Origin of the sequence: Saccharospirillum sp. (assembly GCF_039982735.1) — a bacterium.
Classification (GTDB): domain Bacteria; phylum Pseudomonadota; class Gammaproteobacteria; order Pseudomonadales; family Natronospirillaceae; genus Saccharospirillum.
In genome coordinates, this window is the sequence record NZ_JBDWXV010000003.1 from 288,358 (window position 1) to 403,700 (window position 115,343).

Below are 115,343 nucleotides of genomic sequence, written 5' to 3' on the forward strand. Positions count from 1 at the left end.
GACAACGCAACTGACCTGTCTGCAGACTGGCAGGCGCTGGCTGAACACTACCAGGCAACCGACAGCTACACGGCCACGACCGTCCGTTCGGCCATGACCGCTCTGGATATTCTGGTTGAGAAGCGGCTCGGCGAACCCATGGGGTTGGGCTCCTCACAACGCCGATTGGTTTACGCGGGTGATGCCTGGCGCAGTGGTCAGTCGCTGGCCGCGGCAGAAGCTTCACTGTCGGGCTTGCAACGCTACTTTTTACCGGGCCTGATCCGGGAACTGGAACACGCGGATCAGCGCGGCATCGCCAACGACCTGACTGATCAGTTTCAAGCAACACTGGCGCGGTTTGATGCCCTGCCCGATGACCTGGCGTCTGTCCTTGAAGACGATCAACGCTATGCCCAGCTGCAAAATCTCTACATTTCCGTGCAGCAACTCGAACAAACGCTGGCTCTTCAAGCTGCGGTTGCCCTGGGCATTCGCCAGGGTTTCAATTCAAGCGATGGCGATTAATGGCCTAATGGAAAAGACCTCACCGGCACCTATAAGTCGACGAGCGTTGCTGGCAGGCAGCGTTCATTGCCTGCTTGCATCTGGCCTGATGCCACTGAGCTGGGCCACTGCTTTACCCGACGCCATTGCTGCTCTGGGTGCAGTTCGTCTGCCTGACGGCGGCTATGCGTTAGCGGCAGTGAATCACCAGGCGGAAACCCTCTGGACGACACCTTTTGCTGCCCGCTGCCACGGTGGCTGTACCTCACCGGACGGCAATGACGTGGTGTTGTTTGAAAGACGACCGGGGTGGTCTTTTCAGGTACTCAACGGTGCGACCGGTGAGATTCAGCAGTCGCGTCTACCGGAAGCCGAAGAACATTTTTACGGCCATGGCGTGTTCAGCCCCGATGGCCGATTCCTGTATGCAACGGCCAGTCACTACGAATCAGGCCAGGGCCGGATCGCCGTGTTTGATGCCCGTGAGGGTTACCGACGGTCAGCTACCTGGGCACTTGACGGTATCGGGCCTCACCAACTTGAACTCAGCCCCGATGGTACTCAACTGATCGTCGCCCTCGGAGGCATACAAACCCATCCGGATTACGATCGCGTTAAATTGAATCTCGACAAGATGGACCCGGCGTTGCTGTTTCTCGACCGGCTCACCGGGCAAGAACAGTCGCGCCACCGCCCTTCCGATTCACAACTGAGCTGTCGACATCTGGCTGTATCAAATGATGCGGTCACCTACGTAGCGTGCCAGTACCACGGGCCTGAATGGCAGCAGCCACCGTTGATCGGCAAACACCACAACGGCCAATGGACAGAGATGACGTTGCCAGCCGCGCTGCAATCCAGGCTGAACCATTATCTCGCCAGTATCGCCGTGCAACCCGCCTCTGACATCGTTGTGGTCACCGCACCACGCGGTGGTTTGGTGGTGGTCTTGGATGGCCGCAGCGGGAACGTTATTCGAGGGATTGATCTGTACGATGCGGCCGGCGTTAAACCCACCGACGACGGCGGGTTCCTGGTCAGCAGCGGCACCGGTGACTGGGTGTGGTTGGACCCGGGCGAGGACTACTCGATCGGTTCCCGGGGCACCTCTGCCTGGGCGTGGGATAACCACTTATTCTGAGCGAGCCGTGGTACATCGACAAAGGTTTCACCAAACGGATGCGCCACCCAGCGCCCAGTCACAGGCGCCGGTATCACCCGAGTTGCACCTACTGAGCGGTAGGCCACTGCAACATTCCCCCTCGAACATTGGCCACTTTGTCGTGACCCGCTTCTTTTAAAATGCCGATCGCCAGAGACGACCGTTTACCGGAGCGGCACAGAGTGACGACAGGTTTGTCAGTCGGTACTTCACCAACGCGGTCGCGCAACTGATCGAGCGGAATATGCAGTAGATTATCCAGCGCCTTCAACTCCGGCTCGACCGATTCGTTCTCGTCTCGTACGTCCAGAATCATGACGGAGGGCTGGTTCTGAATTACCCACTCAGGCTCCACTTCCGGAAAGCCCGCGAGGGTCATGCGCAGATCAGCCCAGTCCTGTTCTTCCGGGAGCTTGCCATCTTCCGGTTTGCCGGAACGCAAGTTGTTCGGCAAGGCCTCGTCGATCTTTTTCGGATGTGGCAGCTGCATCGCGTTCATGTACCCGACAAAGTCATGCTCATTGGAGGCGCCGCCGACGCGAGCGTTAAACTCTTTCTCTTCGGCGACCGATGTACAGGTACGGCCGTTGTAGTCGTGTGCCGGGTAAATGGTGCAGTCGTCGGGCAACGTGAAAATCTGCTCGTTGATCGACTTGTACAGTCTGGCCGGGTCGCCCTGCTGAAAATCACTGCGACCGCAGCCGCGAATCAACAGCGCATCGCCGGTAAAGGCTTTGCTCTTGTCTGCCAGCACAAACGTCATGCAACCGCTGGTATGGCCGGGTGTCGAGCGAGCCTGTAACGATAGGTTGGCCACGCCGAAGGACTGGCCGTCCTTAATCGGGATGTCTACGTTCTCAGCTTGTACAGCTTCTCCCGAGGCAATCAGGCAACCCGACTTTTGTTTCAACACCCAGGCAGCGGTAATGTGGTCGGCATGGGCATGGGTATCGACCACCAGCTTCAAGTTGAGCTTTAATTCCCGAACCAGCGCCAGATCGCGCTGTACTTGCTCGAATACGGGGTCGATCAGCATGGCTTCGCGGGAGGTTTCATCGCCCAGCAAATAGGTATAGGTCGAAGAGGTCGCGTCATAAAGCTGTCTGAAAATCATAAAAGCTCCTTCATCTGCGGCTTATTACATTAGAATCTCATAATATAGTGAAAACGTGCTTTTTCAACCTCTGTGTTGGTCACAGTAACAGCCAGCGCTGTCCAGGTACGGTAAACTGCAGGTCTTCGGCACTGTGAGAGGAAACCTCATGAAAACCCGTATTAAAGACGCCCTAACAACCCCGGCCCGGGGCAAGCCCCGCGCGAGCCATGCCAGCGCGTTACACATTCTGGTGCGTGATGAGAAAAAGGCTCAGGAAGTGCTCAGTAAACTGAAGAAGGGAGCCGACTTCGACAAACTGGCGCGGCAGCATTCGACGTGCCCGTCGGGCAAACGCGGTGGCGACCTGGGCGAGTTCAAGCGCGGGGCCATGGTTCCCGCCTTCGATAAGGCGGTGTTTAATGGTCAGCCCGGCGAGCTGCTTGGGCCGGTTAAAACCAAGTTTGGCTACCATGTCATCAAAGTGCTGTACCTGAAATAATGACGGCCCGAGGGGTCTACCGTAACTGGCTGTCTTTACTGCCCCGGCGGTTATACAGGCTGTGCCCGGCGCTCTCCTCATCCTGTTCGGCCTGGCAATTCACGCAAAAACGCACGCCAGGCACGGCTTTGCGCCGGGCCTCGGGGATGGGCGCGTCGCACTCGTCACAGAACTCGGCACTGTCGCCTGTCGGCATTTGATTGCGCACGCGCTCAATGGCATCGTTCACGGTGGATTCGATCTGTTCGTTTACCGCGCCGTCTCCCGCCCAGCCACTGGCCATAATGCACCGCTCCGCTTGTTGAGTAGACTGTTAAGGTAGGCGGTTGGCACCAGATATCAAGGCGCTTTGCAGAACCCGCCAACCTGCGGGCACGCCTGCTTACTGCATGAGCCCTGCCAATCCGTCGTACATCAGTTTGCCACCTGCCGCGACCAACAGCACATAGCATATCCAGTAAAACCAGCCCTCATTGATCCGGTGATGCATGTACATACCCAGACGAACGCCGATGGGTGCCAGTATCACCAGTGCCAGAGATGTCATCAGGTTACTGCTGTCGAGCAAGCCGATCCAGGCGTAAGGCACCAGTTTCACGTAGTTCACAACAGTAAAAAAGATCACTGTGGTACCAACGAATAACGTCTTGTTCATCTGCTGGGGCAGCAAATACATGTTAATGGGTGGGCCACCAGCGTGAACGCTGAAACTGGTCAGACCGGCGATTGCACCATAGATCCAGCCAGCGATTTTGCTGGCAGGCTTGGCTTGCTGCACCTTGCCGCGCAGCTGCTGCAGCACCCAGTTCAGCGCAAACACCAGGGCGATCACCCCAACAACCAGCTTGATGTGATCATCAGACAAATACTGATAGGTCGCTGCCCCCACACCGATCCCGACCAGCGATGCTGGCAGAATGATGCGCAGGTTGGGCTTGTCGTAAACACCCCGGAACCCCCAGACCGCGAACAGATCCATCACACACAGGATGGGCAGCATGATGGCTGCAGCCTGGCTGGGTGAGATGACCAGCGCCATCATCGGTACCGCGACAATGCCCAGGCCACCCCCCATTCCCCCTTTGGAAATGCCGTACAACAGTGTTGCGGGAATGGCGAGCAAATAGAAAATCGGGTCTGTAATCATGGGGGCCTGACAGCGTTGAATTCATAGAGGCGTTCATCATACGCAGACCCTCCGCCAGCCGCGAGCAACACGGCGTTTCGGCCAACGACGGTTCGTTTGTGCATTCAGTCCCGATACAGACCCCGCATTGACATATGATTTTTCATATATATGATTTGCCGCACTTAACGTTTGCTGAGCCCCGACCATGAGCCAGAAACAACGCGTTCTCTTTATTTGCACCGCCAACTCAGCCCGCTCATTAATGGCCGAAGCCCTAATGCGGGATATGGCCGGCGACCGCTACCAGGTGTTCAGCGCCGGGCTCGAACCCAGCCAGGCGGACTTGCGGGCGCTGCGAGCCCTGAAGGGCTCGGGTATTTCGACAGCAGGGCTGCGCTCCAAAGCCTTGGGGGATGTGCTCAATGACCCGTTCGACATCGTCATTACCCTGTGCAACAAAGCCACCCAGGAATGCCAGTCGGTACAAGGCACCCGGCAAACCCTGGCCTGGGACTTTGAAGACCCGGTGACACGGGCTGGGCTGCGCCCGTTTGAAACCACCCTGACTGAACTGAGCGAGCGCCTCAAGATGTTCCTGCTGATTCAGGGCAAGCCTTTTCGTGCCCGCCAGCACAGCCTGACGCCGCTTGCGTTTTACAAAAACCTGGCCGAAGACACCCGCTTGCGCGCCCTGCTGCTGATTCACAGCCAACAGGAACTGTGCGTCTGCGAACTGACCGAAGCCCTGCAGGAAAGCCAGCCGAAAATTTCGCGCCATCTGGCGCAACTGCGCAAAAGCGGCCTGCTTCAAGACCGTCGCGACAGCCAGTGGGTGTTCTATTCCATCAACCCGAATGTGCCCGACTGGTGCCTGACCGTGCTCGACGAAACTCAGGCTGCTAATGCGGGCTGGATCGAGGAAGACACCCAGCGTTTAAACAACATGGGCGACCGGCCCGAACGCACGGCCAAATGCTGTGCGCCTGCTTCGGCAACACCCATTGACGCTAAGGAAACCAAACACTAATGGGCATTTTTGAACGCTTCATGTCGCTCTGGGTAGCGCTGGCCATTCTGGCGGGTGCCGCACTTGGTTGGTTGTTGCCCGGCGCTTTTACCAGCATCGCCCAAATCGAATTCGCACACGTTAACCTCGTCATTGCCGTTTTCATCTGGCTGATGATCTACCCGATGATGGTGCAGATCGATTTTTCATCGCTGCGACAGGTGTCCGACCAGCCCAAGGGGCTGGCGCTGACACTGGTGGTCAACTGGCTGATAAAACCGTTCACCATGCTGGGCATGGGCTGGCTATTTTTCCGGGTGATCTTCGCACCCTGGGTTGATCCGGCCACCGCCACTGAATACATCGCCGGCATGGTGCTGCTGGGCGTGGCACCCTGCACCGCCATGGTGTTTGTCTGGAGTCAGCTGACTCGCGGTAACCCCAACTACACCCTGGTTCAAGTGTCGGTCAACGATGTCATCATGGTCGTTGCGTTTGCTCCACTGGCGGCTTTTTTATTGGGTGTTACCGACATACAGGTGCCCTGGCCGACACTGCTGTTGTCGGTCGTGCTCTATGTTGTGCTGCCGCTTCTGGCCGGTGTCATGACCCGTCACTGGCTGAACCGGCGCGGAGACGCCAACCATCTGGCGTCGTTCCTGGCGGCCATAAAACCCTGGTCCATTCTCGGTTTGCTGGCCACAGTCACCCTGTTATTTGGTTTACAGGCGCAAACGCTGCTTGAGCAGCCATTGGCCATTGGCATGATTGCCATCCCGTTAACACTTCAGACATACGGCATCTTTATCATCGCGTTTATCGGTGCCTGTTGGCTGCGGTTGCCGCACGCCATTGCAGCCCCGGCTTGCCTGATCGGGTCGTCCAATTTCTTCGAGTTGGCCGTTGCGGTGGCCATTTCCCTCTTCGGCCTGCATTCCGGTGCGGCCCTGGCGACGGTGGTGGGCGTATTGGTAGAAGTGCCCGTCATGTTGTCACTGGTTGCCATTGCCAACCGCACCCAACCCTGGATGGACCGTCGCGCGGCAGCACGACCCGCAACATCCTGACCTTTCCCGGTTTGTTTATTCTGGAGACACGGCATGACACTTAAGATCGGTATCAATGGGTTCGGCCGTATTGGCCGCCTGGCATTGCGGGCGGCGTTCGACTGGCCCGAAGTGTCCTTTGTGAAAATCAACGATCCGGCAGGTGACGCCGCTACCCATGCGCACCTGTTGAATTTCGATTCGGTTCATGGAATCTGGCAACACACCGCCACTTCCGATGGCGAACGCCTGTACGTGGGTGGTCAGCCTATTGAAGTGTGCCAGTCCAAAACCATCACCGATACCGACTGGTCGGGTTGCGATGTGGTCATCGAAGCATCTGGCAAGATGCGCGACACCGACTTGCTGAACGGCTACCTTGAACAGGGTGTCAGGCGCGTTGTTGTAACGGCGCCGGTAAAACACCCCGATGTGTTGAACGTCGTCATGGGCGTTAACGACGACCGTTACGACGCGACCCGCCATCGCATTGTGACCGCTGCCTCCTGTACAACCAATTGCCTGGCCCCGGTGGTCAAAGTGATTCACGAAAACCTGGGCATAAAGCACGGTTCAATCACCACCATTCACGACCTGACCAATACCCAGAGCATTCTCGACACCCCGCACAAAGATCTGCGTCGGGCACGGGCGTGCGGCAGCAGCTTAATTCCGACCACGACGGGTTCAGCCACTGCTATTATCGAGATTTTTCCCGAACTCAAGGGCCGGTTAAACGGTCACGCTGTCCGAGTGCCGCTTGCAAACGCTTCACTGACCGACTGTGTGTTTGAAGTTGAACGTGCAACCACAGCTGACGAAGTCAATGGCTTGCTTAAAGCGGCTGCCGCTGGCGAGCTTAAAGACATTCTCGGCTACGAGGAACGCCCACTCGTCTCGGTCGACTACAAGACAGACCCACGCTCCAGCATCATTGATGCACTGTCGACCCTGGTCGTCAACGACACCCAGGTAAAACTCTACGCCTGGTACGACAACGAGTGGGGCTACGCCAACCGCACGGTTGAACTGGCCCGCAAGGTTGGATTGAGCGATCAATGATACGGCTGCGCCATCTGTCGGCCGGCGTGCGCCAGTACCTGGTCGTCACCGGCAATTACTGGGCGTTCACTCTGACCGACGGCGCTCTGCGCATGCTGGTGGTGCTGCACTTTCACAGCCTGGGTTACTCACCTCTGCAGATCGCGCTGCTGTTTGTGTTTTACGAGTTTTTCGGCATTGTCACCAATCTGGTCGGCGGCTGGCTCGGTGCCCGGCTTGGGTTAAATACCACCATGAACCTGGGGCTCGGCTTACAGATCATTGCGTTGACCATGCTGCTGGTACCAGACGTATGGTTAACCGTGCCGTGGGTGATGGCGGCTCAGGCACTGTCTGGCATCGCCAAAGACCTGAACAAGATGAGCGCCAAGAGCTCGATAAAACTGCTGGTCCCGAATGATCAGCAAAGTCAGTTGTATCACTGGGTAGCACTGCTCACGGGCTCAAAAAACGCGTTGAAAGGCGTTGGCTTTTTTGTGGGTGGTGCCTTGCTCGCCTGGCTGGGCTTTCGCGGCGCGGCCGGTGCCATGGCCATCGCGCTGGCGCTGGTGTTTGCACTGAGCTTGCGTCTGCTCACCCAGGATCTGGGCAAGGCAAAGAACAAACCCAAATTCAGCCGCCTGTTTTCAAAAAGCCCGTCAATCAATGTGTTGTCCGCCGCCCGCCTGTTTCTGTTCGGTGCGCGCGATGTCTGGTTTGTGGTGGCACTGCCGGTTTTTCTAAGTCAGGTTCTTGGCTGGCCCCACGTGCAGGTCGGTAGCTTTATGGCCTTGTGGGTCATCGGCTACGGCGTGGTTCAGTCGCAGGCACCGCATATTACCGGTAAGCGTTCGGGGCGAATGCCGGGGCGCAATTCAGTCATTGCCTGGGCTTTGTTCCTGGCGATTATTCCCGCGGGCATTGCCATTGGGCTGATGACAATGGACAACGTAACGACCGTTCTTGTTGGTGGTTTGCTGGTGTTCGGCGTGCTGTTCGCCGTGAACTCTTCGTTGCACAGCTACCTGATTGTCAGCTTCGCCGATGCCGACGGCGTGTCATTGGATGTGGGTTTTTATTACATGGCCAACGCGGCCGGTCGCTTGATAGGCACGGTTCTGTCGGGGTGGCTGTATCAGGCTTACGGGCTGGAGATGTGTCTGTGGGTATCTGCGGGGTTTGTTGCTTTGGCGGCGCTTATTTCGGTTGGGTTACCGATTGTCCGAGAACCTCAAACCTGACGGCTACGCCGTCCCCCTCTTTCTAGCTCTCTCTCATAGGGAGAGAGGACTGTACAGCGCGGTGAGTGATAAGCGCGCTAATTACCCGAACGGCTCCCTCTCCCGCTTGCGGGAGAGGGCACGCTCTTCTCGTTACTGCACACCCATGCTGCGCAAATACTCTTCGTAATTACCGGTAAAGTCGGTAATGCCAGACGGCTGCATATCCAGAATGCGCGTCGCCAGTGACGACACAAATTCACGGTCGTGGCTGACGAAGACCAGTGTGCCCGGGTAATTTTCGAGCGCCAGGTTCAATGCCTCGATGGATTCCATATCGAGGTGGTTGGTCGGCTCATCCATCAGCATCACATTCGGTTTGGTCAGTGTTAGCTTGCCGAACAGCATGCGGCCCTGCTCACCACCGGATACAACCTTGACTGACTTGCCGATCTCATCGCCTGAGAACAACATACGACCCAGGGCACCGCGCACGGCTTGTTCACCCTGGTTGGTCCACTGCGACATCCATTCAAACAAGGTCGCGTCGCGGGCAAAATCTTCGGTGTGATCCTGGGCAAAGTAGCCCACGTCAGCACTGTCGGTCCATTTAACCTCACCGGCCTGGGGCGTCAGTTTGCCCGCCATCACGTTAAGCAGTGTTGTTTTGCCGATGCCGTTCGGGCCGATGATGGCAATGCGTTCACCGGCTTCGACTTTAACGCTCAGCTTCTTGAACAACGGAGCGTCCGCTTCATAACCGAAGGTCAGGTCAGTCAGGGTAACGGCCTGGCGATGCAGTTTCTTTTCCTGATCAAAGCGAATGAACGGGCTGACTCGGCTTGAAGGCTTCACTTCAGCCAGCTGGATCTTATCGATCTGTTTGGCGCGCGAGGTCGCCTGCTTGGCCTTGGAAGCGTTGGCTGAGAAACGGCTGACGAAGGTTTGCAATTCAGCAATTTGCGCTTTCTTCTTCGCGTTGTCGGACAGCAACTGCTCACGAGATTGAGTGGCGGCCGTCATGTATTCATCGTAATTGCCCGGGAACAGGCGCAGCTCACCGTAATCCAGATCGGCCATGTGCGTGCACACACTGTTCAGGAAGTGACGGTCGTGCGAGATGATGATCATGGTGCTGTTACGCGCCACCAGAATGCTTTCCAGCCAGCGGATGGTGTTGATGTCCAGGTGGTTGGTCGGTTCATCGAGCAGCAGGACGTCAGGGTCGGAGAACAGTGCCTGTGCCAGTAAGACACGTAATTTCCAGCCGGGTGCCAGGGCACTCATCGGGCCGTTGTGCTGTTCCAGCGGTATATCCAACCCGAGCAACAGTTCCCCGGCACGGGAATCGGCGGTGTAACCATCCATTTCAGCGAAAGCGACTTCAAGCTCGGCTACGGCCATGCCATCGTCTTCGCTCATTTCCGGCAATGAGTAAATACGCTCACGCTCGGCTTTCACGCGAGACAGTTCGGTATGCCCCATGATGACGGTGTCGATGACGGTCTGATCTTCAAAGGCGAACTGATCCTGCCGCAACTTACCCAAACGGGTATTGGGTGCGAGCATCACCTGTCCGTTGGTTGGCTCCAAATCGCCGCCCAGAATTTTCATGAACGTCGACTTACCGCAGCCATTGGCACCAATCAGGCCGTAGCGGTTGCCGTTGCCGAATTTGACAGAGACATTTTCGAACAGGGGTTTGGCCCCGAACTGCATGGTGATGTTAGCGGTAGAGATCAAAGCGAAAACCTATCGACAGTGGCGCATGGCAACAGGCCTGCGCGAAATGGGCGAGCATTGTACAGTTTTCATGCGTCAATAGGCAGGGGGAGCCAGCAGCAATTGTGTAACCCGTTTAGAACAAGGTGGAAACAGCTGTGCATTAAAAAAGGGCGCCGAAGCGCCCTTTTCGCATAACCGGATGATACTCAGCCTTTACGGCCTTCAATGCTCAGTTTTCCCGGGCCCATGGCGACGATGAACAGGAAGCCGCCTGCGATGGCAAAGTTCTTGAACAGAGAGATCATCTGCATCTGATCAGATGGATCAAAATGGAAGATCACACCGGAGACCACACAGAAGCCAGCCAGTAACAAGGCACCGATGCGTGCCTGAAAGCCAACCAGTACGGCCAGACCGCCCAGTATTTCAACCAGAATGGTCGGGTAAATGAGAATGCCGGGCACGCCCATCATCTCCATGTAACCTTGAGTACCTTCGATTCCGACGAGTTTCTGAAAACCACTCATGATGAACATGAACGAGATAAGAACGCGGCCGCCGAGCATGGCCAGAGGAGATAATGCATTCATAGTGTTGCTCCTGATTGGGTCTAGGTGAGTGTCCTGTGACCACTGGCCACGAGATGACGCTACTGTAGGTCAGCCCCCGGTTCAGGTATATCTAAAGAATTCGAGCTAGTTGATTAAGAAAACTGAAGGCCCTGCTCCAGCATCAGCCGCCAAAGAGCACTGTCGCATTCTGGCTGACTTGCTCCTGAAACACCTCGGGCTTCAAGTCACGGGCTTCAGCCAGTCGACTGAGTGTCGAAGGCCAGTCCAGCAAGGGGTTATCCAACCCCTCTGGTTGAAATGAATGGCTGCCGGACAGGTGCTGCACCGCTATACGCTGATCCGGGGCGTCGGTTTCCACCAATACCCGCTCGGCGGGTATACGAGCCAAAGCGTCCAATGTTTTGGCCGACTGAAAAATCACACTGCCCGCACCCAGATAAAACCCCCGGTCCACATAGGCCATAGCCTGAACGTAAGGCCCGACAAAGCCGTGCACCACGCCAACTACCGACGGGAAGCGTTTCAAACCTTGCAGTATCCGGTCATGGGCTTTAACAGAATGGATGATCACAGGCAGGGTTCGGTCACGGGCGATGGCCAACTGGGCCAGAAACCAGTCGAACTGATGTTGTGCAGAGGGTGATTCAGGATGGTGCTTGAAAAAATCGAGGCCGATTTCTCCAATGGCAACACAGTCGCTATGCCGATCCAGCCAGGATACCAGGGTGCGGGTGTCGGCAGGTTTTTCCGGTAAAAACCAGGGGTGATGCCCGGCTGCCAGTGACACCCGGGGGTCCTCGCTAAATTGCCGGTGAGCCTGTTGCCACTGGTCGGGGCCGGTACCCGGCACTAACCAGTGGTCCAGGCCCGCCGATTGCGCACTGGCCATGCAGTGGCCGGGGTCATCCAGAAAATCCAAATGACAGTGACTGTCAAACCCGGCCATGCCTTCACCTTATCGGTCAGTAATAGCTGTAGCGATCCCGCAACTCTCGCAACCGCGCTTCGGCGCCGGCCAAGTCCCGGATAACATCGTCACGCTGCTGCTCAAGCGTACCCTGACGTTCTTTCAACAAAGCGATTTCTTCGTAAATGACCCGACGTTGCTCTTCTGGCGTGCCCGATCCAAACAGCGCAGCTTCTTTTTCCAGTAGCTGTTGCTCTATGCGAGCCTGCTCTGCCTCATTGCTGCGTTGCTTACCCTCCAGATTGCTGACTTCGCTGGCAACCTGATAAATCTGCCGGCCGGCTTCGTAGCCATCCAGGAACTCAGGCTCCAGTGACGGCGGGCAGATGCCGTTGTACTGGTAGCCACTGCGCGCGCGGTTAAACCCGTTTCTGGGTGTGCAGAAAACCAAGAGGCCTTCGTCGTGTCCATCCTGATAATCGCGCAGGTCTGGCGTTATGCCATGCTTGGCACACGCTTCACGGTGCGCCCCTATGCGAGTCTCAGGTTGCCCGTTCGCCCCGTCTTCATAACCGATGGAATACCAGTCAGCGGTCAAACATTCGTCTTCACTGAGCGTGGCACATCCGGATAAGACCGTCACCGCAACAAGAACCACTACACCCCAATATTTCATATCTGTTTCCTAAGCAGAGAGCCGACCAACAGGATGGTAATCCTGGTCAAACCAAGGTTTCTACAATCGCTAGCGCTGAGTGCTAACCGTGTAAAGCGTATGTAATAGTTTCGCACAGTTAGCTGAATCCGTCATGAACAGCACACTGTTCGTCGGGTGTTATCCGGCGTGGCGCCTTGAATAGGCCCCTTTCGGAATACTGTGGGGACGCCAGTCTGGTCGGTGACGCCTGGGTTGGTGCAGTAAGTCTTTGATCGATACCCAGTCAATATCCGGATAGTCGCCCGGGTCTAAGCTTTCAAAAAAGGCCAGCGTTTCCGGATAGGGGTGACAAATGACCGTGACCGACCCGTTCAGACGCGCCATATCAAGAGCCAGTTGCCACTGTTGTTCAATAAATGCGGGTGTGGGTTCGTGGTCCAGAAATACCTGGCGCCGGTTCCAGGGTACGCCCATCTGCTCTGCCATACGCCAGCCCTGGGTGTTGGAGACCGTTACACTGTCGAAATAGAACCAGTCACGCGCCAGCAATTCGGTCATCACCCAGCCCATGGCCTCGGCATCCCGCGTTAACCGGCTGCCCATGTGGTTGCTGAGCCCCTCCGCGAAGGGCACAGCGTCCATGCCCATCGAGAGATTGGCCAGCAACTGCTGGTCGCCATCGTCCCGGGTCAGCCCCAGGGGGCCCAGCGGAAAATTGCTCTCATTGGACATGGGAGCATGCACAATCACCGTTTTCCCGGCGTCCACCGTCGACTCTGCCAGGGGAATGGTATAGGGCAACCCCGGCATAATGGCGATGGTTTGAATAAAGGGAATCTGAATGGCAGCCAGACCTGACTGCCACTGGTTACCCAGGTCATCGACCACCACGGCCACTTTGCTGCGGTCCGTGGCGGAAGCGATGCCTGTGACAAGCGTGAGCAAGGCGCACAGACTCAAACGCAGAGTCTGGCGCCCCATCGAGTTAACGCGAGGCATTCAGGACGCGCATGCCTTTCAATAACGTCACGGCCTGGTACAACTGGTAGTCGTTAATGAGGTCATTGTCTGCCCCACTATCCGCCTCTGTTGCTTCTTCGGCCTCTTCCTCGCCAGCCTCTTCATTTTCACCGAGTAAATGACCGGCAAGATTGGCTTCAGAGTAATAGGGATTACCGTTTTCCTGCGTCAGTTTACCGGGGTTGACGATAATATCCGGCTCAATGCCCTGCGCCTGAATGGAGCGGCCATTGGGTGTGAAATACCGGGCCGTCGTCAGTTTGATCGCATGGTTGTCATTCAGCGGTAAAATCGTTTGAACCGACCCTTTGCCAAAGCTGCGGGTACCCATGATCACACCGCGGCGATGATCCTGTACGGCACCGGCTACAATTTCCGAGGCCGATGCAGACCCACCGTTAATTAACACCACCAGGTTCACGCCATCGCTCGGGTCGTCTGAATTGGCTTCAAATTCGCTGGCCGAATTAGGCAGACGGCCTTCGGTGTAGACAATCAGGCCCTGGCTGATCAGGGCATCAACGACATCGACTGACGCCTGCAAAACGCCACCCGGGTTATTGCGTAAATCGAGTACCAGACCGTCGAGCGCGCCTTCGTTTTCGTCACGCAGGGACTCCATGGCTTCGACAAAATCGCGACCGGTACGTTCCTGGAACTGGGATATCCGGACATAACCAACGCCCGGTTCGATCATCCGGTTGCGAATGCTGGTGACTTGAATGATGTCGCGGGTAATTTCGAATTCCAGCGGCTGGTTCTCGCCTTCACGGGCGACGGTGAGGGTGACATCGGTGCCCGGGCGTCCGCGCATCAGGTTAACGGCATCGCTAATGGTCATGCCTTTAACCGGTGTGTCATCAATCAGAGTGATCAGGTCGCCGGATTGCATGCCAGCACGGTAGGCTGGCGTATCGTCAATGGGGGCCACAACACGCACAAAGCCCGTCTCGTCGAGCGAGATCTCAATACCCAGACCGCCAAACTCGCCGCGAGTGCTTTCACGCAAATCTTCAAAGTCTTCCGGGGTCAGGTAGTCGGAATGCGGATCGAGGCCCGACAACATGCCTTCGATGGCATTTTCGATCAACTCGCTGTCTTCAACGTCTTCAACGTAAGCTTGTTTGATGCGCTCCAGAACCTGCGAGAACATTCGAACGTCGTCGACCGGGAGGCGTGTTTCCACCCGCTCGGCATGAACGCTGCTCGCGATACCGATGGAAACGCCAACGACCAGGGCGGTAATCGCGCTCAACCAGGGACTGCGGATCAACTTCATAACGGTTCCTTTCACATCTGTGTTGGGTTGTACTCTATTGGTTTGCCTGGTCATGAACACTGGTCTATCTCATTAATGCCCTGGGACCCAAGCCGTAAGTCTAGCGTTTTTCCAGCCAATTGGCCGGATTTTCAGGTCGGCCATTGCGACGCACTTCAAAATACAGGCCACTTTCGTCAAATCCACCCGAGGCTCCGGCTTCGGCCAGTGTGTCTCCGGCTTCCACCCACTCGCCTACGGTACGCAGTAACGTCTGGTTCCGACCATACAAGGTCATCAGACCATCGCCGTGGTCGAGAATGACCAGCAGACCAAAGCCGTTCAACCAGTCGGAAAACACCACGCGTCCATGATGCACCGCATTTACATCGGTACCGGTGTCTGCTGCCAGCCACCAGCCCTGCCATTTCAAACCCGAGTTATCTTGCGCTGTATCGTACCGGGCCCGCAGTGTGCCCTCCAGCGGCCAGGGCAGACTGCCTCTGACATCGCCCATGTCGATATCGGCCGGAAACTCCAGATTCATATCCGTCAGTTCCGCCTGCATCCGCTCTATTAATTGCGTCAGCTGAGTCTGCTCTTCCTGCTTGCTTTCCAGCGATTGCTCCGTTTGCTCCGCTTCAGCCTGCAAATTAACCAGGATTTGCGCCCGCCGGTTCTTTTGCGTTGCCGCTTCTGCCTGGGCTTGCGCCAATTCATCCCGGTCGCGGCGTAGCTGTTCTGCCAGCCGGGTCTGCTCCTGAATGACCACGCTCAATCGATTGGACTGTTCAATCCACTGTTGCAATTGCGCGTTCTGTTGCCGGTTCAGAATCGCAAAATATTGCATCTGCCGGGCCAGATCTTCGGGCCGCTCACCAGACAGGAGCAGTTTGATCAGCGGCTGGTTATTCTGCTTGTAGGCGAGACGTAAAATCTCAGCCATGGCGTCCCGTTGATCATCCAGCTGTTGTTCCAGCTGGCTCTGCTCGGCCTCCAACTCGGTGCGCCGGCTGACCGCCTGGCTCAAACGCCCGGCCAGATCATTCAATTGCCGGTTCAACTCACCAATACGCCGCTCTGTTTGCTCCAGTGCCTGGCGCTGCTCCGATACCTCTTCACGGTTTCGACTGAGTTGCTGCTGCAAATCACCAATCTGGGATTGCAGTTGTTCCAAATCTTGCTCGCGCAAACTGAGATCATCTTCGGCAACCGAAAAGCCCACGAGACTGCAGAGTAAAAGCCAGAGCAAGGTGCGTTGAAACGCAGTCAGTTGAAACACAGATTCGGCGAACTCATTCAGGTTGGGGGGCCCCATCCATACCGGGGGCGATGTCTGAGAGGCAGGCTACCGCATGCGGTGGCCCGTTTAAAGTGGCGCCGCAGGCGCGACCCACTCATTTCGTTGTCTTTACGCCTGTTAGCAGCCAGCCTGGAAGGGCCTGGCTGCTAACAATGTAAGGTTTCAACCGCGCTGAATCAGACTGGCACCGGTCATTTCTGCCGGAATGTCCAGCTGCATCATGGTCAGCAGCGTTGGTGCAATATCGGCCAGGCGGCCTTCTTTCAGGCTCACCCCGTCGGTCTGACTACTGACAAACACCAGGGGAACCGGGAAAATGGTGTGGCTGGTGACCGCGCCCCCGGTTTGGGGGTCGACCATCAGTTCAACATTACCGTGATCAGCGGTAATAAGGCATTCGCCGCCCACTTTGAGAGCAGCCGCCGTAACCCGCTCGAGCGCGACATCCAACGCCTCGACCGCCTTGATGGCCGCCTCCATCTTGCCGGTATGGCCTACCATATCGCCATTGGCGTAGTTACAGATCACCAGGTCGTATTTGCCCGATTCAATCGCATCTACCAGTCGGTCGGTCACCTCTGGCGCACTCATTTCAGGTTGCAAATCGTAAGTGGCCACCTTCGGCGACGGCACCAGAATCCGGTCTTCGCCCCGGTACTCATCTTCACGACCGCCGCTGAAGAAAAAGGTCACGTGCGCGTATTTTTCAGTCTCGGCGATGCGCAACTGGTTCTTGCCCTGCTGCTCCATGACCTCGCCCAGGGTATTCACCAGGTTCTCCGGTGGATAGGCCACCGGTGCATCGATGTCACCGGCGTATTCGGTCAGGGTGGTAAAGGTGGCCAGCGCCGGACGTACCGATCGGTCGAGCGTGCTGTCGAGGTTGTCGTCAGTGAACGCGCGGGTCAGTTCGCGCGCCCGGTCCGGACGAAAGTTCATGAAGATGACGGCATCGCCATCCTGCAAGGTTACCGGAGAGGTGTCATCAGCCCTGATCGAGGTGGCGGGACAAAATTCGTCGTCCTTATCCTGCTCGTAAGCCGCATGCAGCGCATCCATTGGCGTAGAAGCGACAATATCGGCGCTGCCCCGGGTCAACAGGTCGTAAGCCGCCTGGACCCGCTCCCAGCGGTTATCACGATCCATCGCGTAATACCGGCCGATCATCGAAACAATGCCACCTACGCCCAGTTTTTCCAGCTTGGCTTCCAACGCTTCAATCGAAGCCAGAGCCGAGCGAGGCGGGGTATCCCGACCATCCAGAAACGCATGCACATACACCTGCCTGGCACCGCGCTTGACGGCCAGGTCGACCATGGCGTGAAAATGGTCTTCATGGGCATGAACGCCACCGGGCGACAACAGCCCCAGTAAATGAACCGCTTTCCCTTCCTGAACCGCGCTGTCAACGGCGCTGGTCAGAGCCGGATTCTCAAAGAAATCACCGTCTTCAATGGCCTTGGTTACCCGGGTCAGTTGCTGGTACACAATGCGCCCGCTGCCCAGGTTCATGTGGCCGACTTCAGAGTTACCCATTTGCCCGTCCGGCAGGCCAACATCCATGCCCGAGGTGTGAATCAGACTGTGGGGGTAGTCATTCCACAACCGCTTCCAGGTCGGCGCGTTGGCCTTTTCAATCGCATTCGATGCGGATGTTTCGCTGTACCCGAAACCATCCAGGATCAACAGGACTGCCGGTTTAGCAGGTGCCATGATTCAACCTCCCGATTAAAATGTAGGAAAATTACAATTCGTTAAGTGTACTGGCTCACCAGGCGTCTGGCGAATATTTTGGTGAATCGGGCTGATAATCCGTTGCCATGAAAAAACCGGCCTCCTCTATAGGCATGTCCGGGCGCTGGTGTATACTGCCGCGCTCACTTTTTCATCGAACTGCAGAGCCCGAATCATGTTGGAGCAAATTTTTGAATTCGTTATCAATCACTGGATCCTGGCGTCCATCTGGGTTGCCCTGCTGGTCCTGCTGATTGTGACCGAAGGGAGCAAGGGTGGTTCGGCGGTCTCACCGCAACAGGCCACCCTGCTGATCAACACCCAGGATGCGAAAGTACTGGATGTGCGCTCGAAAGACGATTTTCGCAAGGGCCACCTGCCCAATGCCATCAACATCCCGGCCCGCGATGTGGAGCGTCGGCTTTCCGAACTTGAAGCCTATAAAGACACCCCCATCATCGTCGTATGCAAAACCGGTACGTCATCTGGCGCCAGTGGTGCCCTGTTGGCCAAAGCCGGCTTTACCCAGTTGCATAAATTACGGGGCGGCATTATGGAATGGCAAAACAGCAGCATGCCGCTGGTTAAGTCCTGAATACGGAGTCTTCTGACCATGTCCAGTGTTTCGCCTGTAACGCTCTATACCACCGCCTGGTGCCCGTTTTGCGTGCGCGCCAAGCAATTGCTGGATCACAAGGGCAGCGCCTATCACGAGATAAGCGTTGATGGTCAGCAGGAGCTGCGTCAGGAAATGATGCAACGCAGTGGCCAGCGCACCGTGCCACAGATATGGGTAGGCGAGCACCACATCGGTGGTTGCGATGAGTTGTATGCCCTGGAACGTGCGGGTCGGCTCGATGCACTGTTAGCAGAGGCCAGCCAGGGTTAGCACAGGCCAGCCAGGCCGGGTGATGCGAGGTTACCAATCCACCACCCGCGCCAATTTTCACCCCTACTATTAATGAAAAACGGATTTTTTTGGAGTCCCCATGACCGAACAACAAAAACCCCAGTTTGCCATTCAGCGCATTTACACCCGCGACGTTTCGTTTGAATCGCCCAATGCGCCTGCCATTTTTCGCGAAGAATGGAAACCTCAGATCAAACTGGACCTGAACACCCGCACGCGCACACTGGACGAAAATGTCGTCGAAGTTGTACTGATAATCACAGTTGAAGCCAAGATTGGCGAAAAAACTGCCTTTTTGACTGAAGTTCAACAAGCCGGTGTATTTACCGTCTCCGGTTTCCCGGATGAAACCCGCGACCAGATGATTGGCGCCTATTGCCCGTCTGTGCTGTTCCCGTACGCCCGCGAAGCAGTTGACACTGCCGTCACCAAAGGCAGCTTCCCGGCATTGATGCTGGCACCGGTCAATTTTGACGCGCTTTACCTGCAAAACAAGAAAGGTAAAGACGAGACCGCCGAGCAACCGGCAACCAACTGAGCACACCCGGTTAGGCAGGGTCGAATTCAACCACAGAATCCGGCTCTGCCCTCTTAAGCACTGGCGATCAACATCCGGCTCTAGTAAGGTGCCAGTCTGACATCATGGTTTATGACGGTGGGGGCATCCTGTGGATCAGGATCTGGTAGCGTCGCTGTTGGCCTCGGCTTTTGAGCAAAGCAGTACTGCTCAATGGCTTTGTGACAGTCAGGGTCTTATTCTCAAGTCCAACCAGGCCATGATCGACTGGCTGGCGACTGATTCGTCTCGCCTGACTGAAACCACCCTGTCATCCTGGTTACCCGATGTTCTGCCGGCTCACCTGAGCCAGATGAGCAACCGGACCGTGCGCTCACTCACGCTGTTTCTCCCCGACGACAAGACCACCCCGGTAAAGGCAACCTTTCAACCCATCAAAGCCGATTCAACCCGGCACTTCTGGGTTAGCCTGCTGCCTGCCACCGATACCCGGGATCCGGATTTACCCCTGCAAACCCTGTTCGACAGCAGCCAGGACAGCATTGCCTACAGCCTGCTCGACGGTACCATTCTGCTGGCCAACCCTGCCTTTCTGTCGATGCTTGACCGCAGTGTAATGGACGTTATCGGCCACAATTATCGTGAATTCACCCCGGAAAATTTTGTCAGCCTCGAGGAAAGTCGCATCCGCGAGCAATTGCTGAGCAACAACGTCAGCGAAGTGTACGACAAACGGTTTTTGCGACCGGATGGCACCCCGGTCGACATGTCCATACGGCTGGCCATGGTGCGCGACGATCAGGGCGAACCGCTCGGGGTCTGGTCGGTCAGTCGCGATGTCTCCATGCGCAACCAGCTGATCGAAAGCCTGGCCAACAGCGAGCGTCGTTTCAGATCGTTGTTTCGCACCAGCATGGACGCCATCGGCCTGTGGACACCCGATCATCAGCTGCAGTTTGCCAATAACGCCTACCTGACCATGACCGGTTACACCCAGAGTGAGCTTAGCCAACTGACTTTCCATGAAATGACGCCACCGGGCTGGGAAGACATCGACACAGAGATTGCGCAACAGGTGGAGGAACGCGGCTATTCCGATGTGTTCGAAAAAGAGCTGCTGCACCGGGATGGCACCATCATTCCCGTATCCATCAGAGCGACAGCTGTTCGCGACCGGGACGGCAGCATTTCGGGCAGCTGGGTTATTATCCGCGATATTCGCGCTTACAAGCGCGTGCTGAATGCGCTGGAACACAGCCAGAACATGCTTGAGCAAACCAACCGCATGGCGCGTGTCGGCGGCTGGGAATACAATGCCCAGACGTATCAGTTCACCCTCACAGACGAGTCGTTCCGGATACTGGCGATCCCCCGCACCTTCAACACCAGCCTGACCAACATTCAGAAATTATTCAGCGAAGAGTCGCAACAGCAATTATTCGAGCAGATCGGGCATACACTGGACGGCGGCCTTGCCTCCGACCTGGAAATCCCGCTTGATGGGTTCGAACCGCCCCGCTGGCTGCGCATTACCGCCCAGCCGGCCATCGATAGTCAGGGCGTAACCTATGTGGTCGGCGCCGTGCAGGACATTACCGAGTTTAAAAACCGCCAGCAAAGCCTGGAGCAAGACCGGGACGAGTTTCAGCGCATGGCCTTTCACGACTCCCTGACGCAATTGCCCAATCGACTGCTACTGGAAGACCGTTTCCGCCAACTGAATTTTCAGGCCAACCGGAGCAATGGCCGTGTTGCCGTAATTGTCATCGACCTCGATGACTTCAAAGACATCAACGACCGCCACGGCCACCCGGCTGGCGACGCCCTGTTGCGTGCCATAGCCAGTCGGCTCACCCAGACCGTTCGCCAGAGCGATACTGTGGCCCGGCTAGGTGGCGATGAATTCATTATTCTCGCCGCTCTGGACGACGCCGAAGAGGCGTCACTGGTCGCCAGCAAGGTCCATCAGCAACTGCAAAAACCCATCGCCTGGGACGGCACCCAGCTCCATTGCAGTTGTTCGCTGGGGGTGGCGCTCTATCCGGAACAGGGTGACGACTTCAGCACCCTATATCAGGCAGCCGACCTGGCGATGTACAAAGCCAAGACAACCGGCAAAAACCGCATGGAAGTCTCCGATCAGTAAACCCCGAGCAAGCGCCTCTCATGCCCCAGACTGGCACCGGAATGAAACGCATGTTTCAATAGTGTTTTAACCATTCCGGAACAGGCCTGTGACCGAGTCTGCATTGCTCGCCGAGCGCATCCAGCACCACTGGCACGAACTGCCCGCTGCCGAGCGTCGGGTTGCCCAGTTTGTCGCAGCCCAGGCCAGGCTGGCCGCTACCTATTCCCTGACCGAGCTCAGCCAGATTCACGCCGTCAGCAAAGCCACTGTCAGCCGGTTGTTTCGCCGCCTCGGGTACGATGATTTCAACCAGGCGCGGGAAGCCATGCGCCAGCAACCGAACCCGGGCAGCCCATTGGCCCGGCCGATCACGCAGGCCGATGACCTCTACCATCACGTGCAGCAGGAAACCAGCAACCTCACGGGCTGGCTGTCTGAAACCAGCTTGCAACACAGTACCGACATCATCGACCTGCTGTTTACCGCACGAACGCTTTACTGCCTTGGCCAGCGCAACAACTTTCCGCTGGCGCTTCACGCCCACACCCAATGGACACAGTTGCGCGCAGACACCCGCCTGATCCCCCAGCCAGGTCAGTCCCTGTCTGAACACCTGGTGCAGCTCGACCCGAAAGACGTGATTGTTGTGTTTGGCTTTCGGCGACGCTACCGGGGCTTTCAACAGCTGCTTAAAGCCCTGCTACGCAGCGATGCCCATACGGTACTGATTACCGAGCCCGATTTTCCGACCCAGGCACAGCTAACCGCCCATATTCAATTGTCGATTGAAAGCCAGGGCCCCTTTGCGAGCTATGCGGCCCCGGTCAGCTGGATCGCCCATGCCTCCAATGGGATGATGCAGCATTTCCCGGAAGCCACCCGCCAACGCATAGAGCAGATTGAGCAGCAGTATCAGGACCTGGGCGAGCTGGAGCCCTGACGGCACTTATCGGCAGTAACCTTCAGAATGCACATGAGTCGAAGCACAACACCATAGAAACGTATGTTTCATTTTAATTTAAGAGAAACAACTGTTACATTAAGTCGACAATTAATTCCGGAGCCGCGCCCCATGCCATCGCCAGCCAATTCCCGACTGTCGCCCCCACCCCGCCTGCTGATGGGCCCCGGCCCGATCAATGCCTACCCGCGGGTACTCAACGCTTTGTCCACGCAGCTGATTGGCCAGTACGACCCGGTAATGACGGGCTATATGAACGACGTAATGGCGCTGTACCGCGAGGTGTTTGAAACCGGCAACCATTGGACATTGATGGTCGACGGCACGGCACGAGCAGGCATAGAAGCGGTTATGGTTTCGGTGATCGAACCCGGCGACAAAGTACTGGTGCCCATTTTCGGCCGTTTCGGGCACCTGCTTACAGAAATTGCCGAGCGGGCTGGCGCCGAGGTACATACCCTTGAAGTACCCTGGGGGGAAGTGTTCGAACCGGAAGTGATAGATGAAGCACTGGCGCGAATCCGACCCAAACTGCTGGCTACGGTGCAGGGTGATACCTCCACCACCATGCTGCAGCCACTGGAACACCTGGGCAACCTGTGCCGGAAATACGACACCCTGTTCTATTGCGATGCGACCGCGTCAATCGGTGGTAACCCACTGAAAGTCGACGACTGGGGGCTCGATGCGGTGTCGGTAGGCCTGCAGAAATGCCTGGGCGGCCCGTCCGGTATTGCGCCCATTACCCTGAGCGACCGCTTTGTTAAAACCATAAGGCGTCGTCACCACATCGAAGCGGGCATCCGTACCGAAGACGATACCGACGCCCTGGGCCCGCGCATTCGCTCCAACTACTTCGACCTGCCGATGATTCTCGACTACTGGAGCGAGAAACGCCTCAACCACCACACCGAAGCCACCAGCATGCTGTATTGCGCACGCGAATGCGGCCAGGTGTTGCTCGAAGAAGGTCTCGACGCCAGTATTGCCCGGCACCGGGTACAGGGCGACGCCATGCTAGCCGGGCTCATCGCCATGAACCTCAAGCCTTTTGGCGACCTGCGCCATAAAATGAACAACGTCTGCGCCGTCTACATACCTGAGGGTGTCGACGGCGAGGCCGTGCGCAGCACCCTGCTGAACGATTACAACATCGAAATCGGCACCAGTTTCGGGCCGTTGAAAGGCAAAGTCTGGCGCTTGGGCACCATGGGCTACAACGCCCGTACCGATGCCGTTCTGGTCACCCTCGCCGCGCTGGAAAACACCCTGCGCCGCGCCGGACACAGCCTGACCGCTGGAGCAGCCACAGACGCTGCCTACCAGGTCTACCAAAACGCAGAACAAGGAATCACACCATGAGCACCCTGGGCGAACGCGCACTATCATGGTGCGACGAGCTGGCCGAACTGACCCAAACACCCGGCCTGATGGATCGCCGCTACCTGACCCGAGAACATCGCCTGGCCAACGACAAGGTTGCTGGCTGGATGCAGGACATAGGCCTACAAAGCTGGCAGGACGAAGCCGGCAACCAATGGGGCCGACTGCCCGCCGCCAACCCCGAAGCACCAACGGTCGTCATTGGCTCGCACCTTGACACCGTTCCCAACGGCGGTATTTACGACGGTATCCTGGGTGTTGTGCTACCGCTTCTGGTTATTGAATCCCTGAAAAAAGACGGCGTCACCCTGCCCTTCCATCTCGACCTGGTGGGTTTTGGCGATGAAGAAGGCACCCGTTTCGGCGCCACCCTGCTCGGCAGCCGAGCCATCGCCGGCACCTGGGATGCACACTGGGAAACGCTGAAAGACGCCAATGGCCAAAGCCTGCCAGAAGCCTTTGAGACCTTTGGCCTGAACTACAACGAGGTCAGCAAGGCGGCCCGCACCGCCACGCCGCCCATTGCCTTTCTGGAAATGCACATCGAACAGGGCCCGGTACTGGAATCGGAAGACTTGCCCGTCGGCATCGTCACAGCCATCGCCGGCGCCCGACGCTTTAACATCGAACTGACCGGCATGGCTGGCCACGCCGGCACGGTGCCGATGCACCTGCGCCAGGATGCGCTGGTTGCCGCGGCAGAAATCACCCTCATCGTCGAACGCGTCGCGCGCGAGCATGGTGTGGTGGCGACCGTAGGCCGCATGAGTGCACAGCCTGGAGCGGTAAACGTTATCGCCGGGCAAGCCAGCTTCAGCCTCGACATTCGCAGCGAGCAAGACAGCGAACGCGACGCCGCCCTAACCATGATCTGGGACACCGCCAAAGTCGCCTGTCACGAGCGCGGCATCCAGATGCAATGGCAGGAAACCCATGCTGCCCCAGCCGTCAGCTGCGCCGACCACCTGCAACTGGCCCTGGCCAGCGCCATCGAAGCCGAAGGCATTCGCCCCCGCTACCTGGTCAGTGGCGCCGGCCACGACGCCATGGCCATGGCTGCCCTCTGCCCCGTCGCCATGCTGTTCATGCGTTGCGAAAAAGGCATCAGCCACCACCCCGACGAAGCCGTCACCGCCGAAGACGTCGATGTCACAGGCAAGGTTCTGCGCGGTTGGATAGAGGCATTGGCCAGGGAACCGGCGCGGGTCGGCTAGTGCCATGAGCTTGAAATTCACAGCTCAATGAACTCTGGTGGCTACAAGTGTAATGGTGCCTTTCGGAGCATCAGGTACGTCTACTGGAGGAACGTCGTGAACCCATCCATGGGGACTCGAAGACCGCATCCATCCGGTCTAACGACCTCCAGTAGACGTACCTGACGCTCCTTGGAATACACGAGGTTGAATAAGCACGAATTTCAAGCTCACGGCACTAGCCTGGAATGTCGACCACCCAAAGAAAAGGGGTGCAGGGTGATGTCATGCAGCAGCGGGCAGGACGCCCGCGTCTCGGTCAGCGGCACAGGGACGTGCCTCTGAACGCGGGCGAAATGACATCGGCCTGTACCCCGAGCTCATGACACTAAGTGATATTCAACGGGAACCGAGAGCAACCACCCAAAAAACCATGGCCACCCAGTCCCATTCAATGATCTGGAGAGTAAACCCCAACGTTGGTGAAGCCGGCGTCCTGCAAATGCATGGCGTGCAGTTTGCTCATGACGCCCTTGTCGCAATACAGCAGGTATTGCTGATCCTGATCCAGCTCGGCGAATTTGCGATTCAGGCTGTAGAAGGGAATTTGCACAACGGTCGCGTCAGTGGTGGGCAGGGGTGCATCGTCGGCTTCCGTCGGGTGGCGCACATCGATGACGACCGCCCGGTTCGCGTCCGACACCGTGTTAATGCCCATAGACAGGTCGTCCTGAGAATTCCAGGTCAGGGTTTCAATGCTCTCGCGCGTTGCGTTGGCGATGGCCTCGTCGAGCACGGCCCAGTCAAAATCGGCTTCTGCCGCCTGAACATCGGCACGCTTGCAGGCTGCGTTGGGTTTGCGTGAAATGACACCGCAAAACTCCGGCATCTTTTCCGCATAGGTGGCCGTGCCAATGGCGCGGGCCTGATCGATGATGTCTGGCTTGCCGGTCACGATCAGCGGGCGCAGCACCAACAAGTCCGTTACCTCATCGATGTGACTCAGGTTCGGCAGCGTCTGGCTGGAGACCTGTGCCAGTGCTTCACCGGTTACCACGGCGGGAATGCCCAGATCGGTTGCAACGTTCTCTGCTGCACGCATCATCATGCGTTTCAGCACCACACCCATGTAGCGATCCGGCACCTGGGTCAGTATGGCCTCAACCACCGCCTCGAACGGGACCGATACAAACAATACCCGGTGCGAGCTGCCGTACTTTTTCCAAAGGTAATAGCTGACTTCTTTCACGCCATTTTCGTGCGCCGAGCCGCCCAGATTAAAAAACAAAAAGTGGCTTTTCACGCCGCGCCGGATCATCTGGTGTGCCGCTACGGTAGAATCAAACCCGCCGGACATCAGCGTCATCACCTCTTCCTGTGTACCCAGCGGATAGCCACCCAGGCCGGGGCGCTGTTGTTGCACCACAAAGAGGCGGTCGTGTTTGATTTCCAGCTTAACCACAACGTCCGGACCTTTCAGGCGAACACCTGCGGCTTCGGTGCGCTGGTTCAGACCGCCACCTACGTAGCGCTCGAGCTCAACCGAGGTAAAGTCGTGATTACCGTTACGCTTAACCCGCACGCAGAAGGTCTTACCCGCCAGTTCTCGGCCCCAAACGGACTCGGTGTCGGCCAGAATCTGGTCGAAATCACCCAGTTCAAATTGCAGCACCGAGCTGACCTGAGCGATACCGGGAATGCATTCCAGCGCCGCTGCGACCGCCTGATTGACCGCTTCGGTCGTTGTCTCAGGGGTACGTACTATGATGCTGTCCCAGTCGTTACGGACCACCACCTCCGGGCAGATACGACGCAAGACATTGCGCATGTTCTGCGCCAGGCTTTTAACCATCAGCTTGCGTACGGGCCGCGTCTTAATGGTGATTTCCGGAAACAACTTGGTTACAAACTTCATAACTGATCAAAGATCACTCAGCAGGAAAGGGCGCGGGATTATACCTGCCCGCCCGTCGTTTTTCACGCCGGGTTACAAACCGTTGCGGATAAGCGGCAGAGCCCCTCAAGCGGGAATAACCGCACCCCGCCCTGTTTTCCTGCACGATTTGACTGGAACGCACCAAATCAGTGCCCCAGCACAGTGCGGCGATCAGAATGATGCACTATATCGGTGCACATAAGGGCTTGTATACTGCCCCGGACCCGCCGGAAACCCCTATATCTTCGCCCTCAATTGGGCTGGCACAGGCCTTGCTAAACCAGTGCACACAGTTAGTGCTCAGATTCCAACGGCTTTCCAGCCTGGCCTAACAGGTGCCCTGGCATCAACCAGGTGGTTAGCCGGTGAAAACAGCAGACGATTGTGCGATGCTGCTGTCGTCACCTGAACTTGTCACACTGAATCAAAGCTCACCGGCCCAAGGGCCGTTTAACTTGGAGACGTACCATGTCAGATCATACGATGAAACTGATTGCAGAATGTGAAGCACGCTGGGTTGACCTGCGTTTCACAGACACCAAGGGTAAAGAACAGCACGTTACCATTCCTGCGTCGGAAATCGACGACACCTTCTTCACCGAAGGCAAAATGTTCGACGGTTCTTCTATTTCTGGCTGGAAGGGCATCAACGAATCCGACATGATTCTGTTGCCTGACGACTCTGCCTCCATGATCGATCCGTTCTTTGAAGACCCCACCGTCATCGTTCGCTGCGACATCGTTGAACCGTCAACCGGTGAAGGCTATAACCGTGATCCGCGTTCAGTTGCCAAGCGCGCTGAAGCTTACCTGGCCTCAACAGGTCTGGGCGACACTGCCCTGTTTGGCCCGGAACCCGAGTTCTTCGTTTTTGACGACGTAAAATGGGGTTCTGACATTTCCGGTTCTTTCTACAAAATCGATTCCGAAGAAGCGGCCTGGTCTTCCGAGCGCGTTTTCGAAGACGGTAACCTCGGTCACCGCCCGAAAGTCAAAGGCGGTTACTTCCCGGTTCCTCCGGTCGACAGCCTGCACGATCTGCGTGCCGCCATGTGCGACGCCATGGAATCCATGGGCCTGGAAATTGAAGTACACCACCACGAAGTCGGCACCGCCGGTCAGTGCGAGATCGGTGTTGGCGCCAACACCCTGACCAAGAAAGCAGACGAAGTTCAGGTATTGAAGTACTGCGTACACAACGTCGCCCATGCCTACGGCAAGACCGCTACGTTCATGCCCAAGCCACTGGTTGGCGACAACGGCAGCGGCATGCACGTTCACATGTCGTTCTCCAAAGACGGTGTGAACCAGTTTGCCGGTGACGAATACGCAGGCATGAGCGAACTGGCCCTGTTCTACATTGGCGGCATCATCAAGCACGCCCGTGCCCTGAACGCCTTCGCCAACGCTTCTACCAACTCGTACAAGCGTCTGGTTCCAGGCTTTGAAGCACCGGTCATGCTGGCTTACTCAGCCCGTAACCGCTCTGCCTCAATCCGTTTGCCATACGTCTCTTCACCGAAGGCCAAGCGTATCGAAGTGCGTTTCGGTGACCCGACAGCCAACCCGTACCTGATGTTCTCTGCCTTCCTGATGGCAGGCCTCGACGGCATCAAGAACAAGATCCACCCTGGCGATTCTGCCGACAAGGATCTGTACGACCTGCCGCCGGAAGAGCAGAACGATTACCCAACGGTGTGCAGCAGCCTGACTCAGGCTCTGGACGCGCTGGACCAGGATCGCGACTTCCTGAAAGCCGGTGGTGTATTCGATGACGACATGATCGATGCCTACATTGCGCTCAAGCGTGAAGACATCGTCACTCTGGACATGACGACTCACCCTGTTGAGTTCGACATGTACTACTCTGTCTAATAACTTGCACTCTGTGTGTCAGACTGGCTGACTCAGCCGGTCTGACACACCAGACAAGCAAGAGAGTCAAAAAAAGCCGACCCCAGGGTCGGCTTTTTCTGTTTTAGCTCAGCGGATGTTCATCCAGCCAATGCCGGGCAATGGCTTCCCGGGTGGTCACCCATACCTTCTCGTGCGCCAGCACATGATCGATAAAGCGTCGTAATGCAGCCAACCGGGCCGGCCGGCCCACCAATCGACAATGCAGCCCGATGCTCAGCATCTTCGGGGCTGTCTCGCCTTCCTCGTACAGCACATCGAATGCATCACGCAGGTGACTGAAGAACTGATCCCCGCTATTGAAACCCTGAGGCGTTGCAAAGCGCATGTCATTGGTATCCAGGGTGTAGGGCACCATCAGCAATGGGCGGCTGTAGTTCAGGTCGTAATACGGCAGGTCATCGGCATAGCTGTCGGCGCAATAAAGAATATCGTCACGCTCGGCAATCAGCTTGAGGGTATTGGGCGACGTTCGACCGAGATACCAGCCCGCTGGCGCGGAACCGGTCATGGCGCGATGAATATCCAGCGCCCGCTCCAGGTGCTCGCGCTCGACCGATTCAGGAACATGTTGATAGTGAATCCAGCGATAACCGTGGGAGGCAATTTCCCAGTCGGCTTTGAGCATGGCTTCTACGGCCTCCGGGTTGCGCTGCATGGCCATGGCCACGCCAAACACTGTCACCGGAATGTTTCGCTCGGTGAACAAACGATGCAGTCGCCAGAACCCGGCCCGGCTTCCGTATTCGTAGAGGCTTTCCATGCTCAGGTGCCTGTCTGCATACGACTCGGCCCCAACAATTTCAGACAAGAACCGTTCGGATTCGCTGTCACCATGCAAAATGCACTGCTCACCGCCTTCCTCATAATTAATCACAAACTGAACCGCTACCCGGGCATTGCCGGGCCAGTTTGCTTTCGGCGGGTGGGCACCATAACCAATCAGGTCTCTGGGGTAGGAAGGATCAAAGGTCGGGTGATTCACACACATCTCCTAGATTACTTGAGTCATACGCTAAGAACATGCAAATATTTAGGCACGAATCAGACCGCCAAACAATTTTTATATCCCAAGACTGGCACTGTGCCAGTGCCCTGAGTTAGAAATTCGCAGCGTAACTTGTCTGAGTATCAACGTTTACTTGAGTGGCAATCGGGCTATCGGGTACACCTACTGAAGGCACGCCGTGAATACCCCGAAGCGTCGGACCGCCCTGCAGGCTCGGAGACCACATCCATGTGGTCTAACGGCCTCCAGTAGACGCACCCGACAGCCCTTGGGCAACTTAGAAGTTGGGGTAAACGCGAATGTCTAACTCATGAAACTGGGAGTTTGCCCACTATGTTCAGCTCAACCGGCCTGGGAGACGCATCCCCAATGCTGATAGTCTGCGCTCCACACAGGCCACTTTCTCTGGAACCAAATCAGCCAGAACCGCTTTCCCCTGTGACAGGTGACGACTTAAATCGACTGGTTCAGGCCAACGGCAATCACTGGCGCAAAATATTCAATCTCTACGCAAAACTACTGCACGGCCTGACGCCACTGGAACCCGACTGGCAAACCTGCCGCGAACAGCGTCTACTGCAAACCGGCTCGGGTTGTGCATTGGTGTTTGAACAAAAGTGGATACCCGAGCCCGGGCAGCTTTGCGTAGTGATGGGCCAAACGTACGGGCGCTCCCTGGGCTGGCTGGCAGATGACCAGATGTTGTCCGCAGAGCACCCCTTTGCTCAACACCCGGAGCAGGCGGTGATCGTAACGCCCTACTTCGACTACCGGCAGCTTTCAAATGCACGCCTGGTATCACTTGTACAACTCATAGAAAGCGAGCATCCGCACTGGCTGACGGCGTTTTTAGAGCGCTCGCACCAATTCAGTGCATTAAAAAAGACCCCGTGACCAAAGTATCGCTGAGCAAGCTGCGGAAAACCGCCGGTTAACTGAGACTTTACCTTTCCTGACCAGTCGGTCATATTATGGCCTTGAACTTGCTATGAGTTTGGCCATAACAATCGTTACATAATGAGCAGGCCATGCTCGCAGAAGCAATAATCGACATCACAACGAAGAGCGCCCGGATTATGCAGCCGGGTTGTCTTTGCGAGGCGCTATGACCGACTTTCTATTGAATCGCCAGCCCGTGACTCTGGCTAAGACCGACCCCGATCTCACGGTCCTGGATTACCTGCGTGAGCAGGCGCACCTGACCGGCACCAAAGAAGGCTGTGCCTCCGGTGACTGTGGCGCCTGTACGGTCGTGGTAGGCGAGTTGACCGATCAGGGCATGCGCTATCGCAGCCTGAACAGCTGCATAACCTTCGTGCACAGCCTCCATGGCAAGCAGTTACTCACTGTTGAACATCTGGAACAGGCAGGTGCCCTGCACCCGGTACAGCAGGCGTTGGTGGAGCACCATGGTTCCCAGTGCGGGTTCTGTACGCCGGGCTTTGTGATGAGCCTCTTTGCGCTCTATCACAGCGATGTGGCACCCAGCCGGGAGGCGGTCTTAACGGCCCTGTCGGGTAACCTCTGCCGCTGCACCGGTTACCGACCAATTATCGATGCGGGCATGGCCTTGCTTGAACAACGTCATGGCGATGCCTTCAGCGCTCAGATCGCCGATATTGAAGCTGAATTGAGAAGTCTGGAAACGCCCGTGTTACCGGAAGAAACAAAAACTGACCATGTGGTCGGCTTCTGGCAACCCAGAACCCGTCAGGATCTGGCCAAAGCCCGGGCGCAGGCACCGGGCGCCCGATACAGTGCTGGCAGTACCGACCTGGCGCTGGAAAAGACCCAGCGTCTGGCCAACCTGAACGCTCTGATCGATCTGAGCCAGGTGGCTGAGTTGAACCACATCAGCGTTGACGACAAAGGCCTGCACATCGGCGCTGCCGTCAGCTATACCGATCTCGAACCGGCACTGCTGACAGACTACCCCGAAGCTCGCGAATGGCTCGAGCGCCTCGGGTCGCGGCCAATCCGGAACCGGGGCACCCTGGGTGGCAACCTGGGCAATGCGTCGCCGATTGGCGACACGCCACCGCTACTGATAGCCCTGGGGGCAACCGCCACCCTGAGTAACGGCCAGACCGAACGAACCCTGCCGGTCAGCGAACTGATTACCGGCTACCGCCAGACTGTTCTGGCCGACGATGAATGGATCGACACCATTCACCTTCCCCGCCGCCAGCCTGGCAGCCAGCTGCGAGCCTATAAAATATCGAAACGCTTCGAAGACGATATCTCAACCGTTTGCGTGGTGTTCTACCTTGAGACCGACTCGAAAGACACTGTCACCTGCCTGCGCGCCGGCTTCGGTGGCCTGGCGGCAACGCCCCTGGTGCTCGCCGACTGGCAAGACCAGCTAATCGGGCAGCACTGGCCAACCGTCGCCGTTGACACCATCAGCCGGACGCTCGCTGACGCCCTGGCCCCCATCGACGATGTTCGCGCCAGCGCCCGTTACCGGGTTCAGGTTACCGCCAATCTGTTCAGGCGGTTTCATCTCGAAACGACCCAGCCAGATACCCGCACCCGGGTGCACACTCATGGAGGATTAGACCATGCGTAAGCTGACTGAATCCCGTTTGCCGGAAGCCGTGTCACAGGGCCATCGCGGTGCTGCCGTCGCCCATGAAAGCGCCGCCCGCCAGGTCAGTGGCCAGGCTCGTTATGTGGACGACCTGCCAGAACCGGCCAACCTGCTGCACGCGGCCGTGGCTCTGTCTGATGTCGCTGCCGGCACGCTGGACTCTCTCGACATCACTCAGGTCGCCACAGCCCCCGGGGTCGTGGCAACGCTGACACTGGCGGATGTGCCTGGCCATACCGACATTGGCGCCGTTTACCCGGGCGACCCGGTTCTGGCCGATGGTCAGATACTGTTTCATGGTCAGCCGCTCTTTGCCGTCGCCGCCGATACCGTTGAACAGGCGCGACAGGCCACGTTACAGGCCGAGTGGAACATCACTCCGGGTGACGCCATTTTAACGGTCGATCAAGCCCGGGCTGCGGAAACCTATGTCGGCGATACCGTTCAGTTTCGCCGGGGCGATGCCTTGGCGGGTCTGGCCAGTTCCACCCACACCACCAGTGGCGAAATCCACATCGGCGGGCAAGAACATTTTTACCTGGAAGGCCAGGTAAGCCTGGTTATACCCGAAGAAGACGGCGGCATGCTGGTGTACACATCCAGCCAGCACCCGAGTGAAGTGCAAAAGCTGGTGGCCGAAGTACTGGGCATTCCGTTTAGCCGGGTGACCGTTGATGTCCGTCGCATGGGCGGAGGCTTTGGTGGCAAGGAAACCCAGGCGGCGCAATGGGCCTGCATCGCCGCACTGCTGGCCCGCAAAACCGGGCGTGCGGTCAAACTGCGCCTGCCACGCAGTCAGGACATGACCACCACTGGTAAGCGCCACCCCTTTGTAAACCGCTGGACACTCGGCTACGACGATTCGGGCCTCATTCAGGCGGCCGATATCGAGGTTAACGGCCTGTGCGGCTTCTCTCCGGATCTGTCTAACGCCATTGTCGACCGGGCCATGTTTCATGCCGACAACGGCTATTTTCTGAATGACGCCCATATCACCGGTTACCGGTGTCGCACCAACACCGCATCCAATACCGCCTTTCGGGGTTTTGGCGGCCCCCAGGGCATGATGACCATTGAAGCGGCCATGGATGGAATCGCCCGCAACCTGGGCGAAGACCCGCTGACCATTCGCAAGCGCAATCTATACGGTGACGAAGGCCGCAACGTCACGCCCTACCACATGACGGTCACCGACAACATCTTGCCGGAGCTGATAGACAGGCTCGAACACAGTGCCGATTACTGGGCGCGCCGCGAGGCCATTCGCGACTTCAACGCCCGCAGCCCCATCATCAAAAAAGGCCTGGCACTGACGCCGGTAAAATTCGGCATTTCCTTCACCGCCAAACACCTGAACCAGGCCGGCGCGCTGATTCATCTGTACACCGATGGCAGCATTTATCTGAACCACGGTGGTACAGAGATGGGCCAGGGTCTGTTCACCAAGGTAGCGCAGATTGTCGCCACCGAATTTTCGGTGCCGCTGGCCACGGTGCAATCGTCGGCTACCCGTACCGATAAAGTACCGAACACTTCGCCTACGGCGGCATCGAGCGGTACTGACCTGAATGGTGCGGCAGCCCAGAATGCGGCTCGCACCATTAAGCAGCGGCTGATCGAGTTCGCGACAGACCATTACAAAGTGCGCCCCGATCAGATCGAATTTGATAACGGCCAGGTGCAGATCGGCGAACACCGCCTGACCTTCGCCGATCTGGTGCAAACGGCTTACATGAACCGGATATCGCTGTCGGCAACCGGCTACTACCGTACCCCAAAACTCCACTGGGATGCCGCAACCGGCAAAGGCCGACCTTTCCTGTACTTCGCTTACGGTGCCTCCTGCTCGGAAGTCACCATCGATACGCTGACCGGCGAATACGCCGTCGACCGGGTCGATATCTTGCACGACGTCGGCGACAGCCTGAACCCGGCCATCGACATCGGCCAGATTGAAGGCGGCTTTATTCAGGGCATGGGCTGGCTGACCACTGAAGAGCTGAAGTGGAATGATGAAGGCCGTTTGTTGTCGAACAGCCCGGCGACCTACAAAATTCCGTCGATCGGCGATACGCCGCCGATCTTCAACGTCGATCTGTTTGACCAGCCGAACCGGGAAGACACCGTCTTCAAATCGAAGGCCGTGGGCGAACCGCCGCTGATGCTGCCGATCTCGGTCTGGTGCGCGCTGCGCGATGCCATTGCCAGCACCGCTGACTATCGCATCAACCCGGCACTTAACACCCCGGCCACGCCAGAGCAGGTTCTGTTCGCGCTGGAACAGCTGGCCGATCAGGTACGGGAGGCATCATGAGGCACCATCATCGCTGGTACGACGCCTTGCACCAGGGCCAGCACAACCGCGAGCCACTGGTACTGCTTACTGTACTGAGCACGGCCGGTTCCACGCCGCGCGACGCCGCTGCCAAAATGGTCGTCACCGCCGCTGAGCATTTCGACACCATCGGTGGTGGCCATCTTGAATTCAAAGCCATAGAACGGGCTCGCGAACTGCTCAAGGCGGGTAAAAACACGACCGAAGTCGAAAGCATCAGCCTCGGCGCCAGCCTGGGCCAATGTTGTGGCGGTGCCACCCAATTGTTGTATGAGGTGCTGGTCCCCGTCGGTCAGCCGCTACTGGTGTTCGGCGCCGGCCATGTTGCCCAGCACCTGATGCCGATTCTGGCACCGCTCGATCTCAACCTGCACTGGGTCGACCCGCGACCGGACTGGCTGGCACAAAACTCCGACGCCCGCATCCAGCGCGAGGCACTGGAACACCCGGCAGACGCCATTGCCGATGCTCCTCAAAACGCCTGGGTACTGATCATCACCCACAATCACCAACTGGACTTCGAGCTGGTGCAGGCCGCCCTGCAACGGCCAGACTTTGGCTACATCGGGTTGATCGGTTCCGACACCAAAGCCCGTCGTTTTCAACAGCGCCTGGCGCACCGGGGCTGGAGCGACAGTGATATCAAACGAGTCATCTGTCCTGTGGGTCTGAGTGCGGTACCTGGCAAGCAACCGGCTGAAGTGGCTGTTTCCATCGCAGCGCAACTGCTGAATCGCTTGCACGCAGAGCGCCCGGCAGACTCTGGCAAGAAAACCACCGGACTGAACTGGAAGACCGGTCAGGCACTGGGTAGCCCGGGCCAGAGCGCAAACACAGACCCGGCCATCGAGACAGCCAAAAAGGGACAGGACGCATGACATTGGATGACCTGAACAACGCCAGCAGCCAGGAACGAGCCGACTTCTTCCACAGCCAATGCGCTGCCCGGCGCTGGGTGGAACGGATGACACAGAGTGCCCCGTTTGCCAGCAAAGAGGCCGTTCTGAGCGCCGCCAGAGACCACTGGGCTACCATGAACGAGCGCGACTGGCGGGAAGCCTTCGACGGTCACCCGATGATCGGCAATATGGATACCTTGCGTGCCAAATACCAAAGCAGCCGCGGCCATTCCAGCCAGGAACAGTCGGGCGTTGACGGCGCCAGCGACGAGACCTTGCAGGCGCTCGCCGACGAAAACCAGGCTTACCTGAACCGGCACGGTTTCATTTTTATTGTCTTTGCCAGCGGCAAAAGTGCCGATCAGATGCTCGATCAGCTGCGCGCCCGCATCAATAACTCGACCGAACAGGAACTGAAACTGGCCGCCGCCCAACAACTGAAAATCACCTTGCTCAGGCTGGATACCCAGCTTACTGACGCCTAACAACAAGGAGCACCACATGAGTCATACCCTCTCGACCCATGTACTGGATACAACACTCGGGCAACCCGCACAGGGGCTGAAGCTGACACTGAAAGACGACCAGGGCCAGATCATTGCCGAAGGCCTCACCAACGAGGACGGCCGCTTCAAAGACTGGCCAGTTGAGGGCTTTGCAAGCGGTGTCTACGAGCTGACCTTTCACACCGGCGACTACCTGATTCGCCAGCACGGCCAGGCCTTTTACCCCAAAGCCAGCATCTGTTTCGAACTGGCCGGGGCCGATGCGCATTTTCACGTGCCTTTACTGGTCAGCCCCTTCAGCTACTCAACCTATCGCGGGAGTTAATCGATGGATGTCTTTTTTGCCGACTGGGTCAGCCTGCTGTTGCGCTGGTTTCACGTCATCGCCGGCATCGCCTGGATCGGTGCGTCGTTCTATTTCATCTGGCTCGACAACCACCTGACCGACCCACCCCAGTGGAAAAAAGACAAGGGCATCGGCGGCGACCTCTGGGCCATACATGGCGGCGGCTTCTACGAAGTCGCCAAGTACAAGGTCGGGCCCACGGAAATGCCCAAAGAACTGCACTGGTTTAAATGGGAAGCCTATACCACCTGGATCACCGGTATGTTGCTGCTGACCTGGGTGTATTATTTCGGCGCCCAGGCCTACCTGATCGACCCCGGTGTCCGCGAACTCAGCACCGGCGCGGCGGTTGGCCTGGGCCTGCTGTACACCGCAATAGGCTGGCTGATCTATGAAGGCCTGTGCCGTACTCCCCTGGTGGAACACAAGGCCTTTGGCGCCGTGTTGTTCATCCTCGGTACTGGCATGGCCTGGCTGATGACCGAGACCTTCTCAGGCCGCGGCGCCTACATTCACATGGGTGCGTTAATCGGCACCATCATGGCCGCCAATGTCTTTGTTAAAATCATTCCCGGTCAGAAGAAAATGGTCGCCGCTGTCGCCCGGGGCGAACAGCCCGACAGCAAACCCGGTCTGGTCGGCAAGCAACGCAGCGTTCACAACAACTACCTGACGCTGCCGGTTATCTTCATCATGACCAGCAACCACTATCCGATGACCTATCAGCACAGCCTGAACTGGCTGATTCTGATGGCGCTGATTCTGATTACTGTGGTCGTGCGTCACTACTTCAACCTGGCCCATCGGGGCGTGCGCAAACCCCTGATCCTGGTCGTCGCCGGACTGGCCTTTGTAGCGGTGGCGGGCGCCCTCTCATGGCCGGGCACACCCCAGCCGTCCGTCACTGGCAGTGGCGATGCCGCGACTCCGGTGCTCAGCGACGAAGAAGGCCTGGCACTGGTCATGGATAAATGCGCCACCTGCCACAGCCAGGAACCATCAGACAGTATGTTTCCGACCGCGCCCGCAGGCGTGGTGTTCAGCAACCTCGATGACGTCGAACGCTGGGCCAGCCGCATCCATGCCCGTACCGTGGTTACGAAGGACATGCCGTTCATGAACCGCACGGAAATAACAGATGAACAACGTCAGGCGCTGGGCGACTGGTTAAATAGCCGGTTTTAAGTCAGAATCGGGGGGTTACAGGATTTGCATTGCCAGTTAAGGCAATGCAGGCCAACATTCACTGGCAACCCCAAGGTTTTGCTCACGCATCGCATGAACCCACAAGATCCATGGCTGGAACGCATTAAGGCGGTAACCCTACCGGCCTTGTTGCCACAAACCTCCTTACCCGGACCTTCCGCCCCCCTGATGGACTGGATCAAGGTGGTGAGCGAGGATCCGTTGCTGGCGATGCTGATTTTTCGCTACGCCAATCGAATGATGTCGAACCGGCAGGTGCTGGTGCGCACGCTGGAACACGCCGTCGCCCTGATTGGCTCTCAGCGTCTGATAAAACTGACCGAAAGCATCCCCCGGCTAGACCCCGCCAGCACGGCTTTTTCTGGTTTGCAAAGCACCGTGGGCGACAGCCTGGTTGCCGCCAGCCTGATGCGGCAATGGTTCGAAATGCGGCAAATTCCCTGGACCGAAGCCGACTACTGGATGACCTTGTTCTACGACGTCGGCCTCTGGGCACTCTGGCTGCTCGAACCGCAGATGATGGACGGGTTTGAATTCCGGGCCGAACGCGGCGAAAACCGCAACAAACTGATCGAAGGTATGATTGGCATGTCCGTGCGCGACTGGAACGATGAGTTATGTCGCCATTTCCAGCTGCCCGCGATACCGGAAACCAACACCAACGAAGAAAATGAACACATCGAAAACCGCATACAGCCGCACAAACTGTCAGCATTGAAGTTCTTTCTGCCGTTCAGCCATGAGCTGGCCTACCAGGTTCGCCAGAACTGGGAATCCGAACAACTCGATACCCTGTTTCGTACCGGCGAAATTGCCCTGGGCCTGACTGAATTCCGGCCCATGCTGAAAACCTGGATCACCTCAGCCGCCCGCGAGTATCAGTTGCCTCAGGCCGCCACAGCGGCAAGGCGACTGCTGGCGCATCAGCCGCCGGTGAGCACGCAGGGGGCCGCCCAGCGGGAAGGCTTCAGCGAGGCCGACCGGGCCTGGGCTGAAGAAATCAGCAAGACCTATGCGACGCCGCATACCCATAATGAATCCCCTGCAAAGCCTTCATCCAAGCCAGTCGCTGCTAAGCAACCGGCAAAAAAAACCCGCACGGAATCGGAAAGTAACGCGCCGGACGACACCACCTATAGGCACAGCGTCAACCTGAACAGCCTGCGCGAAGTGCGCCGTCAGTTTCGCAATCAGAAAACCTGGCATTCCCCGGTCGAGATACAGGAAAGTGCCCTGTTTTGCCTGCAACAAAGCCTTGGCTTGCACCGAATAGTCGTCATGGAGCACACAAAAGGGCAATGGCAGGCCTTTGACCACGAAGGCTGCGATCATTACCTGCTGCTCAAGCACCTTAAACTGCCGATTACCGGCAGCAGCGCTCTGCAGGAGTTCAGCCGCCGGGTCACCGCCGCCTGGTTGCGCAAAGACAACCGCACCAGAGCTCGAAAGCAACTGCCGGACGCCCTGTTCAAAGCCGCAGACGACCAGGACTTTTTCCTACGTTCGTTCAGCATAGGCCGCGAGGTTACGATGATGATCTACGCCGATGCCAAAGGTGATCCCGAACCCCTGGGCGAGTCCGATTACCGCCTGTTTCGCGAATTCTGTGCCGACTGGAACACCGCCCTGAACCGGATACGTCAATGACCTTAAGCTTGAAAGACCGCCTGTTTGTAGCCAGCCAGTACCTGGCACCCCACCACGCTCTTTCGCGCCTGGTCGGAGCCTTGGCCGAATCGGAATGGGGCCCGTTGAAGCGGCGTTTTATCAGCACCTTTGCCAAACACTACCAGGTGAACATGGAGGAAGCCGAGCGCCCCAGCCTGGTCGACTACCGCAACTTCAACGACTTTTTCACGCGCGCACTAACAGCAGAAGCGCGCACCTTTCCGGCCGACACCCGCGCCCTCTGTTCACCGGTGGACGGCAGTGTCAGCCAGGCGGGCGCCATCACCGACGGCCGCATCATCCAGGCCAAACAGCAGAGTTTTACCGTCACTGAATTGCTCGGCGGCGATGCCGAACAGGCTCGTCGCTACAAAGACGGCGAATTCGCCACCCTCTACCTGTCTCCAAAAGACTATCACCGCATCCACATGCCCTGCGACGGCACACTGGTGCGCACAACATTCGTTCCGGGCCGCCTGTTCAGTGTCAACGGCACCACGGCCGAGGCCGTTCCGCGCCTCTTTGCCCGTAACGAGCGCCTGGTCTGCGAATTCGACACCGAACGCGGCCGCATGGTGATGGTACTGGTCGGCGCCATGATCGTGGCCAGCATCGAAACCACCTGGGGGGGCGTTGTCGCCCCGATGCGACGCCAGATCCAGCATTTGAACTACAACCATCCGCAGCTCACCTTCAAGCGGGGTGAAGAAATGGGCCGCTTCCGGCTCGGCAGTACGGTTGTTATGTTGTTTGAGCCCAACGCCATTACCTGGGCAGATTCAATTGCTCCGGGAGAGCCGATACAGCTTGGTCAGTTACTGGAGAGCGCGGTAACGTGAAAATTCAGTGTTGGCGACGTGCCAAGTGTCAGCTGCCGGGTTGGCCTATCCGGGGTAGTCTGAGGCATGGATGCCGAAGCCTAGGCCCCATGGATGGGTTCACGCCGACCCCGGATAGGCCTACCCGGTAGCTGGCACGAATTCTGGCAACAACCCAAACAACCACACTCATCAAGAGAACTTACGTCACAGCGGCCCAAATCCGGGTTTTCAAAACCGGTTTAACGGGGTATCCTGCGCGGCTCAACGAATTTGCCGGATCCATAATGACCGAACAGAACGCGACAGACACCGAAGCAGCTCAGGCGCCGGCCAAACGCAAAACCGATGCCCAGCGCAAGAAAGAATTCGACGCCAACCGGAAAGCCATGGATGAGCTCTGCGAGCTGTATCCTGACGCGTTTAATCCACGCAAGCCCAAGCCGCTGAAAATTGGTATTCACGAAGCCCTGGCTGAAGACGGCAAGCTGTCGAAGACCCGCATTCGCCGCGCCTTGAATGTCTACGTTCGGTTGCGCAGCTACTATGCCTGCATGCAAGAAGGGGTCGACCGCGTCACCATCGACGGTACTCCGGCCGGTCAGGTGAGCGCCGAAGACGCCGCCCACGCCAAGGAGAAGTTCGACGCCATCGAAAAGCGCCGGGCCGAACGCGCCAAGCAACGGCCACCGGCCGCAAACCGCAAGCCACGTGCAGACGGCGACAAGCCCGAGACGGCTCGCAAGCCCCGTGGCGCGCGCCCGAACAAGCCACGCAAAGACAATCGCGCTGCACCGGCAAAGGCGCAAGCCGCTCCGGAAGCCGCCAAACCTGAAGATTCCCTGCCGCCTGAAGACCGGATGAAGCGGAAACTGGAAATGCTGGTCAATAAGACCAAGAACTGAGGTCGGCTTCCGACCCAGCTCAGGAAACCGGGCTCAGGCCCGGTCGGCATCAAACGGCAACACCTGCCGAATATGGGTATTCCCCAGCACCACCATCAACAACCGATCCACACCGAGTGCCACGCCCGCACATTCCGGCAAACCGGCCTGCATCGCCGCCAGCAACCGTTCATCGACCTGGGGTTCAGGCAAGCCCTGAGACTGTCTCAGTAGCGCATCCTGCTCAAAACGCCGTCGTTGCTCTTTCGGATCCGTCAGCTCCCAATAGCCATTTGCCAGCTCCATACCCTGCCAGTAAAGCTCAAACCGGTGACCCAACTCGATACCCTCACGGGTATGCGTACGTGCCAGCGCGGCCTGACTAGCCGGGTAATCGGTAACAAAGGTCAATTGCTCAGGCGGCAGGGCTGGCTCGACCACCAGGGCCATCAAGGCATCCAGACAGGCATCCCGATCCCAGCCTGCCGTATCCGCACTCAACTTAAGAGCGGCTACTTGCTGTAACGCCTGCAGAGACGCCCGATGCGGGTCTGGCAGCCCAGCCCCCTCAAATACGGCCTGATAACTCAGTACTGTCGATGTCAGTGAAGCTGAACCACCGGCTGTCCGGTGTACCCACTCACACAAGGCCGCCACCTCTTGCATCAGCTGACGGTGATCCCACCCCAGCCGATACCATTCCAGCAGCGTGAATTCCCGGTTGTGGCGCGCACCACTCTCGTCGGCCCGAAACACATGGCCCAGCTGATAACAGTCGCCCATGCCCGCCGCTAACAGGCGTTTCATCGGGTACTCGGGAGACGTCAGCAAGAAACCACCGTCCGCCGTGCGCAAATTGTGAACGTGCACGTCCGTCACACCCACGGCAGACAGTACCGGAGTATCCACTTCCAACACCTGAAGATCAGCGAAGAACTGCCGAATCGCCGCCATTAGCATGGCGCGACGATGCAGGGTGTCGATATCCGCCGTTGGTGCCCATTCAGTCATGACCCGCCCCGTGAACGCATTGTTTGTCCTGGCTCTAACCAAAAAAACCGCCACGAAGGCGGTTTTTGATCATACACAGCCCTGAATTACTGCTTGGCGCGGCTAATGTACTCGCGGGTCCGCGTGTCCACCCGGATGATCTCACCCTGGTTGATGAACAAAGGCACCTTCACAACGGCACCGGTTGCCAAAGTAGCGGGCTTGGAGCCGCCTGTGGCGGTATCGCCCTTGAGGCCCGGGTCGGTTTCAACGATTTCCAGCTCAATGTGGTTCGGTGGCGATACTGAAATGGGCGTGCCATTGAACAGGCAGACAACATACTGTTCCTGCTCTTTCAGCCAGTCTTTGGTGTCGCCAACCGCCGCTTCATCGGCTGGAAGTTGCTCAAAGGAGCCATCAGTCTTCATGAAGTGCCAGAACTCGCCATCGCTGTAGAGGTACTCCATATCGATGTCCATGACATCTGCAGCCTCGATGGATTCGCCGGACTTGAACGTACGCTCCCAGACCCGGCCGGTCTTCAGGTTTCTCAAACGGACCCGACTAAAGGCCTGACCTTTACCGGGTTTAACGAATTCGTTCTCAACAATCGCGCAAGGGTCGCCTTCAAGAAGAACCTTCAGACCGCTTTTGAATTCACTGGTAGAATATGTGGCCATTAACCTTTTCCTGCTAAGTGCACTGTTCAAAGAGGCGCTATGTTAACTGAGTTTAGCTCCGGTGTGGACTCCCCCCTGATCATTTCCAGCTCCGACCACTCCGAACCAGGGTCAACAAACTGGCAACAGCAACTGAAAGCAGCGGTGCGTTCGGTGCCGGAGTTGCTGCAACGACTGGATCTGACCGATCATCCCATCGCTGGCCAAGTCGATACCGAGCCGCACTTTCCGCTGAGAGTGCCGCTATCTTACGTCCGCCGTATGACACCAGGCGACCCTAACGACCCCCTGCTGTTGCAGGTACTGCCGCTGGGCATCGAGCGCCAACCGAGCCCCGGCTTTGTCGACGACCCCCTGCAAGAGCAAGACCATAACCCGGTACCCGGGTTGGTGCATAAATACCAGGGCCGGGCCTTGTTCATTACCACCCAAGCCTGTGCTGTTCATTGCCGTTATTGCTTCCGGCAACACTTCCCCTATGCGGATAACCGGCTCACCGCCCGGCAATGGCAACCGGCGCTCGACTATGTGCGCGAACGACCCGACATTCACGAGATCATTCTCAGTGGGGGCGACCCACTCAGCCTCGACAACAAAGCGCTGGCCGAGCTGTTCGCTGCGCTTGAGCAGATCCCCCACCTGAAGACGCTGCGGCTTCACAGTCGCACGCCCATCGTGCTGCCTGCCCGCATTGACGCCGGGCTGCTCGACCTTCTGGCAACGACCCGGCTGAACACGGTTCTGGTGCTACACGCCAATCATGCCCGGGAACTGGACGAGGAACTGCATCCGGCTATGGCTGCATTGCGTACCACTGGAACGGTACTGCTGAATCAGACGGTCCTGCTGAAAGGCATCAACGACCAGGTCGACACGCTGGTTGAACTCAGCCACGCCTTGTTTGGCCAGGGAGTGCTGCCTTATTACCTGCACGTGCTGGATCCAGTCGCCGGTGCGGCGCATTTTGATACAGCGGACGAGGATGCCCGGCAGCTTTGGCAACAGATACAGGCCAAACTGCCAGGCTATCTGGTACCCCGACTGGTACGGGAGGTACCCGGCGATGATCACAAACGGTGGATAAACGAGGTTTGAGCGGTCAGCCAGACCTAAAAATGTGAGGCCCATCACAGAATTAGCTGTCATAAAAAGGGCGTAAATTGCCGTTTTTCTGCTAGCTACTGGTTCCCATAGGCGCCATAGGCCGTTAATCTAGCGTCATATCGGGTCTGAAACACTGGACGATACAGGGTGAGCCAGCCCGCACCAGACAGGCCAACAAGTACCGTGGCAGCATCAAATGACATTGACACCGCAGCAGCACGACTATACTTCGGCAAGACACTGGGTAGAGCACTGAATGGATTACAGGCCGAAACACTATCTCAATATTCCGCAGCAGACCCTGACGACCCTGTCATTCTGTGAACCCAACGCCCGCCAGCTCAAGGCGTGGGTCACGGGCTTGCCGATGGCCAACATCGGGGAAACGTCACGACAGCTCTACCATGCTGTCATCGAATTCAATCAGTTGCGCATCAGCGATGCCTCGCGCCTGGAATTGATGGACATGGTTCGCGAGCCAATACACTACGTATGCAGCTCGCTGAACCAGAAGTACCTGAATCAGGGCGTTGCGCTCGATGACCAGCAACGCAAAGTTGCCAACCTGGCCCAGGCGCTGCAAACCCACCTGGCCACCGGCTACAAGATCATTGTTCAGCATATGCTGGCGCAGGGCACCATCAAGCAAAAGGCACTGATGGCCAAAGCCGTTCATCGAACGCTGAGCGACCTGATCCCCAGCTTGCTACGTTCCTACCAGCTGTACATCCCTACGCCAACCGGATTGTGGCGCGAGATACATCAGCTGTACCAGATAGCATCGGCATTCAACCTGCACACCACGCCAATCGAAGAAAACGAACAGGGCAAGCGCTCCACCATTCAGGAGGTGTACCTCAGAGCCGTGCTGCTCGGTACCAGCCAGCCCAACCAGTTGCTGCAGCGTGAACTGACCGATGTATTCGCGGCTCTGCCCCGCTGGACGCCGCTGCTAGACATCGATGATGTGGCCGATGAAAAATCCGTTCTGGTGATCAACCCGGAAACCGACCAGCCACCCCAGTACAGCTACCTGATCAAGCAAGCCAATTTCTCGGAATACCTGGGCATCAATACCCTGCCACTGGTGAGACCCCTGCACGATGAACTGAAGCGCGCTGAAGACTCTGCGGGGGGCGAAGACAAAGCCCCCAGCCGCATTTTGCCCAGGGATTTCAATCAGGCTTTGCTGGAGCATCTGGTCCAGTCCTGGGGTGGCATGAAACAGCGTGCGTTTTCGCGCACCCAGTCCAGCGGCAAGGTATCCCTCACCGTCGGCCTGACCGGGACTCACTTTCACATGTCCGGTGGCGTAGGTTTCTACTCCCAGCTTTATGGGCAGTCTGCGAATGCCGAAAACCCCTTTATTGGCGCCGTAAGCTCACGCTTTGCGGCGTTTGAAACCAAGGCCGTCCAATCCCAGAAAGACGTTTGGGAAGACTCGTTCGATGCCGGCCAGCGGCGCATGCCCGGCAGCGAAGAGGATGCCATCGATTTCCCACAAGACGCTCAGGAAGATCACCCCAGCTACTCCGGCTTGCTGGTCAACGTCAGCCCGCGCGGCTATTGCATTCAGTGGACCGACAAAGCCGCCAGCAACCTGAAAACCGGTGAAGTCGTCGCCGTCAAAGAAGAGAAACTGCAGCACTGGAACCTGGGTGTGGTGCGCTGGCTGCGCCAGAGCAAGGACAGCGGCACCCAAATGGGTGTTGAACTGATTGCACCGAACAGCCAGCCATGCGGCATACGCCAACTGCACAAGACCGGCGCACACGGCGACTACCTGCGCGGCCTGTTCATACCGGAAATCCGGGCGATCGGGCAGGACGCCTCCGTGCTGACACCGCGACTGCCGTTTCAGGTGGGCAACAAGGTCACCATTAATATCTCGGGCAATGAAGGCAAGTACCAGCTCACCAAACGCATTCTGAGCACCGGCATTCTCAGCCAGTTTCAGGTACGCAAGGTGGCGCACAAACCAGCAGAGCCTGAAAGGAACCAGGCCATTGGTGCCGACGACAGCTTCGAAAGCCTCTGGCGGCAACTCTGACCGCCGCTGCTGAGCCTGGGCACCGGTCTGCGACCGAGCACTGTTTGTGCCACAAAGCGAGACGGTGCTCTCAGCCTGAGCTCGCCAATTCCAAAAAAACAACGGTGTGGCTGTCAAGATCGACCGTTCGTCACTATACTCAGACCCCTAATCTAAAAACTTTGTCGCGACAGTTGATTTATGTCTGAAAGTAACGCAAGCGCCATCCGACTTCTGGTAATCCATGACACTCAAAGTGAGGCAGAACCGCTGCTAAGCAGCCTGCGCAACGCGGGCCAGGCCGTTCGCTCCCATTTTATTGCCAGCCTGAGTGAACTGGAAACCGTTCTGTCGGAACAACATTGGGATATGTTACTGGTCAAGCTGGATACCCAGACCGTTGACCCGACAGCCGCTGTGGCCACCATTCAACGAGCCGGCAAAGACCTGCCCATTCTGGCGCTGCTAGAAACTTACGATGCCGAGCGTATCGGTGAGGCGCTTGCTACCGGCCTGACAGACGTGTTGGTTGAAGGTGAAGAGCAACACCTGGTCAGCGCGGTTAAACGGGAAAAAGCGGCGCTGAAAGCCCGCCGTGAACTGCGCGAGACACGAGCCAGCCTGCAGGAAACCGAGAAGCGCTGTCAGTTACTGCTCGACAGCTCTGTCGATGCCATTGCCTATGTCCACGAAGGCATGCACATCTACGCGAACGAAGCCTACCAGACCCTGTTCGGCTACGACGACCTCGAAGAACTGCAAAGCACCCCGATCATGGATCTGATCGCCCGCAAAGACCTCGACAAACTCAAAAGCTCGCTGAAGACCTATCGCGACGGTTCAACCGGTGAACTGACGTGCGTCGCAGAACACGTCAATGGTGAGGCGTTCAACATTCGCATGACGCTGTCGGGGGCGAGCTATGAAGGTGAACCCTGTACCCAGTTGGTCATACGACGCAACGATGCCGACAACGAAGAGCTGCAGGCCAAGATCAAGGAAATCAGCTCACAGGATCTGGTGACCGGACTCTACAACCGCCAGCATTTCACCGATGCCTTGAAAACAGCCTATCAGCAAGTTCTGAAGTCAAACACCAGCCAAATAGTGCTGCACATTGGTATCGCCAACTTCAGTGACCTGAAAACCAAAGCTGGCATTGCCGGTACCGACGTTATTCTGAAAGAGCTGGCCGAGGTGTATGCCAAGCACCAGCCAGCGGGTTCATTGCTGGCGCGCTACGGTGACGACAGCTTTGCGTTGCTGCTGGCCCAGGGCAATATCGACAACATCAAAGCCGACGCCCTTAAGGTGCGCAAGGAAATCGCCGATCATCTGTTTGAGGTTGATGGTCGCACGCTGCCCGTTGACGTGGCCTTCGGCATTGCACACATCGACGAGCGCTGCCAGAGCGGCCAGGAGGCGCTGAGCCATGCGCATCAGGCCTACACGCGCGCCGTTCATGAAAAGACCGGGGTGCAATATTACGACAAATCCGACATCGCCAATCTGTCGGACGACAACCTGGCCGGCAAAGTCGACCACGCCCTTGAGAACGATGGTTTCCGTATTCTGTTCCAGCCGATCATCAGCCTCAGAGGCGACAGCCGGGAACATTACGATGTATTGCTGCGCCTGGTCGACAAAGACGGTACCGATGTCCTGCCGGAAGAGTTTTTGCCGCTGATTGAAGCTCGGGACCAGGGCGCAAAACTTGACCGCTGGGTGGTACTGAACACCATCAAGACGTTGGCAGAGCACCGCAAGCGCGGCCATAACACTCAGGTATTCATTCATCTGACGCCCAGCTCGATCCAGGATCCTACCTTTCTGCCCTGGGTGAACAGTGCACTGAAGGCCTCCAAACTTCCAGGCGATGCGCTGACCTTCCAGGTCACCGAAGAACAAGCCCAAAGCTACCTGAAAGTCGCCAAGGCTTTCAGCAAGGGCCTGGCACTGCTCAAGTGCAAGCTAGCGCTTACCCACTTCGGTCTGATTGAAAGCGGCCTGTCGGTGACGCGTCACCTCGACATCGACTACATTCGCGTCGACGGCAGTTTTATTGAAGCGCTGACGTCAGACGACAAAGCCATGGCCCCGCTGGAAACTCTGGTCAATGCGATCCACAAGCAGGACATCAACTCAATTGTCCCGCAAATCGAGAGCGCAGAAGTCCTCGCCTCGCTGTGGGAGCTGGGCGTCAATTACATTCAGGGTTACTACGTCCAGGCACCGCTGACCGGCATGGACTACGAGTTCGATGCCAACGATGAAGAAGAGGCGGTCTGATAAGTCACGCTTCGGAGGCTAAACCTTTTGCTGCTAATCCGTGCCAGGCACTGGATGTACCTATCCGGGGTCGGGCGGGATGCCGCCCACTCAACCCTTCCATGGGGCCTAGACCGCAGGATACGAATCCCATCCCTGGGATTCACCCTTCGGGCTCGCTTCGCTCATGCTAAAACGCTCCCGACGTTTTAGTCCCTGCTGCGGACTTCCCCGGATAGGTACACCCAGCACCCGACACTCGCCTGGGTGCAAAATATCGACTTTAGGTCAGTGAATATCCTGATCCCTGAAACCTAGCAGATACAACACCGCATCCAACCCCAGGGTAGAAATCGCATGTCGCGCGCTTTCCCGCACGATGGGTTTAGCGCGAAAAGCAATGCCGAGCCCGGCCTGGCTGAGCATTGGTAAATCGTTGGCACCGTCACCCACAGCAATGGTCTGCTCCAGCTGAATGCCTTCTCGTTGCGCCAGTTCGTGCAGCAGCTCAGCCTTGCGGGCACCGTCTACAATAACGCCTTTCACTTCGCCGGTTACCCGTCCATCGGCAATTTCGAGTTCGTTGGCGTACACATAGTCGATGCCAAGGCGCTGCTGCAGATAATGGCCAAAATAGGTAAAGCCACCCGACAGAATCGCGGTTTTGAAGCCATAGGCCCGCAACGTACGAATCAGCCGCTCGGCGCCTTCGGTAATTGGCAATTGTGCGGCAATGCCGGTCAGCACCGATTCATCCAGCCCTTTCAACAACGCCATGCGCTGCCGGAAGCTTTGCTGAAAATCGAGCTCGCCAGACATCGCTCGTTCAGTAATGGCCGCGACCTGCTCGCCCACCCCGGCCGCCCGGGCCAGTTCGTCTATCACTTCGGTTTCGATCAGCGTTGAATCCATATCGAAGCACACCAGGCGGCGGTTGCGCCGGTAGACGGTGTCTTGCTGAAAGGCGACGTCGATGTCGAGCTGGCTGCTGATGTCGAGAAACGCCAGACGCAGGGCATCCGGGCTGCTCGGTTGCCCGCGCAGTGTCAGTTCTATGCATGCTTTGCCACTGTCTGCCGGTGCATCCAGCGGGATTCGGCCAGTCAGGCGAGTAATGTCCTGAATGTTCAGTCCCTGCTCACTGACCACGGTAGATACCCGGGCCAGCTGCTCGGCAGTAATGCGGCGCGCCAGCAAGGTGAGCACATAACGGTCTTTGCCCTGCTGGCCAACCCAGTCGGTGTAGGCGGGTTCTTCGACCGGGGTGAAACGGGCATGAATGCCCAGCTCGTGGGCCTTGAACAGTATTTCCTTGAGCACGCCCGAAGTGTCGGCGCCCTCGGGCAATTGCAGCAACATGCCCAGGGAGACCTGGTCGTGAATGACCGACTGGCCCATGTCGAGGAGGATGACGCCGAATTCAGCCAGCGTTGTGGTGAGCTCGGCGGTCAGACCCATGCGGTCGTGACCACTCACCTTTAACATTAAAATGGAACTCACCAGGCACGGCTCCGGTCGGTGGAATTACTCGCTCTTCAGATTGGCCAGTTCAGCCAGCGCCTGGTCGGTAACGGTTTGCAACTCAACGATCAGGTCTTCCGTCTCGTGGGTGGACATGGCGCGAACCCGGTCCGGACCCATCATAAACAGGCCCTTCTTGATCTGACTCAGTTGGGCGTGCAACTGCTCTACCGAATTACTCATGCTGTTTCCTCATTGATTGGGACAGGGTGTGGACTGTGCGGATTCACTGAACCGCGGGTTCTTTATAGCCCGAAATACCGCTACCATAGCCGCCTTGAACACGGCAGGCGCTCCCCACAGGCAAACAGGGGCTCCTCTGACCGGGCTGCGGCTGCCACCATGGTGACAGGCCGCCGTATTGTATCGACTGGGACGCTGCGGAACAATTAAGGAAGTTCCGAACATCGGGCCCGGACTTATTTCACCACCAGAGCACCCCAACACCCAGTATGACGGCAGACACGCGCACTCCCCAGACACAACCAGACGCCCGCCACGCGGCCAAAGGCCTGTTGTCCCGACACTGGCTACGCTGGCTATGGCAACCGCTAACCGGCTTTACGCTGGCGCTGTTGGTCATGGTGAACCTGATGCTCTGGTTGTTCTGGTATCAGCCTGCCAGCGATGCACTGACGCAGGCTGGCCGGCGCCTCGGCGAGAGCCTGTCCCGAACTCTGGCGTTCGACATTGCCGCGCCCCTGCAACGCGGCGACCGGCTGGCCATCAGCCTGCTGCTGAATCGCACCGCTGAAGAACCACTGGTGTTCAATGCCAGCCTGAACTCAACCAGCCAGGACATTACGCTGACGTCTCGTCCCGGTGGCCGCAACCCTGATGCCATCGACCGGTTCAGCCATCCGGTCTATTTTGAGTCAGATTTGCTCGGCAACGTTGAAATACAACTTGATGACCAGCCCCTGCGTTCCTGGCAGGAACGTGCTTACCGCGCCTGGTTTCTATTCAACCTGCTGGCCATGGCATTGGCAGGGGGTCTGATTGGCTGGCGCACCCGCCTGCAGGATCAGGCGACCCAGAAGCTCGCCACCCAACTGAGCGAGCAGATTCCGGAATGGCGAGATGCGTTCAGCGGCCCACCCGAACACCAGATTCGCATGCTGGTGCAACGCCTGAGCAATTCGCTGGATCGCAACGCCCAGGTGCTGCGTACCCTGGCCACCTCAACCGACTCCGCCGAGGCAGAACGACTGCTTGAGCAGACCCATCTGGTGGGTGAAAAAGGGGCTTACTGCGATGTTGCTCTGCTCAATGTCCAATGTCACAACTGGGATGCCCTGACCCGCCATTACGATGCTCACCAGTTGCAGGGGCTTTGGGCACGGTATGAACACCTGATCACCCAGGTGGGCGAGCTCTATGGTGGCGTGCTGCTTCCCGAAGGCTTCACGCTGGTCTTTGGCCTAAGCGACGAAGACCATTACGCCATGAACGCCGTCTGCGCGGCCCGGGTACTGCAAATGGCCGCCGAGCAGCTGCACCAGCAATCGCACCGGCAGCAGCCCAGTTTTGGCTATTCGCTTAGCGCAGGCCCGGCTTTTGTTTCCAGAACCACCAAGCACGGCATCCCCCTGCCTCTGGTTGCTGGCGATGCCTCCCAGTGGTTGCAACAGGTCAGCGCCCTGCAGCCCCGCGATACGCTCTACCTGGCCGAACCCATGTTGCAGGATGCTGAACTGAACCGCAGCGTAGAAGTATCGCTGGTGCGTGATATCACTTTGTCGGACGGTTCCCGGCTGGAAGTCTGGGAACTCGATGCCATCAGTGGCAATCAGGATCAATTGCTGCGCTCGCAGGCACGCACGCTGCTGGAGGCGCAATGAAGCAAGTGCCCGCAGCCTGGCTGTGGGCTGGGCTGATCGGAGTGTTCGCGGTCACGCTGCTTGCCAGTCTGGCGACCGGCCCCACGCATCTGCCCTGGTCCGCTCTGTTGAAACACCTCTTTACCGGCCCTGGCGACGATTTACAGGGGCTGATTCTCTGGCAAATCCGCATTCCCAGAACCCTACTGGCACTCTGTGTGGGCGCGCTGCTGGCGGTCTGCGGAGTTCTGATTCAAGGGTTGTTTCGCAACCCCCTGGCCGAGCCCGGTTTAATGGGGGTATCCAGCGGCGCTACGCTGATGGTCGTCGTTGTTCTGGTTCTGGCCAGTAGCCTGCCCAATGCCCTGCCCGCTGCTTTGCGACCCTTTCTGCTACCCCTGGTCGCCTTTGGCGGTGGCCTGGCCGCGACACGGCTGGTCATGCTGATTGGTCAAAGTAACCACTACTCACCTCTGCGGCTGATTCTCGCCGGCGTTGCCTTCAATATGGTGGCCGCCGCCGGCATTGGTCTCTGCGCCTATCTGGCCACCAATGAGCAATTGCGCACACTGACGTTCTGGAGCCTGGGTAGCTTTGCGGCGGCCAGCTGGTCGGGCGTGGCGATCACCGCAGCGGTGCTGGCCATCATCGCCCCGCTCGCTTACCGGCTATGGCGACCGCTCAACGCCCTGTTACTGGGTGAGTCCGAATGTCGCCACCTGGGCTTTGATGTGCCAGTGCTGAAACGACGCATTGTCTATCTCAGTGCTGCCGGGGTGGGTGCCGCCGTTGCCTTTACCGGCATCATCGGTTTCATTGGCCTGGTCGTGCCGCACATCGTGCGCATGCTGACCGGTGCCGACCACCGTCGGTTGCTGCCACTCAGCCTGGCACTGGGTGCCCTGCTCACCCTGTGGGCTGACTGGTTGGCCCGCTCCGTCTTGAGCCCGGCCGAACTGCCGGTGGGTATCATTACCTCCTTGCTCGGCGGACCGTTTTTCATCTATTTAATCCATCGCCAGCGGGGCCGGTTGTTATGACGCTGCGTGCCGATCAACTGACGCTGAGCCTGATTCCGGGCCAGCCCGTACTCACGGATGTGTCGATTAGGGTAACGCCGGGCAAGGTCACCGCCCTGGTCGGGCAAAACGGCGCTGGCAAGAGCACCTTGCTAAAAGCCCTGAGCGGCGAACTCACGCCAGAACAGGGCAAGGTTACTCTGCATGACAAACCGATCCACGACTGGGAGGGGCAGGACAGAGCCCGTTTGCTCTCCGTACTGCCGCAGCAGCATGCACTGAATTTCGAATTTCGGGTCGAAGAAGTGGTCACACTCGGGCGCTACCCGCATGGCACTGGTCACCAACGGGATAAACAGATCGTGAAGGAAGCCCTGGCGTTGTGCGATCTGAGTCAGTTCAGTCAACGCAGCATCGACGACATCAGCGGCGGTGAACGACAGCGCGTTCACCTGGCCCGGGTGCTGGCCCAAATCTGGGAAACCCAGCCGGAAGGCCCCTGCTTCCTACTGCTCGATGAGCCTACGACCGGGTTGGACCTGAGTCATCAGCAGGCACTGTTCAAGGCTGTACAATACTTTGCCCGACGCGAAGTGGGCATTTTGCTGGTGGTACATGATTTGAACCTGGCGGCTCGTTATGCCGATCAGGTGGTGCTGATGCATCAGGGCCACATCGTTGCGCAGGGCACACCTGACCAGGTCTTCCAAGCCGATACCCTGCAACGCTATTTCGATCTGGCGGTCACCGTTCAGCGCCACCCGCGCCACGATTGTCCGCTGATCATTCCGGATTAACCCATAATTGAATTCGAACCAGGAGTATCAATGATCGAACTTTGCTCTGTTCACGACCTGAACGAAGGTGAGTCACTCGGCTTCGATATCACCGACAAACCGGTTTTCGCGGTGCGCAAAGACGGTGAGATTTTCGTCTACCACAACGAATGCCCGCACCTGGGCGTTGAGCTGGAATTTCAGGAAAACGATTTTCTGGACCTCGACGGTGCCCTGATCCAGTGCTCCACCCACGGTGCGCTGTTCGAGATTGAAACCGGCCACTGCTTGTCTGGCCCCTGCCAGGGGGATTATTTGAAACCCGCTGAGTTTACGGTCAAGGATGACCTGCTGTACTTGGTTTCCTGAGAAAGGGGACCCTAGTTAATAATCATGTAAAAATGACCTACATACCAAGTGTTGGCTACCGGGTAGGCCTATCCGGGGTAGTCCGCAGCATGGATGCTGCGGCCTAGGCTCCATGGACGGATCTACGCCGACCCCGGATAGGCCTACCCGGTGGACGACACGAATTATGGACACCTAAGCCGAAACAACCTCCGAACTTTGTCACTCAGCGACCTGAGCCAGATAAGGATGCCGCGCCAGATAGTCTCTGATTCGACTCACCGCTTCTTCCAGGCGAGATATCGAAACGGTGTAGGCAATACGCACCGCACTGTGCTCAGTAGTCCCGCCAAAGTCGAGCCCCGGGGCAATGGCCACGCCGGTTTCTTCCAGCAATTGCTGACACCAGTCCATGGCGTCGTCACAAACCGATGACACATCCACATAAAGGTAAAAAGCGCCATCCGGTTGCGCGAGGAGCGGAAGGCCTAAAGCCTCAATGGCCGGTGCCAACGCATCCCGGCGTGCCTTGAGTTCGGCAGCCCGGGCGAAACATTCTTTTTCTACTTCGGGAGTAAAAGCGGTCAATGCAGCTTGCTGGGCCATCGCAGGGGCCGACAGAAACAGGTTTTGCGCCAGGCGTTCTGCTGCTTCAACCGCGTATTCGGGCACAACAACCCAACCCAGACGCCAGCCGGTCATGCCATAAAATTTCGAGAAGCTTTGGGTGACCCAGGCATCGTCGTTTACTTCCAGTGCTGTCGGCGGCAATGATTCGGTAAAGGTCAGACCGTGATAGATTTCGTCGGCAAACAAGGCAAGATCATGACGGTGGGCAAAGTTTGAAGCGGCGGTCCACTCTTCGCGGGACAAAACCTGACCCGTCGGATTGCAGGGTGACGCCAGCAACAGGCCAGTGGTGTTTTCAGTCACAGCGGCTTCGAGGGCATCAATATCCAGTCGCAAGCCATCGGTCGACAGCGGAACCGAGATACCCTGACCATTGAGCACTTGCAGGAAATGCCGGTTGCAGGGGTAGCCGGGTTCGGGCAATAACACTCGCTTGCCGGGGTCGATGGTGGCCGCAAATGCCAGTAACAGGGCGCTCGAACCGCCCGGGGTTACCGCTATTCGCGCCGGGTCGACGGTAATGCCATGCCAGCGCTGGTAGCGGTCGGCAATGGCGGCTCGCAGAGCCGGTATGCCCATGGCCGCAGTATAACCCGTGTGCCCGTCCGCCAATGCTTGCTGGCCTGCCTTTATGATAGCCTCTGGCGTTCCAAAATCCGGCTCACCCACGAACAGGCTTATCACGGAACGCCCTTCGGCTTCCATGGCCCGGGCTTTGGCGAGCACGCCCATAACGTGAAAGGGCGCGATGTGTCGGGTACGATCGGCAAGCCGGTTGGCGGACATAACTGCTACCTGCAAAGACTGAAAACCGTGGGCATAATGCAGAATCGGTGACGCCCAGTCCAATACCAGCGCGCTATTCACTGTCTTTAATGGAGAACCTGACCAGCATGACGGCTCAGCCACCACGCTATCGCGGGCGTTTCGCCCCCTCGCCCACCGGACCACTGCACCTTGGCTCTTTGCTGGCGGCGCTGGTCAGCTACCTCGAGGCCCGGCGGCATGGCGGTGAATGGTGGGTACGCATTGAGGATCTGGACCCGCCGCGAACCCAGCCGGGTGCCAGCGATGCCATTCTGCGTAGCCTGGAGGCTCATGGCCTGGTGTGGGATTCGTCGGTGATGCACCAGAGCCAGCGCGATGATACCTATCAAAACGCCTTCGAGGTTTTGGCTGACCGGGATCACGTGTTCTGGTGCCGCTGCAGCCGCAAGCAGCTCGCCGGGAATCCGGTTTATCCGGGCACATGCCGCGCCTGTCGCCAGCCCCGGGCCGATGCCGCCATCCGCTTTCAGACACCCGACATCGACGATGCCTTTAGCGACTTGTTCCAGGGGCCGCAGCAAACGGCACTGGCGCGCGACTATGGCGATGTCGTGATTCGCCGGCGCGACGGTCTGTTTGCCTACCAGCTGGCCGTGGTAGTGGACGACGCCGACCAGGGTATGACCGACATCGTGCGCGGCATCGATTTGCTCAGCTCCACCTTCTGGCAGCGGGCGCTGTACAGGGCACTGGGTCATGAGTGCCCGAACCATGCACATTTCCCCGTGTTGGTTCATGCTGGTCAAAAGCTCAGCAAACAGAATTGTGCGCCTGCTCTAGACGACCGCCAGGCCACGGCCAACCTGATGCAGCTCTGGCCCTGGCTTGGCCTTGATGTTCAAGCCGACACGCCGGAGCGTATGCTTACCGAGGCCCTTGTGAAATGGTCTCCCACCCGCCTGTATGGGTTAGCTGAGATTCCGCTTTAATCCAAACCACCAATTTTAACCCGGAAAAAAACAGACATTTATTCGTTCCTCGCCTGTTTGCTGGCGCGAACCTGACTGCGGGTTTACGCTAAAGAGACTTTGCTTTCGGGTTGCACTGTTTCATGACTGTAAACGCTTCACTGGCGCGCCGTCTTCTGCTTTACATCACGTTTGGGGTGGCCATCGCCATTCTGGTGACCATTTTGATGCAATACTCCGCGCTCAACCGGACCATGGAGGGATTGCGTAATCAGAACGTGGACGCCTCACTCGGCAATATGCTGCCAATTATTCAGGAATCGATGTGGGCCTTTGACGATAGCGGCGTCACCCGCGCCGCCAATGCTCTGCTGCGCGACCCTTATATCTCCGGTGTAGCCGTTCGCAGCGCCGAGGGTGAAATCAGTCTGAACCTTGGTGACCTGAACAACATGACGTTCACTGACCTGCCTCCGGGAGGTGACCGTACCGAATGGAATGACGCCAACAGCCTGTTCATCAGCACCCCCGTAGTGCATGAATTCAATAATTCTGAGTCTGTCATTGGTTGGATCTATCTGCGCAGCGACGATAGCCTGATCGAGAATCAGGTTCGGCTGGTGCTCGGTGGTGTCATCATTTCCGCGGTGCTGGCCATCGTTCTGTTGCTGATTGGGCTCTACGCCCTGGTTGACCGTATCGTCGCGGTTCCGATCAAGGCGTTTACCGATTTTGTCGAACGCACCTCCAAGGGTGATGTCTCCACCTGGGTCGTGCAGCGCGAACCATCTCTCGAAGCCCGGTCGGATGAAATCGGTCGCTTGTATCAATCGTTCAATGATCAACGCGACCGCCTGATCGAACACGAGAAAGAACTGCTGGAATACCGAACCGAGCTGGAGGCAACCGTAAGCGAGCGCACCGAGGCACTGCAACGCAGCAACACCGAGTTAAGCGAGTCGCTCGAAAAACTCCAGATAGCCCAGGATGAACTGTTGCAAAGTGAGAAGCTGGCCTCCCTGGGTAATCTGGTCAGCGGCGTCGCCCATGAAGTCAACACGCCGCTGGGTGTCTCCATTACCGCTGCCAGCCACCTGACCTCAGAGGCTCGCCAGACACAGCGGGAGCTGGAGAATGAAACGCTCACCAAGTCGGATCTCGAACGGTTCTTTCATGAGTGCCTGGAAACCGGCACGCTGCTGTCGAGCAACCTCGATCGGGCGGCGCAACTGATTCGATCGTTCAAACAGGTGGCTGTGGATCAGACCAGCGATGAACAGCGCGACATTAACCTGCAGGTTTATGTCGATGAAATTCTGGCCAGTCTGAAACCAAAATACAAAAACACCCCGATTACGGTCGTGAATGACATCGACCCCGATATTGCCCTGCAACTGACACCGGGGGCGCTGGCACAGATCATCACCAACCTGATCATCAATTCGTTGCTTCATGGGTTCGACGACAGCACCCGCCCGGGTCAGATCCGACTGTATAACCGCGTACAGAAAAAGACGCTGGAGCTGATTTATGAAGACGACGGAGAGGGCATGGGCCCCGATACCCAAAAACGCATGTTCGATCCATTTTTTACGACCCGCCGGTCCAGTGGTGGCAGTGGCCTGGGCATGAATATCGTTTTTAATCTGGTCACCGGTAAGCTGAACGGAAAAATACGGCTCGACAGCCCGCCACATAAGGGTTGCCGACTGATCATCACCATCCCCTATTCACCGGCAGACGCCACGCCGAAGCCAACACCAGCCCCGGACACTGCATCATGAACGAGAAGCTGACCTTTGCGAGCGAACGGACCATCTCAGACCCGGAGCACCTGTTGCCGTGGAAGGTGCTGATCGTTGACGACGACGAAGAAGTGCACGCCATCACTACCCTGGCGCTGCGCAACTTCCGGTTCGATGGCCGGCCGCTGGCCTTCCTGCACAGCCACAGCGGTGTCGAAGGCGAAGCGATGATGAGAGACAACCCGGATACGGCCCTGTGCCTTCTCGATGTGGTTATGGAAACCGACCACGCCGGTTTGGATCTGGCAGAAACCATTCGCACCCAACTGAACAATACCTTTACCCGAATCGTGTTGCGCACCGGCCAGCCAGGCCAGGCACCGGAAGAAACCATCATTGCCGACTACGACATCAACGACTACAAGGAAAAAACCGAACTCACACGCAGCAAACTGCACACCCTGCTGTACTCCTGTTTGCGCAGCTACCGAGACATCCTGGCGCTCGATCGCAGCCGGCAGGGCCTGGAACGCATTCTCAGTGCCTCCATTCACCTGCAGCAGAAAACCTTCCTCACCGACTTTGCCCTGGGCATTCTCGAACAGATTTCCGCGATACTATCGCCTGACGAAGATGCGCTCTACGCTCAGTGCGAGGGCATCGCCGCCCATGAACAGGCTGGCAAACTGACTGTCGTTGCCGGAACCGGGGCCTATCACAGCAAAGTGGGCGTCCCGGTTACCCAACTGCTGCCCGACAGCGTTCGCACCTTCATCGACAGTACCGAACTCGGGTATCACTCGCATTACATGGATAATGGCTATCTGTGCCTTTACCGGTCCAACGAACTGCATCTAAGCATGTTGTTCCTCAAGGGCCTGACGCCCCAGAGTCCCATTGAACGCCATCTGTTGGAAGTTTTTTGCCAGAACGCCCTGACCGCTTTTGAAAATCTGTCCCTGCGCACCGAACTCGAAGACAGCCAGCGCGAAATCGTTTTTATTCTGGGCGATGCGGTAGAGCATCGATCCCGGGAGACCGGCCAGCACTTGCGCAGGGTGTCGCACATCAGTGAACTGATCGCACTGAAAGCCGGGTTGAGCGAACAACAGGCGCAGTTAATTCGGGAAGCAGCGCCCCTGCACGATCTGGGCAAAATAGGCATACCCGACCAAGTACTGAACAAGCCAGGCCCCCTGGACGCCGAGGAATGGGAGATCATGAAAACCCACTCGCAGATCGGTTACGACTTGCTTCACCAGTCGGAAAAATCCATTCTCAAAGTCGGTGCACTGATCGCTCTGGACCACCACGAACGCTGGGATGGTTCCGGCTACCCTCATGGCAAACAGGGTGACTCAATCAGCATTGAAGGCCGCATAACGGCCCTGGCGGATGTGTTCGATGCGCTCACCAGCGCTCGCTGCTACAAGAATCCCTGGGCCTACGAGGAGACCCGGGCCCTGATTGAACGAGAACGTGGCCAGCAGTTCGATCCGGCCCTGACCGACATTGTACTGGCCCATTTCGATGACCTCATTGCCATCAAAAACACCTACCCCGACTGATTCCCGACCGCGCCCGGGCGGGAATTCTTCAGTCGCTGCTTAAATTCTGGCCGCTGTAAGGGTAGGATATCGCCCGCATTCACGGGCGGGCGACCCATGTCACTGTCGTTATTACTCAAGCTGTTCATTTTACCCTTCTACCTCTTGCTGCCGTTCTCACTGGATGGCTCCGGGACGGTGCAGCTGTGGTATTTGCCCTTCCTGATCTGGACAGGCCTGATTGCGGTCAATGCATTGGCTGAATACCTGCGGAGTCGGCGCTGATGGGCTTTAGCTGGCAACTCCTGATCAGTGTCACTCTCGGTTACCTGATGCTGCTGTTTCTGGCCGCTTACTGCGCAGAGCGCGGCTGGATCCCGCAAAACCTGGCCCGGCACCCGCTGGTCTACCTGCTGGCATTGGGCGTGTACTGCAGCGCCTTTGCCTACTATGGCAGTGTCGGCCTTGCCTACCATCTGGGTTACGGTTACCTCGCCCTGTATCTCGGCCTCGCCATTGCCCTGGTGTTTTCGGCCATCATATTGCGGCCCATTCATGATCTGTCGCGCAGCTATCAGCTGGCCTCTCTGGCCGACCTGTTCGCCTTCCGCTACCGCAGCCGCTGGGTTGGATTTCTGACCACCCTGGGCGTGGTGCTGGCCATGCTGCCCATGCTGGCGCTGCAGATTCAGGCCATTACCGACACCATCACTCTGCTCGACCCGAACACCATGGCCTGGCCACTGGCACTGCTGATCTGTCTGATTCTGCTGGCGTTTTCCATTCTGTTTGGTGCCCGCGACATCGCCCCGACCGAGAAGCACCGGGGGCTGATGTTCGCGCTGGCGTTTGAGTCGCTGTTCAAACTGGTCGCGTTTCTGGTGATTGGCGGCGTTGCTGCGCTGGAAGTGTTTGGCAGTTGGCCAGGCATAACCCGGTGGTCACAGATTGCGCTCGAACCCCAATTTCAAACGTCTCCCTTGCAACCGGTACAGTGGTTCTCCCTGTTACTGATGTTCGTTTCCGCGCCGCTGGTATTACCGCATCTGTTCCAGCTTTTGTTCAGGGAAACCACCAATCTGTCGCGGTTACGGATGGCCAGTTGGGCGATGCCCATTTACCTGCTGCTGATGGCCCTGCCGGTAATGCCCATTCTCTGGGCTGGCCAGTCACTCGGCTCGACCGCCAGCCCGGAGTACTTTTCCCTCTCAATTGGGCTGCTGCTCGACAAACCCTGGGTGACCTGGCTGGCCTACCTGGGTGGATTGTCCGCCGCCGCTGGCATCACGGTGCTGGCGTCGATCTCCATGGCCAGCATGGCGATGAACCATCTGGTCTTGCCGTTTTACAAGCCGAGCTTCAGTGCCGATGTGTACCGCTGGCTGCTGTGGGTGCGGCGACTGCTTATCGGCGTGGTCATTGGCCTGTCCTACGCGCTCTATCTGTTGCTCAACCAGGTGCAGAACCTCACCTCCCTGGGTATTACTGCCTTTACCGGACTGCTGCAGTTATTACCGGGCATTCTTGGCCTGCTGTTCTGGGCCGGAGCCAACCGCCAGGGGTTTGTCAGTGGTCTAACGCTGGGCTTACTTGTCTGGGCCGCCAGTCTGGCCGTACCCATGCTTGCCGAGAGCCTGTCGCTTGGCACCCAGCTGCGCATGGGCTTCGCCCTGGAGGCTGATCACTGGTCGCTGACCACTCTGGTTTCCCTGGGTATCAATACGCTGACCTTTGTGCTGGTCTCGCTGCTCACCCGCACCAGCAAAGAAGAGAAAGATGCCGCCCAGACCTGCGTCATCACTTCAGTCGACCGGCGTCATCGTCTACCGCTGAAAGCGCGCAACGTTACCGAGTTTATCGAAACGCTGAGTCGCCCGCTGGGGCGCATCATGGCGGAACGTGAAGTTAAGCGAGCACTGAAAACACTGGGTTTTCCGCTCGGCGAATACCGCCCCTACGCCCTGCGCCGCCTGCGCGACACCATTGAAGCCAATTTATCGGGGTTGATGGGCCCGAGTGTCGCCCAGGCACTGGTCGCCCGCTACCTGCCATACGAGCAAGGCGGTCGTGCCGAACGGGATGACATCTACTTTTTCGAACAACGACTTGATGGTTATCACCATCAACTCACCGGCATGGCTGCCGAGCTCGACCGGTTACGCCGTCACCACCGTGAAACACTCTATAACTTGCCAATCGGCGTCTGCTCACTGGCCAGTGACGGCGAAATACTGCTGTGGAACCGGGTCATGGCCGACATGACCGGCATCAGTGAGGCCGAAGCCATTGGCGCCCGTCTCGATTCATTGCCCGCCAACTGGTACGACCTGCTCGACAGCTTTCTCAAGGGCCAGTCCAACAAGCTCACCGTAGAACAGCCCAATGCCGATGGCCGGGGCAAACGCTGGTTCAGTTTGCATCGCAGCGCCCAAATGCAACGCCGCGACGAGCCGCTCGAAGGCACCGTCATTCTACTTGAAGACGAAACCGAGCATAAGCTGCTGGAATCGGAACTGGTGCATTCCGAGCGCCTGGCCTCTATTGGTCGCCTGGCTGCCGGCGTGGCCCATGAAATTGGCAACCCCATCACCGGCATCGACTGCCTGGCTCAGGATCTGAAATACGTGACTGACCCGGCCGAGCAACAGGTGATTGCCGATCAGATTCGGGAACAGGCTGGCCGGGTGACCAAAATTGTACGCTCGCTGGTCAACTTCGCGCATGCCGGCCAGGGGGATGGCAAGGCCGACCACCAACCTTATCCGTTGCGCCAGGTGGTGCAGGACGCCATCGACCTGCTCTCCCTGTCGCGTGATGCGCAGCGGGTGATCTTTGTGAATGAGGTCGCCGACGACCTGACCGTACTGTGTGAGGCCCAGCGCCTGAGCCAGGTATTCATCAACCTGCTCGGCAACGCCCGGGATGCCAGCCCGGATGGCGAGGTGATCCGGGTGCGGGCCGAAGCCGAAGTAGAGAGTGCCGTGGTAGAAGTCATCGACCGGGGAACCGGCATTGCGGCCGAGGTTGTCGATCACATTTTCGACCCCTTCTTCACCACCAAGGAGGTCGGCAAAGGCACCGGGCTCGGCCTGTTTCTGGCCTATACCATTGTCGAAGAACACTACGGCCATATGGCCGTGGACAGCCCCGCCTTTGCCGCCGAGGGCATTGGCACTCGGTTCACAATTCGGTTACCCTTACATCGGCTGTTACCTCAGGTAACACCCTGAACACAGCGAACCACGGCCTGGAAGCCTGCCTGTATCGACTTCATGGTAGCAATCAGGCCCGGGGCGTCGGGGTTGACTGCACATCGCGGTCTGCCTGGCAGACAACGCAGTAAGACACATTCGATGGTCCGGGTAACAAACCGGGCCATGACGGAGGTCAGACATGAGTGACATTCTGGTAGTTGAAGATGAGAGCATTATCCGCTCAGCCCTCAAACGACTGTTGGAACGTCATCAATACCAGGTCATAGAAGCCGAATCGGTCACCGAAGCCAGTCAGCACGACCTGGGACGGTTCGATCTGATCATTACCGATTTGCGACTGCCCGGCGCACCGGGTACCGACCTGATCGATATGGCCGGCGACGTGCCAGTCCTGATCATGACCAGCTATGCCAGCATGCGCTCCGCCGTCGATGCGATGAAAATGGGGGCGGTCGATTACATAGCCAAGCCATTTGATCACGAAGAAATGGTGCGTACCGTCGGGCGCATTGTCAGCACCCACCGCCAGCAGCGGGTGCAGCATGAATCGGGCGACAGCCAACCCCAAGCCAGCCACCATCAGCCGCATAGTACTTTGGGCGACCTGGTCGGCAGCTGCGACTCAATGCAACGTCTTTACCATCGAATTCGCCGCGTCGCACCGGCCGATATTACCGTTCTGATTCACGGTGAGTCCGGTACCGGTAAAGAACTGGCCGCACGCGCCATCCACCAGCACAGCCCCCGCCACGACCAGCCGATGATCAGCGTCAACTGCGCGGCCATTCCCGAAAGCCTGATCGAGTCGGAGCTTTTTGGTCACGAGAAAGGGGCATTCACCGGCGCAACGGCCGCCCGTCAGGGCCTCGTTGAAGCCGCCGAGGGCGGTTCCCTGTTTCTGGACGAGATTGGTGAGTTGCCAATGGAAGCCCAGGCACGGCTGCTGCGGGTGATACAGGAAAGCGAAGTGCGCCGGGTTGGCTCGGTGAACTCACGCACCGTCGATGTCCGGCTGATCGCGGCCACCCACCGCAATCTCAAGCAACTGGTCAAGGAAGGCCGGTTCCGGGAAGACTTGTATTACCGGCTGCAAGTCATTGAAGTAACGCTGCCGCCGCTGCGCGAGCGCGGACAGGATGTCGTTGAAATTGCTGAGCACCTCATTGCCAAGCACGCACGCCGGCTCAAACTCGACGGGCCCGTGCTGCTGTCGAAAGACGCCCGCGATGCCATGTTGCACTACGACTGGCCCGGCAACGTGCGTGAACTGGAAAACGCCATACAACGCTCCCTTATTCTCAGTGAAGGCGGCGAGATTACCCTCGATGAAATGGGCTTAGACCAGGAAGACTGGAAAATACCGGATACCCTGGTCAGCGAAGAAGCTCCCATCGCCTCATCCGGCATTAACAGCCACTCACAGGACGCAGACGATTTGTCACTGGAAGACTATTTCCAGCATTTCGTGCTCGAACACCAGGAAGGCATGTCGGAAACCGAGCTGGCGCAAAAGCTCGGCATTAGCCGCAAGTGCCTTTGGGAGCGTCGCCAGCGTCTGGGCATCCCCCGCCCCAAGAAAGGCAGTACCGCCTCTTCCGCCAGCACGACCACCCAGTAACCCCCCGCCAATCCGCCAGTAACCTGGCTTTCGAGCCTCAGCGTTGTTACATAGCCTTACGCACGTAACAACTCTGACACTTACGGTAACAAACATCGCTGACGGGCCACTGACAAATTGCTTACATTTTGATCAGTATTTTTTAACTTATTGTTTTATAACGATTTTTTAAAGCTGGCACAGCACCTGCAATATCTAAGGGGCAAGAGAAGATCGGCCCATCAACAAAAACAACAACGGGCCAACCACAAGCAACCCCCACCCAAAAACAATAACAAGGGGGTAGCATTAACAAACGGGCAAATACCATTGTCAGCTGCTAACAACAAAAACAATAAACGACACTAATAATAAGAAAACAAATGACAGTGTAAGGTCATGGGGGCATCAAGATCCCCAGACATCAAGAATAATAAGCCCCACTCACCTGTTTCAGTATGCAGGTTCAGATCGTGATGCTTCGTCACGCTGCTAGAGCCGGCCTCGTGCCGGCCGCTCGTAGTTATATCCATCCTCACCTGATTCCTCTTATCCGTTACGCCGACGCTGCTACCCCCGGGTTCAATTCATTGCCATCGCACCTCAGTAACATGCTTACTATGAGACATTTCGCGCCATCAGGCCGATTTTAGCCATCAAATGGACATATTGACGGGCGCAAGGCATAGAGAATGATGGCTGCTTCCGCTAAACTGCGCGCTCTTTGAACAATGCGAGATCATGTGCAAACCATGGTAGTGGACTGGATCAAACGCTGGTTACCGCAAAAAACGAACAGCATCGAGTTGAATACAATTCCGAGAGACGAGCACCGCGTGTCCCGGAAAGACATCAACCATACCGCTTTGAAAGTGCTGTATCGCCTGCAAAATGCCGGTTACGAAGGGTACCTGGTCGGCGGTTGCGTGCGCGACCTGCAACTCGGCCTGAAACCCAAGGATTTCGACGTCGCCACCGACGCCACGCCCGAACAGGTGCGCAAGCTGTTCAGCAATTCCCGCCTGATTGGCCGTCGCTTCCGCATTGTCCACGTTACCTTTGGTCGCGAAATCATCGAAGTGACCACCTTTCGTGGGCGCACAGACGACAACAACGACAACCATCTGCAGAAACAGTCCGACGAAGGCCTGTTGCTGCGCGATAACGTCTACGGCTCACTCGAAGAAGACGCCGAACGTCGCGACTTTACCGTCAACGCTCTGTACTACACCCCCAAAGATTTCACCCTGAAAGCCTACGGCTCGGGCATGAATGACCTGGAAAACAAAGTGTTGCGCATTATCGGCGACCCGGAAACCCGCTACCGTGAAGACCCGGTACGGATGATGCGCGCGGTTCGTTTTGCTGCCAAACTTGGCTTCAGCATTGAACCACGCACTGGCGACCTGATTCCCGAGCTGGCACCGCTGCTCAGCAACGTGGCCGCAGCGCGTCTGTTCGACGAAGTGATCAAAATGCTGATGTCCGGCCACGGCCTGGCCACTTGGCGCCTGATGCGTGAATACAACCTGGTTGAGCCCTTGTTACCGGCGACACACGCTGCACTCAAAGCCTCATCCGACGGCTATTACGATGCCTTCATAGAACAGGCTCTGGTTAATACCGACGATCGCATCAATCGTGGCAAGCCCGTTACTCCCGCCTTCCTATATGCGGCTCTGCTGTGGCCTCCGGTTCGTGAAGAAGCCGAACACAGCATCAACATGGGCACACCGGAACAACCCGCCTGGTTGCAGGCTATGGGTAAAATAGTCGCGCATCAGATTTCATCCATCGCTATTCCAAAGCGGTTTTCGATCCCGATGAAAGAGATCTGGGAGCTCCAGTTGCGCTTGCCCAAACGCACGCCGAAACGCGCTGAGCAAGTCGCCAGCCACCCCCGCTTCCGTGCGGCCTACGATTTCCTGCTGCTGCGAGAAAGTGCTGGCGAGAAAACGGGCAATCTGGGCCAGTGGTGGACCGACTACCAGACTGAAAACCCGGATATTCGCCGCGATATGGCCAGCGAAGCGGCCAGTGACCGCCCGCGTCGCCGCCGGCGCCGTCGACCACCGCAAAACCGTGGCGAGTCAGCCTCCTGAACGACGCCCCAAGGCTCTGACGAATGCCTGCTGCATCACTGGAACATCGAGTGTACATTGCGCTCGGCAGTAACCTGGGCGTGAGCGCCGAGGCACTTGATGGCGCACTGGAGAAGCTCAGTGACCTGCCCGGAACCCGGGTGCTTCAGGTCTCGCCCTGGTACCGCAGCGCTGCCATCGGTGGCCCGGCCGACCAGCCCGACTACCTGAATGCCGTCTGTGAAATCACCACCGGGCTCGACCCCCTCCCGCTGCTCGATGCCCTGCATCAGATCGAACATCACTTCGGCCGTGAACGCCAGGTGCGATGGGGGCCACGCACGCTCGATCTCGACATCATCTGGTATCAGAACGTTACATCCGAAGACCCCGAGCTGACACTGCCGCACCCCAGAGCGCATGAACGGGCTTTTGTTATCCGCCCGCTAGCCGACATTGCACCTGACCTGGTGCTCGGGAATCAGTCTTTGAACCACTGGCTGGAACACACCCGGGACCAGGCGATAAGCCGCCTGTAAGCGCATTACCAACCACCATTCAACAATGACACCGCGAAACCCCGAATAGCCGGTAAACCGTGGCGGCAAAACCGCTGAACAGCACCAATACATGGCATACCATCACACCGGCTTGACTTAGCCCCCCCAAATCGCAACCATTCGCCCCCACCTAACCGATCGAGAGAGCCCCGATGGTGAAGAATCACACGGTAGCCACCCTGAAACAGCTCGTCGCCGACGGCCAGAAATTCAGCATGCTCACCGCCTATGACGCTTCTTTTGCGCAGATGTTCTCTACCCTGGGTGTCGAATCCCTGCTGGTGGGTGATTCACTGGGCATGGTGGTTCAGGGCCACACTTCTACTTTGCCGGTCACCCTGGAGCAGATGGTGTACCACACCACTGCCGTTGCCCGAGGCAACCAGGGGGCCCTGGTCATCGCCGATCTGCCGTTCAACAGCTACTCAAGTGTTGATCAATGCCAGGCCAATGCGGGCCAGCTCATGCAGGCCGGTGCACACATGGTCAAACTCGAGGGCGGTGCCTGGCTTGCCGACAGCATTGTGTCGCTCAGTCGCGCCGGCATCCCAACCTGCGTGCACCTTGGCTTGACGCCCCAGTCGGTTAACAAGTTCGGGGGCTACAAGGTTCAGGGGCGCGACGAAGCCGCCGCCCAGACCATGATCAACGATGCCATTGCCCTGGTAGAGGCCGGTGCTGATTTTGTGTTGCTTGAATGCGTACCGACTGATCTGGCCCGCGCCATTACCGACGCCGTGCCGGTGCCGGTAATCGGCATTGGTGCCGGCAACGTGACCGATGCTCAGGTGCTGGTCAGCTACGACATGCTGGGCTTCACCCAGCACCGCCTGCCAAAGTTTGTGAAGAACTATATGGCCGAACCCAACACCCTGGCCGATGCGGTGACCCGCTACATTGACGACGTGAAATCCGGCGCTTTTCCAGGTCCGGAACACGCGTTCGACTAAGCGCCTGTCGCCCGACACCCCACTGCCCGGCTCTGTAACTGACCCTGAGTGACTCTGTTATGAAAATTGTTGCTACTCTCGACGACCTTCGCACTGCCCTCGCCGACCTGCGGGCAGACGGCAAGCGCGTGGCGCTGGTGCCCACCATGGGCAACCTGCACGAAGGCCACATGCGGCTCATCAAGAGCGCCCGGGAGCACGCCGATATCGTTGTTGCGTCCATCTTCATCAACCCGACACAGTTTGGCGAAAACGAAGATCTCTCCGGCTACCCACGCACCCTGGAAGAAGACACCAAGAAGCTGATCGCCGAAGGCTGCCATCTGCTATACACCCCTAACAAGGCGGTCATGTACCCGGAGCCAGATCTGACCCGAGTCAGTGTCGACAAGATCACCACACTGCACTGTGGCGCCAGCCGCCCGGGACACTTCGTTGGTGTGGCGACCATCGTGCTGAAGTTTTTCAATCAGGTACAGCCGGACTGCGCCGTCTTCGGCCTTAAGGATTTTCAGCAGTTCACCGTACTGAAAACCATGGTCAGCAATCTCTTCCTGCCCATTAAGATGATCGGCGTCGATACCGGCCGCGCCGATGACGGTCTGGCCCACAGCTCACGCAACAACTACCTGACCGCCAGCGAGCGGGAACAGGCACCCGCTCTTTACCGCATTCTGTGCAACGCCAAGGCGGCCATTGAGCAGGGCGAGCATGACTTGGCCAAAGTGACCCGAACGGCCAAGGAAGCCCTGCATAATGCCGGCTTCACACCTGATTATTTCAATATAAGCCGCCGCATCGATCTGGAACCGGCCGCAGACGACGACCATGAACTGGTCATCCTGGCGGCGGCCTTCCTCGGCAAGGCACGGCTGATCGACAACGTTCAGGTGGATCGTTAGGCAGACTGCGTCCAATCACAGTTTCCAATAAAACCCCACTTCCGGATCACGCCTGATGCTGACCGGGGGTTCAATACGAGGTGCGCAATGGAATTAATCATGCTCAAGGCCAAATTGCATAAGGCCAAGGTCACACATGCGGTACTGAACTACGAAGGTTCCTGCGCCATTGGCGGCGACTTGCTCGATATGGCCGGCATTCGCGAGTTCGAGCAGATTCAGATTTACAACGTGACCAACGGCGAGCGGTTCACCACCTACGCCATTCGCGGTGAAGACAACAGCGGCATGATCTCGGTCAACGGCGCCGCCGCTCACAAAGCCAGCGTTGGCGATACCGTCATCATCTGCGCCTACGCCAACTTCTCCGAAGCCGAACTCGAAACCTTCAAACCCCGCATGCTCTACATGAACGACGATAATACCGTCAGTCACACCAGCAACGCTCTGCCTGTTCAACTTGCGTGAGTAACGCAACACATTAACAGACGCGAGACATGAAGGAACGTGGAACACTAAGGGACGCAACACATAAAGAGACGCACAAGCAGGGGCTTTGCGGTTGGCTGAAACGTCTTTTCCTGCCCTGCGTTTCTTAACGTTCCGCGTCTTTCTGTGTTCTACGTCCTTTGATGTGTCGCGTCCCTTCATATCCTACGTCTTTTTTGTCGGAAAATTTCACCAATCGGTGGTTTTTCCCGTCATTTTGTAATTAAATTACATAATTATTTTCCGGTTTGGTTGGTATCGCCTCAAAACACCCCAACCTACCCTCCATGCATTCTTAGTAATCCTAATCCACAAAAACAATCGGGAACCGACTTATGGCTTACGATCCGACCCAACTGGCAACCTGGAAAAAGCTCGAAGAACACCAGTCTGCCATCGCCGATGTGCACATGCGCGACCTCTTTGCCGAAGACCCGCAGCGCGGCCCCCGCATGACCGAGCATGCCGCCGGTATCGAGCTCGACTATTCCAAAAACCGGGTAACCGACGAGACTATGAACCAGTTGATGGCGTTGGCACGGTTGGCCAAGTTGCCGGAAGCCATTGAGGCCATGTTCAACGGTGAGGTGATCAACCACAGTGAAAACCGCCCCGCCCTGCACATTGCGTTGCGTAACCGTAGCCAGCGCCCTATTAAGGTGGGTGGCGAAGACATCAATGAGACGGTTAACGCCACTCAGGAAAAAATGAAAGCCTTTGCGGAGTCGGTTCACAGTGGTGCCTTTGCCGGCCACACCGGTAAAAAGCTGCGCACCATTGTCAACATCGGCATTGGTGGCTCCTACCTGGGTCCGAAAGTGGTATCCGATGCGTTGAAGCCCTACTGGCAAGACGGCTATAACCTCAAATACATTGCCAACATCGACGGCACCGACGTCACCAGCGTCTGCCGGGATCTTGATCCGGAAACAACGCTCTTTGTCGTGGCTTCAAAAAGTTTCAACACCCTGGAGACCCTGAAAAACGCTGAAGCCGCGCGTGAATGGTTCTTCCAGCAGGGTGGCAAGCCGGAACAGGTAAAGCACCACTTTGTCGCCGTTTCCACCAACATCAAAGCCGCGACTGAATTCGGCATCGACGAAGCCAATATGTTTCCGATGTGGGATTGGGTCGGTGGACGCTACTCGCTCTGGTCGGCCATTGGTCTGGCCCAGGCCATTGTGATCGGCTTCGACAATTTCGAGCAGATGCTCAGTGGCGCCCATGACATGGACGAGCATTTTCGCACCACCGGCCTTGAGCACAATGTTCCGGTCATCCTGGGCATGCTCGGCGTCTGGTACCACAACTTCATGGGGGCTGAATCCCATGCGGTACTCAGTTACGACGAAAGCCTGAAGGACCTGCCGGCCCACCTGCAGCAAGTCGATATGGAATCCAACGGCAAGGCCGTAACTCAGGATGGCCACCCGGTTGGCTGGAGCACCGGGCCGGTGATCTGGGGCGGTACCGGGACCAATGGCCAGCACGCTTATCACCAGCTGTTGCATCAGGGTACCCGCCTGATCCCGGCCGATTTTCTGATGCCGCTGAAAAGCCACAACCCGGTGGCCGATCATCACCCCTGGTTGTTTGCCAACTATCTTGGCCAGCAACAGGCGTTGCTGGAAGGAAAAACCGAAGCCGAGGTTACCGCTGAGCTGAAGGCAAAAGGCCTTGATGCGGCCGCCGTTGCCGAGCTGGTACCGCACAAGGTGGTACCGGGCAATCGCCCCTGCAACAGCCTGGTGTTTGAACAGGTTACGCCACAGGTGGTGGGCGCGCTGATCGCCCTGTATGAACACAAGGTGTATGTGCAAGGCATTATCTGGGGCGTCAACAGCTTCGATCAATGGGGCGTTGAGCTTGGCAAGGTACTGGGCAACAGTGTGTTTGAAGCCCTGGAGTCAGGCAATACGGATGGCTACGACAGCTCCACTGCTCAGCTAATCGAACGGTTCAGACAAGCAAACCGCTAAATGGCAACAGACCTCACCTGGCTGCCGGGTGAGGTCGTCCTCAACGGGTCGGCCCCCAACCGAACCCGCATCTTCCGCCCATCGCCTGGCCTGCATGAGCTGTCGACTTTGCGCTGCTCTACTGCCTGGACACTAGCTCTAATACCCCACTCTCCTGACGATGACTCAAAGACCAAGCTTCAGACTTGCTAATGATACTAATTATCAATATTGTTCGCATAAATCATTTTCTGGATTGGGTGCTCGTCACCGGTTTGGAAACAAGGAGAGCAGTCAATGAAACACAGCATGCTGGCTTCAATAACCTATGTTGTATTGTTGGGAGTCGCCTCCGCGGAAGGCTTTCCGGTAACCATTGAACACAAGTTTGGCGAAACGACGGTGACTGCCGAACCCGAGCGCATCGTTTCGGTCGGCTACACCGAGCAGGATGATCTGTTTGCTTTAGGCAAGGTGCCCATCGCCGTTCGACCCTGGGCCTTACCGGTGCCCCATGGCATTTGGCCCTGGGCAGAGGCCGCTGCCGGTGATGCAGAGCCGGTCGTTCTGGGCAGTGGCCCACTCGATTTTGAGACCATTGCCCAGCTGGAGCCGGATCTGATCATCGGCATCTACGCCGGAACCACTCGCGAAGAATACGATCGGTTGTCGCTGATCGCCCCCACCGTTCTACAACCGGCAGACTATGTTGACTATGCCACGCCCTGGGAGGAACAGACGCGCATCATCGGTCGCGCTGTGGGCAAAGTCGACGAAGCGAATACCCTGATAGCCGACATCAAAAAACGATTTGAACAGGCCCGGAAGGAGCACCCTGAGTTTGAGGGCAATACGGTCGCGGCGGCTTACTACTCGAATGGCCAGGCCGGTGCTTTTGCCAGCGGCGAACCCAGAAGCCGCTTCTTTACCGAACTGGGGTTTGTTATTCCAGAGATCTACGACGAACTGGCTGGCGATGCCTTTTACACCACCTTCAGTCTTGAACGTTTCGATCTGCTCGATGTGGATCTCCTGGTTTGGTATTGGGGCGAGCTGGAATCCGATGACATACTGCCCCTGCGCAGAACATTGCAGGCACATCAGGATGGCCGCGAAGTCATCTTAACGCCTCAACAGCGCTTTGCGCTGTCTTTTTCCAGCCCACTGAGCCTCACCTACGCACTGGATGAGTTGGTGCCGGAGCTGGCTGACACCCTCAAATAGCCGGATGAAATGATCATGAAAATGCAGGAAATCAAAGCCTTTATACCCGCCAGGGATTTTGAACTGTCGCGTCGTTTCTATCTGGACCTGGGGTTTGAGATCCCCTGGCGGGATGAACAATTGGCTTATGTGCGTTACCAGCACTGCAGCTTTCTTTTGCAGAATTTCTATGTCGAAGCCCATGCCCGGAACTGTGTTATGCATTGCCTGGTGGAAGGCGTCGATGACTGGCACGCGATATTGTCACAAAAGCAGTTGGCGAAGACCTACGGCGTACAATTATCTGACCTGGAAAATCAGCCCTGGGGCATGCGTGAATTCACGCTGACCGACCCCGGCGGGGTGCTGTGGCGAATTGCCCAGAATCAGTAAGGGATGACTGACTGAAACTAGCCATGCAATATTACGCTTACCGGTAAGTCTGATTGCCCTAGCATTAGCTTTCAGTACCCCCCGCTGTTCCTCGCCTATAGCCCCCATAAAGCTGACGCCATGCGTCACTTTTAAACCCTGCAACACCCACCTCACTCAATTTTTTGTGCAAATCGTCAATCCTTTGTCATTACAATGCCCGAAATACGACCTACTCCCTTGCAACGCCAAAAAAACCGCATAAACTCGCCAATATTGAGAGCCAAGTCTCATTCTGGACCCCATGGAATGGCCAAGTAAGTAGAAATAGGATCCGGAATTTATTCTTTGGCACGGTTCTGGCTAAGTGAAAGTTACACCAGACAAGCTTTAATACTAATATTGGGATACTGACTATGAAACAGCAAAAAGGTTTTACATTGATTGAATTGATCATGGTTATCGTGATTCTGGGCATCTTGTCTGCTTTTGCCTTGCCACGGTTTGTTGATTTTTCTACCCAGGCTACGGACGCCACTGAAGCTGGCCTTACTGGTGCCGTGAAAAGCACATGGGGAATATTAGTTGCGGAAAATCGCGTAAATGGGAACGCCGCTTTTCCAACGGTAACTGAGTTAGCGGCAGGCATTGATGGTGACGGGATATCAGCAGTTGCGACTGGGGTTCAAGTTACGATCAGTGGTGGCACACAAGTTGTACCAACATTTACAGACGATAGTTGTGCTACTGCAACAACAGCTGTTGGCGACTCAGTATTGTGTGTAGGCAGTTTGTAAGAGTAACGATAAGAACAAAAAGTGCCTTGCTATCTAGTCTGTGCAAGTTTGCAGGGCACTTTTTTAGACTCAATCAAAACCTACATTGGCTCGATTTCACTTACCTTTCTCATAGAAGTGCAATTGAATAGGTACATCTGAATGAGGAAAGCTTATTTTGGGTTCAGTCTAGTCGAATTAGTTCTGGTACTGCTACTGCTATCCATCATATCCGCTGTTGCCGCTCCTAGATTTTTCAACTCAACTCCTTTTTCGAACAACAGTGTAAGAACCAACCTTCAGTCCACTCTGACTTACGCACACAATCGTGCCACAACTTCTCAATGCACCCTAGAAATTCGCCTCACCACCACCGGCTGGTCCGTATTGCAAGATGACGACTGCCAGAGTAGTGGTTCCAGTGGTGCTGGCTGCAGTGCTCCACTGAATTTTATAACGCCCGTCAACGCACCTGGTGAGTCGACCCAATTAACAGGCACACTCACAAGCAACTCACTGCAACGTTTGTTTTTCACCCCAACGGGTCGTCTGTACCGCAGCACCACAGCAGGTGATTGCACCAATTTACCCGCAAACCCGGTGCCCAGTGGCACTCAGATTGTTGGCTTGACACCCGCTACGACCTTGCAACTGGATGGAGTCACTGGCTATGTGGCGATTCAGTAGCATGCGCACTCATGCCTCAGCTCACGAACATCAGCGCGACTCGCAGCGCGGCGTGACGCTGATCGAGCTGGTCATTTCCATTGTAATCATTGGCATTGCTGCCGCTGCCATTCTGCAGAGCCTAGGGTTTTTGACGATCAATAATGTTGACCCGATGTTACGCAGCCAGGCCAATATGGTGGCACAGAGCACGTTGAATGAGGTCTTGAGCCAGTCTTTTTTTGATGGCGATGACGACCCACGCATCGACGAATCAATAACCGACCCCGATATATGCCCCACACCGGAAACCGGCGCCAGTTACGACCGCAGGCTATGGGATAACCTTTGCGACTACAACGGCTTCGATTCCAACAGTGACGACGGGCTCGCCCCCGGTATTCGCGACCGGCAGGGGAACGCCCTGCCCGGTTTGTCGAGCTACCGGGTTCAGGTTACTGTGGACACCAGCACGGGCCTGGCACTGGGTACGCTGTCGAATACGGCGGGTTGCACGCCCCGCATAGCAAGAATCACCGTTACCGCCTCAGACCCTCGCGGCCAAACGGTTCAGCTCACCGGCTATCGAACCAGCTACTGGGATGAGGGTTGTTAATATGATGACGTCCATACACCCGAAACGCTTTCACCAGCCCGGCTTTACGCTGGTTGAACTGATCATCGTGATCGTGATCATCGGCATTCTGGTAGCGGTCGTCGGCCCTCTAATCGGCAATCGCTATTCCGCCATTGTCGATACCCAACAACGCGCGGCCTGGGTGCAACAGGGCGAAGCCGCCTTTTTTCAACTGCGGCAAGATCTGGACAGGTCGGTTCCCAATTCGGTGCGCACCTCAGAGGCAACCGCTGGCAATGATCAGGTTGTGGAGTTTTTCACCCTGTCTCCGGATCAGGCACAACCGGCCTTGCGATACCGTGATCGCAACTACGCACCCACCTACGATCGACTGAACCTCAATAACGACGAGTCTTTTGATGTTTTTGGGGTGCTGTCCAGCTTGCCGGCAGGCACGTCAACCTATGTTTCAATCGCCTCACCCGGTTTTAGCCAACTCTATAGCGATTGGGCCGATGAACTGGCGGGCAACCAGGAAGGCTACATAGCAGAGGTCAATTCGATTGTTAACCGAACCACCTGCGACTGTGGCGATTGCTCTCAGTGCCCGGTGACCCAGATAACACTCGACAACAGCAACCACCGCTTCCCCAGTGACAGTCCCTTTTTCAGGGCCTACTTTACCAATGGGCCCGTCGCTTACCGTTGCGACAGCGGGCGGCTGGAGCGCATTACCGGCTATACTGACCTGAGCAACACGGCACTGGCCAGCCGCATAGGCGCAGCCACACCGGCTCGCATTACCGACGATGTCACGCAATGCCGCTTCAACTGGACACCAGGCTTTCTGTACCGCCCCCCTACCCTCACGATTACACTGGCCCTGGGGGATAGCTCGGAAGGCATTCAACTCACCGATACCTTTGTGCTGGGGAATGGCCTGTGAACCGCAAACCACAGCAAGGCGTCGCACTGGTCGCAGTTATTTTTCTGATCGTTGTCATCGGCGCTGCTCTGGTGGTCATCTCCCGGTTGTCGATTTCATCCAGCGCCCAGGTCACGCAAAACCTGCTGCAAAGCCGGGCACGACAGGCCGCCTCAGCAGGGCTTGAATGGGCCACTCAACGGCTGGTAGAAGAAGGGTCCGGCGCCTGTGTAGCCAATACAACCGTCACGGTCCCTGCCTACTCTGATTACACAGTCACCGTGCGGTGTACCGAAGGGAGGTATAACCGCCCCAACCCGGTCGCGCAACGCGTCTATCTGTATCGGCTGACGGCCCAAGCGGCCTTTGGCAATCTGAACGATGCCAACTACGTCTGGACCCATCGCAATGCCACAGTTGAACTCTAAGTTACGTCGAAGCATTACCCGTGTACTGGTAGCCGGTGCAACACTGAGTGTTAGCCTACCTGCTCTGGCTGAGGTTTTTAACCTATCGCTGGGCCAGTTTCCCGGCTGCTCGACCAGCTGGAATGTTTCGGGCACAACCTATACCTGTACAGGTGACGGCCGCATCACATTGAATAATGGCGACGACATCGTTGCCAATACCAACGTAACCCTGGTTGCCAACAATGGTTTCAGATTGGGAGACGGTAGTGTCGGGTCCAATACCAATCGCATTGACCTGGTCGATAGTTACGGTCAAATCATTACCGATGGAAGCTCCGTATTCGGTGATCTGACTTCGAACAGCAGCGGCATCGAATTAACCGACAGCATTGTCAATGGCACCCTGACGGCCAATGGTGACATAGATCTCGATGGCGGTACCGTTACCGGTAAAGTGACCAGCCTCAATAATCGCGTTGAAGCCCAAGACACTAACCTGCTCGGGGGCGCCCAGGCCCAATCCGGTATGATGTTTGACGGTGGCACACTCAGTGGCGACTTCGTTATGACTTCCAACAACCCCATTGAATTTGAGGACGTCACCTTCATCGCAGGGAGTGTCAGCGGGGCCAGCAGAGTAAGAATTGAAGACAGCACCTTTGGTAGCCCCTCAAATCCGGTCAATGTAGTCAGTAATTCCAATGAAATTGTAGTGCGCAATTCCACAGTCCATGGCGATTTGACGGCACCCATTAATTCCGAAATCGATGTTTCCAACAACAGCAACGTCTACGGCACCTGCACTCCTACCAGCCCCAATTGCCAGCCAGCAGCGCCCCAACCTCCGGAAAACTGTGCACTTAACCCGGGCCTTCAAGGCGAGTATTTCAACAATCGCTTTTTAACGGGTACGCCCGCCTATGAAGACACCGTGTCGACCATCGACTTCGCATGGGGCTCCGGCTCACCCAGCACCGCTGCGGTAGGCAACGACAATTTCTCGATTCGCTGGACTGGCTATCTCTATGCGCCAACTACCGGAACTTACACTCTGGCTACCAACTCGGACGACGGTGCAAGGTTGTATATCGATGGTAACCTGGTCATCAACGACTGGTCCGATCACGCTCCGAGAATTGTAACTGCTACGGTCTCCTTGCAGGCGGGTGAACTGGTTCCTGTTGTATTGGAATATTATGAGAACGGCGGTGGTGCGACCATTCAACTGGGGTGGGAGCCGCCGGGTGAATCTGGCCTGACAATTATTCCAGCCTCTGCACTTTACTACTGCACGTCGCTGACGCCTGTCGCTTATTACCCACTCAATGAAAGCAGTTTCTCCGGTGCGGCAGGGGAAATTCTGGATTACAGTGGTAACAACAATCACGCCACAACCACGGGCAATATTACCCCGGCAGCGGGTTACACCTGCGAAGGCGCTTTAGTACCGGCCAACAACAGCAGTGCATTGCGCTCCGCGATCGATACCGGTTTAAACCCGGGTGACCTTACCCCAACCCGCGGGACACTCAGTTTCTGGTATAAAAGCAACCTCGACTGGGATGGCGATAATCAGGACCGGGTTCTGTTTTCTGCCAACAGTGATCAATACGGCAACAATGGGAACAACCGCTATTTTTACCTCATGCTCCGCAACGATGGGCGGCTGCGGTTCGAGTTTGAAGATTCAAACGACGGCGACTACAACTTTCAAACCAACAACAGCACCCGAAACTTTAACGCAAACGAATGGGTACATGTAGCCATCACCTGGGACATGATCGATGGCGATTTCGGTATCTACGCCAACGGTACAGCCGTGGGCACGTTAAACAACCAGAATACAACCGGACTACTCAGCCAGCTCAACAGTCTGTACATCGGCGACAACCGTTCCAATTATGTCGAGCCCGGCCGTTCCGCCAACGGTGTGTTCGACGAAGTGCGACTCTACGACTATGCCCAGTCCAGCAGTCAGATTCTGGCCGACATGGGCAACACCGTTGCCTGCTCAACACCGGGCACCTGCATCACCGATACCTTTAGCGGCAGCCTGAGCGCCGACTGGCAAACACTGCGCAGCAGTGGCAGCTTTACACCTCAGGTCGTTGGAGGACGACTGCGCCTGACCCCCGATAGCACCAACATTGCAACGGCTACCACCTTCTTGCGGCAGTTCCCAAGTGAAAACAACCGCGTCGTCGTCGAGTTTGATTTCTACGCCTACAAGAATAACGGCGCCACCAATGCCGCCGATGGCGTGACCGTCACTTTTTCTGACCGCGACATTACTCCTTTTCCAGGCAGCTTTGGCGGTTCACTGGGCTACGCACAACGAAACAATGGCGACCCGGGCTTCAACGGCGGCTGGCTGGGCATTGGTCTGGACGAATTTGGCAATTTCTCGAACCCGACTGAGGGTCGGGTCGGGGGCCCCGGAGCCCGGAGCAATGCCATTGCCATCCGTGGCTACGGGTCTGGCACAACCGGGTACCGATACTTGCGAGGTACGTCCGCCAACATATCCCCGGCGGTGCTGACATCCAGCACAACACCACACCGGTATCGCATTACTATTGATAACAGCAACGGCACTCAGGCGCTGGTAAAAATCGAGCGCAACGCAGGCTCTGGGTACGTAACACTGGTGAGTGAATTCGATGCACTCAACGAAGCCGGCCAGCCGGCCATTCCTGAAAAGCTTGTACTTACCCTAACCGGCTCGACCGGCGGCAGCAGCGCCAATCATGAGATCGATAACTTTCAGGTGTGTGCCGACATTATCGAGCCCTACGATGCCCCCATTCACCATTTTGAGCTGGTTCGAAACCAGGCCGTCGGACTCACCTGCGAACCCCTGGATGTGACCATTCGCGCTTGCGCCAATGAAGCCTGCACACTGGAATACACCGATCCGTTCAGCGCTACCCTGAGCCCTGTTGATGGCTGGGAGGGTGGTAATGTGGTGACCGATATCGTCTCTGGAGAGTCGATCGGCTACTTACCTGGCGCAGCTGGCACCTACACCCTGGGCGTGCCAAACAGCACACCCTCGACGGTGCCACTCACTCAGAATTTGTGCTTTATCGCTGGTTCAACAACCGCTGAAGCCAATTGCCAGGTGACGTTCAGTGATGTCGGTTTGCGCTTCTTCCCGACTGAGAATACAACCAACAGCACGGCGTTCTTCGATCTGATCGCCGGTGCGACTGAAGGGCCTTTTTCGGTGCAGGCAGTGCGGACCAATACCACCGGTGTTTGTGAAAGTCTGTTCAGCGACGGTGGCACACTGGATTTTACAGCGGGCACTGACTGCAGCGACCCGACCAGTTGCAGCCCCTCCCAACAGGTCGAACTGACCAACGCAGGCACCACAACTGTATTGCCTAACCCACAGAACGAAGTTGCCGGTGAAGACACCACCACGCTGCCGCTGACATTTACGGCAGACTCAACGGCCGAGTTTTCACTGCTATCACCTGACGTTGGCGTTCAACCATTAACGTTGGAATACACCCTGCCCGATGTTGACGGCAATCCCTCATCAATTACCTTGAGTCAAAGCGTCAACCTGCGAGTTCAACCTGCCGAGCTTCGCCTGTTGAGGGTTCGCAACAGCGACGGTGACGAGCTTGCAACCGACGGTTCGGTAACCGCCAGCGCCAATGCCCCGGTATTTACCCAAGCCAGCGAGCCCTTCCGGCTAGAGGTGCAAGCCCTCAATGCCCTTGGAAGCCCCACTCCCAACTTTGCCCGCACGATAACGTTACCAGACATCAACTGGGGCGCTTTGACCACCATTGCCGCTCCGGGTGATGAGGACGCAAAGGGCGAACTGAGTGGCGGAGATGGCAGCTCGACACCCGGCAGTGCCTGGGCAGCTTACGAACAGCCCGATGGCACCCTTGATACCAGTACACTGACCCTGGCCACGGGACTGGGGTTGAGCTTTTCCGACCTGGGGGTCATTGACCTCAAGGGGAAAATTGACAGTTACCTCGCCAGGACGGGTTCGCCAGACTTGGAGGTTGAATCCAATACCGTTCGGGTAGGTCGTTTCATTCCCGCCTATTTGCGCATTACTCAGAACAACCCGGCCAACTGGGGTTCGACGTCTTTCCATTATCAGGGTCAGACTGCGACGCTGTCGTCGATTCCATTAGTAGTGGAGGCGTTTGATGTCAACAACAACGCGATCTCCAACTACGACGGTGACTTTTTCAAGTTGGCGCTAAACACGGATGACCTGTATCAAAAGCCCGCCGGCCAGAACAACACAGGCGGTGATCTGACGTACGATCAAGTCACTTGGGCCTTGTCAGACACAGAAAATTACGACGGCGAGGTGATCCTGACTCTCAGTCAAACCGAACTGTCCTGGCCGCGCTCAGCTGGCGTACCAACTGTAGACGATGCCCCGCAGGCGGTGAATCAGTTGATCGTTGAGGCCAACAAGCTCAGCGATGGCGAGGCGTGTCACGGCGACGGGGCTGCGTGCGAGGGTCTGACCCTAAATCTTAATTCAGTTGATCTCTACTACGCCCGGCTAAACGCCGAACGCCAGGTCAGTACTCAGGAAACGGCCGAACTACCAGTATGGGTTGAAGTACTCGACGATGTAGATAGCAGCATAACCCCCAACGTCGTCAGTTTTGCTGCGTTTACGGGCGACAACGCAACCGGCACTGGCGAGATTCCCGGCCTCAGCTTCCAGGGGGTTTGTGAGCCCGGCGGTCTCAATTGTGCTGGCGTAGCCAACTCGGCCGATGGCACTCTGGTTGGTTTGAACGCGGGTGCCGGCACCCTGGTGGCAGAATCGACCACACCGGGTATCGTGGGTGTTCTGGTTGATGTGCCCAATTGGCTGACATGGGATTGGGATACCGGGCTGGGTATGACCGGGCCACCCAGCACCCTGTATTTCGGTCTGTACCAGGGGCGCTCGCCCCTGTTGTTCCAGCAGGACGGCTTCCGTTAACGATCCGTGCTGACCGTCAGGGGCCATAGTTGCCTGTGTCCCTGCGGCTGCCCCTCACTGACAAATCGCACCAGGCCGTCGTAGTCAAACCCGCGCCACTGGCTAAGATACTGGCGAATCAGTGATTCGCCCGGAACATCTACCGGTACGATGGCTTCCGTGCAGCCCTTGCCTTCAATGTGCCAGAAACACTGGCCACTGGCATCAGCAAACACCGATACCCGGGTCAGATCCGCCAGGTCCAGCTCGGTTAGAGCACCGCTGGCACGGCGATAGACGAGATGATCGTCGGTCAGTACCACGGCCGGTCCTGAACCGGCGTCGCTTCGGTGTTGGCGTCGGAAGGGAGACATCATCGGGCATCAAAATCCGGCAAGCCGTTCAAGGGGTCGTCTGCATCACCGGAATCGCGAACCACCAAAATGGTGGTGCGCCGGTTGGCAGAGCGCCCAGCGGCCGTGTTGTTATAGGCAATGGGATAACGGTCGCCCTGATAGTCGGTCAGGATAATCGACGGGTCGACACCCTGTTCCACCAGATAATCGGTCACGCGGTTGGCTCTGCGCTCGGACAGCCGGCGGTTATCGTAGCGGGTACCTACGTTATCGCTGTGGCCGACCACTTCCAGCGCCAGAATGCGCTCATCGGCTGCGACGTAGGCAACCAGATCATCCAATACAGACTGCGCCGTATTATCGAGCAGCTCGCCGCCACTCGGGTAATTGACTACCGTGCGCTCGACCTGGCTGAAATTGACCGGTAACAACCCGGCAGAACAGGCCAGATAGTCGTTGTAATAGCTTTTGAATTCAACCGGCGACACCTGCACGCGAATCGACTCGGAGCCATAACGCGCCTGCCGCGTGAAGGTCGGTGCCATGCCATTGGCCAGCTCGCCCATGATGCGCCGGGCCCGGTCGGGCTCCACGCGCAGCGGAATGTCCCGGTCTTGCACCCGCACATAGCCCAGCTCGTGAGTCAGAGCGCTGGAGCGCCAGTCTGGCGCCTCTACGGTCAGCGCCGCCTGGCCCAGGGCCATCTGGTTGCGGGTGGCCTGCAAATAGAATTCAAGCTCTTCACCCGCCTCATGAAAGAACACGGCCAGGCCGTATTGCGGAATCGGCTGATAAAACTTGCAGTAATACTCGTTGGCCTCCAGTTGCCAGGTGGTGTCGGACAGGCCGGTACCGTAGTCCGCTGCCCAGGCCACCGGCAGGCAACACCCCAGCACCAGGGCGATCAGGCCATCGCGGCCAAAAATCACCGCTGCCTGGGGTGCTTGGGCCAATCGTTGCCGAACGGTCATCTGTGTATCTCCCGTGTTTTGCCGGTTATCGGCCGAATATTGACCGAAAAGAGGCCTGTTTACGCCCTATTTATAAAACCACAGCAAACGCCTTGCCATAACTGACCAGTTCATTAAGATGATCGTCAAATTCATGGTCTGGAGCGCGCGTGTCGCACCCCGAAGCTCACTGGCTGTTATCGCAGCGTTTTCGTGGTTATTACCCGGTTGTCATCGACGTCGAAACAGCAGGCTTCAATGCCCGCACCGATGCCCTGCTCGAAATTGCCGCCGTTACTCTGAAAATGGATTCAGAAGGCTGGCTATCACCGGATAAAACCCTGTTTTTCAATGTTCAGCCGTTTGAAGGCGCCAATATGGAAAAGGCGGCGCTTGAATTCACCGGGATCGACCCGCATAACCCTCTGCGCGAGGCCGTCGATGAAGCCGATGCGCTGAAGAGCATCTTCAAAATGGTACGCCACGGCGTCAAGGATGAAGAGTGCAAGCGGGCCATACTGGTCGGCCACAACGCGACCTTCGACCATTCGTTTTTGATGGCCGCGGTCGAACGAGCCGACATTAAGCGCAACCCTTTTCACCCGTTCTCAACCTTCGATACCTCGGCGCTGGGCGGCTTGGTTTACGGCCAGACCGTGCTCAAGAAAGCCTGCGAAGCTGCCGGTATTGAATTCAACGACCGCGAAGCCCACAGTGCCGAGTACGACACTCGCAAAACCGCCGAGCTGTTTTGCGACATGGTCAACCGCTGGAAGCAGCTCGGTGGCTGGCCACTGGTGCCAGAAGTCGGGGAGTTTGAAACCCAGCAGGAATTTATGGACCGGCAGGAGCAGAGCTGATGAAATGCATGGCTGACCTGTGTGTTATCCCTATTGGCGAGGGCGTCTCGGTTGCTGACGAGATTGCCCGGTGCCAGCGCATCCTGCAACGTTTCCCGATTGAAACCCGAATGCATGCCTATGGCACCAATCTCTATGGCGACTGGGACGACGTCTTCGCCGCCGTCAAGGCCTGCCACGCCGAGCTTCACGAAGGCGGTGTCACCCGCCTGTCATCCACCATCAAGGTTGGTACCCGTACTGACAAAGACCAGACCTTCGATGACAAAATCGGGGCGGTTAACAACCGCCTGGCGCCTTAAACCTCTAGCCGGGTGTTAGCCCGGCCAGCGTTCCTTCCTACTCGTCTGTCGCCGTCTCAGTTTTCTTCGGAGCCGCCTTACTCTTGGCTTTCGCCTTCGGACGTCCGTTATGCCAGACGATCTTGCTCTTGTTCCGCGCCAGCTCATCGAAGGCAAAATCATCGACGGTCAGCATGTCGAGTACATCGGCTTCATAAGCCACCATGAAGGTGTAGTCCGCCTCACTGATCAGTTCTGCCTTTAACGCTTCTTCAGCACGCTGCTCCGGGTGCAGCGCCGTCGCTGGCAACTGACCCTTGGCATACGCCTTGTTGACCACCTTGTACAACTCGGTTGCCCGATCATTGTCTTTCAGCAGGGCGTTGTAACGCGCCAGCGGATTCTCCTGTTGGCCTTCTTCGTGCGTCTGCCAGGTGTCTTCAATCAGATGGCTGCGCAGGGGCGTATCGGTTGATACATCCCGGGCGATGCGAGCCACCAGTTTATCGGACGGCATTGGCCAGCGCTTACCCAGCGGCAATACAATCGGGCGCACGGCAATGGCAACTGGGCGGTTCGGCAGGTTGTCGAGAATCTCGTCGATGGCAATTTCAGCACGGTGCAGCAGGAACTCACAGCTGTAGCGCATCAGCGCTTCCTCACCGGCGACCTTGGTGCCCTCGTGCCATTCTTTGAGCACCATCGAAGTCATATAGAGGTTCGACAGCACATCCCCCAGCCGCGCCGAGAGCATTTCCCGCTGTTTCAGCCCACCACCGAGTGTGCCCATGGCCACATCGGCCAGCAAACTGAAGGAGGCGCTGAACCGGTTGACCGCCCGGGCATAGCGACCGGCATCGCCGTAAAACGGCGTCTCGCCCGTTGGAATACCCAGCGCCGCAGTCAGCGAGCGCGCCACATTACCGGCAGCCATGCCAATATGCCCGAAAATGGCTTTATCGAAGGCTTTGGCATCGTTGTTGTCTTTCGCTTCCAGCTCTTTCAGCACCCAGGGGTGGCAACGAATCGCACCCTGACCAAAGATCATCAGGCTGCGGGTCATGATGTTCGCGCCCTCAACGGTGATCGACACCGCCGTCGATGAATAACCAATGCCCAGATAGTTTCGCGGCCCGAGGGTTACGGTTTTACCGCCATGCACATCCATGGCGTCCGTCACCATCTGGCGCTGGAACTCGGTCAGCTGGCTTTTCAGAATAGCTGAGGGTACGGCCGGTTTTTCACCGTTGTCGATCATATTAGCGGTGTGCCGCACCGTGGCGCGAGCGATGTACGCCATGGAGGCGATGCGCGCCAACGGCACCTGCACCCCTTCCATGTCCGCCACCGGTACATTGAACTGACGGCGAATGCGCGTAAAGCCACCGGCCAGTCCAACCATATAACGGCCCGAGCCGCTGGCACCGGAAGGCAGCGTAATGCAGCGCCCTACCGAGAGGCATTCCACCAGCATTCGCCAGCCCTGACCGGCCATCTCAGTGCCGCCAATCAGCCAGTCCATTGGAATAAACACATCTTTACCGATGATCGGGCCGTTCATAAAGGGGCTGCCGATGGGCGCATGACGACGGCCAATTTCCATGCCCTCGGTATCCCGCGGGATCAGCGCACAGGTGATGCCAATGTCGTCGGTATCGCCCAGCAGTTTATCGGGGTCAAACATCCGGAAGGCCAGGCCGACCACGGTGGCAATGGGCGCCAGGGTAATCCAGCGTTTCTCGAAGTTCAGTCGGACGCCCAGAACTTCCTTACCCTCATGCATGCCTTTGCAGACAATGCCGGTATCGGGAATCGAGGTCGCATCTGACCCGGCGCGTGGGCCAGTCAGACCAAAACAGGGGATTTCACGGCCATCGGCCAGGCGCGGCAGATAGTGGTCTTTCTGTTCCTGAGTCCCGTATTTCAGCAGCAACTCGCCCGGGCCGAGGGAATTGGGTACCCCAACCACCACCATCAGCGACTCATTGACCGACAACTTCTGCAACACGGCCGACTGCGCCTTGGCCGAAAAGCCCAATCCGCCGTATTCTTTCGGGATGATCATCCCGAAAAACCCTTCTTTCTTCAGGTAATTCCAGGCATCGGCCGGCAAATCGGCGCGTTCGTTGGCGATGTCCCAGGCATTGCACATGCCAGAGACCACACCACACTGATCATCAACAAAGGCCTGTTCTTCATCGGTGAGGCCATTGTTGCGGTTGTCCATCAGCACCCGCCAGTCGGGACGACCGGAAAACAATTCACCATCCCAGCCGACGGTACCGGCTTCCAGCGCCACCCGCTCGGTATCCGAGACCTTGGGTGCCACCTGCTTGAAAATCGAAAACAGTTTTGGCGTCAGCCAGCTGCTGCGCAGCGCCGGCAACCCGCCAATGGCCGTACCAGCGGCCGCCAGAATCAACAGGGCGCCCAACCAGGGGCTACTCCACATGAAGCCAAGGATGCCCACGATGGCAAAGCCGACCACAAGGGCCATGGCGCCCATTTCGCGGCGTAAAATCACAAGCTTGACGACCACCGCCAACGCCAGAATCAATAAATGGTTCATAATGATCTCCCGATCGGTAAAAAATACCCGTGCCCTCACACCAGACTCTACACCTTAAACCGCCTGGACGAGCCGATAATAAAACACATGTTTGAAACTTAGCGACTTGTTGATCAAGTTGCCAATCGAAAGCACCGCTTTCCGGGCTTTTTTGCCAGAGGGGAACGAATCTTTCATATAAGGGGCGGGAAATGAAAAAACCGGGCAGAGCCCGGTAAAAAGGAGAGTATTGGGTAAAACAAGATCGATTAAGCGGAATGCTCACCGATAAAGGCTTTCAGTGCACTGGCAGGCTGAGCGCCGACACGGGTACCCACTGGCTTGCCATTTTCAAACATCATCAGGGTGGGCAGGCCGCGAACACCGTATTTGGACAACACGTCCGGGTGGGCATCGGCATCCAGCTTCACGACGTTGACCTTGCCTTCGTATTCGCTGGCCAGGTCTTCAAGTACCGGAGCAATCATTTTACAGGGGCCACACCAGTCGGCGTAGAAGTCCACCAGAGTCAGACCCTGGCCACCTTCAACATTGGCATTAAATTCGTCTGCATTCAGCAATTTCACATTCGACATTCTGCTTTCCTCTTCAGGGCAATGACTTTAATGCCCCCCATCATAAGTGCTTTAATTTTTGATACTAGACAGTATTTTTGAGCATCTTTATGCCATATTTGGAACAATCACCCTGGTAAGAGAACCCTAATCATGGAATTGGATGGCCTGTCCCTTTTTGTCGATACCGTCAACGCGGGCAGCATCACCGCTGCAGCAGCCCGGCGCGGCATGCCCAAATCGACCCTCAGCCGCCAGTTGCGGCAGTTTGAAGAAAAGCTGGGCGTCACCCTGCTGGAGCGTTCCACCCGCCGCATGGACCTGACCGAGGCCGGCAAGAGCCTGTACAACAACGCCGCCCCCTTTCTCGATGAACTGGCCGAGATTCAATCGTCCGTACTGGCCTACCAGCGCCAACCCAAGGGCACCCTATCGATCCAGATGCCCCAGGAACTGTTCACCACCCAGATGGGCGAACTGATCAGCGAATTCCTGCAACGCTACCCGGACATCAGCCTCAGCTGCACCCAATACAGCGGACAATACCCCTCACCCTCGCCCGACCACGACCTCCAGTTCATCCTGCACGACGCCCCCCTGCCCGACAGCGACTGGATAGCACGCTCCCTGATGAGCATTCCCCAGGGTCTTTATATCGCCCCTCACTGCGCCGAAAAACGGCCAGCTACCCTGTTTGAACTCGGCGAATGCCGCTGCATCCTGCAAACCGGTGAAACCCAGTGGGCATTTCGAACCGGCCAAACGCTCACCGTTCAACCTGTATTTGGCCGACTCGTGCTGAACAGCCCGGACATGCAACTGCAGGCTGCCGTTCGCGGCCTGGGCATCGCGCGCCTGGCCCGCTACCAGGCCGAACCCGCCGTTCGGCGAGGTGCATTGATGGAGGTAACACTGGAGGGAAAACCGGTCGCTCAACAACTGACCGTAGTCTACCGCAGCCGCCAGCTTCCGCTGAAAACCCAGCTGTTTCTGGACCACTTTCAGAATCATATTGGGAGGCTTTATAGCCTTCTGTGAAGACTAACAAACCCGGAGTTAAGTCGGCGGGTGCCGGGTATCGTCATTCGGGGATGTCTGAGGCATGGACTAAAACGCCGGGAGCGTTTTAGCATGAGCGCAGCGAACCCGGAGGGTAAATCCCATGGATGGGATTCATATCCCGAAGTCAAGCGTACATGGACGTATTCACAGCGACCCCGAAGGACGGTACCCGGCGCCTGACGACAACTCATGGCAAAAAAAACCCGGCATAAGCCGGGTTCCCAGGTAACTCTAAAGATCAGAGCTTGTCAGAGTTGGTACCCAGGTAGTTAGCAACGCCGTCGGGCGTGTTAACCATGCCTTCGTCGCCTTTCTGCCAGCCGGCCGGGCAAACGTGACCGTTCTCTTCAAAGAACTGCAGTGCTTCAACCACGCGAACCAGCTCGTCGATGTTGCGGCCAATCGGCTCATCATTCATGTGCTGGGCACGAACCACGCCCTGCTTGTCGATCACGAACGAGGCACGGAAGGCTACGCCTGGCGGGTAATAGCTGTCGCCACCTTCAGACTCAACGCCATAGGCCTTGGTGATGCTGTGGTCCATATCGCCGACCATGGTGTAACGTACCGGGCCAATACCGCCCTCATTGACCGGCGTATTGCGCCAGGCGTTGTGGGTGAAGTGCGAATCGATCGATACAGAGATCACTTCAACACCCATCTCTTTCAGCTTTTCAACACGCTTGTCCAGAGCGATCAGCTCTGAAGGACAGACAAAGGTGAAGTCCAGCGGGTAAAAGAAAACCAGCGCATAGCGTCCTTCGATGGACTGGCTCAAGCTGAAGTTGTCAACGATTTCGCCGTTGCCTTTAACCGCCGGTGCGGTGAAATCAGGGGCCTTGCGACCCAGTAATACACTCATGAAATCTCCTTGAGTAGGTTGATGAATACAGGGGTTATGAAAAAACAGGCGCCACTGCCCTGAGCCCGGACCGCCGGTAACAACAAGTCGCGGCGCCACAGTCTACCAAGTTAATGGTTATGCATTGCAGTTCAGGGAATGTTCGATTTGCGACACCAGTACACAGACCCGGCCGCTCAACAAATGCCTTTGCGGGTATGATTAGGGCACAGCGAGCCATTTCAATGGCCCGCCGTGCGCAAGAACCAAACTTAAACGCTTCTGAGCACGACCATGGGCGGCACCTTGATCACCCGCCGGGTCGAGACAACACCGATCACACCGATGACCAAGCCACCTAGAACCGGACCTGTGACCCAGAGCAATGGATGCGGTGTCCAGCTGAGATTCAGCATTTCCGTCTGGAAATAAGCCAGGGCAAGTTCCGCACCGAGCGCACCCAGCAAGCCCGCCAGCGCGCCAAGCGAGGCAAACTCGATCCAGAGCCCGCCCCGCACCAGCGCCGCCCGGGCACCCAGAGTGCGCAGAATGGCGCTTTCGACCAGGCGGACATCGAGAGTCGCCTGCACACTGGCCAGCAGCACAATGAAACCCGCCACCAACACCAGCCCAAGAATGAACTCCACCGCCACTGTCACCTGGCCAACAATGTCCTGAATCTGCCTGATGATGGCATCGACCTCAATCACGCTGACGGTCGGATGCTGGCGCAGCAGTTCCGCCAACAAGGGCTTTTGGTCTGCATCCAGATAGAAGCTGGTGATGTAGGCCGCACCGGCACCGTCCAAAATGGGGCCGCTGAATATCACATAGAAATTCGGTGCCAGGCTGTCCCATTGTACGGAGCGTATGCTCTTAACCGTGACGTCTACCTGCTGCCCTCCGATGGTGAACGTCAGCGTATCGCCCAGCCCAATCTCCAGTTGCTCGGCAAATTCCTGCTCTACCGAGATCAGATTGCGCTCGGCATCACCCGGCGCCCACCAGTCACCTTCTACGACGGCATTATCGTCTGCCAGGGTGTCGGACCAGGTAAGGTTCAGTTCGCGCCGGAAATCGTCACCACTGGGTTGCAACCGGTCCAGCCGGTCAGTGAGGGCTTCATCATTCACCTCAGTCAGCCGGCCCCTAATCATCGGATACAGCGGCTCGCGCTGTACATTATTGGCATCCAGAATGCCCTGAAAGCCGTCGATTTCGTCTTCAAAGATATTGAACGCAAAATGATTGGGGGCGCCTTCCGGCAATTGCTGCTGCCACTCGCCGATCAGCGAAGAGCGCAGCAAGGTCAGAATGAACAACAGCATCAGCGCGATCGAAAACACCATGATCTGAAACGCATTCTGCCTACTGTGGCGCTGCAGGTTGGAAAGGCCAAGCCGCCAGGTCGTGCCCAGCCGACTGCCATAACGCCGCACCACCCGAATCAGCACGGCGGCCATCAGCGAAACGCCCGCCAGGGCAATGAGCCCGCCGCCCAACAGGGCCGCGGTCAGCAGCACATCGCCGCTGTAAAACCAGACCAGCCCAACCACCGCAACAGCGCCAATGGCCACCACCACGCGCTGGCTCAGGGTGCCGCCTTCGAGTTCCGAACGCAGCACCTTGGCCGGAGGAACCTGGCGCAACACCCAAACCGGCGGAAACGCAAAGGCCATCAGGCATACAAGCCCCGTCAGCAGGCCGATCCAGAGCGGGCGCCAGCCCGCTGGCTCCAGCTCTCGTGGCAGCAGGCCAGAGGCCAGCTCAAGGAAAGCCCAGTGCAGCACCCAGCCCAGCACCAGGCCGGCGAACACGGTAATAACACCCAGAATCAGCAGATTACCGGCATACAACCGGGCAATGACATTGGGCGTCAGCCCCAGGGTTTTAAGCAGGGCGACATGGCTCAACTGACGACTGGCGTAGCGCCGTGAAGCCAGCGCCAGGGCTACACCGGCCAGCATCACGCCGAGCGAACCGGCCAGCAACAGAAAACTTTCCGCCCGGTCCAGCGCCGAGGTCACCCCTTCGTTGGCATCCCGCACATCGGCCCAGCGGTAATCCGGGCGTAAGCTATCCTCAACCTGAGCCTTAAATGGCTCGACATCCCCGCCGAGCAACAGCCGGTACCGGGCACGACTGCCCAGTTGGACAGCACCGGTTTGTTCCACATCGGCCGTGTTGATCATCACCCGGGGGTTAAAGTCGAAAAACGAGCCAGCTTCATCCGGCTCGGTAATCAGCGCAGCCGTTACCTGTAAATTGGCATCACCGACGCCAATGGTGTCGCCTATCTCAACACCCAGCGACAGAAACAACCGAGAAATGATCCAGGCCTCGCCAGGTGGCGGACCTGCCTGCACCGAACGCCCCTCACCAAAGGGTTGGTCAGCGATCACTAACTCGCCCTTCAACGGATACTCGGGCGATACGGCCTTAACGGCACTCAGCTGCAAGGCATTATTGTTGCCAAACGACATGGCCTGAAAGGTGACAATATCTGCAGTCTCGAGCCCCGCAGACTCGGCTTGTTGCCGTAATTCTGCCGAAATGGGAATGGTATTGCGGCTGCGAATCTGAGCATCAGCTGCCAGCAATGAACCCGCTTCGTCCTGAATGGAATTGCGGATACGGTCAGAAAACAGGCCAATACTGGTCACCGTAGTTACCGCCACCATCAGTGCAGCGATCAGAATATTCAGCTCACCACTGCGCCAGTCACGCCACAATAACTTGAGCGCCAGTGATCGCGCCGATCGGCCCTGGTTTGCACCCGATTCAAGTGCGGCGGATTTCACAGACAACGTCATGCCAGGGCCACCTCGCGCAGGGTGCCATCTTCCATTTCCAACTGCCGGTCACAGCGGGCCGCCAGTTTCGGATCGTGGGTGACCAGCACGAGAGTGGTGCCGCTTTCGCGGTTCAGGGAAAACAACAGATCAGCTACTTTTTCCCCGGTGCGGCGGTCGAGGTTGCCGGTGGGTTCGTCGGCAAACAGGATGGGCGCTTCGCTGGCAAAGGCTCGCGCTACCGCCACTCGTTGCTGTTCACCACCACTGAGTTGCAGCGGGTAATGCGTTGCCCGGCCCGCCAGGCCAACCCGTTCCAGCCACTGGGCGGCCCGAACCTGAGGTTCTTTCGCGCCCTTTACTTCCAGTGGCAGCATGACGTTTTCGAGTGCGGTCAAACTTGGCAACAGCTGAAAATTCTGGAACACAAATCCCACTTGCTTGCCACGCAACAGGGCTCTCTGTTCTTCGTCCAGCGCCGTGATCTCGGTGCCTGCGAGGAAAACTTCGCCGCTGCTGGGCCGGTCGAGACCCGCCAGCATGCCGAGCAGGGTAGACTTGCCGGAACCCGATACACCGACAATGGCAACGCTCTCGCCCGCGTGAATCGCCATGTCGATCCCCTTCAGGATGACCAGCGCCCCTTCCCCGCTGGTGACTTCCTGTTTAAGCTTCCGGGTCTCAATCATTATCGTGGACGTATCATTCATGCTGTTTGAGTCTCTTCTGAGTATTCAATGGTTACGCCATAAGGCGACTCGACTGCTGGCTCTAGCGGCGGTCAGTGTTCTGGCTTCGGTTCAGGCAAATACCCTGCTGGTCATGGGAGACAGCCTCAGCGCTGGCTATGGCATGCCACCGGAGGCCACCTGGGTAACCCTGCTGGAGCAACAGCTCAATCAGGATGACGCAGGCTACAGCGTCATCAATGCCAGCATCAGTGGTGAAACCTCTCGCGGAGGCCTGGAACGCCTGCCCGCGCTGCTGGATCAGTATGAGCCGGACATCATGATCCTGGAGCTCGGCGCCAATGATGGCCTGCGTGGCTTCCAGATTCCGCAAATCAGCCGCAACCTGAGCGAGATGATCGATATGGCCCATCAATCCGGCGCCACGGTTATCCTCTTAGGGATACGCTTGCCACCCAACTTCGGTTCTCGCTACACCGAGCCGTTTTTTGAACAGTACGCCACCCTGGCTGACGAACACGAGGTGCTTTACCTGCCCTTTATGCTGGAAGGCGTGGCCCAGTACCGCGAATTAATGCAGGAAGACGGCTTGCACCCTACCGATGAAGCGCAACCGATCATTCTGGATAATGTATGGCCACTGGTGCAGGAAGCCCTGGGCCAGACGTCATCTTGACGTAAAGATTACAAGTGAAGTTCAGGCGAACTTGGTGCGGGAGGTCAAATTCCGTGGCATGAGTCAGAAATTCAAAGACGAATTGCATTAGGTGGTTAACGTTACTTGTTTGCCAAGGGGGCTATCGGGCACACCTGCTGGAGGCATGCCGTGAATCCATCCATGGAGGCTCGGAGCCCGCAGGTGCACACGACAGCCCTTGGACGATAAGTCGGCTAAATGTCGCGAATTTCTGACCCATGACGCTGGCTAGTCAGGACAACACCCGCCCGCGCCATTCAAACGGCACAGCCCAGAGCTTTTGCTTCTCTTTCGGGTAGTTTTCCCACAATTGCGCGTAGGTCAGGCCAGAGCCCGGCATCCGGGTATCCGGGAGGATATCGGCCATGGGTTTCAGCACGAAGGCATTACGGGCGGTTTCCTGTCGCGGTAACTCTATGCCGTGGTGCTCTCCCACCAGGTCGCCATAGGTCAGCACATCGATATCCAGGGTTCGCGGGCCGAACTTGGGGCCGTTTCGATCGCGACCATTGTCGTCTTCGATCTGTTTGAGAATCGGCCCGATGTCATCCAGCCCCAGCGTCGTTGTTATCAACACCACTGAATTCAGGAAATTGCTGCCATCGAAACCGACTGATTCGCTTTCATAGACCGGAGAACACAGCAACTCCCCGAACGCATCGCCAAGGGCATCGAGCGCATGAGTAATGTGCCGGTAACGGTTGATGTTGCTGCCGAGGCTCAGGGCAACTGGAACGGGCGAGGCGCTGCTTGGGCTTGAGGAGAGAGTCACGTTAAAAGGTCCGTCTGATATGAATGCCTACTCCGGCACAGTCTGCCACGGCACCGCGTTTATTGATGCGCACCTGGATGTCCCGGATGCCGGCGAATTCGTAAATCAGAGTGCACAACTGCTCTGCAAAGGTCTCAATCAACTCAAAGGATTGCTCCGCAGCCCAGGCGCGGATGTGCTTGCTCAGGGCGTCGTAGTCTAGCGCTTTGGCCAGGTCGTCGCTGGTGCCAGCAGGCCGGCAATCGAACGCAAGCGTCAGGTCGAGCCAGAGCGTCTGGCGTATTGTGCGCTCCCAGTCATAGGCGCCAATCACCGTTTCAACCTGTAAGCCTTCCAGAAACACGGTGTCCGATACCGGGTTTGCAACCGTCTTATTCTCAGCCATGCACAGCCTCCAGCTCATCCAGTGACCAGCGCGCCCGGATATCCAATGCCAGCGGGCTTGTTTCTCCTGCTTTGAGCCGCTGCCAGCCCGCATAAGCGATCATGGCGCCGTTATCGGTACAAAACTCAAGGCGTGGGTAGTAAAGCTTGCACCGGCGTTCGGTCGCCATGGCTTCCAGCTTTTCACGCAGACGCCGGTTGGCGCTGACGCCCCCGGCGATAACCAGTGACCGGTGACCGGTCTCTTTCAAAGCACGGCGGCATTTTATGGACAGCGTATCAACCACGGCCTCCTGAAAGCCGGCGGCTATATCGGCCATAATCTGGGGTGGCACGGCTTCTTCAACCGCATGGGTCGCGACAGTGTTGCGCACCGCCGTTTTCAGACCCGAAAAGCTGAAATCCATTCCCGGGCGGTCGACCATGGGGCGCGGAAACTCGAATACACCGGCCGTGCCACTGTCTGCCAGTTTGCTGAGTAACGGTCCGCCCGGGTATGGCAGGCCCATCATCTTGGCCGTCTTGTCGAAAGCTTCGCCGGCGGCATCGTCCAGGGTTTCGCCCAGAATGCGGTATTCGCCCACACCCCGCACATCCACCAGCAAGGTATGGCCGCCGCTGACCAGCAGGGCGACAAACGGAAACGGCGGTGCGTTGGGTTCGAGCATCGGCGCCAGCAAATGCCCTTCCATGTGGTGCACACCCAATGCGGGCACCTCCCAGGTCCATGCCAGCGAACGCGCGAGGGCGGCGCCAACCATTAAGGCGCCAACCAGGCCAGGCCCAGAGGTATAGGCAACGCCGTCAACAGCACCCAAAGGCAATCCTGCCTGATCAAAGGTATGCCGAATCAGCGGCACCAGCTTGCGAATATGATCCCGCGAGGCCAGTTCAGGCACCACACCGCCAAATTCAGCGTGCATTTTCACCTGGCTGAACAGTGTATGAGCCAACAAACCCTGTTCAGAATCGTACAGGGCGACGCCGGTCTCATCGCAAGAGGTTTCAATTCCCAGAACGCGCATTCAGACTCCCGAAGGGCAAAACCGGCCCGCAGGCTGCAGCGTAACCGGTCCGGAGGTGGTAGAAGAGGCGAGAGTTTAAAGAAAGCCGTGCCATAAAGGAAATCACCCGGACAGCTTCGGGCCAACCAGGGCTTTACAGCAACGACCGCAGGCCGTAAAATCACGCGCCTCGAATTTGGGGGTTCTGCGACCGGAACCCGCTGCGAGATGTCAAACCCACACTGAAAAGGTCTTTTTAATGCCAGCAGTTAAAGTAAGAGAAAACGAGCCGTTCGACGTCGCTCTGCGCCGTTTCAAGCGTTCCTGTGAAAAAGCCGGTGTCTTGTCTGAAGTGCGTCGTCGTGAGCACTACGAAAAGCCGACCTGGGTTCGCAAGCGTAAAGCTGCCGCCGCGGTTAAGCGTCACGCCAAGAAACTGCAGCGTGAAAACAAGCGTCTGGTACGGTTGTACTAAGATTTCTGCACAAGGTTAACGAGCAAATAACACAATTTGCCCGTTCTGATGTTGCTGAAAATCGCTATAGAAGTATCGCTTTAAAAGTGGGTTGACCTGACATGTCTGAGCTCAAGCAACAGATCACCGAAGCCATGAAAGACGCCATGCGTGCCAGAGACAAGGTACGGCTGGGCACGGTGCGGCTGATTCTGTCTGAGCTCAAACGCGTAGAGGTTGACGAGCGAGTAGACGTCGATGACGCCCGGGTTTTGGCGATCCTCGATAAGATGAACAAACAACGTCGTGATTCCATTGCGCAGTACGAGACTGCCGGACGCGATGATCTGGCCGCAATCGAGCGAGAAGAAATGGAGGTGATTGCCACGTTTCTCCCGGCGGCGCTCTCGGAAGATGAAATTAATGCCCTTATTGATACCGCCATCGCCGATACCGGCGCTGAGGGTATGCAAGACATGGGCAAGGTAATGGGGGTTTTGAAACCTCAATTACAGGGCCGCGCCGATATGGCCGCGGTGAGCAAACTGATCAAGGCCCGACTGGGCTGATCCCGGGGTTTCCCGACCCTGATTGGCGTTAACTGACCAAGCCAGGTCCCTGTTGAACCGGGCCTGATAGCCGTCAGACAGCAAAAACGACCGAAACAGACGGTTGTAACGCTACGCCAAGGCAGAACCGACACCGGCTCCGCCACACTTACGCTCGACCGGCAATGCCCGTTGTGAAGGTTCAATACGCCGCGCATTCATCCCTTTGAGGAACCTATGGCTGGCCTGATACCCAACGATTTCATCGATGACCTGCTCGAACGCACCGACATCGTCGAGATCATCGGTCATCGTGTGCCGCTGAAGAAGAAAGGCAAGGACCACTGGGCCTGCTGCCCCTTCCATAACGAAAAATCACCCTCTTTCTCGGTTAACCCGGTAAAACAGTTTTATTACTGTTTTGGCTGTGGTGCCTCTGGCACGGCGCTGCGCTTTTTGCAGGAATACGAACGCCTCAGCTTTCCCGAAGCCGTTGAAGAACTGGCGCGCGCCGCTGGCGTCGAGGTGCCTCGCGAAGAACAGAACGCGGCTCAGCAAGCCCAGCAACGCAAACGCCGCACGCTCTACGATTTGATGGGCAGCAGCGCCGACTATTTCGCGCATCAGCTGTTCAATCATCCGGAAGCAAGTATCGCCCAGCAATACGTTCTTGGGCGAGGCCTGAGCGAGGAGGTCATTCAGCGCTACCAGATTGGCTACGCGCCGCCCGGCTGGCAAAACCTGATGCAGCATTTTGCCGGCACCGAACAAAGTGCCGAACAGCTGTTCGCCACCGGCATGATGGTGCGTAACGACAAGGGCCGCGAATACGACCGCTTCCGTCAGCGACTGATGTTCCCGATCCGCGATATTCGCGGCCGCACCATTGCCTTCGGTGGCCGGGTACTAACGCCGGATGACAAACCCAAATACCTGAACAGCCCGGAAACGCCCATCTTCCACAAGGGCAACGAGCTCTATGGCCTCTATGAAGCCCGCCAGGCGCTGCGTAACTTCGACAACATTATTATCGTCGAAGGCTACATGGACGTGGTCGCCCTGGCTCAGTTTGGGGTTAAAAACGCCGTCGCGACCCTGGGTACGGCAACCAGCTCGACCCACATTCAACGGCTGTTCAAGCTGACCCCGGAAATTATTTTCTGTTTCGACGGCGACGAAGCCGGGCGCCGGGCCGCATTGCGCGCTCTGGAAAACGCCCTGCCGGAAGTGCGGGACGGCCAGCAAGCCAAGTTCCTGTTTCTGCCTGAAGGCGAAGACCCGGATACCCTGGTGCGCAATGAAGGCTTTGAAGGCTTTCAACGACGCGTAAAGCAATCACAAAGCCTGGCCGATTTTCTGTTCCAGCACCTGCAAACCCAGACCGACATGACCACCCTGGAAGGCAAGGCCCGTCTGGCCAGCCTGGCACGCGGCTGGATAGAACCGATGCCAGAGGGCATTTTGCGGCAATTGCTGATGCAGCAGCTGTCGAACCTGGTTGGTCTGTCGGTTGAGCAGATTCTGACAACTCATGCCCCGGTAAAACCGGTGATTCCAGAACCGGTAAAACCCCGCTCCGAGCCAGCAGAGCAAAGCCCTGATCTGGCGATGCCGGATGACTGGATGCCCAGTTATGACGGGCCAATGGGCGATTATGACTCCGAGTATGGCTCTGGTGACTACTCTGGTGGCCAAGCAGGCTCCAGCCGAAACAAACCGGCCAGCCGGGCCAATCTGGGCGTTCAGTTCAGTCTGGTGCATCGCTGCCTGGCCTGGCTGATTCGCCACCCGCATCTGGCCAACGAACTGAACCTGGAGCAATTGGAGCATCTGCCCGAACAGGAAGGCAAGGCGCTGCTCAGCCGCGTGGTACGCCTGCTGCAGGAAGCGCCCAGGGCCGATATCTATCACGCCTTCGACTACCTGTGTCAGCACGGCTTGCGCGACACGCTGGCGCCCATTGCGGCATCCGACTATCTTTGGCTGGAGGAACACACATCCGACACCGACCCGATGACATTAGCCCGCGCAGAGCTTGAAAAACTGGTAACCGCCCTAACCAAGAGGGCACCTGATGCCGAGTATGAAACACTCAAGCGGCGCATCATCATCGAAAGAGACCCTTCCATCACCCCGGAAGACAAGCGGCGCTTTTTAGAGCTGCAGAAGAAACGCAAACTGTGACAGGGCAAATCTGTGACCAGAAACTGACTTCGGCCAGGGTCTACAGCCCATTGTCCTGCTGGCGCTCCCTGGTGGGCGTACGAACCCGACCTGACTCAGGTCTTTCAATGCAGCCAATGACAGGCCGCATTGATCAAAAATTGGCTAACCCTTTGATTTACGGTAAACTAAAGGGCTATTTGCCTTCGCATGATCCACTACTGAACTTACAGGGTTTCTATGGCTGAAAAATCTCAGCAACAGTCGCGCCTCAAGGAATTGATCGCCCGCGGTAAAGAGCAGGGCTATCTGACCTACGCCGAGGTGAACGACCATCTTCCGGAAGAGATTAACTCGCCGGACCAGGTGGAAGACATCATTGCGATGATCAACGACATCGGCATCAAAGTGTTTGAATCGGCCCCGGACGCCGAGCAGCTGATGATGACCGATGAAAGCAGCACCGACGACGATGACGCCACCGAGGAAGCCGCGGCGGCGCTGGCGGCGGTCGAAACCGACACGGGCCGCACTACCGACCCTGTGCGCATGTACATGCGTGAAATGGGCACGGTCGAATTGCTGACCCGCGAAGGCGAGATCGTTATAGCCAAGCGCATCGAGGAAGGCACCCGTGAAGTCATGCAGGCCATGGCCTATTTCCCGGGTGTTGTCGAAAACATTCTGGCAGCCTATGCCCATACTCAGACTGAAGACGGCGGTCGCCTGTCCGACATCCTGACCAGCTTTCAGGACCCGGACGAAGCCGACCCGTCTCCCGCGGCCGACTCGCCAGATGCCATCATTGAAGCGAAAGCCGACGATGACGACAGTTCCGACGACGATGACGACGATTCCGACGACGATGAGAATGAAGGCGGCCCGGATCCGGAACTCGCCCGCGAGCGTTTTACGCTGCTGGCCGAGCAACTCGAAACCGCTACCAAGGTGATTGAGAAGAAAGGTCGCTACAGCAAAGAAGCGACCGACGCACTCGACGCCATGGGCATGACGTTCTCCTGCTTCAAGCTGGCTCCGCGTCAGTTTGAAGAGTCGCTGGTGATCATCAAGAAGACCGTCGATGAGATTCGTAACCAGGAACGCAAGCTGCTGAACATCTGTGTGCGCCACTTGAACATGCCGCGCAAAGAGTTCATCAAGATGTTCGTCGGTCACGAGACCGAAGAAGAGTGGCTGAATAATCTGCTTGAAGACAGCCGGTTCGCCGAAGAAGCCTTCCGCTTTGACGTTGAATTGCGCCGCGCCCAGCGCAAGCTGCGCAATGTGCAGAAAAACAGCCAGATCGCTCTGGGTGAGATCAAGGACATTCACCGCCGCATTTCCATCGGTGAAGCTCGTGCGCGTCGTGCCAAGAAAGAAATGGTCGAAGCCAACCTGCGCCTGGTGATCTCGATCGCCAAGAAGTACACCAACCGTGGTCTCCAGTTCCTCGATCTGATTCAGGAAGGCAACATTGGCCTGATGAAGGCGGTCGACAAGTTCGAGTACCGTCGTGGCTACAAGTTCTCGACCTACGCGACCTGGTGGATTCGTCAGGCGATTACCCGGTCGATTGCCGACCAGGCTCGCACGATCCGGATTCCGGTGCACATGATAGAGACCATCAACAAGCTCAACCGTATTTCCCGCCAGATGCTGCAGGAAATGGGGCGCGAGCCGACGCCGGAAGAACTGGCGGAACGGATGGACATGCCGGAAGACAAGATCCGCAAGGTGTTGAAGATCTCCAAAGAGCCGATTTCGCTGGAAACGCCGATTGGCGACGACGAAGACAGCTCGCTGGGCGATTTCATCGAAGACAACACCATGGAAATGCCGATCGATTCGGCCACCGTCACCGGCCTGCGCGAATCGACCCGTGAAGTTCTGGCGGGGCTGACCGCGCGCGAAGCCAAGGTGCTGCGCATGCGTTTTGGCATCGACATGAACACCGACCACACCCTCGAAGAGGTCGGCAAACAGTTCGACGTGACCCGCGAGCGGATTCGTCAAATAGAGGCCAAGGCGTTGCGCAAATTGCGCCACCCAACGCGCAGCGATCACCTGCGCAGCTTCCTCGACGACTGATCGACCACGTTCGACTGAAAAACCGCGCCCCGGCGCGGTTTTTTTATGGCACCAACCGTGTAACCAGGTTTAGGAGTTCGGTTTTACTATTTTGCCAATCGTCCGTGTCAGGCACCGGGTGTGCCTCTACGGGGTCGGCGTAAACCCATCTATGGGGCCTAGACCGCAACATCCATGTTGCGGACTCCCCCGGAGAGGCACACCCGGTACCTGACACTCTGTTGGGTACAAACCCCAATACTTGGTCATACCCACTGGCCAACGCAATTACCGACAGGTTCGCGCCATTCAGCCATTGCGGTACACTTGGGCTTCAGGCACAACAACGATAAAACCCCATGCCGCTTACTGCATCCCTTCAGGCGTTACGAAAACGCAGCCAACCTAGTCGCTGGGTTAAGTCGCTGCCATTCTGGCTGATTGTCGGGCTGGGATTGGTTCTGGTGGTGCTGGTATTGGCTCAGCGTAGCCTAATGCAATTGGACATTGCCCAGGCTTCAGAACGCGCGCAGCAGCGGCTCGGCGCCTTTGAGACCTCGTTGTCGGCGTCTATCGACCGGCATTTGTACCTGCCCCATATTCTGGCGAACGACCCGCGTATTGTTAATGCACTGGCACAACGGGACCCGCAGCAACCGGCCATCGAGAATTCAACACAAACCTCTATTTTACTGCGCACCATCAAGCGCCAGGCCGGCGCCGATGAGATCTTTCTGATGGACCCCGATGGGATGACTCAGTGGTCCAGCAATTTCGAGACTGAATTCAGCTTTGTGGGCTCCAACTATGCCTTCAGACCCTATTTTCGCGATGCGATTAACGGCAAACCAGGCTTCTATTTCGCGGTAGGCGCTACCTCGGGCATTCCGGGTCTGTTTTTATCGGCTCCGGTGCGAGCCAGCGACGATTCGATCCTGGGCGTCATCGTGGTCAAGATCAATCTGCAACCTCTGGAACAGAGCTGGCAGGCCTCCGGCGACAGTGTCTGGGTGACCGATCAGGAAGGCATCATTTTTCTGTCGTCGGCGCCGCGCTGGCATTACTTCGCCACCCGCCCGCTGAGCGAGGTCCATCAGGATCAGCTCGCCCGTACCCGGCAATTCGGGCAAGACCCGGTGAAACAATTGCAACCGGTTACGGAATGGCAGTCGGAGCGCTGGTCTACGTTTGATCTTGGAAACGATGGAACCCAGCTGGTTTTTGCCTCAAATATCGATGATTACCCCTGGCAAATGCACCTGCGTGAGCCCCTGGCCGAGGCTCAGGCCCGGGTTCGTGCCCGCCAAAGCCTGGTGCTGATCGGCTACGCTACTCTGGCCGGTGCCCTGCTCTATTACCGCGAGCGTCGGCGTCGCACTGAGGCCCAGCGCGCCATAAGCCGGCTGACGGCCGAGCGCGAGCACCATCAGCGCGCCATTATTCAGAATACCGAAGCCGGACTGCTGAATCTGGACGATCAGTTCCGTCCTTTGTTCATCAATGAGCAAGCTCGCCGACTGTTCGCTTTGTCGGAAAACGATTTGAATCACCGGCCAGGCCAGTTATTGACACCCTGGCAACCCGGTCAATTCGGTCAGGCAACCGTACGCGCTGAGGGCCTGCGTACCGACGGCAGCCGCTTTCCAGTACTCTACACCCTGAACCCGATTCGGGTAGGTTCGGCGCGGGAATACATCGTCACGGTACAAGACATCACGGAGCTGACGGCCACGCAGCAAGCCCTGGAAGAAGCCAACATGGCGCTGGAGCAGCGCGTGGAAGAACGCACTCGGGATTTGCAACAGGCTCAGGCAGCGCTCGCCCAGAACCAGAAGTTGGCGGCCCTGGGTCGTATGTCATCCGCCATTGCCCACGAACTGAACCAACCCATCACGGCGCTGTCGAACTACGCCGCCAGCAGCCATCTATTGCTGCAACGCGGCAAACTCGAGGCTGTTGGCACCAACCTCGGCAAAATTGAAGACCTGGTCACCCGGTTATCGAATCTGTCGCGCCAGTTACGCATCTTCTCCGGCAAGCGCAACACCGGGGCTACACCGGTCACCCTGGAAGGGCCGATACGCTACGCGCTGGAACTGCTGAGGCCGCGACTGTTAGCCGCCGACATTGACTGCCAGCTCTCGATACAGTCTGATCGTCTGGTACAGGCCAATACCATGATGCTGGAGCAGATTGTGGTGAACCTGATCAGCAACGCGATCGACGCACTGGCTGAGGCCAGGCAACGACGCATTGTCATTACTCTGGAGCATGCCGCCCTGGCTTCACCGCTATCTGGTGACGAAACGCCGCTCACGCTGTCAATTCGCGATACCGGCCCCGGTATCCCTGCCGACAAGCTGGTGCATATCTTTGAACCTTTCTACACCACCAAAGCCGTTGGCGATGGCATGGGGCTTGGCCTCGCGATCAGTTACAATCTGGCGAGCGATCTGGGTGCGGAGCTGACGGTCGACAGTCAGCAAGGGCACGGTACCGTCTTCCATCTTAGCTTTGCGCACTCCATTAGCCCCGCAGTATTGCAATCCGAGGCAACCAAATGATTTCCGACACTACGGCCGTCATCATCGACGATGACCCTGAGGTTCTTGCCTCACTGGAACAATGGCTGGATCTGGCTGACGTGCAGGTTCATACCTTTGCCAGTGCCGATGCTGCGCTGCCGCTGCTGACTCCCGATTTCGGCGGAGTCGTGGTCAGCGACATCCGTATGCCGGGCATGGACGGCATGAGCCTGCTCAAGGCAGTCGATCCGTCGATCCCGGTGATACTGATTACCGGCCATGGTGGCATCGCCCAGGCGGTGGAAGCGATGAAACTCGGTGCCTTCGACTTTATTGAAAAACCCTACAAGCCAGACCGGTTGATCGACATGATTCAGCGGGCCAGCGAGCAACGCCGGGTGCACCTGGCGACCCAGCCCCATCATACCCAGGCCGACAACGACGAACTGGCCGACACCATCATTGGTGATTCCGACCCGATACGCACCCTGCGTCAGCACATTCAGGCGCTGGCCCGGGTCAACGCCGATGTGATCATCTCCGGCGAAACCGGCACAGGCAAAGAACTGGTCGCGCGCAGCCTGCACCGGCTCAGCATTCGCCAGCAAGCACCCTTCGTCGCCATCAACGTGGCGGCCATTCCCGAGAACCTGCTCGAAAGTGAACTCTTTGGCCACGAAGCCGGCGCCTTCACCGGTGCCCAGAAACAGCGCAAGGGCATATTCGAAGCTGCCCATAAGGGCACGCTGTTTCTCGATGAAATTGAAAGCATGCCGATGGCGTTCCAGATCAAGCTGTTGCGCGTACTGCAGGAACGCGAAGTCGTGCGCGTTGGCTCACACACACCGATTCCCTTCAATGTGCGCATCCTCAGTGCCACCAAGGAAGACCTGCGCCAGGCGGCCAACGAAGGCCGCTTTCGAGAAGACCTGTATTACCGGCTGATGGTCGCCGAGATACAACTGCCCCCCTTGCGCGAGCGCCCGCGCGACATTCCCGTGTTGTTCAGCCACTTCATGCAAGACGCCAGCGAACAGAACCAGATACCCGTGCCGGAACTCAGCTACGACGACCTGGTCGCCCTGGAACTGCACGACTGGCCCGGCAATGTGCGCGAACTGAGGCACACGGCCGAACGCTACCTGCTGACGCGCAGCTTTAATCAGGTATCGGTATCCGAGCTGCTGCAATTGGGCTCCAGTAACCGGGGCAATGCGCACAGCGGCGAAGGGTCCCTCTCGGCCCGGCTCGAACAGGTCGAAAAAGCGCTGATCAGCGCCGAACTGAGCCACCACCAGGGAAACATCAAGGCAGTGATGGAGGTTCTCGACCTGCCGCGCCGCACCCTGAACCAGAAAATGCAGAAATACGGGCTCAAACGCGAAGCCTTCACCCACTGAATTTAACAAAGCCGACTCGATATGACCGCCCTGTTCGATGCCCTGCAAAACCGACGTTCCACTCGCCGCTTCCTCGACAGACCCATCGACAAAGCGACCCTGGAACGCATTCTGACCAGCGCCCGGCGTGCACCCAGCGGCGCCAACCTGCAACCTGGCTTCGCCTATTTGCTCGCTGGCGAGCCACTGACCCAGCTCAGTGTCCGCCTCTGCGAGGCTTTCGAACAGTCCGACACCCGACCGGAAGAATACGACTACTTCCCCCAACCCATGCCCGCCTACCTGAAAGCCCGCCAGCGAGAAGTCGGTTACGCCCTCTACAATAGCCTGGGCATCGCCCGCCGCGACATCCCCGGCCGCCTGGCCCAACACCGGCGCAACTTTCACTTCTTCGACGCCCCGGTCGGCCTGGTCATCACCATCGAGCGCGCCATGGGCAAAGGCTGCTACATGGATCTCGGCATGTTCATCCAGTCAATCTTCCTCGCCGCCAAAGGCGAAGGCGTCGACAGCTGCGGCATCGGTGCCCTGGCCAGCTACCCACACATCATTCGCGAGCAACTCGCCCTCCCCGACAACGAAGTCGTTGTCTGCGGCATGGCCCTCGGCTATGGCGACCCGTCAGCACCCGAGAACCAATTCGAAACGCCTCGCGCTCCGCTTGACGAATATGCGCGGTTTCTTGGGTTCTGAGGGTTTTCGTTTTCGGCTACGGTTGAATTTACAGGTGGCATGAGTTCGGGCTACAGGGCGGTTCTACGCCGAGCGAGTGTCGCACCACCCAGATATGCTTACCCAGTGGCCAACACGAGCGACTGCCACAAATCCAAACTAAGCCTCCAGGACAATCGCACTGGCCAACCCACCTGCAGCGGCAATGGCCGCCAAGGCCAGGCTACCTTTGGGGGCCAGCGCCATCTCGTGATAGGCACGAACCGCCAGTATCGCGCCCGAGGCACCGATGGGGTGGCCACGGGCAAGGGCACCGCCGCCCTGATTTAGTTTGTCGAGTGGCAAACCCAGCTGGTTGGCATTGACGAGGGCTTGCACGGCGTAGGCTTCCATCAGTTCAATGCGGTGGAAGTGGTCGGCCCTTAGACCGTTGCGTTCAAACAACCGCTGTACGACGGGCACAATAGCCCAGGGTGGCGAGTCTGCGGGGCCACCGCCGCTGATGTCGGTTACCCAGCGCATAGCGCGGGTACCGGCGGGTAATTTTGCCAGCATGCGTTCGCTGACCAGCAGGCATAGGGCGGCTGCATCGGCCTGCAAGGCTGTGCCTGCGACGTTGACAGCACTTGTTTGCCATTGGGCGACCTTGGGCGTGCGGTTGGCCAGACGCTCCGACAGCCGCCGGGTGGCGGCATCTACGCTCAAGCCAGACAACGGTAAGCATTCGTTGGTTAGCCGGTCTTGCGCCACCAGCGCCTTGGCGTGGCTATCGATGGCCCAGCCGTTTTGCTGATCGAGGCTGATGCCGAATTCATGCGCCAGGCGGGCGGCGCTGTCGGCCATATCCGGGTCGCGGTCTGGCCAGGGGGTGAAGGCCGGGCGTTCATAGAAATCGGGCGAATCGTCTTTGTTTATTGGGCGATGGGCACGCAGAGCCCGGCGACTGGTGCTTTCCACGCCTCCAGCGAGTACCACCTCCGCCTGGCCGCTGGCGATGGCCTGGGCACCCAGACGCAGACTGTCGAGGCCCGAGCAGCACTGGGTATCGATGGTCAGGCCCGGAACCGATTCCGGTAGGCCAGCGGCCAGCGCAATCAACCGGGCCGGGTTGCCGCCACCGAAGAGCGCATTGCCAAGTATCACCTGATCGATCTGCTGCGGGCTCAGCCCCGATTGCGCCAACACTGCCTGAATAACCGGCACGGCCAGGTCGCTGACACCCAGCGTTTTAAACGCCCCGTTGACCGGGGCGACAGGCGTTCGGCGGGCAGCAACCAGATACACCGGGTTCATGAGGGTATCGCCTTGTCCGGGCCGGTACCTGCCTGTACCACCGTTAGCCAGCGCTCCAGTGCGACGAAGTCCGTCTTGCCACTTTGGGTCATCGGCCACTGCTCCAGAAAATACCAGGCCTTCGGTATCTGAGAGATGGGAAAACGCTGCCGGCAATGCTGACGCAACGACTCCGCCGACGCTTTGGCATCATCAGCCTGAACCACCGCCGCGATCTTGTGCCCGCGCAAGGCATCGGGCAACCCCAGCAGGGCGGCTTGGGTCACCTCCGGGTGCTGCAAAAGCCAGGCTTCTACCTCTTCCGGATAGAGGTTCAGGCCACTGCTGACGATCATGCGTTTCTCGCGGCCAACCAGATAGAGATACCCCTGCTCATCCAGATAGCCATGATCACCGACCGTTAACCAGTCGCCTTCGCGGGCAATTTCATCGCCGCCACCGCACTCATAGCCATCAAACACCAGTGCACTGCGCACCCAGATCCGACCGCGCTCTCCGGTTGTCAGCGGGGTTTGGGCCGAAGGGCCAATGCGTACCTCAACACCGGGCACCGGGCGGCCAACCGAGCCCTCGGGAGCCCTGGTCTCATCGTTATGCAGGGCGATAAAGCTCATTTCTGAGGTGCCGTAAAATTCCGTTAGCCCGGCATTCGGAAACGGCTGACGCAGGGCCTGGCGGGTATCGTCGGGCCACTTTGCCCCGCTGATGATCAAATGACGCAGTTCCGGCAAGGCTGGCAGCGCATCTCGCTGAGCCGTTTGCAGCAGCAATTTGATCTGCGTCGGCGTGCCATAGAGTGCCGTAACACCCTGTTCGCCGAGCGCCTGAAGCACGGTTCGAGGCCGGAAGCGAGGCACCAGAACGACCCCAATACCGGCCTGCAATGCCTGAATAACGCCATAGAGATGCAGCGACGTAGCCAGACTGCCTGGTGCCATTACCCGGTCGCCCGGTTGCAAGTCGAACAACCTATTGCTCAGCTCGAAACTGGCCAGCCAGGAAGCGTGGCTGCGGCGGTACCCCTTGGGAATGCCCGTCGAACCCGAGGTGAAGCCCACATAGAAGGCCTGGTCCGGCGTCGGTTCCGGGGTGGGAACTGGCTTTTGTTCGGAGTTTTCCAGCAATAACATCAGCTGGGTATTATCCAGAACCCGGACTGGCCGGGTCTGGCGGTCGATTTCCGCACGTTGCGCATCGGGCCAGCCGGTATCCAGCACCAGGGCCCGGTTGCCCGAGCGGCTTACGGCCAGAAACGCCAGAATGAGCAGCAGCGGGTCTGACACATCCAGTGCAATGGCCCGGTTGACGCCCAACTCAGTGTGCAGCCTGCCAGCGAGCTGTTCTACCTGACGGTGCAAATCCGACCAGCACAGACACTGAGCCTGGCATTGCAGTGCCACGACGGTGGGTTGCTCAACCGCCCAGCGTGCCAGCGTCGCCCCGACAAAACGCTCGTCAGCAGTGGCCGCCGTATCATCCCGCATGGTGTTCATCCCACCGCGTTTCAGCCATGCAGCGCATTAATCCATCCTTTCCGTTAAAAAATCACACTCGCTACTTTACCAGAATAACCCAGCTGTCTGAGCGTCCCGAGTTTGACCGGCATCCCACCCTGACTCATTGGAGGTTGCCCGCTTGCCTGGCCCCCCTATACTGACTTGGCGGTCAATTTATGGCTCAACTGTCATTAAACCGCCGTGTTACAACAATAAAGTGATGATGCTCGATTTTACTGTCGAACCTGCAAAAAAGGACTCATGCCATGAATAAACTGCTACTGGGCCTCGGAACCGTTGGCCTGGGCGCCACGGCGCTGGCCGCGGCCACAGCCTCAGCCGCCACCGTCGAATTGCGCCTGATGGAAACCACCGACCTCCACATGCACATCGTCGATTACGATTACTACACCGACAGCCAGAACGTTACCGTCGGGCTTGCCCGAACCGCCGCCCTGATCAACGCCGCCCGCAACGAACGTGGCAACAGCGTACTGGTCGATAACGGCGACCTGATTCAAGGCAACCCACTGGGCGACTTCGTCGCCAAAGGCGACGTGCTTCGCTTCGGCGAAACCCACCCCGCCTACAAGGCTATGAACCTGTTGGATTACGATGTCGGCAACATCGGCAACCACGAATTCAATTTTGGGTTGGATTTCCTGATCAAGGCGTTAAACGGAGCCAATTTTCCCTACATTTCATCGAACGTCATGGTTGACCTGGGTGACGGTAGTGATCAGCCCTACTTCCAGCCCTACCTGATTCAGGAAAAAACCGTCATCGACAACGCGGGCCAGCCGCACGAACTGAGCATTGGCTACATCGGTTTCGTACCACCGCAAATCATGAACTGGGATAAAGACAACCTCGAAGGCCTGGTCGTCGCCCACGACATGGTCGAAACGGCTGAACGCTTTGTCCCGCAGATGAAAGCCGAGGGCGCCGACATCATCGTCGCCATCCCCCACAGTGGCTTGTCGGATGCGGCCCGCCAGGGTATGGACGAGAACGCCACCTGGCACCTGGCCCAGGTAGAGGGCATTGATGCCATTATGTTCGGCCACGCCCATTCGGTGTTTCCGGGCAGCCCGGCTTACGACAATATGGACAACGTCGACAACGAGACCGGAACCATCTTCGGAGTGCCGGCCGTTATGCCCGGGTTCTGGGGCAGCCATCTGGGCATCATCGACCTGACGCTCGAGGGCGAAGCCGGCAACTGGCACGTCGCTGGCAGCCGCAGTGAAGCACGGCCCATTTTCAGCCGTGAGGATGGTGAGACCGTTGCACTGGTCGAACCGGTTCAATCCATTCTGGATGCGGTCGACAGCGACCACCAGGCCACGCTCGACTACATGGCCCAGCGCGTTGGCGAAACCACAGCCAGCATCAACAGCTACTTTGCCGTGGTACAGGATGACCCTTCGGTTCAGGTGGTGAACAACGCCCAGACCTGGTACGTCGAAAATATTGTTCGCGGAACCGAACTCGAAGAACTACCAATTCTGTCAGCAGCGGCTCCTTTTAAAGCCGGTGGCCGGGGTGGCCCGGATTACTACACCGATGTACCGGCCGGTGACATTGCGCTGAAAAACGTCGCGGACCTCTACATCTACCCGAATGACCTGAAAGTGGTGAAACTGACCGGAGAACAGGTCATCGAATGGCTGGAGCGGTCTGCTGGCCAGTTCAATACCATCGACCCGGATGCCCGCGATGCACAACCGCTGGTCGACGACAGCTTCCCGACCTACAACTTTGATGTGATCGATGGCATCAGCTACCGCATTGATGTGACCGTGCCACCGCGCTACAACAACGATGGCGAAGTGGTAAACGACCAGCACCGCATCGTTGATGTTCAGTTCGAAGGCGAGCCCATCAACCCGGATCAGGCGTTCCTGATCGCCACCAACAACTATCGCGCCGGAGGCGGTGGCAGCTTCCCCGGCCTGGATGGCAGCACCATCGTCATCGACGCACCGGATAAAAACCGCGATGTAATCGCCAACTATTTATTGTCGCAGGGCACCTTCAACCCCTCAGCCGATGACAACTGGCAGTTTGCCGGCTGGGGCGACGCGGAGGTAATGTTCAAAACCTCTCCCAAAGCCGAGGCACTGGCGAGTGACAACATGGAAACCGGAGAACTTGATGACGCCGGCTTCCAGGTGTTTACCTTTAACTGATCACACACTCTAGGATGCAGGTGCCACTTCGGTACCTGCAGTCGGGCAGGGACGCCCAACATCATGAAACAAATTAAGTCACTCACTCCCCTGGGCATCCACTAGCCACACCGCCCGCGTTGGTGGTTTGACGACACCCAGTTATTAGAGATGTCGGTCACAAATCTCGTATTCACCCCCGCAAAAGGCGCTTAATTCACCCGCCAAGCATTCTCAATGCGCCTCAGGTTGGCTACCCTCGCCCTCCTTGGTCACTGTGGTCGATGGTTTGTACAACGGGAGCATTTGTACGTCAGCCATCACAAAACCAGACCCATCATTCGGCCAACAGATTCAGTCAACAGGGAGCTACTATGACTGCACCTCGTTCCATTGCACCCACATTGCACACCGGGCACTCTGCGCGAGTCGTAGACCGGCTTGAAGCCACCGTACTGGAAACCCATGAAAGCCGGTGCACACAGCTGTCCATCAACGGGCAAACGGTAGCGGTTCCACCCGAGAAAGCCGGTCGTAACCTGGTTCGTGTTGATGACCTCGTCATGGCCGACCTGATGGACGACGGCACCGCCAGAGTCGCTTACGTCGTCTCAACCGGTAACAACGAATTCATTCCTCATATCAGTACCCTGGGTGATGTGGCCCAGTGGGTATTGCCCGAACACATTGCCCGTTTACTGACTGAAGTTGGCGGCAGCACCGTGGAAATAGGCCAGCAAGGGGTTGATGTGAAAGCCCCGCGAGCCACGGTTACCGCAGAAACCCAACTGGCGCTTAACGGCAAGAACATCCGTACCGAAGCAGAAGAACTCTGTGTAGTCCAGGGAAGAGAAATTCATCTTAACTAAACCGTCAGGGATACGACTTCATGGACACTGCGCACCTCGCCTGGGCACAAGCACAGCTTAAAACCCGAGAGTTGTGGTTAACGCAGAGAAAACACTGCGAATATGACCTGCTGCTTGGCATTGAGCAAAAACTCTATGGCCACCTCTGTTACCTTCAGGAAGCCATCACCGAGCCAGACCTGAGCGACGACGAGAACCGGGCACTCAATCTCTGCATTTTTGCGTTCCGCCCCGATTTCCGTGAAGCCCCCGATCACCTGGCCGCTCAATTACTGGAAACCGGCGTGGAACCCTGGCTGGAAGACTTGCAAACCGCCATCGACATTACCGGTGCTCAGAACTGGCAACCCCTGTTGCACACGCTGATTGGGCAGACCGATCTTACCGACCCCACGCACTGGTGGCTAAAAAGCAGACTGCACGACGTGCCGCCGGCCGTCGATTCCGACGTTTCTCATGTTTCGTGGTCACAGGCCATACCGGGGCAAATTCCCTGCCTGGTTAAAAGTCGAGCCTGGCAGTCCGACACCGTATTCGATACCTGGATCGCCGAAGCCCGGGACAGCGTTCAGAACGAAGACCGGCAGGAAGACTTACACTGGCTGGCGCTCGGGTTATTGGCCACCGACAAGCAGCCGGCAGCCATCGATTTGATTCAACGGTGGATCACGGCCAGTCCGGGTTCCCGGTACGCCTGGCGCACCGCGGCAGCCAGCGGAGCAAGCGAATTCATCCAGCCCTTGCAACAAGCCGTGCTGGACGAACACATCCCCCCGTTCTGGCTGGTGGTTCACGGCGATGCCGCCCACCTCGACTTTTGCATTGACCTGCTTGCCAAACCCCACACCAACCCTTTGGCCGAACGGGCCTGGTACGGTTTCACGGGCGAACGGCTTCCCCGGGTGCCCGCCATTACGCTGGGTACCAAAGAAAAAGGCGACCGGCTGGCCGATGCCAACACAGCTCGCCAATGGCTGGATGTAAACCAGCCTACGGGACGCCTTTGCCTGGGCCACAACCATTCAGGCCGGCCCTTCAGGCCACAACTGGGGCGCTTTTTCGGTGCCGATACCGAACCCGTTACCTCCGCAATCTGGCTGGATACCCAGGGAAGCACCCTGCTTAGCCCCACCGAATGTCACTGGCAACGTGCGCAGCGCCTGCAAGAGGTCCGAGCATGATCCAGCTTCAACCCCACCCCTTCTACCAACAGGAACTGACCTCCGGCTGGACAGCCCAGGGCGAGCCAGCCACCATCTTTATTGCCAAGGCCAGTTACCAGTACGAACTGGACGGGAAGGTTGAACCACTGCCAGAAAGCGAGCCGCTGGCTCAGTCTTACGACTACCCGGGGGACGACCCCGAGCAGCACGGGCCCTCGAGTTGTAGGGAGACCGTGCCCTTCAAGCACGGCTCGGAAATCCTGTTGTTTGCCACCGCCCACTGCGGCACTGCGCGAGCCGGCTTCAACGTAGAAGCCAGTCTGAGCACTGAAAACGGCATTCACTGGCGAAAAAAACTTTCCGTTGTGGGGCCAAGAACCTGGAAAAGCACCTTGTTCAGCACGGCATTCACCGAACCGACCCCCATCACCGAACTGCCCATTCGCTACGAATACGCCTATGGCGGCTGCAATGCAAAGCAAGAAAACGACGCCTATACCGCCAACCCGGTAGGGCTCGGCTACCTGGGGGAAGGCCTGAAAAAAAACGAGATTGACGGTGCCCCCCTACCCCAGATTGAACACCCCCGGCACCCGATGAAAAAACCGTCGGAACGAAAAGAACCTCAGGGGTATGGCCCGATTCCCTCACACTGGCACCCCCGAAACGAGGCGTTCAAATCGCTCGACGAAGGCAAGGCCGCCGCTCGCCAATACCCGTTCAGCGGCCCACTGCCCGATACCGCTTACCACAGCGCCCCCCGGGACCAGTGGTTCGACAGCCCCCTGCACGGCAAGGCACACCTGACCTTAACCGGTCTGACCAAAGACCTGCCCGAGCATCACCCACTGTCTATTCACTGGACAATCCCCAGCCTAACGCTGCGCTGGAAAACGCGAACGGCCGAAGAGCCCATCACGCTGCAGGCCGACACCTTGCTCGTCGACACTCAAAAGCGGCACCTGCACCTCTTGTACCGCAAGGCCTTCACCCAGTTGCCCAAACGCTTAATGGCAGAAATTCACCTGGCTGAAACCTCTGCCACCCCGGAGGCCACCGATGGATGAACTGCAATGGACGGTAAAAGCAGCCAGCGCCTACACCCAGGGTGGCCAAACACCGGCCACCATTTACGCGACGGTGGTAACCCGTCAGAGCGATATTCACCAGCCTGGCCTGAATGAAAGCGAGAGCCTGACGGTTAGGATGGACGACCTCGACTTGCCCTGTTACACCCTCCCGGCCGACGGTGACTACGATATCGACAGTCGCGCACGTAGCGCCCGTTTAGCCGCCAAAGCCCTGGCGGAGCTCTGGAACCGGCATGGTCCCATTCCCCCCAGAACGGCCATGGTGTGCAGCCTAAACCGGGAAGACTGGGGTTCACACCCAGCCGACGTTTTTCAGGATCTGCTGGTCAATAATTTTATGGCGTTGGGCGACCCGGCCCTCGTCGACTGGTGCAGCCTATGCACCGTCTATCAAATGGACGAACCGGAAGACCGGGCGCAGATTGCGGCAGAGACGTCACTGGTCTGGCTCAGTACCGATTCGCTCATTAACCAGGCCACCCTCGACCGGCTCGGCGACCGGGTGGCCATAAAACACTTTTCAGATGGCCTGATACTGGGCGAAGCCGCCACCGCCCTATGGTTGACCCGTGATGCTTCCAGCGGCACCGCCCGCCTAACCCTGTACCCGGAACCGCTGGCCAATCTGACCGCGAGCGGCACCAGGCTGGCCGCCGTTCAACCTTATCGCCACGGGCTGGTCACTCACCTCGACCAAAGCCTCGATCAACAGGCGCACTGGCACCAGTGGCTGGGCGATTTTGAACCGGCCAGCGAATTCGACGGACTGCAACATATCTCACTTTCAATTGGGTTTGGTTATGTCGGTGCCGCAGGCCCGGGCCTGGCCGTGGTGTGTGCGCTGGGGCGCCGGCAAATGCCCTGCCCACCCGTTGACACTCAATGGCTGTTTCACCAGTCGCCGGACCAGCGATACACCCTGCTGAAACTCGATTCCCTTACTAGCACCGCAACACCCGCCGCCCAACCGAAGCAAGGAGGTCTCAGTGGCTAACAACGTATTGATCAATGGACGTAGCGCCGTTCATGCAGGCTCCCAGGGAACGCTCAACACCGTCGACGTCTGCCTGACCCCCAGCGGGAATTCCGTGGTACCGATACCCTACCCAAACGTTGCGCGTTCGGCCGATGCGGACAAAACCGCTGGCAGCGTGTATGTAAACGGCAACCCCATGTGCCATATCAAATCCGTCTTTAAAAAAAGCACCGGTGATCAGCCCGGCCGACGCAAGGGAGTAGTGTCCGGTAAAATCAAAGGCGAAGCGTCTTTTGTTTCTGCCTCGGCCAATGTTTTTGCCGAAGGCCAGGCCGTTACCCGAGCGCTGGACATGATGGTCTCCAACAATAAGAACACCCCACCGTCCCCGCTGATGCAGCCAGTCGGCATGCCACCCCTGCCAACCCGCCCAACGGCACCGCATGAACTGGAACCCGAAGGGCCAGACCGCATCAACGCCATCATTCAGGGCGACCCCGGCGAAGGCATGGGCGTTCTGATTGGGGAAAGCGACGACTGATCGGCCGAAGGCCATTGAACCGAACCACTCAGTAAGGAGTGACCCCTGGCAAAAAGCCGGGGGCATCGCACGCAAGGAGTTACCACATGACTGCAGCCAGCATCGCCCTACCCGGCCACCCCGACGGCCCGAATAATGCAGAACGCCAACGGGAGCTGATTATTGAGAACTTTACCCCCGGGCGAAAGCGGCTGTCGCTCATGCTGACCGACGACCATCACGACTACTACAAAATTCCGCTCGGCTACGACGAAACCACCGCCTTTGACCAGGAGATGTGCAAGCCTGCGCTCAAACTGGTCCCTGTGACCTTTCTGAGGAACATACCCGATGAAGGCCTGGGCCCCTTACGCGAAGGCTGGGTATACATCTACGTTAACGGCTACCTATGGCGGGAAGCCCGGTACGATACTGACTGCCACATGTTGATTGACGTAAACCTGAGTTATGAGAAAGGCCTGGATCGCCGTCGCGCCACCGTGCAAAAAGACAGCACCCTGGTACTCCCCTGGAATATGAACGGCAGCGAAAGCATCGTCGAAATCGCCTTCTCCGAAGAACAATGGAGCTGGGAGCGAATCGACCAGCTCGGTGGGGTAGACCCGGAAGACCCACGCCAATGGCTGGGCGAACGCGTAGAATCGGCCTACAGCACAGACTACACAGCCAAGGCCCGCACCGCCCGGTTAATGCCCGTTGATCTCAGCGCGGCCGAATCCAACTTTGAAGACATGCCAGAAGACAGCAACATCCGCCTGGTAACCAACGAAGAACTCGCCCCGAGACGCCGGCACTACAACACCAAATTCGACAAAGGCATTGCCAGCGTGATTCTGCCAGATGTGATTGGTGATGCGCGGTATTTTGCCAATACCCAATCCGATATGATCGACTTGCTTGATGCCACAGTTACCACCATGCTTCAGGCTGACCACCAATACCCGAGAGAGTGGACAATCGACCGCATCGCCGAAGACCGGATGGACCACATACAAAGCGTGGCCGACAGCCGCTTGGCTGCCCTCTTTAACACTCAGTTTTTCGCCCCGATTGATCAGCAATTAAAACAACCAGATCTCACCGAGAAAGAGCGTGAAGTGCTTGAACAGAGGGTGGAGGATCGTGAAGAGCTGGACCAGAAAGCCATGGAAGAGCAGCTCAACAAAGAAGGCTGTGAGCAGATTATC

At 57.5% G+C, this 115,343-nt stretch carries 99 protein-coding genes (2 of these 99 only partly in view); 69 read left to right on the forward strand and 30 right to left on the reverse strand.

The features are described 5' to 3' along the window. Positions 1 to 507 carry the 3' end of an imelysin family protein gene (locus ABJT94_RS02670; protein WP_348477521.1) on the forward strand. The gene continues 549 nt to the left of window position 1, outside the view, so 507 of the gene's 1,056 nt are visible here — the last part of the coding sequence; its start codon lies off the left edge, out of view; the stop codon is at positions 505 to 507. Between the two features lie 88 nt (positions 508 to 595). Further along, a complete protein-coding gene (locus tag ABJT94_RS02675) occupies positions 596 to 1,627 on the forward strand; it encodes a DUF1513 domain-containing protein (protein ID WP_348477522.1) in 1,032 nt (343 codons plus the stop codon). Positions 1,628 to 1,715: 88 nt separating this feature from the next. Here the strand turns inward: ABJT94_RS02675 and ABJT94_RS02680 are convergent, their stop codons facing one another. Beyond that, positions 1,716 to 2,762, reverse strand: a complete 1,047-nt coding sequence (locus ABJT94_RS02680; protein WP_348477523.1) for an MBL fold metallo-hydrolase — start codon at positions 2,760 to 2,762, stop codon at positions 1,716 to 1,718. Between the two features lie 148 nt (positions 2,763 to 2,910). On the opposite strand from ABJT94_RS02680, the gene ppiC reads away from it, so the two are divergent. Then, positions 2,911 to 3,243, forward strand: a complete 333-nt coding sequence (ppiC, locus tag ABJT94_RS02685) for a peptidylprolyl isomerase PpiC (protein ID WP_348477525.1) — start codon at positions 2,911 to 2,913, stop codon at positions 3,241 to 3,243. A 16-nt stretch (positions 3,244 to 3,259) separates the two neighbouring features. Here the strand turns inward: ppiC and ABJT94_RS02690 are convergent, their stop codons facing one another. Together ABJT94_RS02690 and ABJT94_RS02695 are read right to left on the reverse strand one after the other, a co-directional pair. After that, positions 3,260 to 3,526: a DksA/TraR family C4-type zinc finger protein gene (locus ABJT94_RS02690; RefSeq protein ID WP_348477527.1), complete on the reverse strand. Its 267-nt coding sequence runs from the start codon at positions 3,524 to 3,526 to the stop codon at positions 3,260 to 3,262. A 99-nt stretch (positions 3,527 to 3,625) separates the two neighbouring features. Beyond that, positions 3,626 to 4,390 carry a sulfite exporter TauE/SafE family protein gene (locus tag ABJT94_RS02695; RefSeq protein ID WP_348477528.1) on the reverse strand — a complete coding sequence of 255 codons (765 nt, stop codon included), beginning with the start codon at positions 4,388 to 4,390 and terminating at the stop codon, positions 3,626 to 3,628. Between the two features lie 187 nt (positions 4,391 to 4,577). Here ABJT94_RS02695 and ABJT94_RS02700 point away from each other — a divergent pair, with 187 nt between their 5' ends. Genes ABJT94_RS02700 through arsJ form a run of 4 tightly spaced genes read left to right on the forward strand, consistent with a single transcriptional unit; the run spans position 4,578 to position 8,706 of the window. Then, positions 4,578 to 5,399, forward strand: a complete 822-nt coding sequence (locus ABJT94_RS02700) for a metalloregulator ArsR/SmtB family transcription factor (protein WP_348477529.1) — start codon at positions 4,578 to 4,580, stop codon at positions 5,397 to 5,399. Then, a complete protein-coding gene (gene arsB, locus ABJT94_RS02705; RefSeq protein WP_348477530.1) occupies positions 5,399 to 6,445 on the forward strand; it encodes an ACR3 family arsenite efflux transporter in 1,047 nt (348 codons plus the stop codon). The genes ABJT94_RS02700 and arsB overlap by 1 nt, the downstream gene beginning before the upstream one ends. A gap of 33 nt (positions 6,446 to 6,478) precedes the next feature. Continuing rightward, complete coding sequence (locus ABJT94_RS02710; protein ID WP_348477531.1) at positions 6,479 to 7,486, forward strand: ArsJ-associated glyceraldehyde-3-phosphate dehydrogenase; 1,008 nt, start codon at positions 6,479 to 6,481, stop codon at positions 7,484 to 7,486. Continuing rightward, the gene (arsJ, locus tag ABJT94_RS02715) at positions 7,483 to 8,706 is read left to right on the forward strand and encodes an organoarsenical effux MFS transporter ArsJ (protein WP_348477532.1); all 1,224 of its coding nucleotides are present in this window, start codon (positions 7,483 to 7,485) and stop codon (positions 8,704 to 8,706) included. The genes ABJT94_RS02710 and arsJ overlap by 4 nt, the downstream gene beginning before the upstream one ends. A 132-nt stretch (positions 8,707 to 8,838) precedes the next feature. Here the strand turns inward: arsJ and ABJT94_RS02720 are convergent, their stop codons facing one another. The 8 genes from ABJT94_RS02720 to gpmI form a co-directional block, all read right to left on the reverse strand. Continuing rightward, positions 8,839 to 10,428: an ABC-F family ATPase gene (locus ABJT94_RS02720; protein ID WP_348477533.1), complete on the reverse strand. Its 1,590-nt coding sequence runs from the start codon at positions 10,426 to 10,428 to the stop codon at positions 8,839 to 8,841. A 188-nt stretch (positions 10,429 to 10,616) separates the two neighbouring features. Beyond that, positions 10,617 to 11,000, reverse strand: coding sequence for a DoxX family protein (locus ABJT94_RS02725; protein WP_348477534.1), 384 nt, complete (start codon positions 10,998 to 11,000; stop codon positions 10,617 to 10,619). Between the two features lie 142 nt (positions 11,001 to 11,142). Continuing rightward, positions 11,143 to 11,928 carry a TatD family hydrolase gene (locus tag ABJT94_RS02730; RefSeq protein ID WP_348477536.1) on the reverse strand — a complete coding sequence of 262 codons (786 nt, stop codon included), beginning with the start codon at positions 11,926 to 11,928 and terminating at the stop codon, positions 11,143 to 11,145. A 16-nt stretch (positions 11,929 to 11,944) separates the two neighbouring features. Next, positions 11,945 to 12,565 (reverse strand): DUF2799 domain-containing protein, encoded by a 621-nt coding sequence (locus ABJT94_RS02735; RefSeq protein ID WP_348477538.1) that lies wholly within the window; start codon positions 12,563 to 12,565, stop codon positions 11,945 to 11,947. Between the two features lie 159 nt (positions 12,566 to 12,724). Next, positions 12,725 to 13,546 carry a divergent polysaccharide deacetylase family protein gene (locus ABJT94_RS02740; RefSeq protein ID WP_348477539.1) on the reverse strand — a complete coding sequence of 274 codons (822 nt, stop codon included), beginning with the start codon at positions 13,544 to 13,546 and terminating at the stop codon, positions 12,725 to 12,727. Next, positions 13,533 to 14,846, reverse strand: coding sequence for a S41 family peptidase (locus ABJT94_RS02745; protein ID WP_348477540.1), 1,314 nt, complete (start codon positions 14,844 to 14,846; stop codon positions 13,533 to 13,535). Before ABJT94_RS02745 ends, ABJT94_RS02740 begins: the two co-directional genes overlap by 14 nt. A gap of 100 nt (positions 14,847 to 14,946) precedes the next feature. Beyond that, positions 14,947 to 16,107: a peptidoglycan DD-metalloendopeptidase family protein gene (locus ABJT94_RS02750; protein WP_348477542.1), complete on the reverse strand. Its 1,161-nt coding sequence runs from the start codon at positions 16,105 to 16,107 to the stop codon at positions 14,947 to 14,949. A 183-nt stretch (positions 16,108 to 16,290) separates the two neighbouring features. Further along, the gene (gpmI, locus tag ABJT94_RS02755; protein ID WP_348477544.1) at positions 16,291 to 17,841 is read right to left on the reverse strand and encodes a 2,3-bisphosphoglycerate-independent phosphoglycerate mutase; all 1,551 of its coding nucleotides are present in this window, start codon (positions 17,839 to 17,841) and stop codon (positions 16,291 to 16,293) included. Positions 17,842 to 18,037: 196 nt separating this feature from the next. Between gpmI and ABJT94_RS02760 the strand changes: the two genes are divergently transcribed. From ABJT94_RS02760 to ABJT94_RS02790, 7 genes are all read left to right on the forward strand, one after another. Next, positions 18,038 to 18,457 (forward strand): rhodanese-like domain-containing protein, encoded by a 420-nt coding sequence (locus tag ABJT94_RS02760; protein ID WP_127556120.1) that lies wholly within the window; start codon positions 18,038 to 18,040, stop codon positions 18,455 to 18,457. Positions 18,458 to 18,475: 18 nt separating this feature from the next. Continuing rightward, on the forward strand, positions 18,476 to 18,751 hold the full coding sequence (gene grxC / locus ABJT94_RS02765; protein WP_348477546.1) for a glutaredoxin 3: 276 nt from the start codon (positions 18,476 to 18,478) through the stop codon (positions 18,749 to 18,751). 100 nt (positions 18,752 to 18,851) lie between these two features. Then, the gene (secB, locus tag ABJT94_RS02770; RefSeq protein ID WP_213677154.1) at positions 18,852 to 19,310 is read left to right on the forward strand and encodes a protein-export chaperone SecB; all 459 of its coding nucleotides are present in this window, start codon (positions 18,852 to 18,854) and stop codon (positions 19,308 to 19,310) included. Positions 19,311 to 19,440: 130 nt separating this feature from the next. Further along, entirely contained in the window at positions 19,441 to 21,435 is a 1,995-nt protein-coding gene (locus tag ABJT94_RS02775) for a diguanylate cyclase (protein ID WP_348477547.1), read from the forward strand. 88 nt (positions 21,436 to 21,523) lie between these two features. Continuing rightward, a complete protein-coding gene (locus ABJT94_RS02780) occupies positions 21,524 to 22,357 on the forward strand; it encodes a MurR/RpiR family transcriptional regulator (protein WP_348477548.1) in 834 nt (277 codons plus the stop codon). A 132-nt stretch (positions 22,358 to 22,489) separates the two neighbouring features. After that, positions 22,490 to 23,740 carry an alanine--glyoxylate aminotransferase family protein gene (locus ABJT94_RS02785; protein WP_348477550.1) on the forward strand — a complete coding sequence of 417 codons (1,251 nt, stop codon included), beginning with the start codon at positions 22,490 to 22,492 and terminating at the stop codon, positions 23,738 to 23,740. After that, a complete protein-coding gene (locus ABJT94_RS02790; RefSeq protein ID WP_348477551.1) occupies positions 23,737 to 24,975 on the forward strand; it encodes an allantoate amidohydrolase in 1,239 nt (412 codons plus the stop codon). Before ABJT94_RS02785 ends, ABJT94_RS02790 begins: the two co-directional genes overlap by 4 nt. Before the next feature lie 430 nt (positions 24,976 to 25,405). On the opposite strand, the gene thiI is transcribed toward ABJT94_RS02790, so the two are convergent. Then, positions 25,406 to 26,869 (reverse strand): tRNA uracil 4-sulfurtransferase ThiI, encoded by a 1,464-nt coding sequence (gene thiI / locus ABJT94_RS02795; RefSeq protein ID WP_348477553.1) that lies wholly within the window; start codon positions 26,867 to 26,869, stop codon positions 25,406 to 25,408. Between the two features lie 489 nt (positions 26,870 to 27,358). Here thiI and glnA point away from each other — a divergent pair, with 489 nt between their 5' ends. After that, positions 27,359 to 28,765 carry a glutamate--ammonia ligase gene (gene glnA / locus ABJT94_RS02800; protein WP_127556128.1) on the forward strand — a complete coding sequence of 469 codons (1,407 nt, stop codon included), beginning with the start codon at positions 27,359 to 27,361 and terminating at the stop codon, positions 28,763 to 28,765. Positions 28,766 to 28,868: 103 nt separating this feature from the next. Here the strand turns inward: glnA and puuE are convergent, their stop codons facing one another. Beyond that, positions 28,869 to 29,789 carry an allantoinase PuuE gene (gene puuE / locus ABJT94_RS02805; RefSeq protein ID WP_348477554.1) on the reverse strand — a complete coding sequence of 307 codons (921 nt, stop codon included), beginning with the start codon at positions 29,787 to 29,789 and terminating at the stop codon, positions 28,869 to 28,871. Between the two features lie 462 nt (positions 29,790 to 30,251). Between puuE and ABJT94_RS02810 the strand changes: the two genes are divergently transcribed. The 10 genes from ABJT94_RS02810 to ABJT94_RS02855 all read left to right on the forward strand — a co-directional run bounded on the left by ABJT94_RS02810 (position 30,252) and on the right by ABJT94_RS02855 (position 41,086). Beyond that, a complete protein-coding gene (locus ABJT94_RS02810) occupies positions 30,252 to 30,707 on the forward strand; it encodes a hypothetical protein (protein ID WP_348477555.1) in 456 nt (151 codons plus the stop codon). 211 nt (positions 30,708 to 30,918) lie between these two features. Next, the gene (gene xdhA / locus ABJT94_RS02815; RefSeq protein ID WP_348477556.1) at positions 30,919 to 32,382 is read left to right on the forward strand and encodes a xanthine dehydrogenase small subunit; all 1,464 of its coding nucleotides are present in this window, start codon (positions 30,919 to 30,921) and stop codon (positions 32,380 to 32,382) included. Continuing rightward, on the forward strand, positions 32,375 to 34,717 hold the full coding sequence (gene xdhB, locus ABJT94_RS02820; protein WP_348477557.1) for a xanthine dehydrogenase molybdopterin binding subunit: 2,343 nt from the start codon (positions 32,375 to 32,377) through the stop codon (positions 34,715 to 34,717). The genes xdhA and xdhB overlap by 8 nt, the downstream gene beginning before the upstream one ends. Beyond that, a complete protein-coding gene (gene xdhC, locus ABJT94_RS02825; protein ID WP_348477558.1) occupies positions 34,714 to 35,616 on the forward strand; it encodes a xanthine dehydrogenase accessory protein XdhC in 903 nt (300 codons plus the stop codon). Before xdhB ends, xdhC begins: the two co-directional genes overlap by 4 nt. Further along, complete coding sequence (gene uraD / locus ABJT94_RS02830) at positions 35,613 to 36,122, forward strand: 2-oxo-4-hydroxy-4-carboxy-5-ureidoimidazoline decarboxylase (protein ID WP_348477559.1); 510 nt, start codon at positions 35,613 to 35,615, stop codon at positions 36,120 to 36,122. Before xdhC ends, uraD begins: the two co-directional genes overlap by 4 nt. Before the next feature lie 16 nt (positions 36,123 to 36,138). Then, the gene (uraH, locus tag ABJT94_RS02835; protein ID WP_348477560.1) at positions 36,139 to 36,468 is read left to right on the forward strand and encodes a hydroxyisourate hydrolase; all 330 of its coding nucleotides are present in this window, start codon (positions 36,139 to 36,141) and stop codon (positions 36,466 to 36,468) included. A 3-nt stretch (positions 36,469 to 36,471) separates the two neighbouring features. Then, entirely contained in the window at positions 36,472 to 37,674 is a 1,203-nt protein-coding gene (locus ABJT94_RS02840; RefSeq protein ID WP_348477561.1) for a urate hydroxylase PuuD, read from the forward strand. A gap of 93 nt (positions 37,675 to 37,767) precedes the next feature. Beyond that, positions 37,768 to 39,342: an HDOD domain-containing protein gene (locus tag ABJT94_RS02845; RefSeq protein WP_348477563.1), complete on the forward strand. Its 1,575-nt coding sequence runs from the start codon at positions 37,768 to 37,770 to the stop codon at positions 39,340 to 39,342. Further along, positions 39,339 to 40,202 carry an archaetidylserine decarboxylase gene (gene asd / locus ABJT94_RS02850; protein WP_348477564.1) on the forward strand — a complete coding sequence of 288 codons (864 nt, stop codon included), beginning with the start codon at positions 39,339 to 39,341 and terminating at the stop codon, positions 40,200 to 40,202. Before ABJT94_RS02845 ends, asd begins: the two co-directional genes overlap by 4 nt. A gap of 266 nt (positions 40,203 to 40,468) precedes the next feature. Continuing rightward, positions 40,469 to 41,086, forward strand: a complete 618-nt coding sequence (locus ABJT94_RS02855; RefSeq protein WP_348477565.1) for a ProQ/FINO family protein — start codon at positions 40,469 to 40,471, stop codon at positions 41,084 to 41,086. Positions 41,087 to 41,119: 33 nt separating this feature from the next. Here the strand turns inward: ABJT94_RS02855 and epmA are convergent, their stop codons facing one another. Both epmA and efp read right to left on the reverse strand, forming a co-directional pair. Continuing rightward, the gene (gene epmA / locus ABJT94_RS02860; protein WP_348477566.1) at positions 41,120 to 42,076 is read right to left on the reverse strand and encodes an EF-P lysine aminoacylase EpmA; all 957 of its coding nucleotides are present in this window, start codon (positions 42,074 to 42,076) and stop codon (positions 41,120 to 41,122) included. Between the two features lie 86 nt (positions 42,077 to 42,162). Next, on the reverse strand, positions 42,163 to 42,735 hold the full coding sequence (efp, locus tag ABJT94_RS02865) for an elongation factor P (protein WP_348477567.1): 573 nt from the start codon (positions 42,733 to 42,735) through the stop codon (positions 42,163 to 42,165). Between the two features lie 39 nt (positions 42,736 to 42,774). Here efp and epmB point away from each other — a divergent pair, with 39 nt between their 5' ends. The 3 genes from epmB (at position 42,775) to ABJT94_RS02880 (ending at position 48,157) form a co-directional block, all read left to right on the forward strand. After that, on the forward strand, positions 42,775 to 43,830 hold the full coding sequence (epmB, locus tag ABJT94_RS02870) for an EF-P beta-lysylation protein EpmB (RefSeq protein ID WP_348477568.1): 1,056 nt from the start codon (positions 42,775 to 42,777) through the stop codon (positions 43,828 to 43,830). A gap of 265 nt (positions 43,831 to 44,095) precedes the next feature. Continuing rightward, positions 44,096 to 45,889: a hypothetical protein gene (locus ABJT94_RS02875; protein WP_348477570.1), complete on the forward strand. Its 1,794-nt coding sequence runs from the start codon at positions 44,096 to 44,098 to the stop codon at positions 45,887 to 45,889. A 180-nt stretch (positions 45,890 to 46,069) separates the two neighbouring features. Further along, positions 46,070 to 48,157 carry an EAL domain-containing protein gene (locus ABJT94_RS02880; protein ID WP_348477571.1) on the forward strand — a complete coding sequence of 696 codons (2,088 nt, stop codon included), beginning with the start codon at positions 46,070 to 46,072 and terminating at the stop codon, positions 48,155 to 48,157. 267 nt (positions 48,158 to 48,424) lie between these two features. Here the strand turns inward: ABJT94_RS02880 and serB are convergent, their stop codons facing one another. Beyond that, complete coding sequence (gene serB, locus ABJT94_RS02885; RefSeq protein WP_348477572.1) at positions 48,425 to 49,636, reverse strand: phosphoserine phosphatase SerB; 1,212 nt, start codon at positions 49,634 to 49,636, stop codon at positions 48,425 to 48,427. Between the two features lie 24 nt (positions 49,637 to 49,660). Further along, a complete protein-coding gene (locus ABJT94_RS02890; RefSeq protein WP_127556143.1) occupies positions 49,661 to 49,840 on the reverse strand; it encodes a hypothetical protein in 180 nt (59 codons plus the stop codon). A gap of 269 nt (positions 49,841 to 50,109) precedes the next feature. Here ABJT94_RS02890 and ABJT94_RS02895 point away from each other — a divergent pair, with 269 nt between their 5' ends. Genes ABJT94_RS02895 through ABJT94_RS02910 form a run of 4 tightly spaced genes read left to right on the forward strand, consistent with a single transcriptional unit; the run spans position 50,110 to position 53,641 of the window. Then, positions 50,110 to 51,498, forward strand: coding sequence for a hypothetical protein (locus ABJT94_RS02895; RefSeq protein WP_348477573.1), 1,389 nt, complete (start codon positions 50,110 to 50,112; stop codon positions 51,496 to 51,498). Next, complete coding sequence (locus ABJT94_RS02900; protein ID WP_348477575.1) at positions 51,495 to 52,517, forward strand: iron ABC transporter permease; 1,023 nt, start codon at positions 51,495 to 51,497, stop codon at positions 52,515 to 52,517. Before ABJT94_RS02895 ends, ABJT94_RS02900 begins: the two co-directional genes overlap by 4 nt. Further along, the gene (locus tag ABJT94_RS02905; protein ID WP_348477576.1) at positions 52,514 to 53,293 is read left to right on the forward strand and encodes a heme ABC transporter ATP-binding protein; all 780 of its coding nucleotides are present in this window, start codon (positions 52,514 to 52,516) and stop codon (positions 53,291 to 53,293) included. Before ABJT94_RS02900 ends, ABJT94_RS02905 begins: the two co-directional genes overlap by 4 nt. Positions 53,294 to 53,323: 30 nt before the next feature. Beyond that, positions 53,324 to 53,641 (forward strand): Rieske (2Fe-2S) protein, encoded by a 318-nt coding sequence (locus ABJT94_RS02910; RefSeq protein WP_348477577.1) that lies wholly within the window; start codon positions 53,324 to 53,326, stop codon positions 53,639 to 53,641. 201 nt (positions 53,642 to 53,842) lie between these two features. Here ABJT94_RS02910 and ABJT94_RS02915 read toward each other — a convergent pair whose 3' ends face one another. Continuing rightward, positions 53,843 to 55,036 carry an aminotransferase class I/II-fold pyridoxal phosphate-dependent enzyme gene (locus tag ABJT94_RS02915; RefSeq protein ID WP_348477578.1) on the reverse strand — a complete coding sequence of 398 codons (1,194 nt, stop codon included), beginning with the start codon at positions 55,034 to 55,036 and terminating at the stop codon, positions 53,843 to 53,845. A gap of 107 nt (positions 55,037 to 55,143) precedes the next feature. Between ABJT94_RS02915 and gluQRS the strand changes: the two genes are divergently transcribed. The 19 genes from gluQRS (at position 55,144) to ABJT94_RS03010 (ending at position 80,937) form a co-directional block, all read left to right on the forward strand. Further along, the gene (gene gluQRS, locus ABJT94_RS02920; protein WP_348477579.1) at positions 55,144 to 56,007 is read left to right on the forward strand and encodes a tRNA glutamyl-Q(34) synthetase GluQRS; all 864 of its coding nucleotides are present in this window, start codon (positions 55,144 to 55,146) and stop codon (positions 56,005 to 56,007) included. Positions 56,008 to 56,129: 122 nt separating this feature from the next. Next, positions 56,130 to 57,770 (forward strand): ATP-binding protein, encoded by a 1,641-nt coding sequence (locus ABJT94_RS02925; protein WP_348477580.1) that lies wholly within the window; start codon positions 56,130 to 56,132, stop codon positions 57,768 to 57,770. After that, positions 57,767 to 59,299 carry a DUF3369 domain-containing protein gene (locus ABJT94_RS02930; RefSeq protein WP_348477581.1) on the forward strand — a complete coding sequence of 511 codons (1,533 nt, stop codon included), beginning with the start codon at positions 57,767 to 57,769 and terminating at the stop codon, positions 59,297 to 59,299. The genes ABJT94_RS02925 and ABJT94_RS02930 overlap by 4 nt, the downstream gene beginning before the upstream one ends. Before the next feature lie 96 nt (positions 59,300 to 59,395). Beyond that, positions 59,396 to 59,563 (forward strand): hypothetical protein, encoded by a 168-nt coding sequence (locus tag ABJT94_RS02935; RefSeq protein WP_164743850.1) that lies wholly within the window; start codon positions 59,396 to 59,398, stop codon positions 59,561 to 59,563. Beyond that, complete coding sequence (locus ABJT94_RS02940) at positions 59,563 to 62,508, forward strand: ATP-binding protein (protein WP_348477582.1); 2,946 nt, start codon at positions 59,563 to 59,565, stop codon at positions 62,506 to 62,508. The genes ABJT94_RS02935 and ABJT94_RS02940 overlap by 1 nt, the downstream gene beginning before the upstream one ends. Positions 62,509 to 62,671: 163 nt before the next feature. Beyond that, positions 62,672 to 64,111 (forward strand): sigma-54 dependent transcriptional regulator, encoded by a 1,440-nt coding sequence (locus tag ABJT94_RS02945; RefSeq protein ID WP_348477583.1) that lies wholly within the window; start codon positions 62,672 to 62,674, stop codon positions 64,109 to 64,111. A 731-nt stretch (positions 64,112 to 64,842) separates the two neighbouring features. Then, positions 64,843 to 66,192: a polynucleotide adenylyltransferase PcnB gene (gene pcnB, locus ABJT94_RS02950; RefSeq protein WP_348477628.1), complete on the forward strand. Its 1,350-nt coding sequence runs from the start codon at positions 64,843 to 64,845 to the stop codon at positions 66,190 to 66,192. A 23-nt stretch (positions 66,193 to 66,215) separates the two neighbouring features. Further along, positions 66,216 to 66,710, forward strand: a complete 495-nt coding sequence (gene folK, locus ABJT94_RS02955; protein WP_348477584.1) for a 2-amino-4-hydroxy-6-hydroxymethyldihydropteridine diphosphokinase — start codon at positions 66,216 to 66,218, stop codon at positions 66,708 to 66,710. Between the two features lie 173 nt (positions 66,711 to 66,883). After that, on the forward strand, positions 66,884 to 67,681 hold the full coding sequence (panB, locus tag ABJT94_RS02960) for a 3-methyl-2-oxobutanoate hydroxymethyltransferase (protein WP_348477585.1): 798 nt from the start codon (positions 66,884 to 66,886) through the stop codon (positions 67,679 to 67,681). Positions 67,682 to 67,740: 59 nt separating this feature from the next. Next, positions 67,741 to 68,583: a pantoate--beta-alanine ligase gene (gene panC, locus ABJT94_RS02965; RefSeq protein ID WP_348477587.1), complete on the forward strand. Its 843-nt coding sequence runs from the start codon at positions 67,741 to 67,743 to the stop codon at positions 68,581 to 68,583. 87 nt (positions 68,584 to 68,670) lie between these two features. After that, the gene (panD, locus tag ABJT94_RS02970; protein WP_127556156.1) at positions 68,671 to 69,051 is read left to right on the forward strand and encodes an aspartate 1-decarboxylase; all 381 of its coding nucleotides are present in this window, start codon (positions 68,671 to 68,673) and stop codon (positions 69,049 to 69,051) included. A 356-nt stretch (positions 69,052 to 69,407) separates the two neighbouring features. Next, positions 69,408 to 71,051 carry a glucose-6-phosphate isomerase gene (pgi, locus tag ABJT94_RS02975; RefSeq protein ID WP_348477589.1) on the forward strand — a complete coding sequence of 548 codons (1,644 nt, stop codon included), beginning with the start codon at positions 69,408 to 69,410 and terminating at the stop codon, positions 71,049 to 71,051. 276 nt (positions 71,052 to 71,327) lie between these two features. After that, positions 71,328 to 72,254, forward strand: coding sequence for an iron-siderophore ABC transporter substrate-binding protein (locus tag ABJT94_RS02980; protein WP_348477590.1), 927 nt, complete (start codon positions 71,328 to 71,330; stop codon positions 72,252 to 72,254). 15 nt (positions 72,255 to 72,269) lie between these two features. Beyond that, positions 72,270 to 72,626 carry a VOC family protein gene (locus tag ABJT94_RS02985; protein ID WP_348477591.1) on the forward strand — a complete coding sequence of 119 codons (357 nt, stop codon included), beginning with the start codon at positions 72,270 to 72,272 and terminating at the stop codon, positions 72,624 to 72,626. A gap of 395 nt (positions 72,627 to 73,021) precedes the next feature. After that, positions 73,022 to 73,402: a type II secretion system protein gene (locus ABJT94_RS02990; protein WP_348477592.1), complete on the forward strand. Its 381-nt coding sequence runs from the start codon at positions 73,022 to 73,024 to the stop codon at positions 73,400 to 73,402. Between the two features lie 649 nt (positions 73,403 to 74,051). Further along, on the forward strand, positions 74,052 to 74,663 hold the full coding sequence (locus ABJT94_RS02995; RefSeq protein ID WP_348477593.1) for a prepilin-type N-terminal cleavage/methylation domain-containing protein: 612 nt from the start codon (positions 74,052 to 74,054) through the stop codon (positions 74,661 to 74,663). A 1-nt stretch (position 74,664) separates the two neighbouring features. Then, entirely contained in the window at positions 74,665 to 75,570 is a 906-nt protein-coding gene (locus ABJT94_RS03000; protein ID WP_348477594.1) for a prepilin-type N-terminal cleavage/methylation domain-containing protein, read from the forward strand. Then, positions 75,567 to 75,977, forward strand: coding sequence for a hypothetical protein (locus tag ABJT94_RS03005; protein WP_348477595.1), 411 nt, complete (start codon positions 75,567 to 75,569; stop codon positions 75,975 to 75,977). The genes ABJT94_RS03000 and ABJT94_RS03005 overlap by 4 nt, the downstream gene beginning before the upstream one ends. Next, on the forward strand, positions 75,958 to 80,937 hold the full coding sequence (locus ABJT94_RS03010) for a DUF6701 domain-containing protein (protein ID WP_348477596.1): 4,980 nt from the start codon (positions 75,958 to 75,960) through the stop codon (positions 80,935 to 80,937). The genes ABJT94_RS03005 and ABJT94_RS03010 overlap by 20 nt, the downstream gene beginning before the upstream one ends. Here the strand turns inward: ABJT94_RS03010 and ABJT94_RS03015 are convergent. Together ABJT94_RS03015 and ABJT94_RS03020 are read right to left on the reverse strand one after the other, a co-directional pair. Further along, positions 80,934 to 81,293: a hypothetical protein gene (locus tag ABJT94_RS03015; protein WP_348477598.1), complete on the reverse strand. Its 360-nt coding sequence runs from the start codon at positions 81,291 to 81,293 to the stop codon at positions 80,934 to 80,936. The two genes, ABJT94_RS03010 and ABJT94_RS03015, sit on opposite strands and share 4 nt — an antisense overlap. Then, positions 81,290 to 82,243, reverse strand: a complete 954-nt coding sequence (locus ABJT94_RS03020) for an OmpA family protein (protein ID WP_348477599.1) — start codon at positions 82,241 to 82,243, stop codon at positions 81,290 to 81,292. Before ABJT94_RS03020 ends, ABJT94_RS03015 begins: the two co-directional genes overlap by 4 nt. A 149-nt stretch (positions 82,244 to 82,392) precedes the next feature. On the opposite strand from ABJT94_RS03020, the gene rnt reads away from it, so the two are divergent. Further along, entirely contained in the window at positions 82,393 to 83,082 is a 690-nt protein-coding gene (gene rnt, locus ABJT94_RS03025; protein WP_348477600.1) for a ribonuclease T, read from the forward strand. Continuing rightward, positions 83,082 to 83,384, forward strand: a complete 303-nt coding sequence (locus ABJT94_RS03030) for an MTH1187 family thiamine-binding protein (protein WP_348477602.1) — start codon at positions 83,082 to 83,084, stop codon at positions 83,382 to 83,384. The genes rnt and ABJT94_RS03030 overlap by 1 nt, the downstream gene beginning before the upstream one ends. Before the next feature lie 37 nt (positions 83,385 to 83,421). Here the strand turns inward: ABJT94_RS03030 and ABJT94_RS03035 are convergent, their stop codons facing one another. Continuing rightward, on the reverse strand, positions 83,422 to 85,932 hold the full coding sequence (locus ABJT94_RS03035; RefSeq protein WP_348477603.1) for an acyl-CoA dehydrogenase: 2,511 nt from the start codon (positions 85,930 to 85,932) through the stop codon (positions 83,422 to 83,424). 248 nt (positions 85,933 to 86,180) lie between these two features. After that, complete coding sequence (gene trxA, locus ABJT94_RS03040; protein WP_127556171.1) at positions 86,181 to 86,507, reverse strand: thioredoxin; 327 nt, start codon at positions 86,505 to 86,507, stop codon at positions 86,181 to 86,183. 132 nt (positions 86,508 to 86,639) lie between these two features. Between trxA and ABJT94_RS03045 the strand changes: the two genes are divergently transcribed. After that, positions 86,640 to 87,524, forward strand: coding sequence for a LysR family transcriptional regulator (locus ABJT94_RS03045; RefSeq protein ID WP_348477604.1), 885 nt, complete (start codon positions 86,640 to 86,642; stop codon positions 87,522 to 87,524). A 262-nt stretch (positions 87,525 to 87,786) separates the two neighbouring features. Here the strand turns inward: ABJT94_RS03045 and ABJT94_RS03050 are convergent, their stop codons facing one another. The 3 genes from ABJT94_RS03050 to ABJT94_RS03060 form a co-directional block, all read right to left on the reverse strand. Further along, positions 87,787 to 88,410: a peroxiredoxin gene (locus ABJT94_RS03050; RefSeq protein WP_348477605.1), complete on the reverse strand. Its 624-nt coding sequence runs from the start codon at positions 88,408 to 88,410 to the stop codon at positions 87,787 to 87,789. 251 nt (positions 88,411 to 88,661) lie between these two features. Next, positions 88,662 to 91,202, reverse strand: coding sequence for an FtsX-like permease family protein (locus ABJT94_RS03055; protein ID WP_348477606.1), 2,541 nt, complete (start codon positions 91,200 to 91,202; stop codon positions 88,662 to 88,664). Next, positions 91,199 to 91,891, reverse strand: coding sequence for an ABC transporter ATP-binding protein (locus ABJT94_RS03060; RefSeq protein ID WP_348477607.1), 693 nt, complete (start codon positions 91,889 to 91,891; stop codon positions 91,199 to 91,201). Before ABJT94_RS03060 ends, ABJT94_RS03055 begins: the two co-directional genes overlap by 4 nt. On the opposite strand from ABJT94_RS03060, the gene ABJT94_RS03065 reads away from it, so the two are divergent. After that, a complete protein-coding gene (locus ABJT94_RS03065) occupies positions 91,890 to 92,546 on the forward strand; it encodes an arylesterase (RefSeq protein ID WP_348477608.1) in 657 nt (218 codons plus the stop codon). The genes ABJT94_RS03060 and ABJT94_RS03065 overlap by 2 nt on opposite strands. A 253-nt stretch (positions 92,547 to 92,799) precedes the next feature. On the opposite strand, the gene folK (ABJT94_RS03070) is transcribed toward ABJT94_RS03065, so the two are convergent. Genes folK (ABJT94_RS03070) through tsaD form a run of 3 tightly spaced genes read right to left on the reverse strand, consistent with a single transcriptional unit; the run spans position 92,800 to position 94,748 of the window. After that, positions 92,800 to 93,339, reverse strand: a complete 540-nt coding sequence (gene folK / locus ABJT94_RS03070) for a 2-amino-4-hydroxy-6-hydroxymethyldihydropteridine diphosphokinase (RefSeq protein WP_348477609.1) — start codon at positions 93,337 to 93,339, stop codon at positions 92,800 to 92,802. 1 nt (position 93,340) lies between these two features. Next, on the reverse strand, positions 93,341 to 93,724 hold the full coding sequence (folB, locus tag ABJT94_RS03075) for a dihydroneopterin aldolase (protein ID WP_348477610.1): 384 nt from the start codon (positions 93,722 to 93,724) through the stop codon (positions 93,341 to 93,343). Further along, positions 93,717 to 94,748 carry a tRNA (adenosine(37)-N6)-threonylcarbamoyltransferase complex transferase subunit TsaD gene (gene tsaD / locus ABJT94_RS03080; protein ID WP_348477611.1) on the reverse strand — a complete coding sequence of 344 codons (1,032 nt, stop codon included), beginning with the start codon at positions 94,746 to 94,748 and terminating at the stop codon, positions 93,717 to 93,719. Before tsaD ends, folB begins: the two co-directional genes overlap by 8 nt. A 238-nt stretch (positions 94,749 to 94,986) precedes the next feature. On the opposite strand from tsaD, the gene rpsU reads away from it, so the two are divergent. The 7 genes from rpsU (at position 94,987) to ABJT94_RS03115 (ending at position 104,577) form a co-directional block, all read left to right on the forward strand. After that, positions 94,987 to 95,202, forward strand: a complete 216-nt coding sequence (gene rpsU / locus ABJT94_RS03085) for a 30S ribosomal protein S21 (RefSeq protein ID WP_028669284.1) — start codon at positions 94,987 to 94,989, stop codon at positions 95,200 to 95,202. A 101-nt stretch (positions 95,203 to 95,303) separates the two neighbouring features. Continuing rightward, positions 95,304 to 95,750 (forward strand): GatB/YqeY domain-containing protein, encoded by a 447-nt coding sequence (locus tag ABJT94_RS03090; protein ID WP_348477612.1) that lies wholly within the window; start codon positions 95,304 to 95,306, stop codon positions 95,748 to 95,750. A gap of 216 nt (positions 95,751 to 95,966) precedes the next feature. Further along, complete coding sequence (dnaG, locus tag ABJT94_RS03095) at positions 95,967 to 97,913, forward strand: DNA primase (protein WP_348477613.1); 1,947 nt, start codon at positions 95,967 to 95,969, stop codon at positions 97,911 to 97,913. A 219-nt stretch (positions 97,914 to 98,132) separates the two neighbouring features. After that, on the forward strand, positions 98,133 to 99,980 hold the full coding sequence (rpoD, locus tag ABJT94_RS03100) for an RNA polymerase sigma factor RpoD (protein WP_348477614.1): 1,848 nt from the start codon (positions 98,133 to 98,135) through the stop codon (positions 99,978 to 99,980). A 338-nt stretch (positions 99,981 to 100,318) separates the two neighbouring features. After that, the gene (locus ABJT94_RS03105) at positions 100,319 to 102,523 is read left to right on the forward strand and encodes an ATP-binding protein (RefSeq protein WP_348477615.1); all 2,205 of its coding nucleotides are present in this window, start codon (positions 100,319 to 100,321) and stop codon (positions 102,521 to 102,523) included. Further along, the gene (locus ABJT94_RS03110) at positions 102,520 to 103,884 is read left to right on the forward strand and encodes a sigma-54 dependent transcriptional regulator (protein WP_348477616.1); all 1,365 of its coding nucleotides are present in this window, start codon (positions 102,520 to 102,522) and stop codon (positions 103,882 to 103,884) included. The genes ABJT94_RS03105 and ABJT94_RS03110 overlap by 4 nt, the downstream gene beginning before the upstream one ends. A gap of 21 nt (positions 103,885 to 103,905) precedes the next feature. Beyond that, positions 103,906 to 104,577, forward strand: coding sequence for a nitroreductase (locus tag ABJT94_RS03115; protein ID WP_348477617.1), 672 nt, complete (start codon positions 103,906 to 103,908; stop codon positions 104,575 to 104,577). Positions 104,578 to 104,715: 138 nt separating this feature from the next. Here ABJT94_RS03115 and ABJT94_RS03120 read toward each other — a convergent pair whose 3' ends face one another. Continuing rightward, positions 104,716 to 105,849 carry a thiolase family protein gene (locus tag ABJT94_RS03120; protein WP_348477618.1) on the reverse strand — a complete coding sequence of 378 codons (1,134 nt, stop codon included), beginning with the start codon at positions 105,847 to 105,849 and terminating at the stop codon, positions 104,716 to 104,718. Then, positions 105,846 to 107,333 carry an AMP-binding protein gene (locus ABJT94_RS03125; protein ID WP_348477619.1) on the reverse strand — a complete coding sequence of 496 codons (1,488 nt, stop codon included), beginning with the start codon at positions 107,331 to 107,333 and terminating at the stop codon, positions 105,846 to 105,848. The genes ABJT94_RS03120 and ABJT94_RS03125 overlap by 4 nt, the downstream gene beginning before the upstream one ends. Before the next feature lie 278 nt (positions 107,334 to 107,611). Between ABJT94_RS03125 and ABJT94_RS03130 the strand changes: the two genes are divergently transcribed. From ABJT94_RS03130 to ABJT94_RS03160, 7 genes are all read left to right on the forward strand, one after another. Next, the gene (locus tag ABJT94_RS03130) at positions 107,612 to 109,537 is read left to right on the forward strand and encodes a bifunctional 2',3'-cyclic-nucleotide 2'-phosphodiesterase/3'-nucleotidase (RefSeq protein ID WP_348477620.1); all 1,926 of its coding nucleotides are present in this window, start codon (positions 107,612 to 107,614) and stop codon (positions 109,535 to 109,537) included. A gap of 353 nt (positions 109,538 to 109,890) precedes the next feature. Further along, positions 109,891 to 110,385, forward strand: a complete 495-nt coding sequence (locus ABJT94_RS03135) for a hypothetical protein (protein WP_348477621.1) — start codon at positions 109,891 to 109,893, stop codon at positions 110,383 to 110,385. A 20-nt stretch (positions 110,386 to 110,405) separates the two neighbouring features. Continuing rightward, a complete protein-coding gene (locus ABJT94_RS03140; RefSeq protein ID WP_348477622.1) occupies positions 110,406 to 111,566 on the forward strand; it encodes a hypothetical protein in 1,161 nt (386 codons plus the stop codon). Then, positions 111,563 to 112,615: a DUF2169 domain-containing protein gene (locus ABJT94_RS03145; RefSeq protein ID WP_348477623.1), complete on the forward strand. Its 1,053-nt coding sequence runs from the start codon at positions 111,563 to 111,565 to the stop codon at positions 112,613 to 112,615. Before ABJT94_RS03140 ends, ABJT94_RS03145 begins: the two co-directional genes overlap by 4 nt. Then, the gene (locus ABJT94_RS03150; RefSeq protein ID WP_348477624.1) at positions 112,608 to 113,633 is read left to right on the forward strand and encodes a hypothetical protein; all 1,026 of its coding nucleotides are present in this window, start codon (positions 112,608 to 112,610) and stop codon (positions 113,631 to 113,633) included. The genes ABJT94_RS03145 and ABJT94_RS03150 overlap by 8 nt, the downstream gene beginning before the upstream one ends. Further along, complete coding sequence (locus ABJT94_RS03155; protein WP_127556192.1) at positions 113,626 to 114,156, forward strand: DUF4150 domain-containing protein; 531 nt, start codon at positions 113,626 to 113,628, stop codon at positions 114,154 to 114,156. Before ABJT94_RS03150 ends, ABJT94_RS03155 begins: the two co-directional genes overlap by 8 nt. Before the next feature lie 86 nt (positions 114,157 to 114,242). Next, a protein-coding gene (locus tag ABJT94_RS03160) for a hypothetical protein (RefSeq protein WP_348477625.1) crosses the window boundary here: on the forward strand, positions 114,243 to 115,343 show its 5' end (the start). It continues 2,967 nt past the right edge of the window; the window shows 1,101 of its 4,068 coding nt (coding positions 1-1,101); it begins with the start codon at positions 114,243 to 114,245; its stop codon lies beyond the right edge, outside the window.

What these genes read in the sequence shown, in the direction of transcription:
- ABJT94_RS02880 (WP_348477571.1), top strand. Translation starts at nt 46,070, where the DNA reads ATGTCTGAAAGTAACGCAAGCGCCATCCGACTTCTGGTAATCCATGAC.
- ABJT94_RS02790 (WP_348477551.1), top strand. Translation starts at nt 23,737, where the DNA reads ATGAGCACCCTGGGCGAACGCGCACTATCATGGTGCGACGAGCTGGCC.
- ABJT94_RS03030 (WP_348477602.1), top strand. Translation starts at nt 83,082, where the DNA reads ATGAAATGCATGGCTGACCTGTGTGTTATCCCTATTGGCGAGGGCGTC.
- ABJT94_RS02940 (WP_348477582.1), top strand. Translation starts at nt 59,563, where the DNA reads ATGGGCTTTAGCTGGCAACTCCTGATCAGTGTCACTCTCGGTTACCTG.
- ABJT94_RS02900 (WP_348477575.1), top strand. Translation starts at nt 51,495, where the DNA reads ATGAAGCAAGTGCCCGCAGCCTGGCTGTGGGCTGGGCTGATCGGAGTG.
- ABJT94_RS02730 (WP_348477536.1), bottom strand. Translation starts at nt 11,928, where the DNA reads ATGGCCGGGTTTGACAGTCACTGTCATTTGGATTTTCTGGATGACCCC.
- xdhB (WP_348477557.1), top strand. Translation starts at nt 32,375, where the DNA reads ATGCGTAAGCTGACTGAATCCCGTTTGCCGGAAGCCGTGTCACAGGGC.
- ABJT94_RS02690 (WP_348477527.1), bottom strand. Translation starts at nt 3,526, where the DNA reads ATGGCCAGTGGCTGGGCGGGAGACGGCGCGGTAAACGAACAGATCGAA.
- dnaG (WP_348477613.1), top strand. Translation starts at nt 95,967, where the DNA reads ATGGCTGGCCTGATACCCAACGATTTCATCGATGACCTGCTCGAACGC.
- ABJT94_RS02925 (WP_348477580.1), top strand. Translation starts at nt 56,130, where the DNA reads ATGACTGTAAACGCTTCACTGGCGCGCCGTCTTCTGCTTTACATCACG.
- ABJT94_RS03130 (WP_348477620.1), top strand. Translation starts at nt 107,612, where the DNA reads ATGAATAAACTGCTACTGGGCCTCGGAACCGTTGGCCTGGGCGCCACG.
- ABJT94_RS02985 (WP_348477591.1), top strand. Translation starts at nt 72,270, where the DNA reads ATGAAAATGCAGGAAATCAAAGCCTTTATACCCGCCAGGGATTTTGAA.
- ABJT94_RS03035 (WP_348477603.1), bottom strand. Translation starts at nt 85,932, where the DNA reads ATGAACCATTTATTGATTCTGGCGTTGGCGGTGGTCGTCAAGCTTGTG.
- ABJT94_RS03060 (WP_348477607.1), bottom strand. Translation starts at nt 91,891, where the DNA reads ATGAATGATACGTCCACGATAATGATTGAGACCCGGAAGCTTAAACAG.
- ABJT94_RS02760 (WP_127556120.1), top strand. Translation starts at nt 18,038, where the DNA reads ATGTTGGAGCAAATTTTTGAATTCGTTATCAATCACTGGATCCTGGCG.
- panD (WP_127556156.1), top strand. Translation starts at nt 68,671, where the DNA reads ATGGAATTAATCATGCTCAAGGCCAAATTGCATAAGGCCAAGGTCACA.
- ABJT94_RS03010 (WP_348477596.1), top strand. Translation starts at nt 75,958, where the DNA reads ATGCCACAGTTGAACTCTAAGTTACGTCGAAGCATTACCCGTGTACTG.
- ABJT94_RS03115 (WP_348477617.1), top strand. Translation starts at nt 103,906, where the DNA reads ATGACCGCCCTGTTCGATGCCCTGCAAAACCGACGTTCCACTCGCCGC.
- uraH (WP_348477560.1), top strand. Translation starts at nt 36,139, where the DNA reads ATGAGTCATACCCTCTCGACCCATGTACTGGATACAACACTCGGGCAA.
- xdhA (WP_348477556.1), top strand. Translation starts at nt 30,919, where the DNA reads ATGACCGACTTTCTATTGAATCGCCAGCCCGTGACTCTGGCTAAGACC.
- panB (WP_348477585.1), top strand. Translation starts at nt 66,884, where the DNA reads ATGGTGAAGAATCACACGGTAGCCACCCTGAAACAGCTCGTCGCCGAC.
- folB (WP_348477610.1), bottom strand. Translation starts at nt 93,724, where the DNA reads ATGGCTGAGAATAAGACGGTTGCAAACCCGGTATCGGACACCGTGTTT.
- ABJT94_RS02745 (WP_348477540.1), bottom strand. Translation starts at nt 14,846, where the DNA reads ATGAAGTTGATCCGCAGTCCCTGGTTGAGCGCGATTACCGCCCTGGTC.
- ABJT94_RS02735 (WP_348477538.1), bottom strand. Translation starts at nt 12,565, where the DNA reads ATGAAATATTGGGGTGTAGTGGTTCTTGTTGCGGTGACGGTCTTATCC.
- asd (WP_348477564.1), top strand. Translation starts at nt 39,339, where the DNA reads ATGACCTTAAGCTTGAAAGACCGCCTGTTTGTAGCCAGCCAGTACCTG.
- ABJT94_RS03140 (WP_348477622.1), top strand. Translation starts at nt 110,406, where the DNA reads ATGGACACTGCGCACCTCGCCTGGGCACAAGCACAGCTTAAAACCCGA.
- panC (WP_348477587.1), top strand. Translation starts at nt 67,741, where the DNA reads ATGAAAATTGTTGCTACTCTCGACGACCTTCGCACTGCCCTCGCCGAC.
- gluQRS (WP_348477579.1), top strand. Translation starts at nt 55,144, where the DNA reads ATGACGGCTCAGCCACCACGCTATCGCGGGCGTTTCGCCCCCTCGCCC.
- grxC (WP_348477546.1), top strand. Translation starts at nt 18,476, where the DNA reads ATGTCCAGTGTTTCGCCTGTAACGCTCTATACCACCGCCTGGTGCCCG.
- ABJT94_RS03150 (WP_348477624.1), top strand. Translation starts at nt 112,608, where the DNA reads ATGGATGAACTGCAATGGACGGTAAAAGCAGCCAGCGCCTACACCCAG.
- ABJT94_RS02785 (WP_348477550.1), top strand. Translation starts at nt 22,490, where the DNA reads ATGCCATCGCCAGCCAATTCCCGACTGTCGCCCCCACCCCGCCTGCTG.
- rpsU (WP_028669284.1), top strand. Translation starts at nt 94,987, where the DNA reads ATGCCAGCAGTTAAAGTAAGAGAAAACGAGCCGTTCGACGTCGCTCTG.
- xdhC (WP_348477558.1), top strand. Translation starts at nt 34,714, where the DNA reads ATGAGGCACCATCATCGCTGGTACGACGCCTTGCACCAGGGCCAGCAC.
- ABJT94_RS03145 (WP_348477623.1), top strand. Translation starts at nt 111,563, where the DNA reads ATGATCCAGCTTCAACCCCACCCCTTCTACCAACAGGAACTGACCTCC.
- ppiC (WP_348477525.1), top strand. Translation starts at nt 2,911, where the DNA reads ATGAAAACCCGTATTAAAGACGCCCTAACAACCCCGGCCCGGGGCAAG.
- arsJ (WP_348477532.1), top strand. Translation starts at nt 7,483, where the DNA reads ATGATACGGCTGCGCCATCTGTCGGCCGGCGTGCGCCAGTACCTGGTC.
- ABJT94_RS03090 (WP_348477612.1), top strand. Translation starts at nt 95,304, where the DNA reads ATGTCTGAGCTCAAGCAACAGATCACCGAAGCCATGAAAGACGCCATG.
- ABJT94_RS02905 (WP_348477576.1), top strand. Translation starts at nt 52,514, where the DNA reads ATGACGCTGCGTGCCGATCAACTGACGCTGAGCCTGATTCCGGGCCAG.
- ABJT94_RS02710 (WP_348477531.1), top strand. Translation starts at nt 6,479, where the DNA reads ATGACACTTAAGATCGGTATCAATGGGTTCGGCCGTATTGGCCGCCTG.
- uraD (WP_348477559.1), top strand. Translation starts at nt 35,613, where the DNA reads ATGACATTGGATGACCTGAACAACGCCAGCAGCCAGGAACGAGCCGAC.
- tsaD (WP_348477611.1), bottom strand. Translation starts at nt 94,748, where the DNA reads ATGCGCGTTCTGGGAATTGAAACCTCTTGCGATGAGACCGGCGTCGCC.
- ABJT94_RS02895 (WP_348477573.1), top strand. Translation starts at nt 50,110, where the DNA reads ATGACGGCAGACACGCGCACTCCCCAGACACAACCAGACGCCCGCCAC.
- ABJT94_RS03105 (WP_348477615.1), top strand. Translation starts at nt 100,319, where the DNA reads ATGCCGCTTACTGCATCCCTTCAGGCGTTACGAAAACGCAGCCAACCT.
- folK (WP_348477584.1), top strand. Translation starts at nt 66,216, where the DNA reads ATGCCTGCTGCATCACTGGAACATCGAGTGTACATTGCGCTCGGCAGT.
- thiI (WP_348477553.1), bottom strand. Translation starts at nt 26,869, where the DNA reads ATGAAGTTTGTAACCAAGTTGTTTCCGGAAATCACCATTAAGACGCGG.
- gpmI (WP_348477544.1), bottom strand. Translation starts at nt 17,841, where the DNA reads ATGGCACCTGCTAAACCGGCAGTCCTGTTGATCCTGGATGGTTTCGGG.
- ABJT94_RS02945 (WP_348477583.1), top strand. Translation starts at nt 62,672, where the DNA reads ATGAGTGACATTCTGGTAGTTGAAGATGAGAGCATTATCCGCTCAGCC.
- ABJT94_RS03125 (WP_348477619.1), bottom strand. Translation starts at nt 107,333, where the DNA reads ATGCGGGATGATACGGCGGCCACTGCTGACGAGCGTTTTGTCGGGGCG.
- ABJT94_RS02695 (WP_348477528.1), bottom strand. Translation starts at nt 4,390, where the DNA reads ATGATTACAGACCCGATTTTCTATTTGCTCGCCATTCCCGCAACACTG.
- ABJT94_RS03135 (WP_348477621.1), top strand. Translation starts at nt 109,891, where the DNA reads ATGACTGCACCTCGTTCCATTGCACCCACATTGCACACCGGGCACTCT.
- ABJT94_RS02840 (WP_348477561.1), top strand. Translation starts at nt 36,472, where the DNA reads ATGGATGTCTTTTTTGCCGACTGGGTCAGCCTGCTGTTGCGCTGGTTT.
- ABJT94_RS03065 (WP_348477608.1), top strand. Translation starts at nt 91,890, where the DNA reads ATGCTGTTTGAGTCTCTTCTGAGTATTCAATGGTTACGCCATAAGGCG.
- efp (WP_348477567.1), bottom strand. Translation starts at nt 42,735, where the DNA reads ATGGCCACATATTCTACCAGTGAATTCAAAAGCGGTCTGAAGGTTCTT.
- pcnB (WP_348477628.1), top strand. Translation starts at nt 64,843, where the DNA reads ATGGTAGTGGACTGGATCAAACGCTGGTTACCGCAAAAAACGAACAGC.
- ABJT94_RS02675 (WP_348477522.1), top strand. Translation starts at nt 596, where the DNA reads ATGCCACTGAGCTGGGCCACTGCTTTACCCGACGCCATTGCTGCTCTG.
- ABJT94_RS03120 (WP_348477618.1), bottom strand. Translation starts at nt 105,849, where the DNA reads ATGAACCCGGTGTATCTGGTTGCTGCCCGCCGAACGCCTGTCGCCCCG.
- ABJT94_RS02680 (WP_348477523.1), bottom strand. Translation starts at nt 2,762, where the DNA reads ATGATTTTCAGACAGCTTTATGACGCGACCTCTTCGACCTATACCTAT.
- ABJT94_RS02910 (WP_348477577.1), top strand. Translation starts at nt 53,324, where the DNA reads ATGATCGAACTTTGCTCTGTTCACGACCTGAACGAAGGTGAGTCACTC.
- ABJT94_RS02990 (WP_348477592.1), top strand. Translation starts at nt 73,022, where the DNA reads ATGAAACAGCAAAAAGGTTTTACATTGATTGAATTGATCATGGTTATC.
- ABJT94_RS03000 (WP_348477594.1), top strand. Translation starts at nt 74,665, where the DNA reads ATGATGACGTCCATACACCCGAAACGCTTTCACCAGCCCGGCTTTACG.
- rpoD (WP_348477614.1), top strand. Translation starts at nt 98,133, where the DNA reads ATGGCTGAAAAATCTCAGCAACAGTCGCGCCTCAAGGAATTGATCGCC.
- ABJT94_RS02930 (WP_348477581.1), top strand. Translation starts at nt 57,767, where the DNA reads ATGAACGAGAAGCTGACCTTTGCGAGCGAACGGACCATCTCAGACCCG.
- ABJT94_RS02740 (WP_348477539.1), bottom strand. Translation starts at nt 13,546, where the DNA reads ATGCCTCGCGTTAACTCGATGGGGCGCCAGACTCTGCGTTTGAGTCTG.
- ABJT94_RS03055 (WP_348477606.1), bottom strand. Translation starts at nt 91,202, where the DNA reads ATGACGTTGTCTGTGAAATCCGCCGCACTTGAATCGGGTGCAAACCAG.
- trxA (WP_127556171.1), bottom strand. Translation starts at nt 86,507, where the DNA reads ATGTCGAATGTGAAATTGCTGAATGCAGACGAATTTAATGCCAATGTT.
- pgi (WP_348477589.1), top strand. Translation starts at nt 69,408, where the DNA reads ATGGCTTACGATCCGACCCAACTGGCAACCTGGAAAAAGCTCGAAGAA.
- ABJT94_RS02845 (WP_348477563.1), top strand. Translation starts at nt 37,768, where the DNA reads ATGAACCCACAAGATCCATGGCTGGAACGCATTAAGGCGGTAACCCTA.
- ABJT94_RS02725 (WP_348477534.1), bottom strand. Translation starts at nt 11,000, where the DNA reads ATGAATGCATTATCTCCTCTGGCCATGCTCGGCGGCCGCGTTCTTATC.
- ABJT94_RS02935 (WP_164743850.1), top strand. Translation starts at nt 59,396, where the DNA reads ATGTCACTGTCGTTATTACTCAAGCTGTTCATTTTACCCTTCTACCTC.
- ABJT94_RS02855 (WP_348477565.1), top strand. Translation starts at nt 40,469, where the DNA reads ATGACCGAACAGAACGCGACAGACACCGAAGCAGCTCAGGCGCCGGCC.
- ABJT94_RS03045 (WP_348477604.1), top strand. Translation starts at nt 86,640, where the DNA reads ATGGAATTGGATGGCCTGTCCCTTTTTGTCGATACCGTCAACGCGGGC.
- ABJT94_RS02915 (WP_348477578.1), bottom strand. Translation starts at nt 55,036, where the DNA reads ATGTCCGCCAACCGGCTTGCCGATCGTACCCGACACATCGCGCCCTTT.
- ABJT94_RS02980 (WP_348477590.1), top strand. Translation starts at nt 71,328, where the DNA reads ATGAAACACAGCATGCTGGCTTCAATAACCTATGTTGTATTGTTGGGA.
- secB (WP_213677154.1), top strand. Translation starts at nt 18,852, where the DNA reads ATGACCGAACAACAAAAACCCCAGTTTGCCATTCAGCGCATTTACACC.
- ABJT94_RS03020 (WP_348477599.1), bottom strand. Translation starts at nt 82,243, where the DNA reads ATGACCGTTCGGCAACGATTGGCCCAAGCACCCCAGGCAGCGGTGATT.
- ABJT94_RS02995 (WP_348477593.1), top strand. Translation starts at nt 74,052, where the DNA reads ATGTGGCGATTCAGTAGCATGCGCACTCATGCCTCAGCTCACGAACAT.
- epmB (WP_348477568.1), top strand. Translation starts at nt 42,775, where the DNA reads ATGTTAACTGAGTTTAGCTCCGGTGTGGACTCCCCCCTGATCATTTCC.
- glnA (WP_127556128.1), top strand. Translation starts at nt 27,359, where the DNA reads ATGTCAGATCATACGATGAAACTGATTGCAGAATGTGAAGCACGCTGG.
- ABJT94_RS02700 (WP_348477529.1), top strand. Translation starts at nt 4,578, where the DNA reads ATGAGCCAGAAACAACGCGTTCTCTTTATTTGCACCGCCAACTCAGCC.
- arsB (WP_348477530.1), top strand. Translation starts at nt 5,399, where the DNA reads ATGGGCATTTTTGAACGCTTCATGTCGCTCTGGGTAGCGCTGGCCATT.
- ABJT94_RS02875 (WP_348477570.1), top strand. Translation starts at nt 44,096, where the DNA reads ATGGATTACAGGCCGAAACACTATCTCAATATTCCGCAGCAGACCCTG.
- ABJT94_RS03015 (WP_348477598.1), bottom strand. Translation starts at nt 81,293, where the DNA reads ATGATGTCTCCCTTCCGACGCCAACACCGAAGCGACGCCGGTTCAGGA.
- ABJT94_RS03110 (WP_348477616.1), top strand. Translation starts at nt 102,520, where the DNA reads ATGATTTCCGACACTACGGCCGTCATCATCGACGATGACCCTGAGGTT.
- epmA (WP_348477566.1), bottom strand. Translation starts at nt 42,076, where the DNA reads ATGACTGAATGGGCACCAACGGCGGATATCGACACCCTGCATCGTCGC.
- ABJT94_RS03050 (WP_348477605.1), bottom strand. Translation starts at nt 88,410, where the DNA reads ATGAGTGTATTACTGGGTCGCAAGGCCCCTGATTTCACCGCACCGGCG.
- ABJT94_RS02890 (WP_127556143.1), bottom strand. Translation starts at nt 49,840, where the DNA reads ATGAGTAATTCGGTAGAGCAGTTGCACGCCCAACTGAGTCAGATCAAG.